General features: G+C 35.6%; 127 protein-coding genes, 4 pseudogenes, 2 riboswitches and 1 other annotated feature (2 of these 134 only partly in view). Of the genes and pseudogenes, 39 read left to right on the forward strand and 92 right to left on the reverse strand.

Annotated features, from left to right (window positions below; genetic code table 11):
* On the forward strand, positions 1 to 351 hold the 3' portion of the coding sequence (locus NLJ82_RS15460; protein WP_000323206.1) for a DUF4279 domain-containing protein. 60 nt of this gene lie to the left of the window's left edge; only the last 351 of its 411 coding nucleotides appear in the window; its start codon lies beyond the left edge, outside the window; its stop codon occupies positions 349 to 351.
* 101 nt (positions 352 to 452) lie between these two features.
* Here the strand turns inward: NLJ82_RS15460 and NLJ82_RS15465 are convergent, their stop codons facing one another.
* The 4 genes from NLJ82_RS15465 to phaZ all read right to left on the reverse strand — a co-directional run bounded on the left by NLJ82_RS15465 (position 453) and on the right by phaZ (position 3,137).
* Positions 453 to 653: an NETI motif-containing protein gene (locus NLJ82_RS15465; RefSeq protein WP_000166303.1), complete on the reverse strand. Its 201-nt coding sequence runs from the start codon at positions 651 to 653 to the stop codon at positions 453 to 455.
* Positions 637 to 1,833 carry an MFS transporter gene (locus tag NLJ82_RS15470; RefSeq protein WP_000027644.1) on the reverse strand — a complete coding sequence of 399 codons (1,197 nt, stop codon included), beginning with the start codon at positions 1,831 to 1,833 and terminating at the stop codon, positions 637 to 639. The genes NLJ82_RS15465 and NLJ82_RS15470 overlap by 17 nt, the downstream gene beginning before the upstream one ends.
* A 113-nt stretch (positions 1,834 to 1,946) precedes the next feature.
* Entirely contained in the window at positions 1,947 to 2,174 is a 228-nt protein-coding gene (locus NLJ82_RS15475; protein ID WP_000546480.1) for a hypothetical protein, read from the reverse strand.
* A 60-nt stretch (positions 2,175 to 2,234) separates the two neighbouring features.
* Positions 2,235 to 3,137, reverse strand: coding sequence for an intracellular short-chain-length polyhydroxyalkanoate depolymerase (gene phaZ / locus NLJ82_RS15480; protein WP_000594873.1), 903 nt, complete (start codon positions 3,135 to 3,137; stop codon positions 2,235 to 2,237).
* 189 nt (positions 3,138 to 3,326) lie between these two features.
* Here phaZ and NLJ82_RS15485 point away from each other — a divergent pair, with 189 nt between their 5' ends.
* From NLJ82_RS15485 to NLJ82_RS15495, 3 genes are all read left to right on the forward strand, one after another.
* Complete coding sequence (locus tag NLJ82_RS15485; RefSeq protein WP_000343680.1) at positions 3,327 to 3,743, forward strand: MarR family winged helix-turn-helix transcriptional regulator; 417 nt, start codon at positions 3,327 to 3,329, stop codon at positions 3,741 to 3,743.
* Positions 3,744 to 3,758: 15 nt separating this feature from the next.
* Positions 3,759 to 4,958 (forward strand): MFS transporter, encoded by a 1,200-nt coding sequence (locus tag NLJ82_RS15490; protein ID WP_001190341.1) that lies wholly within the window; start codon positions 3,759 to 3,761, stop codon positions 4,956 to 4,958.
* 100 nt (positions 4,959 to 5,058) lie between these two features.
* Entirely contained in the window at positions 5,059 to 6,318 is a 1,260-nt protein-coding gene (locus NLJ82_RS15495) for a serine hydrolase domain-containing protein (protein ID WP_000768703.1), read from the forward strand.
* A gap of 359 nt (positions 6,319 to 6,677) precedes the next feature.
* On the opposite strand, the gene NLJ82_RS15500 is transcribed toward NLJ82_RS15495, so the two are convergent.
* Genes NLJ82_RS15500 through NLJ82_RS15510 form a run of 3 tightly spaced genes read right to left on the reverse strand, consistent with a single transcriptional unit; the run spans position 6,678 to position 8,604 of the window.
* Positions 6,678 to 7,466, reverse strand: coding sequence for an ABC transporter permease subunit (locus NLJ82_RS15500; protein WP_001066460.1), 789 nt, complete (start codon positions 7,464 to 7,466; stop codon positions 6,678 to 6,680).
* Entirely contained in the window at positions 7,463 to 8,368 is a 906-nt protein-coding gene (locus NLJ82_RS15505; RefSeq protein ID WP_000763104.1) for an ABC transporter ATP-binding protein, read from the reverse strand. Before NLJ82_RS15505 ends, NLJ82_RS15500 begins: the two co-directional genes overlap by 4 nt.
* Entirely contained in the window at positions 8,365 to 8,604 is a 240-nt protein-coding gene (locus NLJ82_RS15510) for a PLD nuclease N-terminal domain-containing protein (protein WP_001175970.1), read from the reverse strand. The genes NLJ82_RS15505 and NLJ82_RS15510 overlap by 4 nt, the downstream gene beginning before the upstream one ends.
* A 125-nt stretch (positions 8,605 to 8,729) precedes the next feature.
* On the opposite strand from NLJ82_RS15510, the gene NLJ82_RS15515 reads away from it, so the two are divergent.
* A complete protein-coding gene (locus NLJ82_RS15515; RefSeq protein WP_000066859.1) occupies positions 8,730 to 9,272 on the forward strand; it encodes a transcriptional regulator in 543 nt (180 codons plus the stop codon).
* A 161-nt stretch (positions 9,273 to 9,433) separates the two neighbouring features.
* On the opposite strand, the gene NLJ82_RS15520 is transcribed toward NLJ82_RS15515, so the two are convergent.
* The 4 genes from NLJ82_RS15520 to alo all read right to left on the reverse strand — a co-directional run bounded on the left by NLJ82_RS15520 (position 9,434) and on the right by alo (position 12,654).
* Complete coding sequence (locus tag NLJ82_RS15520; RefSeq protein WP_001080910.1) at positions 9,434 to 9,853, reverse strand: YvaD family protein; 420 nt, start codon at positions 9,851 to 9,853, stop codon at positions 9,434 to 9,436.
* Positions 9,850 to 10,212, reverse strand: coding sequence for a DMT family transporter (locus tag NLJ82_RS15525; protein ID WP_001198605.1), 363 nt, complete (start codon positions 10,210 to 10,212; stop codon positions 9,850 to 9,852). The genes NLJ82_RS15520 and NLJ82_RS15525 overlap by 4 nt, the downstream gene beginning before the upstream one ends.
* 14 nt (positions 10,213 to 10,226) lie before the next feature.
* On the reverse strand, positions 10,227 to 10,784 hold the full coding sequence (locus NLJ82_RS15530) for a TetR/AcrR family transcriptional regulator (protein ID WP_000813654.1): 558 nt from the start codon (positions 10,782 to 10,784) through the stop codon (positions 10,227 to 10,229).
* 331 nt (positions 10,785 to 11,115) lie between these two features.
* A complete protein-coding gene (gene alo, locus NLJ82_RS15535) occupies positions 11,116 to 12,654 on the reverse strand; it encodes an anthrolysin O/cereolysin O family cholesterol-dependent cytolysin Alo (RefSeq protein WP_012644488.1) in 1,539 nt (512 codons plus the stop codon).
* Positions 12,655 to 13,062: 408 nt separating this feature from the next.
* Between alo and NLJ82_RS15540 the strand changes: the two genes are divergently transcribed.
* Entirely contained in the window at positions 13,063 to 14,409 is a 1,347-nt protein-coding gene (locus NLJ82_RS15540) for a short-chain fatty acid transporter (RefSeq protein ID WP_000490020.1), read from the forward strand.
* Positions 14,410 to 14,449: 40 nt separating this feature from the next.
* On the opposite strand, the gene NLJ82_RS15545 is transcribed toward NLJ82_RS15540, so the two are convergent.
* The 4 genes from NLJ82_RS15545 to NLJ82_RS15560 all read right to left on the reverse strand — a co-directional run bounded on the left by NLJ82_RS15545 (position 14,450) and on the right by NLJ82_RS15560 (position 16,289).
* On the reverse strand, positions 14,450 to 14,803 hold the full coding sequence (locus tag NLJ82_RS15545) for a hypothetical protein (protein WP_001004515.1): 354 nt from the start codon (positions 14,801 to 14,803) through the stop codon (positions 14,450 to 14,452).
* Positions 14,800 to 15,375, reverse strand: coding sequence for an NAD(P)H-dependent oxidoreductase (locus NLJ82_RS15550; protein ID WP_001101673.1), 576 nt, complete (start codon positions 15,373 to 15,375; stop codon positions 14,800 to 14,802). Before NLJ82_RS15550 ends, NLJ82_RS15545 begins: the two co-directional genes overlap by 4 nt.
* A gap of 23 nt (positions 15,376 to 15,398) precedes the next feature.
* A complete protein-coding gene (locus NLJ82_RS15555) occupies positions 15,399 to 15,779 on the reverse strand; it encodes an SWIM zinc finger family protein (protein WP_000271509.1) in 381 nt (126 codons plus the stop codon).
* A 252-nt stretch (positions 15,780 to 16,031) separates the two neighbouring features.
* Entirely contained in the window at positions 16,032 to 16,289 is a 258-nt protein-coding gene (locus tag NLJ82_RS15560; RefSeq protein ID WP_000171478.1) for a hypothetical protein, read from the reverse strand.
* A 100-nt stretch (positions 16,290 to 16,389) separates the two neighbouring features.
* Positions 16,390 to 16,488, reverse strand: a riboswitch (SAM riboswitch).
* A 122-nt stretch (positions 16,489 to 16,610) separates the two neighbouring features.
* On the opposite strand from NLJ82_RS15560, the gene NLJ82_RS15565 reads away from it, so the two are divergent.
* A complete protein-coding gene (locus NLJ82_RS15565; RefSeq protein WP_000545001.1) occupies positions 16,611 to 16,802 on the forward strand; it encodes a hypothetical protein in 192 nt (63 codons plus the stop codon).
* Between the two features lie 32 nt (positions 16,803 to 16,834).
* On the opposite strand, the gene NLJ82_RS15570 is transcribed toward NLJ82_RS15565, so the two are convergent.
* From NLJ82_RS15570 to rraA, 7 genes are all read right to left on the reverse strand, one after another.
* Positions 16,835 to 17,557 carry a YwiC-like family protein gene (locus NLJ82_RS15570; RefSeq protein ID WP_000779990.1) on the reverse strand — a complete coding sequence of 241 codons (723 nt, stop codon included), beginning with the start codon at positions 17,555 to 17,557 and terminating at the stop codon, positions 16,835 to 16,837.
* A gap of 183 nt (positions 17,558 to 17,740) precedes the next feature.
* A complete protein-coding gene (locus NLJ82_RS15575; protein ID WP_002170204.1) occupies positions 17,741 to 18,442 on the reverse strand; it encodes an ECF transporter S component in 702 nt (233 codons plus the stop codon).
* Positions 18,415 to 20,076 carry an ABC transporter ATP-binding protein gene (locus NLJ82_RS15580; protein WP_041185183.1) on the reverse strand — a complete coding sequence of 554 codons (1,662 nt, stop codon included), beginning with the start codon at positions 20,074 to 20,076 and terminating at the stop codon, positions 18,415 to 18,417. The genes NLJ82_RS15575 and NLJ82_RS15580 overlap by 28 nt, the downstream gene beginning before the upstream one ends.
* Complete coding sequence (locus tag NLJ82_RS15585) at positions 20,049 to 20,927, reverse strand: energy-coupling factor transporter transmembrane component T (protein ID WP_012644489.1); 879 nt, start codon at positions 20,925 to 20,927, stop codon at positions 20,049 to 20,051. The genes NLJ82_RS15580 and NLJ82_RS15585 overlap by 28 nt, the downstream gene beginning before the upstream one ends.
* A 22-nt stretch (positions 20,928 to 20,949) precedes the next feature.
* On the reverse strand, positions 20,950 to 21,801 hold the full coding sequence (locus tag NLJ82_RS15590; protein ID WP_000041429.1) for a DUF4430 domain-containing protein: 852 nt from the start codon (positions 21,799 to 21,801) through the stop codon (positions 20,950 to 20,952).
* Positions 21,802 to 21,858: 57 nt separating this feature from the next.
* Complete coding sequence (locus NLJ82_RS15595) at positions 21,859 to 23,655, reverse strand: DUF4430 domain-containing protein (RefSeq protein ID WP_001241077.1); 1,797 nt, start codon at positions 23,653 to 23,655, stop codon at positions 21,859 to 21,861.
* Between the two features lie 338 nt (positions 23,656 to 23,993).
* Positions 23,994 to 24,473, reverse strand: coding sequence for a ribonuclease E activity regulator RraA (gene rraA, locus NLJ82_RS15600; protein WP_000266066.1), 480 nt, complete (start codon positions 24,471 to 24,473; stop codon positions 23,994 to 23,996).
* Positions 24,474 to 24,673: 200 nt separating this feature from the next.
* Here rraA and NLJ82_RS15605 point away from each other — a divergent pair, with 200 nt between their 5' ends.
* A complete protein-coding gene (locus NLJ82_RS15605) occupies positions 24,674 to 26,104 on the forward strand; it encodes a YfcC family protein (RefSeq protein ID WP_001176946.1) in 1,431 nt (476 codons plus the stop codon).
* Positions 26,105 to 26,204: 100 nt separating this feature from the next.
* Here NLJ82_RS15605 and NLJ82_RS15610 read toward each other — a convergent pair whose 3' ends face one another.
* The 3 genes and pseudogenes from NLJ82_RS15610 to NLJ82_RS28920 form a co-directional block, all read right to left on the reverse strand.
* Positions 26,205 to 26,663: a DUF2262 domain-containing protein gene (locus NLJ82_RS15610; RefSeq protein ID WP_000520314.1), complete on the reverse strand. Its 459-nt coding sequence runs from the start codon at positions 26,661 to 26,663 to the stop codon at positions 26,205 to 26,207.
* Between the two features lie 267 nt (positions 26,664 to 26,930).
* On the reverse strand, positions 26,931 to 27,305 hold the full coding sequence (locus tag NLJ82_RS15615) for a hypothetical protein (RefSeq protein ID WP_012644490.1): 375 nt from the start codon (positions 27,303 to 27,305) through the stop codon (positions 26,931 to 26,933).
* A 128-nt stretch (positions 27,306 to 27,433) separates the two neighbouring features.
* Positions 27,434 to 27,536: pseudogene (locus NLJ82_RS28920) on the reverse strand (TetR/AcrR family transcriptional regulator); the annotation flags it as partial.
* 227 nt (positions 27,537 to 27,763) lie between these two features.
* Here NLJ82_RS28920 and NLJ82_RS15625 point away from each other — a divergent pair.
* The 3 genes from NLJ82_RS15625 to NLJ82_RS15635 all read left to right on the forward strand — a co-directional run bounded on the left by NLJ82_RS15625 (position 27,764) and on the right by NLJ82_RS15635 (position 29,400).
* Positions 27,764 to 27,907 (forward strand): hypothetical protein, encoded by a 144-nt coding sequence (locus NLJ82_RS15625; protein WP_000808928.1) that lies wholly within the window; start codon positions 27,764 to 27,766, stop codon positions 27,905 to 27,907.
* Between the two features lie 64 nt (positions 27,908 to 27,971).
* The gene (locus NLJ82_RS15630) at positions 27,972 to 28,730 is read left to right on the forward strand and encodes a MerR family transcriptional regulator (protein ID WP_000581360.1); all 759 of its coding nucleotides are present in this window, start codon (positions 27,972 to 27,974) and stop codon (positions 28,728 to 28,730) included.
* Between the two features lie 13 nt (positions 28,731 to 28,743).
* On the forward strand, positions 28,744 to 29,400 hold the full coding sequence (locus NLJ82_RS15635; RefSeq protein ID WP_000536413.1) for a GAP family protein: 657 nt from the start codon (positions 28,744 to 28,746) through the stop codon (positions 29,398 to 29,400).
* A gap of 86 nt (positions 29,401 to 29,486) precedes the next feature.
* Here NLJ82_RS15635 and NLJ82_RS15640 read toward each other — a convergent pair whose 3' ends face one another.
* From NLJ82_RS15640 to ybaK, 6 genes are all read right to left on the reverse strand, one after another.
* Positions 29,487 to 30,503, reverse strand: coding sequence for an alpha/beta hydrolase family protein (locus tag NLJ82_RS15640; RefSeq protein ID WP_000141805.1), 1,017 nt, complete (start codon positions 30,501 to 30,503; stop codon positions 29,487 to 29,489).
* A gap of 12 nt (positions 30,504 to 30,515) precedes the next feature.
* Positions 30,516 to 31,640, reverse strand: a complete 1,125-nt coding sequence (locus NLJ82_RS15645) for a helix-turn-helix domain-containing protein (RefSeq protein ID WP_000659037.1) — start codon at positions 31,638 to 31,640, stop codon at positions 30,516 to 30,518.
* 358 nt (positions 31,641 to 31,998) lie between these two features.
* Entirely contained in the window at positions 31,999 to 32,445 is a 447-nt protein-coding gene (locus NLJ82_RS15650) for an NUDIX hydrolase (RefSeq protein ID WP_001092198.1), read from the reverse strand.
* Between the two features lie 188 nt (positions 32,446 to 32,633).
* The gene (locus tag NLJ82_RS15655; protein WP_012644491.1) at positions 32,634 to 32,996 is read right to left on the reverse strand and encodes a hypothetical protein; all 363 of its coding nucleotides are present in this window, start codon (positions 32,994 to 32,996) and stop codon (positions 32,634 to 32,636) included.
* A gap of 67 nt (positions 32,997 to 33,063) precedes the next feature.
* On the reverse strand, positions 33,064 to 33,267 hold the full coding sequence (locus NLJ82_RS15660) for a hypothetical protein (protein ID WP_000660735.1): 204 nt from the start codon (positions 33,265 to 33,267) through the stop codon (positions 33,064 to 33,066).
* 596 nt (positions 33,268 to 33,863) lie between these two features.
* Entirely contained in the window at positions 33,864 to 34,340 is a 477-nt protein-coding gene (gene ybaK, locus NLJ82_RS15665; RefSeq protein WP_000710877.1) for a Cys-tRNA(Pro) deacylase, read from the reverse strand.
* A 337-nt stretch (positions 34,341 to 34,677) separates the two neighbouring features.
* Between ybaK and NLJ82_RS15670 the strand changes: the two genes are divergently transcribed.
* The gene (locus tag NLJ82_RS15670) at positions 34,678 to 35,991 is read left to right on the forward strand and encodes a histidine--tRNA ligase (RefSeq protein WP_012644492.1); all 1,314 of its coding nucleotides are present in this window, start codon (positions 34,678 to 34,680) and stop codon (positions 35,989 to 35,991) included.
* 75 nt (positions 35,992 to 36,066) lie between these two features.
* Here NLJ82_RS15670 and NLJ82_RS15675 read toward each other — a convergent pair whose 3' ends face one another.
* Positions 36,067 to 36,546 (reverse strand): YozF family protein, encoded by a 480-nt coding sequence (locus NLJ82_RS15675; RefSeq protein ID WP_001174509.1) that lies wholly within the window; start codon positions 36,544 to 36,546, stop codon positions 36,067 to 36,069.
* 347 nt (positions 36,547 to 36,893) lie between these two features.
* Here NLJ82_RS15675 and NLJ82_RS15680 point away from each other — a divergent pair, with 347 nt between their 5' ends.
* Together NLJ82_RS15680 and NLJ82_RS15685 are read left to right on the forward strand one after the other, a co-directional pair.
* Entirely contained in the window at positions 36,894 to 37,205 is a 312-nt protein-coding gene (locus NLJ82_RS15680) for a hypothetical protein (RefSeq protein ID WP_000860710.1), read from the forward strand.
* A gap of 255 nt (positions 37,206 to 37,460) precedes the next feature.
* Positions 37,461 to 38,060 carry a hypothetical protein gene (locus NLJ82_RS15685; protein ID WP_000914519.1) on the forward strand — a complete coding sequence of 200 codons (600 nt, stop codon included), beginning with the start codon at positions 37,461 to 37,463 and terminating at the stop codon, positions 38,058 to 38,060.
* A gap of 49 nt (positions 38,061 to 38,109) precedes the next feature.
* Here NLJ82_RS15685 and NLJ82_RS15690 read toward each other — a convergent pair whose 3' ends face one another.
* Positions 38,110 to 38,499, reverse strand: coding sequence for a winged helix-turn-helix transcriptional regulator (locus tag NLJ82_RS15690; protein ID WP_000340663.1), 390 nt, complete (start codon positions 38,497 to 38,499; stop codon positions 38,110 to 38,112).
* A gap of 128 nt (positions 38,500 to 38,627) precedes the next feature.
* Between NLJ82_RS15690 and NLJ82_RS15695 the strand changes: the two genes are divergently transcribed.
* Positions 38,628 to 39,311 carry an NAD(P)H-dependent oxidoreductase gene (locus NLJ82_RS15695; RefSeq protein ID WP_000185746.1) on the forward strand — a complete coding sequence of 228 codons (684 nt, stop codon included), beginning with the start codon at positions 38,628 to 38,630 and terminating at the stop codon, positions 39,309 to 39,311.
* Positions 39,312 to 39,458: 147 nt separating this feature from the next.
* Complete coding sequence (locus tag NLJ82_RS15700) at positions 39,459 to 39,740, forward strand: DUF1292 domain-containing protein (protein ID WP_001997837.1); 282 nt, start codon at positions 39,459 to 39,461, stop codon at positions 39,738 to 39,740.
* Positions 39,741 to 39,794: 54 nt separating this feature from the next.
* Here the strand turns inward: NLJ82_RS15700 and NLJ82_RS15705 are convergent, their stop codons facing one another.
* The 6 genes from NLJ82_RS15705 to NLJ82_RS15730 form a co-directional block, all read right to left on the reverse strand.
* A complete protein-coding gene (locus NLJ82_RS15705) occupies positions 39,795 to 40,865 on the reverse strand; it encodes a pyruvate kinase (RefSeq protein WP_079994022.1) in 1,071 nt (356 codons plus the stop codon).
* Between the two features lie 81 nt (positions 40,866 to 40,946).
* Positions 40,947 to 41,657 (reverse strand): hypothetical protein, encoded by a 711-nt coding sequence (locus NLJ82_RS15710; protein ID WP_000782558.1) that lies wholly within the window; start codon positions 41,655 to 41,657, stop codon positions 40,947 to 40,949.
* Positions 41,658 to 41,994: 337 nt separating this feature from the next.
* Entirely contained in the window at positions 41,995 to 42,753 is a 759-nt protein-coding gene (locus NLJ82_RS15715; protein ID WP_000716986.1) for an SDR family oxidoreductase, read from the reverse strand.
* A gap of 56 nt (positions 42,754 to 42,809) precedes the next feature.
* Positions 42,810 to 44,468, reverse strand: a complete 1,659-nt coding sequence (locus NLJ82_RS15720; RefSeq protein WP_000036892.1) for a putative ABC transporter permease subunit — start codon at positions 44,466 to 44,468, stop codon at positions 42,810 to 42,812.
* Positions 44,461 to 45,186, reverse strand: a complete 726-nt coding sequence (locus tag NLJ82_RS15725; RefSeq protein ID WP_000570055.1) for an ABC transporter ATP-binding protein — start codon at positions 45,184 to 45,186, stop codon at positions 44,461 to 44,463. Before NLJ82_RS15725 ends, NLJ82_RS15720 begins: the two co-directional genes overlap by 8 nt.
* A gap of 86 nt (positions 45,187 to 45,272) precedes the next feature.
* Complete coding sequence (locus NLJ82_RS15730) at positions 45,273 to 45,467, reverse strand: hypothetical protein (protein WP_000935861.1); 195 nt, start codon at positions 45,465 to 45,467, stop codon at positions 45,273 to 45,275.
* 179 nt (positions 45,468 to 45,646) lie between these two features.
* Between NLJ82_RS15730 and NLJ82_RS15735 the strand changes: the two genes are divergently transcribed.
* Complete coding sequence (locus tag NLJ82_RS15735) at positions 45,647 to 46,006, forward strand: DUF3796 domain-containing protein (protein ID WP_000859221.1); 360 nt, start codon at positions 45,647 to 45,649, stop codon at positions 46,004 to 46,006.
* On the forward strand, positions 45,994 to 46,197 hold the full coding sequence (locus NLJ82_RS15740) for a helix-turn-helix transcriptional regulator (RefSeq protein ID WP_000896305.1): 204 nt from the start codon (positions 45,994 to 45,996) through the stop codon (positions 46,195 to 46,197). Before NLJ82_RS15735 ends, NLJ82_RS15740 begins: the two co-directional genes overlap by 13 nt.
* A gap of 54 nt (positions 46,198 to 46,251) precedes the next feature.
* Here the strand turns inward: NLJ82_RS15740 and NLJ82_RS15745 are convergent, their stop codons facing one another.
* From NLJ82_RS15745 to NLJ82_RS15760, 4 genes are all read right to left on the reverse strand, one after another.
* Positions 46,252 to 47,214, reverse strand: a complete 963-nt coding sequence (locus NLJ82_RS15745) for a tubby C-terminal domain-like protein (RefSeq protein ID WP_000955093.1) — start codon at positions 47,212 to 47,214, stop codon at positions 46,252 to 46,254.
* A 172-nt stretch (positions 47,215 to 47,386) separates the two neighbouring features.
* Positions 47,387 to 48,097, reverse strand: a complete 711-nt coding sequence (locus tag NLJ82_RS15750; protein WP_000875903.1) for a YjjG family noncanonical pyrimidine nucleotidase — start codon at positions 48,095 to 48,097, stop codon at positions 47,387 to 47,389.
* Between the two features lie 86 nt (positions 48,098 to 48,183).
* On the reverse strand, positions 48,184 to 49,206 hold the full coding sequence (locus NLJ82_RS15755) for a tyrosine-protein phosphatase (protein WP_000531487.1): 1,023 nt from the start codon (positions 49,204 to 49,206) through the stop codon (positions 48,184 to 48,186).
* Positions 49,207 to 49,385: 179 nt separating this feature from the next.
* Positions 49,386 to 50,108, reverse strand: coding sequence for a GNAT family N-acetyltransferase (locus NLJ82_RS15760; RefSeq protein ID WP_000207375.1), 723 nt, complete (start codon positions 50,106 to 50,108; stop codon positions 49,386 to 49,388).
* 123 nt (positions 50,109 to 50,231) lie between these two features.
* Between NLJ82_RS15760 and NLJ82_RS15765 the strand changes: the two genes are divergently transcribed.
* Together NLJ82_RS15765 and NLJ82_RS15770 are read left to right on the forward strand one after the other, a co-directional pair.
* The gene (locus NLJ82_RS15765; protein WP_000355457.1) at positions 50,232 to 51,071 is read left to right on the forward strand and encodes a DUF2785 domain-containing protein; all 840 of its coding nucleotides are present in this window, start codon (positions 50,232 to 50,234) and stop codon (positions 51,069 to 51,071) included.
* Positions 51,072 to 51,088: 17 nt separating this feature from the next.
* Complete coding sequence (locus tag NLJ82_RS15770; protein ID WP_000540485.1) at positions 51,089 to 51,538, forward strand: NUDIX hydrolase; 450 nt, start codon at positions 51,089 to 51,091, stop codon at positions 51,536 to 51,538.
* Between the two features lie 59 nt (positions 51,539 to 51,597).
* Here NLJ82_RS15770 and NLJ82_RS15775 read toward each other — a convergent pair whose 3' ends face one another.
* From NLJ82_RS15775 to NLJ82_RS15790, 4 genes are all read right to left on the reverse strand, one after another.
* On the reverse strand, positions 51,598 to 51,978 hold the full coding sequence (locus NLJ82_RS15775; protein ID WP_000687552.1) for a VOC family protein: 381 nt from the start codon (positions 51,976 to 51,978) through the stop codon (positions 51,598 to 51,600).
* A 61-nt stretch (positions 51,979 to 52,039) separates the two neighbouring features.
* Positions 52,040 to 53,068 carry an ROK family transcriptional regulator gene (locus NLJ82_RS15780; RefSeq protein ID WP_000003024.1) on the reverse strand — a complete coding sequence of 343 codons (1,029 nt, stop codon included), beginning with the start codon at positions 53,066 to 53,068 and terminating at the stop codon, positions 52,040 to 52,042.
* Positions 53,069 to 53,404: 336 nt separating this feature from the next.
* Positions 53,405 to 53,968 (reverse strand): maltose acetyltransferase domain-containing protein, encoded by a 564-nt coding sequence (locus NLJ82_RS15785; protein ID WP_000845609.1) that lies wholly within the window; start codon positions 53,966 to 53,968, stop codon positions 53,405 to 53,407.
* A 210-nt stretch (positions 53,969 to 54,178) separates the two neighbouring features.
* A complete protein-coding gene (locus tag NLJ82_RS15790; protein ID WP_140418910.1) occupies positions 54,179 to 55,216 on the reverse strand; it encodes a tryptophan--tRNA ligase in 1,038 nt (345 codons plus the stop codon).
* Positions 55,217 to 55,221: 5 nt separating this feature from the next.
* Positions 55,222 to 55,427, reverse strand: a binding site (T-box leader).
* Positions 55,428 to 55,579: 152 nt separating this feature from the next.
* Between NLJ82_RS15790 and NLJ82_RS15795 the strand changes: the two are divergent.
* Positions 55,580 to 55,897 (forward strand): annotated as a pseudogene (locus NLJ82_RS15795) (1-deoxy-D-xylulose-5-phosphate reductoisomerase); the annotation flags it as partial.
* A 29-nt stretch (positions 55,898 to 55,926) separates the two neighbouring features.
* Here NLJ82_RS15795 and NLJ82_RS15800 read toward each other — a convergent pair.
* Both NLJ82_RS15800 and NLJ82_RS15805 read right to left on the reverse strand, forming a co-directional pair.
* The gene (locus tag NLJ82_RS15800) at positions 55,927 to 57,048 is read right to left on the reverse strand and encodes an AI-2E family transporter (protein ID WP_000416969.1); all 1,122 of its coding nucleotides are present in this window, start codon (positions 57,046 to 57,048) and stop codon (positions 55,927 to 55,929) included.
* Between the two features lie 63 nt (positions 57,049 to 57,111).
* The gene (locus NLJ82_RS15805) at positions 57,112 to 57,360 is read right to left on the reverse strand and encodes a GlsB/YeaQ/YmgE family stress response membrane protein (RefSeq protein WP_000539715.1); all 249 of its coding nucleotides are present in this window, start codon (positions 57,358 to 57,360) and stop codon (positions 57,112 to 57,114) included.
* Positions 57,361 to 57,497: 137 nt separating this feature from the next.
* Here NLJ82_RS15805 and NLJ82_RS15810 point away from each other — a divergent pair, with 137 nt between their 5' ends.
* Positions 57,498 to 57,959: a GNAT family N-acetyltransferase gene (locus tag NLJ82_RS15810; protein ID WP_000615109.1), complete on the forward strand. Its 462-nt coding sequence runs from the start codon at positions 57,498 to 57,500 to the stop codon at positions 57,957 to 57,959.
* A gap of 38 nt (positions 57,960 to 57,997) precedes the next feature.
* Positions 57,998 to 58,140, forward strand: a riboswitch (cyclic di-AMP (ydaO/yuaA leader).
* Positions 58,141 to 58,238: 98 nt separating this feature from the next.
* Positions 58,239 to 58,382 carry a hypothetical protein gene (locus NLJ82_RS15815; protein WP_000945243.1) on the forward strand — a complete coding sequence of 48 codons (144 nt, stop codon included), beginning with the start codon at positions 58,239 to 58,241 and terminating at the stop codon, positions 58,380 to 58,382.
* 71 nt (positions 58,383 to 58,453) lie between these two features.
* On the opposite strand, the gene NLJ82_RS15820 is transcribed toward NLJ82_RS15815, so the two are convergent.
* From NLJ82_RS15820 to NLJ82_RS15835, 4 genes are all read right to left on the reverse strand, one after another.
* Positions 58,454 to 60,967, reverse strand: a complete 2,514-nt coding sequence (locus NLJ82_RS15820) for a BC_3345 family exosporium-associated protein (protein WP_012644496.1) — start codon at positions 60,965 to 60,967, stop codon at positions 58,454 to 58,456.
* Positions 60,968 to 60,989: 22 nt separating this feature from the next.
* Positions 60,990 to 63,497 carry a collagen-like protein gene (locus tag NLJ82_RS15825; protein ID WP_001215800.1) on the reverse strand — a complete coding sequence of 836 codons (2,508 nt, stop codon included), beginning with the start codon at positions 63,495 to 63,497 and terminating at the stop codon, positions 60,990 to 60,992.
* Positions 63,498 to 63,645: 148 nt separating this feature from the next.
* Positions 63,646 to 64,401, reverse strand: a complete 756-nt coding sequence (locus NLJ82_RS15830; protein WP_000679181.1) for a class I SAM-dependent methyltransferase — start codon at positions 64,399 to 64,401, stop codon at positions 63,646 to 63,648.
* Positions 64,402 to 64,441: 40 nt separating this feature from the next.
* The gene (locus NLJ82_RS15835; protein ID WP_001072954.1) at positions 64,442 to 64,984 is read right to left on the reverse strand and encodes a CGNR zinc finger domain-containing protein; all 543 of its coding nucleotides are present in this window, start codon (positions 64,982 to 64,984) and stop codon (positions 64,442 to 64,444) included.
* 112 nt (positions 64,985 to 65,096) lie between these two features.
* Here NLJ82_RS15835 and NLJ82_RS15840 point away from each other — a divergent pair, with 112 nt between their 5' ends.
* The 3 genes from NLJ82_RS15840 (at position 65,097) to NLJ82_RS15850 (ending at position 67,143) form a co-directional block, all read left to right on the forward strand.
* The gene (locus NLJ82_RS15840) at positions 65,097 to 66,296 is read left to right on the forward strand and encodes an MDR family MFS transporter (protein ID WP_000834852.1); all 1,200 of its coding nucleotides are present in this window, start codon (positions 65,097 to 65,099) and stop codon (positions 66,294 to 66,296) included.
* Between the two features lie 153 nt (positions 66,297 to 66,449).
* Positions 66,450 to 66,827, forward strand: a complete 378-nt coding sequence (locus NLJ82_RS15845) for a hypothetical protein (RefSeq protein ID WP_000823784.1) — start codon at positions 66,450 to 66,452, stop codon at positions 66,825 to 66,827.
* Between the two features lie 76 nt (positions 66,828 to 66,903).
* Positions 66,904 to 67,143 carry a DUF3923 family protein gene (locus NLJ82_RS15850; RefSeq protein ID WP_000747691.1) on the forward strand — a complete coding sequence of 80 codons (240 nt, stop codon included), beginning with the start codon at positions 66,904 to 66,906 and terminating at the stop codon, positions 67,141 to 67,143.
* A 97-nt stretch (positions 67,144 to 67,240) separates the two neighbouring features.
* On the opposite strand, the gene NLJ82_RS15855 is transcribed toward NLJ82_RS15850, so the two are convergent.
* The 4 genes from NLJ82_RS15855 to NLJ82_RS15870 all read right to left on the reverse strand — a co-directional run bounded on the left by NLJ82_RS15855 (position 67,241) and on the right by NLJ82_RS15870 (position 70,309).
* Positions 67,241 to 67,789, reverse strand: a complete 549-nt coding sequence (locus NLJ82_RS15855) for a DUF2179 domain-containing protein (protein WP_000938434.1) — start codon at positions 67,787 to 67,789, stop codon at positions 67,241 to 67,243.
* Positions 67,790 to 67,987: 198 nt separating this feature from the next.
* A complete protein-coding gene (locus NLJ82_RS15860) occupies positions 67,988 to 68,401 on the reverse strand; it encodes an ATP synthase subunit I (protein ID WP_000616837.1) in 414 nt (137 codons plus the stop codon).
* Positions 68,402 to 68,453: 52 nt separating this feature from the next.
* On the reverse strand, positions 68,454 to 69,782 hold the full coding sequence (locus tag NLJ82_RS15865; protein WP_000402267.1) for a hemolysin family protein: 1,329 nt from the start codon (positions 69,780 to 69,782) through the stop codon (positions 68,454 to 68,456).
* A 119-nt stretch (positions 69,783 to 69,901) separates the two neighbouring features.
* On the reverse strand, positions 69,902 to 70,309 hold the full coding sequence (locus NLJ82_RS15870; RefSeq protein WP_000285640.1) for a MerR family transcriptional regulator: 408 nt from the start codon (positions 70,307 to 70,309) through the stop codon (positions 69,902 to 69,904).
* Between the two features lie 277 nt (positions 70,310 to 70,586).
* On the opposite strand from NLJ82_RS15870, the gene NLJ82_RS15875 reads away from it, so the two are divergent.
* The 5 genes from NLJ82_RS15875 to NLJ82_RS15895 all read left to right on the forward strand — a co-directional run bounded on the left by NLJ82_RS15875 (position 70,587) and on the right by NLJ82_RS15895 (position 75,476).
* The gene (locus tag NLJ82_RS15875) at positions 70,587 to 71,381 is read left to right on the forward strand and encodes a glycosyltransferase family 2 protein (protein ID WP_002028078.1); all 795 of its coding nucleotides are present in this window, start codon (positions 70,587 to 70,589) and stop codon (positions 71,379 to 71,381) included.
* A 114-nt stretch (positions 71,382 to 71,495) separates the two neighbouring features.
* Complete coding sequence (gene rfbF / locus NLJ82_RS15880) at positions 71,496 to 72,263, forward strand: glucose-1-phosphate cytidylyltransferase (protein WP_000648798.1); 768 nt, start codon at positions 71,496 to 71,498, stop codon at positions 72,261 to 72,263.
* 1 nt (position 72,264) lies between these two features.
* Positions 72,265 to 73,320 carry a CDP-glucose 4,6-dehydratase gene (gene rfbG, locus NLJ82_RS15885; RefSeq protein WP_000168678.1) on the forward strand — a complete coding sequence of 352 codons (1,056 nt, stop codon included), beginning with the start codon at positions 72,265 to 72,267 and terminating at the stop codon, positions 73,318 to 73,320.
* Between the two features lie 12 nt (positions 73,321 to 73,332).
* On the forward strand, positions 73,333 to 74,556 hold the full coding sequence (locus tag NLJ82_RS15890; protein ID WP_000435749.1) for a class I SAM-dependent methyltransferase: 1,224 nt from the start codon (positions 73,333 to 73,335) through the stop codon (positions 74,554 to 74,556).
* A complete protein-coding gene (locus NLJ82_RS15895; protein WP_000723102.1) occupies positions 74,553 to 75,476 on the forward strand; it encodes an NAD-dependent epimerase/dehydratase family protein in 924 nt (307 codons plus the stop codon). The genes NLJ82_RS15890 and NLJ82_RS15895 overlap by 4 nt, the downstream gene beginning before the upstream one ends.
* Here the strand turns inward: NLJ82_RS15895 and NLJ82_RS15900 are convergent.
* Both NLJ82_RS15900 and NLJ82_RS15905 read right to left on the reverse strand, forming a co-directional pair.
* Positions 75,445 to 76,242 (reverse strand): glycosyltransferase family 2 protein, encoded by a 798-nt coding sequence (locus NLJ82_RS15900; protein WP_000797328.1) that lies wholly within the window; start codon positions 76,240 to 76,242, stop codon positions 75,445 to 75,447. The genes NLJ82_RS15895 and NLJ82_RS15900 overlap by 32 nt on opposite strands.
* A 63-nt stretch (positions 76,243 to 76,305) precedes the next feature.
* Entirely contained in the window at positions 76,306 to 76,656 is a 351-nt protein-coding gene (locus tag NLJ82_RS15905; RefSeq protein WP_000875285.1) for an SH3 domain-containing protein, read from the reverse strand.
* Positions 76,657 to 76,858: 202 nt separating this feature from the next.
* Between NLJ82_RS15905 and NLJ82_RS15910 the strand changes: the two genes are divergently transcribed.
* Both NLJ82_RS15910 and NLJ82_RS15915 read left to right on the forward strand, forming a co-directional pair.
* Positions 76,859 to 77,743 carry a DMT family transporter gene (locus NLJ82_RS15910; RefSeq protein ID WP_001250045.1) on the forward strand — a complete coding sequence of 295 codons (885 nt, stop codon included), beginning with the start codon at positions 76,859 to 76,861 and terminating at the stop codon, positions 77,741 to 77,743.
* A gap of 159 nt (positions 77,744 to 77,902) precedes the next feature.
* The gene (locus tag NLJ82_RS15915) at positions 77,903 to 78,919 is read left to right on the forward strand and encodes a Gfo/Idh/MocA family protein (protein ID WP_001263665.1); all 1,017 of its coding nucleotides are present in this window, start codon (positions 77,903 to 77,905) and stop codon (positions 78,917 to 78,919) included.
* Positions 78,920 to 79,044: 125 nt separating this feature from the next.
* Here the strand turns inward: NLJ82_RS15915 and NLJ82_RS15920 are convergent, their stop codons facing one another.
* Together NLJ82_RS15920 and NLJ82_RS15925 are read right to left on the reverse strand one after the other, a co-directional pair.
* Complete coding sequence (locus tag NLJ82_RS15920; RefSeq protein ID WP_000350932.1) at positions 79,045 to 79,584, reverse strand: hypothetical protein; 540 nt, start codon at positions 79,582 to 79,584, stop codon at positions 79,045 to 79,047.
* Positions 79,585 to 79,603: 19 nt separating this feature from the next.
* Positions 79,604 to 80,425 carry a pentapeptide repeat-containing protein gene (locus tag NLJ82_RS15925; RefSeq protein ID WP_000181421.1) on the reverse strand — a complete coding sequence of 274 codons (822 nt, stop codon included), beginning with the start codon at positions 80,423 to 80,425 and terminating at the stop codon, positions 79,604 to 79,606.
* A 195-nt stretch (positions 80,426 to 80,620) separates the two neighbouring features.
* Between NLJ82_RS15925 and NLJ82_RS15930 the strand changes: the two genes are divergently transcribed.
* On the forward strand, positions 80,621 to 80,797 hold the full coding sequence (locus NLJ82_RS15930) for a DUF1272 domain-containing protein (protein ID WP_001207874.1): 177 nt from the start codon (positions 80,621 to 80,623) through the stop codon (positions 80,795 to 80,797).
* A gap of 182 nt (positions 80,798 to 80,979) precedes the next feature.
* Here the strand turns inward: NLJ82_RS15930 and NLJ82_RS15935 are convergent, their stop codons facing one another.
* The 11 genes and pseudogenes from NLJ82_RS15935 to NLJ82_RS15985 all read right to left on the reverse strand — a co-directional run bounded on the left by NLJ82_RS15935 (position 80,980) and on the right by NLJ82_RS15985 (position 92,631).
* Positions 80,980 to 82,041, reverse strand: a complete 1,062-nt coding sequence (locus tag NLJ82_RS15935; RefSeq protein ID WP_431831806.1) for a lactonase family protein — start codon at positions 82,039 to 82,041, stop codon at positions 80,980 to 80,982.
* Between the two features lie 126 nt (positions 82,042 to 82,167).
* A complete protein-coding gene (gntK, locus tag NLJ82_RS15940) occupies positions 82,168 to 83,709 on the reverse strand; it encodes a gluconokinase (protein WP_000254934.1) in 1,542 nt (513 codons plus the stop codon).
* 55 nt (positions 83,710 to 83,764) lie between these two features.
* Positions 83,765 to 85,090, reverse strand: coding sequence for a gluconate permease GntP (gntP, locus tag NLJ82_RS15945; RefSeq protein ID WP_001057633.1), 1,326 nt, complete (start codon positions 85,088 to 85,090; stop codon positions 83,765 to 83,767).
* Positions 85,091 to 85,486: 396 nt separating this feature from the next.
* Entirely contained in the window at positions 85,487 to 86,155 is a 669-nt protein-coding gene (fsa, locus tag NLJ82_RS15950) for a fructose-6-phosphate aldolase (protein ID WP_000667676.1), read from the reverse strand.
* Positions 86,156 to 86,206: 51 nt separating this feature from the next.
* On the reverse strand, positions 86,207 to 87,100 hold the full coding sequence (gnd, locus tag NLJ82_RS15955; protein WP_001195910.1) for a phosphogluconate dehydrogenase (NAD(+)-dependent, decarboxylating): 894 nt from the start codon (positions 87,098 to 87,100) through the stop codon (positions 86,207 to 86,209).
* 112 nt (positions 87,101 to 87,212) lie between these two features.
* Positions 87,213 to 89,207, reverse strand: a complete 1,995-nt coding sequence (gene tkt / locus NLJ82_RS15960; protein WP_000193037.1) for a transketolase — start codon at positions 89,205 to 89,207, stop codon at positions 87,213 to 87,215.
* Between the two features lie 39 nt (positions 89,208 to 89,246).
* Entirely contained in the window at positions 89,247 to 90,731 is a 1,485-nt protein-coding gene (gene zwf, locus NLJ82_RS15965) for a glucose-6-phosphate dehydrogenase (protein WP_000445343.1), read from the reverse strand.
* A gap of 350 nt (positions 90,732 to 91,081) precedes the next feature.
* Positions 91,082 to 91,234: pseudogene (locus NLJ82_RS15970) on the reverse strand (glucose-6-phosphate dehydrogenase); the annotation flags it as partial.
* Positions 91,222 to 91,350: pseudogene (locus tag NLJ82_RS15975) on the reverse strand (alcohol dehydrogenase catalytic domain-containing protein); the annotation flags it as partial. The pseudogenes NLJ82_RS15975 and NLJ82_RS15970, both read right to left, overlap by 13 nt.
* A 13-nt stretch (positions 91,351 to 91,363) precedes the next feature.
* A complete protein-coding gene (locus NLJ82_RS15980; protein ID WP_000410330.1) occupies positions 91,364 to 92,317 on the reverse strand; it encodes an LLM class oxidoreductase in 954 nt (317 codons plus the stop codon).
* Positions 92,318 to 92,451: 134 nt separating this feature from the next.
* Positions 92,452 to 92,631 (reverse strand): hypothetical protein, encoded by a 180-nt coding sequence (locus NLJ82_RS15985; protein WP_000534221.1) that lies wholly within the window; start codon positions 92,629 to 92,631, stop codon positions 92,452 to 92,454.
* Between the two features lie 105 nt (positions 92,632 to 92,736).
* On the opposite strand from NLJ82_RS15985, the gene NLJ82_RS15990 reads away from it, so the two are divergent.
* On the forward strand, positions 92,737 to 93,732 hold the full coding sequence (locus NLJ82_RS15990; protein ID WP_000647262.1) for a zinc-dependent alcohol dehydrogenase family protein: 996 nt from the start codon (positions 92,737 to 92,739) through the stop codon (positions 93,730 to 93,732).
* A 250-nt stretch (positions 93,733 to 93,982) separates the two neighbouring features.
* On the opposite strand, the gene NLJ82_RS15995 is transcribed toward NLJ82_RS15990, so the two are convergent.
* From NLJ82_RS15995 to NLJ82_RS16025, 7 genes are all read right to left on the reverse strand, one after another.
* Positions 93,983 to 94,777, reverse strand: coding sequence for an SDR family NAD(P)-dependent oxidoreductase (locus tag NLJ82_RS15995; protein WP_000551093.1), 795 nt, complete (start codon positions 94,775 to 94,777; stop codon positions 93,983 to 93,985).
* Positions 94,778 to 95,336: 559 nt separating this feature from the next.
* Positions 95,337 to 95,936 carry a nitroreductase family protein gene (locus tag NLJ82_RS16000; RefSeq protein WP_000158947.1) on the reverse strand — a complete coding sequence of 200 codons (600 nt, stop codon included), beginning with the start codon at positions 95,934 to 95,936 and terminating at the stop codon, positions 95,337 to 95,339.
* A gap of 387 nt (positions 95,937 to 96,323) precedes the next feature.
* Positions 96,324 to 97,397 (reverse strand): WD40/YVTN/BNR-like repeat-containing protein, encoded by a 1,074-nt coding sequence (locus tag NLJ82_RS16005; RefSeq protein WP_000410429.1) that lies wholly within the window; start codon positions 97,395 to 97,397, stop codon positions 96,324 to 96,326.
* A 426-nt stretch (positions 97,398 to 97,823) separates the two neighbouring features.
* A complete protein-coding gene (gene pgoN / locus NLJ82_RS16010; RefSeq protein ID WP_000793581.1) occupies positions 97,824 to 98,663 on the reverse strand; it encodes a glyoxal/methylglyoxal reductase in 840 nt (279 codons plus the stop codon).
* Positions 98,664 to 98,679: 16 nt separating this feature from the next.
* Positions 98,680 to 99,894 (reverse strand): MFS transporter, encoded by a 1,215-nt coding sequence (locus NLJ82_RS16015; RefSeq protein ID WP_001089889.1) that lies wholly within the window; start codon positions 99,892 to 99,894, stop codon positions 98,680 to 98,682.
* A gap of 582 nt (positions 99,895 to 100,476) precedes the next feature.
* Positions 100,477 to 100,950, reverse strand: a complete 474-nt coding sequence (locus tag NLJ82_RS16020) for a tautomerase family protein (RefSeq protein ID WP_001128299.1) — start codon at positions 100,948 to 100,950, stop codon at positions 100,477 to 100,479.
* Between the two features lie 46 nt (positions 100,951 to 100,996).
* Positions 100,997 to 101,512 carry a heme-degrading domain-containing protein gene (locus NLJ82_RS16025; RefSeq protein ID WP_139304413.1) on the reverse strand — a complete coding sequence of 172 codons (516 nt, stop codon included), beginning with the start codon at positions 101,510 to 101,512 and terminating at the stop codon, positions 100,997 to 100,999.
* A gap of 515 nt (positions 101,513 to 102,027) precedes the next feature.
* Here NLJ82_RS16025 and NLJ82_RS16030 point away from each other — a divergent pair.
* Positions 102,028 to 102,510 carry a VOC family protein gene (locus tag NLJ82_RS16030; RefSeq protein ID WP_001291682.1) on the forward strand — a complete coding sequence of 161 codons (483 nt, stop codon included), beginning with the start codon at positions 102,028 to 102,030 and terminating at the stop codon, positions 102,508 to 102,510.
* Between the two features lie 156 nt (positions 102,511 to 102,666).
* On the opposite strand, the gene NLJ82_RS16035 is transcribed toward NLJ82_RS16030, so the two are convergent.
* The 6 genes from NLJ82_RS16035 to spxA form a co-directional block, all read right to left on the reverse strand.
* Positions 102,667 to 103,986 (reverse strand): aromatic amino acid transport family protein, encoded by a 1,320-nt coding sequence (locus tag NLJ82_RS16035; protein WP_001014170.1) that lies wholly within the window; start codon positions 103,984 to 103,986, stop codon positions 102,667 to 102,669.
* Between the two features lie 1,150 nt (positions 103,987 to 105,136).
* Entirely contained in the window at positions 105,137 to 105,472 is a 336-nt protein-coding gene (locus NLJ82_RS16040) for an IDEAL domain-containing protein (RefSeq protein WP_000987473.1), read from the reverse strand.
* Between the two features lie 127 nt (positions 105,473 to 105,599).
* Complete coding sequence (gene saiR, locus NLJ82_RS16045) at positions 105,600 to 106,013, reverse strand: Rrf2-family transcriptional regulator SaiR (protein WP_000093217.1); 414 nt, start codon at positions 106,011 to 106,013, stop codon at positions 105,600 to 105,602.
* A gap of 163 nt (positions 106,014 to 106,176) precedes the next feature.
* Positions 106,177 to 106,311, reverse strand: coding sequence for a BA3454 family stress response protein (locus tag NLJ82_RS16050; RefSeq protein ID WP_000573531.1), 135 nt, complete (start codon positions 106,309 to 106,311; stop codon positions 106,177 to 106,179).
* Between the two features lie 109 nt (positions 106,312 to 106,420).
* Positions 106,421 to 106,555, reverse strand: coding sequence for a BA3454 family stress response protein (locus NLJ82_RS16055; RefSeq protein ID WP_000573519.1), 135 nt, complete (start codon positions 106,553 to 106,555; stop codon positions 106,421 to 106,423).
* A gap of 47 nt (positions 106,556 to 106,602) precedes the next feature.
* The gene (gene spxA / locus NLJ82_RS16060; RefSeq protein ID WP_000261184.1) at positions 106,603 to 106,998 is read right to left on the reverse strand and encodes a transcriptional regulator SpxA; all 396 of its coding nucleotides are present in this window, start codon (positions 106,996 to 106,998) and stop codon (positions 106,603 to 106,605) included.
* Between the two features lie 601 nt (positions 106,999 to 107,599).
* Between spxA and NLJ82_RS16065 the strand changes: the two genes are divergently transcribed.
* Entirely contained in the window at positions 107,600 to 107,944 is a 345-nt protein-coding gene (locus tag NLJ82_RS16065; protein ID WP_000860835.1) for a winged helix-turn-helix transcriptional regulator, read from the forward strand.
* A gap of 64 nt (positions 107,945 to 108,008) precedes the next feature.
* On the opposite strand, the gene NLJ82_RS16070 is transcribed toward NLJ82_RS16065, so the two are convergent.
* From NLJ82_RS16070 to NLJ82_RS16090, 5 genes are all read right to left on the reverse strand, one after another.
* Positions 108,009 to 108,746 carry a GntR family transcriptional regulator gene (locus NLJ82_RS16070; RefSeq protein WP_000146304.1) on the reverse strand — a complete coding sequence of 246 codons (738 nt, stop codon included), beginning with the start codon at positions 108,744 to 108,746 and terminating at the stop codon, positions 108,009 to 108,011.
* Between the two features lie 32 nt (positions 108,747 to 108,778).
* Positions 108,779 to 109,840, reverse strand: a complete 1,062-nt coding sequence (locus NLJ82_RS16075) for an oxidoreductase (RefSeq protein ID WP_000176611.1) — start codon at positions 109,838 to 109,840, stop codon at positions 108,779 to 108,781.
* A 217-nt stretch (positions 109,841 to 110,057) separates the two neighbouring features.
* Positions 110,058 to 111,230, reverse strand: a complete 1,173-nt coding sequence (locus tag NLJ82_RS16080) for a cyclopropane-fatty-acyl-phospholipid synthase (RefSeq protein WP_000229050.1) — start codon at positions 111,228 to 111,230, stop codon at positions 110,058 to 110,060.
* A gap of 320 nt (positions 111,231 to 111,550) precedes the next feature.
* Positions 111,551 to 111,877 (reverse strand): winged helix-turn-helix transcriptional regulator, encoded by a 327-nt coding sequence (locus NLJ82_RS16085; protein WP_000816332.1) that lies wholly within the window; start codon positions 111,875 to 111,877, stop codon positions 111,551 to 111,553.
* 190 nt (positions 111,878 to 112,067) lie between these two features.
* Entirely contained in the window at positions 112,068 to 112,409 is a 342-nt protein-coding gene (locus tag NLJ82_RS16090; protein WP_000860838.1) for a winged helix-turn-helix transcriptional regulator, read from the reverse strand.
* 412 nt (positions 112,410 to 112,821) lie between these two features.
* Between NLJ82_RS16090 and NLJ82_RS16095 the strand changes: the two genes are divergently transcribed.
* Positions 112,822 to 113,832, forward strand: coding sequence for an aldo/keto reductase (locus tag NLJ82_RS16095; RefSeq protein WP_000040519.1), 1,011 nt, complete (start codon positions 112,822 to 112,824; stop codon positions 113,830 to 113,832).
* A 78-nt stretch (positions 113,833 to 113,910) separates the two neighbouring features.
* The gene (locus NLJ82_RS16100; protein ID WP_000951517.1) at positions 113,911 to 114,327 is read left to right on the forward strand and encodes an SRPBCC family protein; all 417 of its coding nucleotides are present in this window, start codon (positions 113,911 to 113,913) and stop codon (positions 114,325 to 114,327) included.
* A gap of 44 nt (positions 114,328 to 114,371) precedes the next feature.
* Here NLJ82_RS16100 and NLJ82_RS16105 read toward each other — a convergent pair whose 3' ends face one another.
* Positions 114,372 to 114,938, reverse strand: coding sequence for an SGNH/GDSL hydrolase family protein (locus NLJ82_RS16105; protein WP_000855195.1), 567 nt, complete (start codon positions 114,936 to 114,938; stop codon positions 114,372 to 114,374).
* Between the two features lie 16 nt (positions 114,939 to 114,954).
* On the reverse strand, positions 114,955 to 115,343 hold the 3' end of the coding sequence (locus tag NLJ82_RS16110; protein ID WP_001997879.1) for an MBL fold metallo-hydrolase. The gene runs 439 nt beyond the window's last position; the window shows 389 of its 828 coding nt (coding positions 440-828); its start codon lies beyond the right edge, outside the window; its stop codon occupies positions 114,955 to 114,957.

Below are 115,343 nucleotides of genomic sequence, written 5' to 3' on the forward strand. Positions count from 1 at the left end.
AGTATCGAGCCTACAAGAACTTATAAAAAAGGTGATGTTGTTGCAAGACGTGATAATCCGAATCTTGTATCCACCAAAACCCTATATAGAAAAGAAACTAATTGGACTTTAAGCACTGGCTATCAAGAATCATACGATATAAATAATCAGTTGTATGTTATTCTAAAATCACTTGAAGAGAAAACAGAACCATTAAAACAGCTTAAGAAAAAATATGATTTAGAATTTCTATTTATGGTAGTCATTCAAATTGAGAATAACGAATCACCCGCAATGTATTTACAAAAAAACATTATTGATTTTGCTAGTTCCATTCAAGCAGAAATTCATTTTGATCTAAATATTTATTAAAAACAAAAACGCTATTGATATTGGAATCAATAGCGTTTTTTTATGTGACTCTATTTTTTATCTTGCTTGTACCCAAAAGCAAATTCTTTTTATATAGCGTATTACTTCAATTTCCCTTCAAAAACAATCTTCCTACCGCACGGTTCTACTACTGTTTTGCCGTCTTTCTTCACCTCATGAAAGATTGGCTCTTCCATGCGGCGAGACGGTGCATAGCCTTCTTGTTCCATACGTGCTAAGCAGTCTGTAATTGTTTCGTTTTCGAGTACTTCAAATTTCTTTTTATTAGGTTGTTTTGTCATGCCCTAACCTACTTTCTATTTTTCTTGATGCGAATTGATTCTTCATGTAGATCATATATAACATTGCGAGAATTCCTATTATAATCATAACCGCAATAAAAAAGCTTGTATACTGTATTTTTTCTATAAATACGCCTCCTAATACAGGTCCCAGTATACTTCCTAAACTAAAGGCAATTCCAGATAATATATTACCTGCTGGCAATAAGTGTCTCGGTAATAAATCTGTCATAAATCCAAGTCCTAACGAGAAGCACGATCCAATGACCATACCCGCTAACAACATGCAGGCAAAGACGATCCAGTAATATTGATCAAATACGGCTGCAAGCAAGAAAATGCCCGTACTTATGCAGAACGTCCACGTTAAAATACGATCCCTTCCGTATTTGTCACTTAATATACCGAGCGGAATTTGTGTAATAATGCCCCCAACTGCAAATGCTGGTAATAAGAAGGATACTTCTGAAACGGACCATCCTTTTCGAAGCGCGTATACTGGTAAGTTACTGTTTAACATTGCTTCCAGTACACCATATGCAAGTGGTCCCAGCAGTGCAATCCATCCTAATCCAACAACTTGTTTATAACGTGAAAATGATGATTCACTCTTCACTTCTCTTTCATCTTGCGCCGGGAATGCATTTTTTGTTGGTAATAATAACAGCCAACCTATTAGACAAAGTATAGTAGATATAATAAATGGCGTTGCAAGACCGTACTGAACTGTGCTTGCTAAATACGGACCGACGGCAAAACCAATTCCGAAGAATACACCGTATATCGATACTTGTCTACCTATTTTACTCGGATCCGATGTTGTCGTAATCCATGTTTGTGTTCCGACATGTAGCATATGATCTCCCACTCCAACTAGAAATCTAAGGATAAACCATACCCAAAACGAAAATGTTTGTGTAAAAAAGAATAATGAAATAATAACGAGAAACCCACCAATCACGATAATTGGCTTCATTCCAAACCTTTGCATCGGTTTTTCAAGAAACGGCGAAATAACTAATATCCCAATGTACAATGCCGTCGCATGAATACCATTAATACTTGAACTAACCCCTTCTTGTTCAAAAATCATTGCAATGGCAGGTAAGAGCATACCTTGTGACAAACCCGAAATTGCTACAATCCCAACCATAATCCAAAAAGTAAAACGTATCGACATCCCTTTCCCTCTCCTTCTCACGCTTTCCACTTTTCATTATAAACTGTTTCTACAAATGCGTGTACGAATATTCGCAATAAAAAAGAAGCTAAAAGAATGAATCTTTTAGCTTCTTATCCTTCCCAAACTTGTGCTTTCACATTGTTATGGAATTGCTTGAAATACGGATGTTTATAAAAAGCAGTTTCATACAAATAATGATGCGAATGAACAATTGGTGGCTGTTGTATTTGTAACGGAACTACAACTGGTGAAACTTGCATATACAGCGGAGCTATCATCATTTTTGTATACACATGATGATTATATGGAGAATGCGCAATGAAGAACGGATGGTGCATGGATAATCTCTCCTTTTACTTACAATGTTATAGTATATGCAATACCTTTCATTTCGGGGATTATTTCTGTTCTAACCAATCCTCTACATGCTTTATAAATACATCTAAACAATCAATAAACGGCGAATGACCGCAATCTTCTAATACCTTCAACTCTGCATTTGGCAAATGTTTTGCTAACTCCTCACCGACTACTTGCGGTACGACATAATCTCTGTCACCTTGTATGACGAGTGTCGGCGCTTTAATATGATGAATTTGCTTACTTCCCTCTACAACCCCATTATGTTCATCTGAAATATTAAATGTAATGAGCGCATAATTCACATCTACGAAATTACGTTGCGTTAACATATCATCTAAATACTTTTCATAACGATCCGGTTCAGGTTGATTATGTGTATATATTAATAGATTCCATACTGTACGGTAATATAGTTTGTTCATATTTTTTATCGCGTCTAGCACTGGAGCGATTTGTACTGGATCTTGCGCAATTTCTTCTTTCGTCTTTACTAAACTTGATACAATCGGCTGCCCATTCGTATCTTTTTTAAAGATTGGGTATCCTTTCATTCCTACTGATTCTACTAAAATTAACTTTTCTACAAAAGTTGGGTGATTCGCTGTAAATTGCATTGCAACACCACCGCCCATTGACCAGCCCATTAATGAAAATTTCTTTAGTTTTAACCCGTCGATAAATAATTTTACATCTTCTGCAAAGTCTTGTATTGAATCTATCGCTTTATTATACGTTGATTGACCAAATCCTCTTAAATCGAGAGCGTAAATATGGTATTGATCTTGCAGCTTTTCAATAACTAAATCAAAGTGTTGTGACGATGTCATGTTCCCGTGAATAAGTACAAGAATATCTGTATTTCGCCTTCCAACTTCCTGATATGCAATCGTTTCTCCGTTCGATAGTGAAACAAACTCCATTGTTGCAGGCTTAATCATCACAAGTTCCCCCATTCTATTTAATAGAAAGAAAATTCTTTACTTACTTAAAGAATAGCACATAGAATATACGTTCGCAACATAAAACCTATAAGAATTTTTTACATAAATCAACATGTCTATTACTAGACAATTAAAATAAAAAAGTATATAGTTAGCTAGGTAACTAATTTGAAAGGATCAAAATACATGGACGAAAAACAACATTTTTTTCACATCGTCAGCCAGACTTCTCGCAAGTTTACGAAGAAATTTAATGAACGCGTATCTCCAACTGGGTTATTTAGTGCGCAGTGGGCTGTTATTTTCCGTATCAATCAAACTGGTTCTTGTACGCAAACAGAATTATGTCAGTATTTAAACGTTGAATCACCAACGATGACCCGTACGTTAACACGTATGGAAACGATGGGCTGGATTATTCGTACAGAAGGAAAAGATCGCCGTGAGAAGCTCATTTCGTTATCAGAAACAGCGATAAAAATGATTCCGGTATGGCAAGAAGAAGTGGATACTTTCGAAGAAAAGACACTAGAAGGTATTAACGAAGATGATTTACATCAAGCATTTCAAGTGTTACAACAAATTATTAAAAACTTAGATTAACTTGGAGGGATGACCATGCAAAGTGAGAAACTTTGGACGAAGGATTTCCTCGGAACTTGTTTTAGTAGTCTATTTCTCTTCTTAACATTTTATATGCTTATGACTACTTTACCCGTCTATGTAATAGACGGCCTAAAAGGAAAACCTGAGGAAATTGGTTTAGTTGCAACTGTTTTTCTTATTTCATCTGTTTTATGTAGACCATTTACAGGAAAATGGCTTGATGAATTAGGGAGAAAGAAAATTTTATTTATTTCACTTTCACTATTTTTAGCTGCTACCGTTATGTATTTCGGTGCACAAAGTTTATTTTTATTACTTGCCCTTCGCTTCTTACATGGTATTGGGTTCGGTATGGCAACAACTGCAACTGGTACGATTGTCACAGATGTTGCGCCAGCTCATAGAAGAGGCGAAGCACTTGCCTATTTCGGCGTATTTATGAGTCTGCCAATGGTAATTGGTCCTTTTTTAGGTTTAACAATTATTTCTCATTTTTCATTCACTGTACTATTTATCGTTTGTTCCGTATTTTCATTGCTTGCATTTTTATTAGGACTACTTGTAAATATTCCGCATGAAGTACCAGTGAGCAAACAAAAACGAGAAAAAATGAAATGGAAAGACTTACTTGAACCTGCTTCTATTCCAATCGCTCTGACAGGATTTGTTTTAGCCTTTTCTTATAGTGGTATTTTATCCTTTATTCCTATTTATGCGAAAGAGCTCGGTTTAGGAGAAGTTGCTAGTTACTTCTTTATTTTATACGCACTCGTTGTTGTCATTTCTCGTCCATTTACAGGAAAGATTTTTGATCGCTTCGGTGAAAATGTACTTGTTTACCCAGCTATCATTATTTTCACAATTGGTATGTTCATTTTAAGCCAAGCTCAAACTCCGTTTTGGTTCCTTGGCGCAGGTATGTTAATCGGTTTAGGTTACGGAACATTAATTCCAAGCTTCCAAACGATTGCGATTTCTGCCGCTGCAAACCATCGACGTGGTTCTGCGACAGCTACGTACTTCTCATTCTTTGATAGTGGGCTCGGTTTTGGTTCTTTCATTTTAGGTATCGTCGCAGCGAAATCAAGTTACCATAATATGTATTTCATCGCAGCTATTATCGTTGCGTTCACTTTACTTTTATACTATGGATTACACGGACGAAAACAAAAATTCAAGAAACAGCGTACAGACGGACAAATATCCGCTTAACGTAAATAAGGAAAGTAAACTTATCCGTTTACTTTCCTTATTTTGTATTTCTTTCAATTGAAGCGTATACTTATAATAGAAATAAAAAGGAGGGACCCCTATGAAACTAAAAAAATCTCCCCTACTCTTACTCATAATCACATTCATATTTGTAATTACAGGGCTCGGTTTTACATACTTCAAACACAATAAAACAATCCCATCGAAAAATAACGTGACGAAAAAAAATTGGCTAGATGACCCGTACTTACGTTGGTCGTATACACATATGAAAGAATTCACTTTAATTAACGAGGTAAATCATAACCCAGATCAAGTTTCCCATTTCTCTACCGCTTTGCAAAACTTAGACGATTTTGCTGTAGAGCGTAGATTTGGAAATACAACTCCTCTAAAAAAACTTTTAGACGATAACAAAACGGATGCTTTTGTCGTTGTACATAATGGACAACTTGTATATGAACGATATTTCAATGGATATAAAGAAAGCGAACCGCATGGTATGGCGTCATTAGCAAAGGTATTTACCGGAGCAATAATACAATCTCTCGCTGAAGAAAACCGTATTGACTTAGAAAAAAAAGCTGACACATATATAAAAGAATTAAAAAATACACCGTTTGGTAAAGCCTCGCTTCAGCAATTATTGGATATGCAAGTTTCTGTAGAATATCCTACTCACGGATATGAACATCCAGCGTTAGAAAATCAAGATGCACAACTATACTTGGCAAGCAATATTTTACCTCGAGGTAAAAATTACGATGGTCCCATGAAAATTTATGATATGTTACGAGAAGCAGAAGAAACTGCACCGCCTGGTTCCGATTTTTCTTACGATAATGGATCAGCAGAAACACTTGCTTGGATTATTCGAACGATTACTGGTAAATCATTAGCTGAAAACGTTAGTGAGCTCATTTGGTCTCAAATTGGTATGGAAGAAAACGCGTATTACGTTACAGATGAAACAAGAGTTGAACAAGCAAGCGCTGGTTTAAATGCAACTGCTAGAGATATGGCGAGATTCGGACAATTATTATTAAATAACGGGGAATATAACGGAAAACAAATTCTCCCTTCTTCTATTACTGAAGAAATAAAAAATGTTCAAGAAGGTGAACTTGCAGTTGGCCCTGGCGCTTCCATTTCTTATCATAATCAATGGTGGATTCCGCACAATGAACAAGGTGCTTTCGAAGTGTTAGGTAGTTACGGACAAACACTTTACATCGATCCGAAAGCGAATATGGTAATTGTCCACTTCTCTTCTAACGCTACGCCAAGTAATGAAATCCATTCCGTTTACTCCAATATGTATATTGATATTGCACATCATTTAGAGAAGCTTCCACAGTAGTGGAAGCAGGAGTTTAAACCTTACATGTATGACTATTTGATTGAACACACGATCTGTTGTGTTGAAACATCAATATATCTAAAAAAAGGAGCTCTCTTCATAAAGAGAGCTCCTTTTTTTATTTCTTCTTCTTTTCTGTCGGTTGACTTTGTTTAGCGAAATTAGATGAATCATCGAAATTTGGTTGCTTTTTACCAGCATTATTACTTCTACCTTTTCCCATATGTAATGCACCTCCCCTCCTCCTTACTATTCCCAATAAAAAAATCCTCTTGCATCCAGAATTTTTTTATTGTCCCTTATTCATATGGCACTACTGTTCTCGTAGTACTTCCAACACCCCATTACCCTCATCACGTTTATTCATAATGAAACTTTTTATTAGCAATCCAATAATACGTTACGAAGAGTGTCAATAAGATCCAAACTATAGTTAGTACTCCTGTAATTATTGCGTTTGAATGTACGCCCCCCGTAACTAACGTTTCCATTGCATACTTACTCATACTTGCTGGATTAAGCAAATCCATTATTGGATTCAAACCGACGATTACTCTACAGGCTAAAAGGAAAACAATTGAAATTAATGCAATCATACCTTGACTGTGAAAAATAGTACTTATCATTGTTGTGAAAGATACGATAAAAAGAGTCCAAATTAGATACAATAGTAATCCAGTAATTAGGTGCGCAAATGGAACGGCAGTAAAAAGAAAATTTACATATAGATAAGAAGTAACGTATCCAATTGTTACACTACAAGCTACCATTAAATAGTTGGCCACTATTTTCCCACCTACATATGAAGTAACAGTAACGGGTCTTGTTAAAATAAAAGCCAACATACCATTGGCTTTATCTGTTTGAATAGTACCCATCATAGATATCACTAGAATCATAAGTCCGAGCTGATCAAACTGGGATCCCAAAGTACTTGCTAATACTTCGCCTCCTTTTTGTGTTGCCATATTTGGATCAATGATAATTCCCTGCCCTCCACCTAATGCTTCTAGAATTGATGGTAAATAATGAGTTACTATCGGTTGTGTCGCGCCTAAAAATATAAAAACAATTGGTAGCCAAATGATCTTAAAATCACGTAACATTTGAACATATTCTTTTTTTATCAATACCATTGTGTTATTCATTTTTGCACCACCAATTTCAAAAAAATTTCTTCTAAAGTATCGTTGCTCATTTCAAATTTAACGATGTTCACTTTATGTTCGAATGCATTTTGCAGTAACATATTTTTATTTATTTCAATACTTTCAACCTTTACTTTGATTTTAAGCCCAACCACTTCTACGTCCTTCACATACGGTAATTTTTTTACAACTTCAATCCACTTTTGATCTTTAGTTGTTATTTCAATAATCAATTTATTTTTACTATTACGGTGTAAAAGTTCGGTAATCGTTGTGTCTTCTATTTTTGTTCCATCTTTTATAATGACAAATCGTTCACAGATTTCTTCTGCATCGCTTAAGATGTGGGTTGATAATAAAATGGTTGTATCTTTTTTTATTTCTTCAATCAGATTCAATACTTCTCGCCGGCCGATTGGATCTAATGCGGATACCGGTTCATCCATGACAATAAGCGAAGGTTTATGCAATAATGCTTGTGCAATACCAAGTCGTTGTTTCATTCCACCAGAAAATGTACTAACCTTTTCGTTTTCTTCCCCCTTTAGTCCAACTTTCTCTAAAATTTCTGGAATTGACTTTGACAATTCTACTTTATTCAATCCCGAAAGTTGGCCCATAAACATAAGCGTTTCTCTCGCTGTCATCCAATGAAAAAAATTAGGATATTGAGGTAAATAACCAATTTCACTTTTCATTTTTGATATTTTTATCCCATTCAATAAAACTTCACCAGCAGTTGGATTAGTAATATCCGAAATTACTTTTATTAATGTAGATTTTCCTGCTCCGTTTGGTCCAATTAATCCGACGCATTCCCCCGCTTGCAGTTCCATCGAGAAATTATTGACAGCAATTTTTCCTTTAAATGATTTTGTTACATTTTTAATCTCTAATTTCATAATTTCCCACTGTCCTTTCTCCCTATAACAAAGTACAAGATAGGTCCCAATATATTAACGAAAAGAATAATGAACGTCCATACAAGTACATTTTTTCTTGTTTTTCTATTTCGGTATAAATCAATGAATGCAATAAAAACTAAAAGTGCCCCCACTGCAATAACTGGCAATATAATAGGTAGAAAAGTCATAATATCAATGTCTTTAAGATCATTCAATCCATAATGTAGTTGCATTATTGTCATTCCTCCCTAAATTCATTCTCATTATTGATAATGATAAATCATAAACGAATGAATTGCAAACATTATTCTCATTATTTATAATGAGAATAAAAATATATGATAAATAAGGTGAGCGAATGAGTAATAAAGTTGAAATTTTAATGCATCCAGTAAGAATGAAAATTTGCCAAGTGTTAATGAGAAATAAGGAAAATGGGCTAACACCGTTAGAAATGGTAAAAATCATTAAAAATGTACCACAAGCTACACTATATAGACAGCTACAAACTATGGTTGATTCTGGTATCGTCCATGTAATTAAAGAAAAAAAGGTAAAATCTGTTTCTGAAAAATATTACGCAATCAATGAAGAAGATGCAAAAATTGAAGGAAGTGAATGGAAAGGCTTATCTGATGATGAAAAATTAAACTACATTTCCTATTATCAGTTATCACTTATGACACAATATCAAAGTTACCTTAAGAAATTAGAGGAACAAAACAGTCAAGAAGATACTGCTACTTTTTCTGTAGTGGAATTAAAGCTAGATGAAGAACGCTTTGGAAAATTTCAAAGCGAACTTAACGAATTAATGATTAAATACTACAATAGCCAAAATAAAGATGAAATAGAGGCTCCGGTTCGGACCATCGCTATTACAATTATTCCAGAAACGTGAACTCACTCAACATACATAATACAAGCCGATGATTCCTTACCGTAGGAATCATCGGCTATCTTCATTTTGACTTTTGCTGTATAGCTGGCGAAAAAAACGGATCTAGAAACTGAAATGTTTTAAAATCTAGAATTCGAATGTGCTTAAAGTTGCTATCTATATTACATGAATTCTTTTCTCGTGTTAATCTCATACGATCCACACTCTCTCCAAAAACTTTTAAAAAAGAAGCATGGGTAAACTAACAAATATAAATTAGGGATCCACCAAGACATATCAAAATCTAAACGAATTGTCCAAAATGCTAGAGCTTGTAACCCTGAGCAAAAAGTTAAAATTAATGATAGAAATGCAAAGTGGCTCCAAGTATGTTTTTGTTTAGAATGCAAATACAAACTTAAAAATCCCGTTAACGAGATTAACAAATCTAGAGGCAGGAAAGACCAATTCCATGCTACTAAAATAGGATCTTCATAATCTTTAAACAAATATTCTTGCGGAATCATATGAAAAATTGTTATGAGCCAATATACAACAAACCCAACATCAGTAATAAGGAAAAAATACTTTAATCGATTCAATGTATACGTTCCTCCACCATTTCTTTTTTCTTCGCTTCATGTGCCGTACTATTAAAATTTAATATTACGACTCCAATTAAAATAAAAAGAATTGCTAGTATCTTAATTATATTGATACTTTCTCCAAAATAAATAAAACCAATTGTTGTAATCGTTACAATTCCCATACCTGACCACACCGCATATGCAACGGACATCTCCATCCCTTTTAATGCAAATGACAGAAATGCAAAACTTACTACATAAAATACAAAAATAAGAATGCTTGGTACAAGTTTCGTTAATCCATCAGATAGTTTCATCGCAGTTGTACCTGCTACCTCAAATAAAATTGCTAAACATAAATAAATCCACTGCACTACTCTCCCACCTTCTATTTCGAATTAGAAATGCCATATAGTAACATGTCCATAATCGATTCAAGCATACTTCCCAATGTATAATCACTCTTTTCAATAAACATAGGATCATATATGCGATTCAGTGCCCCTAAATAGACTTCAATAAAAAACGGAATTTGAATTTTTCTTATGCTACCTTCTCTCATTCCCTCTTCTATTAAGCCAATTACAGTAGACCAGCCTTCACGTAAAAACTCATCTAATTTTAACCATTGGTAATAATGATGTTTTTTTAGTTCTACTAATAAACGTGCATCCATGAATGTAAATTGTTGTGGAATGCAAATTAAGATGAGTCTTATTTTTTCAACTATTTGTAACGTATCATCTTCAGCGATATTTTTTTCTTTTTCTTGAATACTTTCTATTACATTACGAATAACTTCATCTACTATTTCATCTTTTGAAGAAAAGTGCTCATAGATTGTCCTCTTACTGACAGCTAATTGTTTTGCTAAATCACTAATTGTAAATGTAAACCCCTTCGTTTGAATTTGATGAATTGTTTCTGTTACTATTCTTTGCTTCATAATCCGCCCCCTAAACCTTTGGTACCAATTTAGTTTTTTTGGTACCATTTTATTTTACAATATTTAACACAATGTATACAACTAACATTTCAAATTTTCTAACTTTTATCTCAAAACAGATAAACATGAGAGCAATGAGGAACATTCCTGCATATTCAACAATCAAGTGAATGTATAGAACCACACTGATGCATGAAGCCTTAAAAAAGTTACATGCAGCTCTATAAGGATATGTTAGTATATGTTCTTTTTTAGCTTGATGGCGAGAAACCCCGATCTACCTTTCACCTAAGTAAAAAAGCGCCCTATAAACAGGGCGCTTTGCTCCAACCTAATGACTAATATTAGCCGTTGGGTATAATGTTGTTCCTCCAATTGAAACCTTTATTTCATTTGTTAATGGAACATTTTGTTCATTAATAATTGTTCTCCACCATTCCCATGCAAGACCTGTACATTCTCTTGCTACGATTTTTATATTTTTTGAATTTGGTGGAAGAGGGATTACTGTAGAATAATGAGCTGTTTTGTCTTTGCCACTACCTTCCCATGTTTTATGTGTTAGTATTTCTTTCCCATTTTGATCAAATGTGAATCCATCCCAAGATACATCAAATTGAGCAACATAAGCACCGTAATGATCAAGTGTCATTTTAGCACTTGAATATTCTGTAGTTGTCGTCTCGATATAATCTGTATTGTTATGAACAGCAGCAGTTGCATTATCTTTTAAGAACGTGCTTGTATATGAAATTGGATATGCTGGATTTTTAAAACTTAATTCAGCATTATCTTTAATGATATTTCGGATTTCATTGAAATCTTTTGTAACAACCTTGTTATGCTCTTTCGCATCTCCACCTAATACGACAGCAGTAAAGGTACTTTCTTCAAAAATATCTTTGTACTGCCCACTCGTTTCAACGCTGTTATTCTTAAGTAAAGCTTTAAAAGCAGCTTGTACATCTTTACTCTTAGATGTTGTTTCTAATTTTACATAAACCGTTCTACCATAAGCTACATTTGAAACCATAACAGGTGGAGCCGAATTGCTTACTCCTTTACGAGTTAACTCACCAAAAGTAACACTATTATCAAAGAGATCAGATGGATTGTTAGGTAGTTCAGCACTTACAGTATAAAATATTTGTTTATATGCGGCCACCATCACTTTCTTTTCTCCATTTGCAACTGCATTAAAGTCAATATTTAGACTGTTATCAAGATATTTAGCATTAACATTAAGAGCACTTGCGATTTGTGCTTTACTATACACCATAGATTCTGTATACTGCATTCTTGCAGGTAACGTATGTGTTGCGGAATACTTTTCATTCCAAGTAGATACTAAATCATCTACTGCTCCAGCCACATTACCATATGTCGGATTTTGGACAGTGATTGTATTTTCTTTTCTCATACCAGGTAAGTCTATACTAATATTCAAAGGCTTTCTCTTAGCCACTAATAAACTCGGTTGATTGTCTGCAAAAGCTTTATTGGCAAGTTGTACAGCTCCTGGATACGTACGATTCGCTACAGAATCAATAATCGAAATATCGACTGGTGACGTTGTAAGTGATTTTTTCTCACGTTCCACTACTACAAATTTACCATTTGAATTGATACTTTCTTTCGGAACAAAACTCTCTACTTTATCACCATTTACAGCTAAAACCTCTTGATTATTATATGTAAGATTCCCTATACCAGTATCAATGCTACTAGCATTTTTAGTTATATCATTTGCATGACCGGCTTGTGTTTCTGCGAAAGAAATAGATGAATAATTAAGAGTGCATAGACTAACTAATACACATGTAAGGAACTTTCTTCCCTTAAAATTTTTCATAATATTCAGAAAAATCACCCCGTTCTTTTTTTAGTAAGATATAATAATGATGGATATATGATAGCTAACGAATAAACTTACATAAACGCTTTTAAAAGTTCTTGAACTAAAGGAATTACTCCACCTAAAAATTTTAAAACTGCCATTGCGATTTCCATATTCCTTCCTCCTCTTTGCTGTATTAAGATGTGTTGTATATTTATGCTTTCATTATAATAAGCTTTTACATTTGCATCAATTCATTTTTATATGCAATATTTCATATTAGGGAAAAAGCAACTTTTTCTGTCAGGGTGATGATGCTACCACTCTTCTTGAACATATTTCAATCCTTTTAAAAATATCAGAATTTTCTATTTTTAAGAGGTTATGAACGAAACAACCTCGAATAATTGTAATACATATACATAAGGAGGTTGATCTATTTTGTTTCGCTCTTTTACTAATGGTTGCGTCGCCTTAGTGCAACGCTTCTTGCCAGAACCGTTTATTTTATCATGTTTATTAACTGTTTTCGTTATCTTCTTTGGTATGTTTGCAACGCATCAAACACCTGTGGAAATGATTAATCACTGGGGTAATGGCATTTGGGGACTTCTCGCCTTTTCTATGCAAATGGCACTTGTACTCGTGACAGGATCTGCTTTAGCAAACGCTCCTCTTATTAAAAAAGGATTAACAAAAGCTGCCAGACTACCGAAAACGAATGGACAAGGTATTATTGCCATTTCAATCGTAAGTTTACTAGGGGCGTACATAAACTGGGGCTTTGGTATTGTTGTATCTGTTTTATATGCAAAGGAAGTAGCAAGGCAGCTTGAAGGATTAGATTATAGGCTAGCCATTGCCTCTTCTTACTCTGGATTTCTCATTTGGCATGCGGGGCTTTCTGCTTCTATCCCTCTTACGTTAGCAACAGGCGGAGAAACGTTAATGAAAACGACAGCTGGAAGTATTAAAGAAGCGATTCCAATCACTGAAACGTTATTCTCACCATACGCTCTCGTTCCAGTTATTATCTTTCTTATTACGATGCCTCTCATTAATAAGGCGATGCATCCAGATGAAAAGCATACGATTACAGTGGATCCTAGCGTGTTTCATGAAGAAGCTGCGGCTCAAGAAGTAGGTAATAATACGTTCGCTGAGAAAATGGAAAATAGTATCATCATTACACTTTGCGTTGGATTGTTAGGTCTCATTTATATTTTCAATTACTTTTATACGAAAGGCTTTAACCTTACACTTGATATCGTTATTTTCATGCTATTAATTGCTGGACTTATTTTCCACCGTACTCCGATTCAATATATTCGTGCTTTTTCAGACTCTACGAAAAGTGCTTCTGGTATTTTACTTCAGTTTCCGTTTTATGCAGGAATTATGGGGATGATGATTGGAGCAAATAGTGAAGGACTTTCACTTGGAGGAGCTATTTCAAATTTCTTTATTAGCATTTCAAACGAAACGACTTTCCCGCTCTTTACTTTTTTAAGTGCTGGCATCGTTAATATTTTCGTTCCATCTGGAGGCGGTCAATGGGCTGTGCAAGCCCCCATTATGATTCCAGCTGGCGCTGAACTTGGTGTACCTGCTGCAAAAACAGCGATGGCCATTGCTTGGGGAGATGCTTGGACGAATTTAATTCAACCATTCTGGGCATTACCGGCATTAGCGATAGCAGGTTTAGGTGCTCGTGATATTATGGGATTTTGCGTTGTGAACTTACTATATGCAGGATTTATCATTAGTCTATGTTTCTTATTTATTTAAACGAAAAGCTAGTTTTATACTAGCTTTTTTACATAATAAATCATTTATTTCCCACGCAATTTATTATGGTCTTCCACTCTATCTCCGTAAGATGTAATGCCTCAAATGCAAAAAAATCTTCACATACTTTTTCAATCAGATGTGGATTTTCCCTCAAGAAGTTCCACTGTAAAGCTTTAGGAAGAAAATATGTATCATATTCTTTACTTCCCCTTACTACTTCATCAACTTCTCTTTCACAAATTCCTCTTATTAAGTAATCATTTCTTAACTCTATTTGAATTTGCCCAAATATTTCACTACATTTTTTCAATTGAAGCAAACATGTAATATACGTTCGAAAAAGTTCGTTATCATACCCACAACAGTTTATAATACGTTCCATTTCATTCATAATGTACGAGCCTTTTCTTCTATTTGTAATAACCACTTTTCCCGCTTCTCTCGTTTACTCGTTTTCACAGATTGAAAAACTGACCGTTTTATATCGCGAATGCCGCAAAAACGTAAGACACCTCTCTTCATTATAATCCAATCTGCTGATCGATATAATAGTGCGACGTACCATAACGGTGAATCTAGCGTATTAATCACCCACGCCTTCTTCCCTTTCAATAACCCTTTCGGCAGAGCACCTTCATATTTATAAGCAAATCCGGCAACGAAAATACGATCAATAAATCCTTTTAAAATAGCTGGCATCCCCCACCACCATATCGGATAGATGAATAGAAACATATCCGCTTCTTCTACTAATGTTCTGTACCGAGCTGTTTCTTCTTCATTTACTAAGTCACGTCTTTTCTTCTCTTCATTAAATACAAGGACTGGATCAAATTGCTCCTTATATAAATCAAGTACGGTAACTGAATGATTTGTTTCCTGTAGTCCTTTTTGCACATGATTTAAAATTGCCGCGTTAAAACTTGAAGGACTAGGATGAGCGTATACAATAAGTACATTCACTACAAAACAACTCCCTTTATAAGTTAAAGTTTCCCCTTCTTTAACATCTTCTCCACAATTTGCACGTTTTTTGAACTTTGTAACAACCGGTTTAATACTGTAAGTAACTCTTCTTTTTCTAAACCTTGCAATTTCGATTTAACCGTACTCTCACCAGCACTTTGAATATCAGCCGCCATATGTTTGCAAAGATTCTCATACGGACACTCGCAGCTACTTTTTGCAAAATCTTCAAGATCAATAATCACTTCATAGTCCCCTACATTTCCAGTAACGAAAGCAAATATTTTCTTGTCTTGTATTTCAACATCTTCTACATGTCCTTCTTCATAATATTCATACCCTTTATCCATAATGTACTTAGGAATCCATTTCGTTATATCATGTAACAAATAAGCGTACATAACAATCCCTCTTCCTTTAATTCCCTTTTGACTTCTAGAGCCACTGCATGTTATTCTAATAACTGTCAAATAGCAAGTCTATATGACAAAACGACTGACACCTATTCGGCGAAGGTGTCTCTTTTCATTTGCAGCCGATATGAAGTGCCTCTTTCAGGCATATTCAATCTTTGACACTACACACTCAACACCATTCCCTGTATCAGGCTGCTTAAGCAGTCTTTTACTCTACATACTTCAAAAAAAGAGAGCTTAGCTCCCTTTTCTCGCTTTATAAAATACCCCTTTTTCAGTATAGAGATATTCATCAGCTAATGTAATTTTCCCATCCAGTTTCAGTTCATCTAATAGTCTTGATAAATAAAATTGATGTAACATCTTTTTCGTGAATTTTCCTTCATGATGCGAAACGATATGTTCTTGAATATCTAACAATGATATCGGCTTATCTTGCTCTATCATATATTCATAAACTGTACTACGCAGTTTTACGTATTTTTCGAGTGTCACAGTAACGCGCAACCCCTTTCTTCTTAATATAAATTTTCGTAATCGGTTTTTTTGCAATAAAAAAACCTCTCCGATAAGAAGAAGTTACGTATATATCTTCGTCTTATCTCCCAGAACAAATTTGTTCTGCTGGAATTAGCACCTGCATCGCGGTTGCTGGGTTTCATCGGGCCAGTCCCTCCACCTCTCTGGATAAGAAAATATTCACTTAATTCTTACTATACGTAATTTCATTTCAATTGTCAAACAAATATAACAAATTATATTTTCTTCTTTACTGTTCATACTATACATATATGAATATGCAAGGAGGATTATGAAATGCACGAAAATGCCCGCGGATATGTACAAGATTCTTTTCAATCATTACAAGAAGCAAAACAATGTTTAGAAGCAGCATTACAGACTGTTGAAAAAGATTTTAATCGCGCTCGTATTGAACAATCTCTTTATGCAATCGAACAAGCTATTCAACGCTGCGACTACACCGTTCACATTTTAGAACAAGATTGAAAAAACTTCCCATCATAAGGTGGGAAGGTTTTTCAAATGGCATACTTCATAATTATTGCCGTTATGATTAAAAAATATACAGAATTCACAATTTCTAAAATCCCTACTTTTATAATAGAAATTTTTTTGCCATACAATATAATGGCTCGAATGACACTTGGTATAAAAATAAGAGAACACAACGGATTAATAGCAAATACGATGACCGTTAACATGATATGATAACCCCAAGATATATAACGATACTTCGGATTATTTTTCTCACGTATCATCGTTTTCACATAAAACGTACTTCCTAAAAAATATAAAAATGAAATAAGCGCAATAAATAATGCAGTTTTATCTATCAGTTTCATTGAAAAATAATAACTAACTAAACCACCTATACAGAAAACAATAATTGCACTAACGTCATTTAATAATGCTCTTTCATTTTTTTGACGAGCGTAATACATATTTACTATAAAGAATGGAATCATGACTATTACGAATAAAAGAATGCGCCATTCATATAATAGAGAAATCATCCCAAATACGAACGCAATCAAAAAATATACAATTGCTGCATGTAAATACTCTTTTTTTCTTTTTTGTTTTATGTACATAAGGAATGGATACGTAGCTAAATAGATAAAGAACCAAGCTATAAACAATGGAATATGATACATAGTAGGTTTTCCAAGTATGACACTTAATAGAAATGGTATAACAAGCATCGCCCATGCACCATGTTGCTTCGGAATAACTAACTTCATTAACTATACACCTCCCTTTTGAAAATAGTTCTCACCTACTATTATACAAATAATTTTATATAGTAACGGATATATATTGGACTATTTTTTGACAATAAAAAATGCTCCTTACAATATGTAAGAAGCATGAAAGAGGCAAACGAATATGTAAGTCGCGACCCTACCTTATATGAGTATGCTTTTCTATACCATGTTATGCTTATCCAATATGCCATATTTCTTTTTAAATCTTGTAAGAATCGTAATCCAAGACGTACTAAATAATAGTAAGAAAACAACATTCGAAATTGCATGGCTCAAATCGAAATAAAAACTTGCGATATAATACGAAATGACTGTTTCCCACGTTGCCTCTCGTATAAAACCGAGAAGCCCCCAAAAATTCATGATCCAGCCAAATAAAAATCCAACAAACAATCCGTATAGTAGTCTTCCCCATAGCTTTTTCATTAAAAACGTATTACGTAATAATCCAGCTATAAAACCAATCATACCCCATGAAAACATTTGCCACGGCGTCCACGGACCTTGCCCTAAAAAGATATTAGACACAATCGCCGCTGTTGCCCCGATCATAAATCCAGTTTCACTTCCGAACACGATTGCAGAAACGATAATAACAAAAGAAGTCGGTTGTACACTCGGTAAAATAGAAAATGGTACGCGGCTAACTGCTGCAATTGCTGCTAACACAGCGACGAGAACAATTTCACGTGAAACAAACGCCTTTCTTTCAAAGCGGATATAGAAAGGTAACATAATAACGACTAATAAAAACAAACTACTTAACATGTAATACCCATCCATGATAAGTGTAGTAAAGAGTAATGTGCCTATTATTACTGCAAAAATACATATTATGAATGCAACATATCGTTTGGACACGCTTCGTACACATCCTCCCACGTTAATGCATATGGCAATTCTTTTCGAATGAATCGGTTAATAGAGGTTGTATAAAAGAAGTTACCACTAAAAAATTCTTTCGGTGCATCATTCATAATGACTGCTCCGTCGAATAACATCATGCATTGATCAACGTATTTCGCTGCAAACTCAATATCATGCGTTGCCATTACAATTGTTGTCCCTTCTTTTTGCAGTTTCCTAAATAACTCTCCTACTCTTTCTTTCTTCCATGGATCGAGTCCCTTCGTCGGTTCATCCAGTAATAATAAAGTCGGCTTTGATAATAACGTCGTACATAACGCGAGTAGTTGTTGCTCACCCCCGCTACAATCATGTGGATGGCGTTCTTTAAGTGCATATAGCCAAAACTTTTTAAGCTGATGTTCTGCTATTTCTTTTCCTTGTTCTCCATATAATTCACGCGCTCGTTCATACACTTCGTCCCACACTGTATCAAATGTAAAATGATAATACGGATGCTGTGATACATACCCAATACTTTTAAATCGTTCTTTCGAATCAATTTTATGTATCACTTTCCCATTCCACTTTACTTTCCCTCTTCTCGATTTTTGTAACCCTGCTAAAATCGTTAACAGTGTAGACTTCCCTGTACCATTCTTTCCAACGAGAGCTACCCATTTTCCTTTTTCAATCGATACTGTTAAATCTCGTAAAATGAGCGGACTATTTTTTTCATATTGGAACGAAATATGCTCGGCACTTAAAATGACTTCTTGCTTTTCACTTTGTGCTATTGGCTCACTTACATATGACATCGCTGAAAAATTATTCATTTTCATTTGCGCTTCTCGCACTGTAAACGGAATATCTTTCGTATTCCACTCTAAAAACAATCTTGGAATTTGCGGAATAAATGGCCGGAACTTTTCTACTTCCCACATATTTGCTACAACCGTTTTCGGACTACCGTCATACACGATTTGGCCGTTACTCATACAAATAACGCGCGTTGCAAGTGGTATTACTTCATCTAAACGATGTTCACTTAAAACGATCGTAATTCCAAGTTCTTCATTAATACGCTTTAACAATCCTAAAAACTCTTTTGCGGCAATTGGATCTAACTGCGCTGTCGGTTCATCTAATAATAACAATTTCGGTTGCATTACTAATACGGCAGCTAAATTAACAAGTTGCTTCTGTCCGCCAGATAACGTATGAACAGATTGATGCAATAAATCTTGAAATCCTAAGAAACTAATGAGCTCTGCTATTCTTTTTTGAATAATATGTGATGGTAATCCAATATTTTCTAAAGAAAACGCTAATTCTTGAATTACTGTATCCATTACGAGTTGATTTTCTGGATTTTGAAATACCATACCAATTTCTTGAGCAGATAACAAATCCGGTACATTTTCTAATAAAGTACCATCATAATATGTATCCCCAGTACGCTTACCGATTGGAAGTAATTCCTTTTTAAAATGTTTTAATAAAGTCGTCTTTCCAGATCCTGATCCTCCAGCAAGTGCAATAAACTCTCCTTTTTGAACAGAAAGAGAAATATGCTGTAACGCTTCTTCGTTTTCATCAGCATATACAAATGATAAATTGTTTATTTCTGTATGCGCCACCATATCCATTCCCTTCCTTCCATTATGATTGGTAAACTAATAAACATCGTAAATACAACAAACATCATCCCATCGTATTGCTGAAATAAAATAGATTCGACTTTCGGATAAATGATTAACTTTCCCCCGCCATACGTACTACATATAATAGCAGCTATAAATAGAATACTTAAATAACTGAGCGTGTACCAATCGCGTCTTTCCATTGTATAGCGAATATATGTCGTGCGCTTCGTTACACCAAATCCACGAGCTTGCATAGAATCTGCTGTTTGCAGTGCATCTTCTAATGAACAAATTAATAATACTTGCAATAGTTGCATACCATTTTTCACACGTTCCACAATGGAACCTGCATCTACCTGTACACCTTTCGTCTTTTGGACGAGTGTTATTTTCTGTAATCTTCTCATAAACAAAGGAACAAATCTCACTGTAATCATCGTTAACAATGCTACTTTCGGTGAAATTCTAGAAAATAAATATAAAAATTTATGGCTTGTAATAATATCATTATACGAAGCAAACGTAAACATAATCGCCACTAGTAATAACCCCATTACTACTCCAAACATAATTGCCTCAAGTTTAATACGACTATCACCTAACCAAAATAATGTCGTTCGGCCTCTATGCGTGAATAACGAATTGAATAAAATGACCATAAAAAAGAAAATAATTGTGCTCGGTAACATTTTTCTTATCTTTTCGCTATTCCCTTGCATTATATTTAACATAACGATTAATAGTATCGCTCCAATTAAAAAAAGAGGATGAAGACACATCATACATAGTATCATCACCCCGATATAATAGGAAAAATTCACAAAAGGATGTAAAGAAGAAAAACTTATTTTCATAGTCCTTTACCAAATGCCTTTCTTATTTTAATACATACACCCACTCGATTGTATCTCCTGGTTTAACTGTTACTACACCTGCACTATGATTTGGAAATGCCCCGTTCACACGATATTTCCATCCACTAGTAGCAGTAACATCTTTTTCATATAAATCATTAATACCTTTTACGTAAACATCGCCTTTAGATCCACTTGCATCCACATCTAAACCTGTACGCTGCAATACTTTATAAACTGTATCGCCTTCTTGTACATCCATTTTTCTCGCACCCAATAAGTAGCCTTTATCACCTTTTACTGAGATCGTGACTTGTTTTGCTTGTGGTTTTGGTGGTGGTGGAACTGGGTTTGGTTTTTGTTGTTCAGAATTTGGAACGGGCGGAGTCGGTATCGTTTTCTCCTCTTTATTCGGATCAACTTTTTGCTCCTGTTTCGGTGTTTCTTTCGGCTGATTTACAACCTTCGCTTCTTCTTTTACTTCTGGTGCTTTCGGTTGTTGCTCTTGTTGTTTCTCTTGTTGTTTCTCTTCTTGTGCTTTTTGTTGTTCTGGTTGCTTAGTAGCGACAGGCTGTTCCTGCTTTTTTTCTTCTTTCTGTACTTCCGGTTGTGCTTGTGGCTTTTCTTCTTTCGGCTTCTCTTCTACTTTTTGCTCTTGCTTTTCTTTCTGTTCGTCTTGCTTATTTTGCTCTTGTTCAGCTTGTTTTTCCTCCGGTTTTTCTTCCGGCTTCGCTTCATCTTTTTTCTCTTCTTGTTTTGCTACTTCTTCTTGCTTCGGTTCTACTTTCTTCTCAGGCTTTACCGCTGCCTCTTCACATCCGGCAAGTAGCCCAAGTGAAAGCAGTAAAGAAATAAACCATTTCATCTTACTCATGTTGCCTCTCACCTTTCATATTAAAAATTAGGAGCAAATGATTGCTCCTAATTTTTGTTAAGCTGCTTTACGTCTCCATAATACATATGCAGAAGCAATACATAATACACCCATACCTACTTCTGTCGCTGCACTATGAGAAGATGCTCCTGTTTTTGGTAATGTGCTACCGTTTCCGGATTTTTTATTTTTAACCGGTTCGTTATCCACAACAACTTTTAAAGTGTCACCTTTTGTTTCTTGTTGCACTTGTTTTTGTTCTTCTGGTTGTTCAGTAACTTCTTTTTCCACCACAACATTTTCTGAATCTACATTTGGTTTTGGATTAATTTCAGTAACAGATTCAGTTGACCAGTCATAAATCGATTTTCCAAGATCTTTAAACTGAAGTAAAGCTAATAATGCTTGCTCTGTTGCCATTCCGCTACCGTTTTGATCGCCTGGTAACCATTTAAATTCACCATTTGGAAGTTGATATGACAATAGATTTTGCATCGCCTTATGTAGACGGTTTTGATCTACATCTTTCACAAGTGATAATCCAATAATTGCTTGCGCAACACTATTAGAATTTTCTTGTCCATCAGCAGAAAAACCGCCATTTTCTAGTTGTTCATTATATAAGTATGCGACAGCCTTTTGCACTGCTGATTTCACATCTGCTCGGTCTTGATAAGGAGCTAATGCTGATAAAACCATACCTGTTACATCAACGCTACTCGCACTGTCTTTACTGCTTGCACTATCATAAGTCCAGCCGCCATCTGTATGTTGCGCGTTTAAAAGTGCATCTACTAAAGCAACTCGATTCCATTTTGAATCTACTGGAATTTCATATTTTTTCGTATCAAATGCAAGTAAAGCAAATGTATAACCTGTAACAGAATTCACTTTATCTGATTCGTACAATTTTTGAACTAAATTATGTTCGCCTACCATTTTTGGGTCTGCATTCATTGCATTCATCATAATAATTGTTCTAGCTAAATCTGTCGCTGAAAAACGATTAACGCGCTTTTCTACCTTTTCAGTTACAGCCTTAACATAATTTAATTTCGCCTCGATTGGTATATCCTTTCCAGAACGAGAAAGACCTAGCGCTACCCAATCACTTTCAATTCCATCTTGTAACATCTTTTCAGACGTCTTAGCGATCGCGTCATTTACTTGCGCTGCTGGAACTTGAATGTTCTCTTGCTTTGGTTTTTCTTGTTTTAGATCATCCGTCTTCGGTTCTTCTGGCTTTTCTTGTTTTGGATCATCCGTTTTTGGTTCTTCTGGCTTTTCTTGTTTTGAATCATCCGTCTTTGGTTCTTCTGGTTTCTCTTGCTTTGGATCATCCGTCTTTGGTTCTTCTGGTTTTTCTTGTTTTGGATCATCTGTTTTTGGTTCTTCTACCGTTTTACACGTACCAAATTTATCTAATGTTTGTTGTAATGTTTCTTGACTCATCTTGCTCCAGTCTGAAACAAAGCGGAAAACAACAACATCTCCAGATTTTAATTTATAACTATCCGCTCCAACTTCTGCAGATTTATCATTTACATCATACAACCAGCCACTTGTAGCCCCGGCCATTAGCCCATCAATGCCTTTTACATACGTTCCAAACGACATCGTTTCAGCTTCTACTTTGTCCCCCATGACTTTTTGTAGCAAGCTTAAAGCTGTTTCCCCATCTTTAATTTGCTCTTCTTTCGGACATAACATAATGCCCTTTTGTGATTCACCAATAATTGCAAGTTTTGCTGTATTTCCTTCAGCAAACGTAATATGTACTGTATTCGCAAAAGAAACAAATACAAGTGTAACTGCCATTAACGACGTAAGCAGCCATTTTTTTAACATTGCCATCCCAAAATTTCCTCCCTTACTACTATTCACACAAAAAAAGGCCCTTCAAGGGCGTGCAATTGACACTCTTTTTTTGTAAGTGTCGAACAAACTGTGCAACACCTCCTACCCGCATCATTCGCGGCTATATTTGTATAGGAAAAATAATTTTGTTCATGAACGTATCATTGTGATAACATTCACTTTTCTAGGCACAACTTACTTCCATTTAAGTTATCGTAAAACGATAAACCTATACATTCTGTTAATTTTAAATTTCTGTATTATTTTACTATTGACATAGAATTTTGTCCATGCTTTATCGGATTTATTTTCTAAGAATAGTAACTTACTAACCTTTAACGATGCAAACTCTTTTCACTAATAATGACGCCATCTTCATCCACATACACATATTCATTCGGCTTCCATTCAACTTGCCCAAATTGCAATGAAATATTTCGTTCTCCTTTCCCTTCTTTTACACTTCTATTCGGCATTGTCCCTAACGCTAAAATACCTATATTTATATTCTTTAGTTCACTAGAATCACGAACGTATCCATATACAATAATTCCTGCTAGCTTTCTTTCCTCCGCAATAGCTGCCAAATTATCACCGAGTAACGCACAATTCGTAGACGCTCCCCCATCAACAACTAATACCGTTCCTTCTGGTAATGTTTGCAACCCTTCCTTCACTAGTACATTATCATCCTTCACTTTTACCGTTGCAATTTTCCCGTAGAATTGTTCTTTCTTCCCAAAAGACCGAAAAGATTGGCGACATATTTGTAATTCATTTTCAAACTCATCACATAGATCCGTAGTTTTCCACATCTTTTTCCCTCTTTTCCTTTTACTTTCTATTTAACATATTCTTGGATTATTTTCGTTTCCCTGTCTATTGTTGCGATAATTTATATATGCAGAAAAAGGACACAAAAACTATTGCCTTAAGAAGCCACCTTTATTATAATCTATTTCACGGATAAATTTCAGAATATTAAAAAATAACCAAGTGAAAAAGGAGGGATTTTATGCAACTACAAACTGAAGTAAAAAAACAACCTAGTAAACGAAAGTTTAAAATGCCTGATGCGTATGTACTACTATTTTTTATTGCTTTACTATGTGCAATAGCTACTTATTTCGTTCCTGCTGGAGAATTTAAAAGAGTTACAAACGGGACTGTTACAACGACAATACCAGGAAGTTATCATTCTGTTCCACAATCGCCAGTAGGGTTTGTTTCTTTTTTTACCGCTATTGAAAAAGGAATGACACTTGCTGCTCCGATCATCTTCTTAATTTTATTTACGGGTGGTGCTATTGCTATTCTTGAAAAAACAGGTGCTCTTGACGGTTTAATCTATCATGTTATTAACAAATTTCGTAATCAGCAATTCCTTTTCATATGTATTGTCGCCGCACTCTTTTCCATTCTCGGAACGACTGGCATTATCGTTAACTCAGTTATCGGCTTTATCCCTATCGGCATCATCGTTGCCCGCACATTAAAATGGGACGCTATCGTCGGCGTAGCCATTATTTATTTAGGTACTTATGCTGGTTTTAATGCTACTATATTATCTCCTTCACCTTTAGGCATTTCACAAAAAATCGCGGAACTTCCAATGTTTTCAGGAATTGGTTTACGCACAGCAATTTATATCTCTTTTTTACTTGCTACCATTCTATATATTAATTGGTACGTAAAACGCTTAAAAAATTCGAATAAAGGAAGCATACTCGGAGATAACTGGTTTCCAAGTAATGCTCTTTCAAGTGAAAAAGAAGCGCAGAAAACAGAAGTTCCTTGGACAATACGTCATAAATTAATTTTACTCGTTTCAGCTTTATCATTAATTGCATTTTTAATCGGCGCTTTTCGTCTACATTGGACAGACGCAGAAATGACTGCTACTTTTATTTTCATCGCAATTACAGCTGGAATAATAGGTGGTATGAAAGCAAACGATATCGCTTCTACTTTTCTAGCAGGCTGCCAAAATCTCATATACGGTGCTTTGATCGTCGGAATGGCTCGTTGTATTTCAGTCATTTTAGAACAAGGAAAATTACTTGATACAATTGTTAACCAACTCGCACAGTCTCTCGAAGGACAAAGCCCGGTATTTGGCGTAATCGGTATGTATGTAAGTAGTGCCGCATTACATTTCCTTATTTCATCCGGTACAGGTGAATCTGTTATTTTTATTCCGATATTAGCTCCGTTAGCTGATTTCATGCACATTACACGCCAAGTTACAGTACAAGCTGTTATGCTCGGCGAAGGTGTAGTGAACTGCCTCAATCCAACTTCCGGTGTTTTAATGGGCGTTCTCGCAGCGAGCGGTATTTCTTATGGAAAATGGATTCGATTCATGGCTCCTCTTGCATTCATTTGGTTTATCATCGGACTTATTTTTCTTATTGTTGGCGTGAATATTGAGTGGGGACCGTATTAAAACTATGAAACTTTCTCCCTATTATTTCACCGTTATCTTATAATAATGAAAAAAAGGATTGATTATAGTAATCAATCCTTTTTAATTCCATCTCTCAAAGCTAAATCTCTGCAGCTAATAAATTGTACTCATTGTCAAAAGAAGCATGGATTCTATGGCCACCAAATACATCTCCATCATTGTATTCGCAATATATATCATTTTCTCTCATTACAATGTCCATAAGAGTAATAGATTGCTCAAATGTTTCTTTCGTCATATCATATTCTCCTGCATCTACAGCATTCCAATCTAAGTGTTCATCATTCTCATCATATTCAGGCCAAAAATCATTTTTATACTCTATTAATTCTTCCGCTATAGCAAGCTTAGCTTTTTTATCAAATTCCTCTAAACATACATAAAGCTTTTCTGCTCTTTTCAGCATTTCATGTACTTGTACATGCTCATTTCTAACATCCAATTCCCAATGTACTTTTCCTTCGTTTTGTTTATATGTATGTAAAGTTTCATTAAAGATAAACATTCCAATCAATTCACTATTTATTGATTTTCCCATGATTTCATTTCCTTTCTATCCCTGAAAAAGAAACTTTAATTAGTTTGATAGACATGGGACTGAACTCCTAATGCTTTATTTTTATGCTGACTTTTTTCATGAAATAAAACTCAGTTATCAGTCTAAACCATTTTTTAGATTTAACAATAACATGTGTGCATTTGTAAAATTCCAATTAAGTTTGTTAAAAATGAAAAATCCTGAAGTTAGTCTTTTATTAAATTTTATTTCAACCCAACAGCATTTTTATCCTTCAAATAGTCTCTTTCATTCTAATTTCTGCATTTCTTTCAGCCGTTCTATATCCTTTTCTGAAGCCTTTTCTATTTTATACAATTCATAGCTACCCTTTATCTCATTTATCACTACAAATTCGATTTCATTCCGAACATAGCTTTTCGTTTTTCCTTTTTTATAACCAATAACATTATCTAATATAGTTTCCCCACTATCTTTTTTATATAAATTATAGCTAACAGGTGGACGACCAATTACATACTTATTATCAGAAAATCCGACTATATCATCCCTTCCTAATCCTGTCGAAGCACTCCAGACAAACATAATCTGAAATATAGAATAAACAACAATACCGCATAAGAAAAAAAATAGGATTGATTTAAAAAATAACTTTACAGGCATGCTTCTCAAAAGACATTCCCTCCCATTTCACCTCAGGATAGCAAGAACAATACGTGAATTTTGTATGCTAAGGCACCAAAGTTTTTATAATGTTCCACAGCTAGTTTAAATAGTGCATCCTTACCTCAAAAACTATCGTAGAGAGTAGCTCGGCTTATGACCTTTCTCCCAAAATAAATACATAGCTTTATTTAAAGCTTGCTCTTTATTAAAACTAATCTTTCTACCTATTAACCACACCCCCGTATTATATATTTTAGTATAAATATTTTGGAACGATAAGCCCGCAAAATATTTTGAAATTAAATCTTCCGTTAGAGGGCGCTTTAAAGGTTTATATAAATGTATTAATAATAATCAAAAACACTTGAAGTTGACGTTGGGTCATTTTATATACTGTTAAGTAGCTACTATTTAGCAATTTCATAAAAGAAATTAGAAAAATAGGAGGTTTTCATATGAAACAGGGCGATATTATTATTTATGGATGTGTCATTATAGGTGCAGGTATCGGACTGCCACTGGATCATGCATTTCCTGGTGCACTAATTGGGTTAGGAGCCGGCTACTTACTTAAAAATCTTCTTAGTAAAGAAGAATAGATGCGAAATAAGAAAATAATCGTTAACGATAAAATCTTAACGTACAGAAAGGTAGGTTTATCGGTTGATACACATTAATAAAGTGGGAGAACTGACAGGCGTTACAGTAAGGACACTGCGTTATTACGATAAAATTGGATTATTAAAACCAGCATCCAAAACAGAGGGTGGCCATCGTTTATATACAAATGAAGAAATAAAAAAACTTCAGCAAGTTCAATTTTTAAAAAAGGTTGGATTTCCGTTACAAGAGATTAAACATATGCTCGACTTCAATGAGTGGGATTGGTCGGATAGTTTAAAGAGCCAATTATCTTATGTAATAAATGAGCAGAAAAATTTAAAAAAAATAGAATTATCCTTACGAGAAATGATAAATGGAATTGCGTTAGAGGGAGAAGAAAGCTGGATCGCGATTCAAAAAATCATGCAATTATCCAGCAAAGATAAAGATATACAACAGTATTATCGCAAATCTGTATTTAAAGAAAAAGAAATAAAACTATTGGAAAAGGTTCCTAAAATGGCAAGTGACTGTTCTGATTCACTCGAATGGATTGCTCTCATCGGCCAGTTAAAGCGTTATATGAAGGATGGCCCAAAAGCAACGAAAGTTCAAAATATCATAAGACGAATGGAGGAAAAACGCTTAGAAGAATTTGAAGGTGAGGATGAATTTCTAAATAAGCTTTGGGAGATAAGGATGACTCCCGAACAATCAGAGAAACTTAGTTTATATCCAATCGATCAAGATGTGCTTCAGTTTATGAACGAGGCATATGCCATTTTTATGACTAAAAAAAATAATCCTGATCCGGAATAAGGGGGAAAGCACAATGGGTACAGAGCAACTTCTCCTAATAGGCGGATTAGCTATATTAGACACGCTAAGCCCTACTACAATAGGAGTAACAATATATCTACTTTTAACAGATAAAGAGCGTCTCACGAAACGTTTATTCGTTTATTTATTGACGGTAGCAGGATTTTATTTTGCTGTTGGCGTTTCACTCATGTTAGGATTAGATTTTTTGTTTAAGTTTATTTCTAGCTTATTTCAAAACCGAATCGTAAGCTGGTCGTTCTTCATTATTGGTGTCATATTATTCATTGCAAGCTTCTATATTCCACCAAAGAAAAATTCAGAGATCCCCTCACCAAAATCAAAAAGCATTTTTTCAATGATCGCGCTAGGATTCACTACTACATTAATTGAAGTGGGTACTGCATTTCCTTATTTTGCAGCAATTGGCATACTTACTACTTCTAATCTATCCTTGATACAATGGTCTTCTATTTTAGCGGGATACAACTTGATCATGGTACTGCCCTCTCTCCTGCTGTTTCTCTTCTATCTCCTATTTGGTCGGTGGATGCAAAAACCTCTCGAGAGGCTTCGAATGAAAATTGCTAATAGTACAGGATCAGCCCTATCATGGATTATGTGTATAGTTGGCTTTCTCCTAATATTAAATAGCCTGGATTATTTATAGGGTATTTATAGAACCTACACTCAGGGGAATATGTTTGAAACTACAGAAGTACTTACACCTACCATTCCCCCACACCAGTTTGTCTTTTACAGGCAGTTACTCTCCCTTCCATCTTCCTCATATTCACCTAATTTTGATGTAAGAGTCCTACTACCGGGGATAAAATATGATTCCAGCCAATTTATAATTATTTCTTCCAGCTCTGGATGAAGTGGCTTTCTTGCCCCTTCTTCATAATTCTTTTTAAAATCTAATGCTTTAAACTTACCTTCAAAAACTTTCAAACTATGATCCATATTTTTTATTACATATACTTCAGAATCACCTTTCACATAATCACTGATCCGCTTAGCTCTTTCAGGGTCAGCCTGAATATCTTTATCACCAGCGATAGCTAGCACTGGACATGTTACTTGTTGTAAGTCTTTATAAATGTCATGCTGAAAATGCTCTCTAAACCATTTTGCATTCATCGGTTTAAAACCAACTTTAATCGTATCTTTTTCTGTATTCATCATTTTCTCTTTTATTTTTTCCATCTGCTTTTCTCCACGTTTCTCCACATTGAGAAGGCGCATTAGTTTTCCCTTTATTCCTTTTTGTTCTTTTAATTCTTTATAAGCAATCTCTCTTTGTCTTTTCGTAGCTTCTTCTAACGATTCCGCAGCTCCTGTAAGAAGGATGAGTCCATTAACTGGTGTTCTTGCATTTACTACAGTTGCTAACATACAGCCTTCACTATGACCAGCTAAAATGATATTTTCCGGATTAACAAATGGTTGTTCTTTTAAATACGTAATCGTAGACTCTATATCACTAACTAAATCCCACATTCCAGTCTTCAGAAATTCTCCGTCACTCTTTCCTACTCCGCGCTTATCAAAGCGGAGCGTCACTACCCCAAGTCTCGCCATTACATGCGCTAAATCTTTATATATGTTCGCCTCAAGCTTTAGCGGTACGATTGTTCCATCACGGTCAATTTCTCCAGATCCCGCGATAATGACAACAGCCGCATACTTCCCGTCAGCTTTCGGTTTAGTGAGTGTACCTTGCAAAGTAAACTCACTATTGATCGCTACTTCATATTCATCAAAAGTCATCATTTTGTCCCCCTATTCTTTTATATCCAATTTAAATTTCAAACTCGTTATTATATTTTTATACTCTCTTACATCTTTCATTGGAGCAAAAACTGGATTCTCTGCAATACTTTGTAACATACTTCGCTTTATAATCTCTTCATTTCTAACTGTTTTAGCGCCGAGCGGAAACTCTGCAAACCATTCATCAATCGCATCAAAATAGGAATCCCCATGTAAATGTAGACTATTTACTGTAAAGCTCGCCGCACAAACTGCTACATATTTCCGTAACATTTCTAATGCTCTTTCAAAATTGCCTTGCATACAATATACTTGCGCAGCAGCATAGTATACTTTTAAAGTCATATTAGGATGTAATGTTTCTATTTCATATATGTCTATTAACATAAAAGCTCTATTCAAAATCACCTCTACTTTTTCAACGCTTGAGGCATTTACTACTACATAATTCGGTATTGTCGCAACGAGTTGTATTAAATGTTGGTACATACTAATTTGCATTATTTCATTCGCCTTTTCAGCATTTCCAAGCATTTGATATGCTTGGGCAATTAAATCCTCTTCTGGAACGTTAGGACGTATCGTTCCGCCAAGCAATTGCAATACTTCATTCGGTTTATTGAGTATAAGATAGCAAGTCGCTTGAAACGATACCGCCTCTTTCACAAGAGAAACATCGTCACTTTCTTCCTGAACCCTGCTAAAGAGATTCATTGCTTCTTCTAAAATTTCAATTCTTCTATCCGTGTCCTCTGTTAACATATGGTGATTAATAAAAAGTAGTCCCATTTGAAGTAATAACGGAAAACAAGAATAATATTTTTTGATTATTTCTCTGCACTCCATCATTACTTCATCAAACGGTTCTTCACTAAAAGCTTCCGCTAGTCTATGGTATAAATCTTTAATATCTTCCTGTTCCATTTGCGGTTTATAACTGATTAGTTCATCTATACTTATATTAAAGTACGATGCTAACAGTGGTAAAAATGTAATATCCGGATAACTCTGCCCCGTCTCCCATTTGGAAACAGACGCCTTCGTAATACCGATATACGCCGCTAACTCTTCCTGCGTAATTCCCTTTTCTTTTCTCTTATCCGCAATTACTTTATGAATGTTTATCTCCTTCACATCATCACCTCATACTTTTATTATATGCTTTTATTTCACACAAAATATGGATTTGAAGTCAACTTTCGTTAACAAAATCAACTGTTAGGAAACATCTCTCTAAAATGAAAGGCAGGAACATATTTGATATGCTCCTGCCTTTTTATTGTGGGGTACTGATACATGGCCATCTAGCTAAGAGTTTGAAGTGCTGCAAAATTAAACATTTCATCTCACCATAGTTTTCTATGGGAATCCATTGAACAGCTTATTTACATAACTTTCGAAGTCGGAAGTACAAATTATCTTTTTTGATAGATACAAGAAATTAAGAACTGATCCTTATTCAAGAAAAGCACCCGTTAATTCAATAACCATCTCACATAATTTTTTTCAATACCTTTACCATAAATGGTGTCTTTAATGTCTCTTTTATTAGTGAATTTTTGTGTTTCATAAAATTATTGATCTGTTTTTTTCTATTTGGAACCATTAAAAAAGGTAATCTACTAGGATTAAACCATCCAATTTTTGCAGTTTCAGGTCCATTATTTATTGGTTCTCCTCCTAGTAATTTTCCTGAAAATATATGTTGCATATCATTGTATTCAGGCTGGTGATATTCTCCTATTTTACGTTCAATAGCAATTATATAGCCCGTTTCTTCTTCAGTTTCTCTTATAGCGCATTTATCTAACTGTTCGTTCTCTTCTAATCTTCCCCCAGGCAAATCCCAGATAGGATAATCATTTCGTTTAACTAGCAATATTTTGCCTTCATTATTATCAACAATAGTAAAGCACCCTGTGGTTTTTATAGTATTCATTATAAATATAATCTCCTTAACTTACTCAATTGCTAACAAACTTGTATTTCTCTATGTCTAATAAATTTTCCTTTTTGCTGAATTAAACTGGCCCTTTAATGGAACAACATAAGATGAATATTCTATACATGCTCGGTTAACATAACGTCTCATTAGCGGAAGTAATATATAGATAGGTGCAACAATAATTAAAAATCTTTTATATGTTTTCTAATATCTGCGGCTATTTTGGTAGGATCATCAATCTCAAAAAAGATATATTTATATTTTTCATGACCTTCTAATTCAATCATTACGAGAGGGACTCTATTTTCATAAGAGAGAAAGTACCATTCGTCAGCATATTTAAAACTTCCTTCAAAAATATTGAGAGAAGAAATTGATGTTCCAGGCATACGAAGCATCCATTGTGGAGCATCAAAATAGTCAACATAGACACTCTTGATCGTGTTATAAGGCATTTTTAATTTTAGTTTAAATGCAAGTAATCCTGTTACCCCATTTAGCTTTAGAATCACACCTTCATTATCAAACAGTATTTCTTTCCCCATAATTCCCCTACCTCCTCCTATAAAATAAAACGCCATAGCAATCCCCCATTATTTAAGAGAAGGTTTACTATTCTTTATATTTTTCTGGATCATTAATAAAGAAACGAACTTCTCCACATTTGGAACAAACATATGGAATTACCTTACTATACGTTGCATTTACAACAGCATGTTGGGATGGTTTATTCAAAATACCAACACTGCCTCCCACAGATTTCAGAAGGGATTTTGTCAATGATATTCCGCATTGATTACAAGTCTTTTCTTTCATATAGTTTCTCCTTCATATCTAATCATTTTCCTTATTGTACCATTTGAGGTAACTGATTTGTTCATATTTTTAGATGTATATTCTATACATATCAGGTTAACATAACGTCCTATTATCAGTAGCATGAAAAAAGGAGAACCCTGCTCTCACAAGGGAACCTTCTTTTTTAGTTCTATGAATCTATACATATTCTATACATTCCTATTCTGGTATCGTTTTATGGTTCTTGTTTGTTACTCGATTAGCCAAAAAACTGTATAAAATCTTGCATACTCTTATGCGTGGGGTTTTTCAAAAATACTAGCATTACCAATATATGCTTTCTTATGGGTATTTCTTGAAAACTCATTAAAACACTCTCCAGTCCTTTTGCTATCTTTAAGGGTAACTCTTGTTTATTTAAATTCCTTGTAACGAGGCATTGTCCTCCCCCCAAAGCCAAACAAATGATTCATATTACAGTCTGTTTCAAACTGAATATTCAATATTTAATCATTTTAATATAGACATATAAATAAAAAGGATAATCAGCCCCATAATGGACTAATTATCCTATAAATGTTTATCTAAACTAGAACTTCTTTCCCTATGTATATTTATTTCGTTACCTCACCAAACTGCGCTCTCGTCACTTTCACCAAGTCATCCACTTTCAGCTCAATTTGTATACCTATTTTTCCGCCGCTTACTATCATCGTTTCAAGTAATTGGGCACTCGCATCAATACATGTAGAAAATAACTTCTTCATTCCGACTGGTGAACAGCCGCCGCGAATATATCCTGAAACTTTCGTAATATCTTTAACAGGAATCATTTCAATTTTCTTTTCACTTACTGCTTTTGCGGCAGCTTTTAAATTTAGTTCCTCATCTACCGGGATGATAAACACATGATAATTTTTACTATTCCCTTGAGCGATTAACGTTTTATATACTTCTCTCACTTCTCGTCCAATTTTCTCGGCTACTGATACGCCATCAATTTTCCCATCGTCTGGATTATATGACATCATCGAATATTCAATTTTCTCTTTATCTAATATTCGCATCGCATTTGTTTTATCTTTTTTCATAGTGATCTCCTTAAACGGTTATTTCATATTATTAAGTTTTATTATACACCCTTTTCCATTTCTCCTACATAACTTCACGTATATTTCAAAACTAAAAATATTGATAATTCAAAAATCATCTGATATAATTTGGAAAAACTTATTGTTAAGGAGAGATTTGTAATGCAAAATTTTAATATTTCTTTCCAACTTCATCATCATACGTAACGCCGTGTATCCGAAGAAAAATTTTTCTTCGTGGGTACAGGGCTTTTCCTGTTGACCCACGAAGCGTTTATAAAGCTATGTGGGTATTTTTATACCTGCATAGCTTTTTTTAATTTAAAAAGGAGTGATTATGGTGGAAATGAGAAATGTAAAAGGAACGAAAGACTATTTACCAGAGGAACAAGTACTACGAAATAAAATTAAAAGAGCGTGCGAAGACACGTTTGAACGATACGGATGTAAACCGTTAGAAACGCCGACATTAAATATGTATGAACTTATGTCTTACAAGTACGGCGGTGGTGATGAAATATTAAAAGAAATATATACACTTCAGGATCAAGGAAAACGCGCACTTGCCTTACGTTACGATTTGACAATTCCATTCGCAAAAGTTGTGGCAATGAATCCAAACATACGCCTTCCTTTTAAACGGTATGAAATTGGGAAAGTATTTCGAGATGGCCCTATTAAACAAGGGAGATTTCGTGAGTTTATACAATGTGACGTTGATATTGTCGGTGTTGAATCTGTCATGGCAGAAGCGGAACTTATGAGCATGGCGTTTGAACTGTTCCGAACGTTAAACTTAGAAGTAACGATCCAATATAATAACCGCAAATTGTTAAATGGTATTCTTCAGGCCATTAACATCCCTACTGAATTAACAAGTGACGTCATTTTATCATTAGACAAAATCGAAAAGATTGGGATTGATGGCGTACAAAAAGATGTATTAGAGCGCGGAATTTCTGAAGAAATGGCTGATACGATATGTAATACCGTATTATCTTGTCTACAGCTTTCAATTGCTGACTTTAAAGAAGCTTTCAATAATCCACTCGTTGCCGATGGAGTAAACGAATTACAACAATTACAGCAATATTTAATCGCACTTGGAATAAATGAAAATGCTATATTTAATCCGTTTTTAGCGCGAGGACTCACAATGTATACAGGTACCGTATATGAAATCTTTTTAAAAGATGGATCAATTACATCTAGCATCGGTAGCGGTGGTCGTTACGATAATATTATTGGAGCATTCCGTGGTGATGATATGAACTATCCAACAGTCGGTATTTCATTCGGTTTAGACGTTATTTATACAGCACTATCACAGAAAGAAACAGTATCATCTACAGCGGATGTATTTATCATCCCGCTCGGAACAGAATTACAATGCTTACAAATCGCCCAGCAATTACGTTCTACCACTTCCTTAAAAATCGAACTTGAACTAGCGGGACGCAAATTAAAACGCGCCCTTAATTATGCAAATAAAGAGAATATCCCTTATGTGCTTATTATTGGGGAAGAAGAACTTAGTACAGAAACTGTTGTGCTGCGGAATATGAAGGAAGGTAGTGAAGTGAAGGTTCCGCTTTCTTCTTTGAAAGACAATACACTAAATAAGTACTTTACTACGCCTACTACGTTATGACTGTGAAGTATTCTCAAAATGTAAATGATAGAATAAAAAACTCCATTAACAAATAATGGAGTTTTTACGCACAATTTAATTTTGTTTAAATGTAAATGTTTGTTTATATTTTCTCGCCGCTTCACAATCTTTTTGTCCATTTTCTAATGTTCTCGAAGGCCTCTCTTGCCAAGTTATAATAACTTCAAGTTCATTAGACTGAACGGATATAGGAAAATTCGCATGATTAAAAGCAACTTCTTTACTTAACACATGATCTTTTTTAGAAGTGAAAAGTTCATACTTCGTTTGAGAATGTGGTTCATTTCGAAATACTTCAACCGTTACATGATAAGCGTCCTTCCCAATATCTTGAACCTCGAAACCATACGTATCAAAAACATCCTTTTTAGATGTAACTAAACCAGTTTTTTTATCAGGTTGCTTAATTTCTATTTTCCATCGATCTGATGTTTGAGAAACCGGCAACTGCTTTGGAGAAAAAGCATGAACAGTGAAAGAACTTCCAATTACAAAACAAAATATACAAAAGAAAGAAAAAAGTACTTTTTGCATTAGTATAACCTCCATTGTTTTAAGTTTTGAATTACTGTTCCCTAAAAACAATGGATATATTATCCCTTAAACGAAAAGCGTCTTCATACATTTATAGAATCTCGTATACAAGTTTTTAAATAACTGAGATTAACTCAATAATCTAGTCAAATATTTATTACTTACTGTTTGATCGATGTGGATAACGTCCATTCCCCCTTATTGAGGTGGTTTTTCTATTTTATAGATACCCAACAATTAGTTTACATAAAATTATTATAATCTATTAAAAGCTACAAATAAACAATATCCAGTTACCTATTATTTTTGGTAATATATAGATATGAATTATTTTAGGAGGATTCACTTTGAAAACCTACATCCAAGCACTAAAGTGGACTACAGGGATCTATCATCTTTTATTACTTCCTTGTTATTATTTATTTCTAAGTCACGTTAACCTATATGGGATACCTTTACTTTTATTGATTGTGTTACATATCACTACTATTTTATTAGCTAAAAAAGTAGACATGAATACGTACCCTCATTATATTGGCATTATCGTTACTCTAGTTGCCTTCTTTCCTTATATAGTAATCGTTCTACATATTATAGCAGCCATTTTCCTTTTATTAGATGCGGCTTCTATGAATGCAAAAGAAGTGTATGATTCATAACAGGATAAAATGAAACTTTAATCAGTAGAGTTTTGAAGTCAGTTAGCAAATTGCAAAATTTACATAATAACGTTATTGCTAACACCCAAAAAGGATTTACTTTTTAAGTAAATCCTTTTTCAAATTACCCTCCTTACCCCAGACCAATAAAAGAATATTATGTTTAATTTTTATGAATTTCTAAATATTTATAAAATATTCAAATTAACATACATTTTAGTTATATAAAAAACTAAGTGTAAAGGAGATGAATTCATGCTAAAAAAAATGATAGTAGGTGCAGTGGTAGCCATTTCATCATTAACTGTAGGGTTAGGATCAGTATCAGCTAGTACCGAAAAGGGTTATTCGATTACCTCTTTTGAATATGTAACTGTAGATGAAAAGACTGTAGATTCGTTTAACAAATTGGATGCTCCATCAAAGGAAGACATAAAAATAACTTTAGTTCTACCGAAACAAAATCAAAATGGAAACTGGTTATCTTATGGATTTTCGACCAAAGAAAGTTTAGAGTCTTTTATTAAAAAAGATAAACAAAGGTTGAATCATACAATCACTCCTCTTGGTGTCGGAGGAAGCGGACCTAATAATACAGATTTCTATGAACATGCAAATAAAGGTGGCGAGTATTTTTCTCTTAGTAGCGGTTTTAAAAATTTGCCTCTTAGTTGGCAAAATAGAATTTCTTCTGTAAGTACAGCATCCCCTACTGCTAGCTATTCAACAACGCTATGGGAACATACTTCAACTGAAGGATATGGAAAAGGTGTTGTTTTTAAACACGCTGATTGGTATGGCAAAACTGTAAACTTGCATGACTTCGCAATTTCAGCAGTTGATGTTAAAAAGTAAAAACATGAAAATAAAAGGTGTCTTCACATATGGAAAACACCTTTTATTTCTACAACTCTTTCCTATTATTTTTCGTATTCCTACTCTCCAAAACTTTCTCCATATTATGAGTCGCCCACTCCATCATTAATAGAATCATTGGACGAAGCGATTCACCAAGCTCCGTTAACGAATATTCTACTTTTGGAGGTACTTCACGGTACACTTCACGATGTATGATACCATCTGCTTCAAGTTCTCTCAGCTGTAATGTTAACATTCTTTGTGTGATATTAGGTTTTAATCTTTTTAATTCATTAAACCTCTTCGTCCCATCTAATAGATGATACAAAATTACCCCTTTCCATTTCCCTCCAATGACCTCAACCATCGCTTCCACTGGACAAGAATATTTATTTAAAAACGGGTAATTTACATTATTTTCGTTTGAACAATCCATAATAAATCCCTTCCCTTAACATTAGTATCTTTTTTGATACTATACCACATAAATGTGCGTACTTGTTTCTATGTTACTTTAAAAATATAATTTGGTTACAAAATAAATTAATGAAAAGAGGAACTTTTATGACAAATACAAATCAAACTACAAAAGAAAAAATTATGGATGCTTTTCATTTCAGACATGCATGTAAAGCGTTCGATCCTATGCACAAAATTTCAGAAGAAGATTTTAAATTCATTTTAGAAACAGGCAGATTATCCCCTTCTTCTTTCGGATATGAACCTTGGAAATTTGTTATCGTACAAAATAAAGAATTAAGAGAAAAACTACAACCATATTCATGGGGCGCTGGTGGGCAACTTGCAACAGCTAGCCACTTTGTCATTGTTCTTTCAAGAAATATTAAAGATATGCATTATGATGCAGATTATATTAAACATATGATGAATGATATTATTGAATTACCTGAAGACGTGCAAAAAATTAGATATGAATTCTTCAAAAAGTTCCAGGAAACAGATTTTAACTTATTACAATCTGATCGTGCTGTATTTGATTGGGCATCTAAGCAAACTTATATTGCTTTAGGTAATATGATGACGAGCGCAGCTCAAATTGGCATTGATTCTTGTCCCATAGAAGGATTTGATAAAGAGAAAGTAGATTCTTTACTTCGTCAAGAAGGCATTATTAAAGAAGATAATTTTGAAGTATCTGTAATGGTTGCCTTTGGTTACCGTAAAGAAGAGCCAAAACGTGATAAAACAAGACAGACTATGGATGCAATTGTTGAATGGGTTGAATAAGATAACATGCGCTCCTTATAGCTGCATACCCATACAAAAGAAGTAGAATTTGATTTTTCCTATGTATGAAATTCATTTTTCATGGAAAACTATATTAGTATGTATGCAGTTTAAACGCTCTATTTATTAGAGTTGGACAGGAGGAGAATGAATATGTCTGATATTGAAGTTGGCGAAGTGTTTACGCTTAGTGATGAGAATAACGAAGAGCAAGAAGTAGAAGTACTTGGAGCGATGGATGTCGAAGGTGCAGAATATATTGCAGTTGCCTTTGTTGAAGATATCCAAACAGAAACCGAGGAAGACATTGATATTTTCTTTTTAAAAGTAGAAGAAGATAGTGAATTCTCATATATTGAGAATGACGAGGAATTTGAAAAAGTATCTGCTGCGTTTGAAAAGATTTTGGATGAGCAAGAGCAAGAGTAGAATGAATGAATGAAAAACACGAGGACGGATACATATCCGTCCTCTTTTTATTCATCACCCATCCAAAGACTTATGCAGCAATTCCAGTACATCTTTCATCGCAAAAGGACCGTCTTTTTTCACATGCTCAGCAAATTCAGAAACGAGACGTAGTGTACTCACACTTTCAACCGGATGCTCTCCTGAAGCACTTTCAGCAGAAAGCATAACGGCATTCGTCCCGTCCAGTACAGCTTGGAACACATCCGTTACCTCTGCCCTTGTTGGAATAGAATGATCTACCATAGATTGAAGCATTTGTGTCGCTGTAATAACATATGTATTCGTTCGATTGCATTCCTGAATCATCATTTTTTGCAAGAGCGGAATAAATTGAAACGGTAACTCAACTCCTAAATCTCCCCTTGCAATCATGATTCCATCTGCTTCTTTACATATATCTTGAAAATTCTCGATCGCTTCCATCGTTTCTATTTTTGCAATTAAATTAGGTGACGTTTCTTTATACTGTTGTATAAAATCTCGTATTTCTTTTATATGGCTAGGTTTTCTTACGAAAGAACATGCGATAAAATCAACACCTTCTTCTAAAAGAAACTGAATATCTTTTTTATCTTTCTCTGTAATAGCTGGTAAACGAACGATTGCGCCTGGTAAGTTCACCCCTTTATGAGAGGAGATATTACCACCTGTTTTCACCTTCGTTTCTATTTTATCCGTACTTACTTTCTCAACGATTAACTCAACTTCACCATCATTCATTAAAATTCTACTTCCGACTTTCACATCATTCGCGATCCCTTCATAATCAACACTTGCTTCCGTACTACTCCCTGTAACTGGTTGCGTATGCAAAATAAAAGAATCTCCCGCCTGAAGTGTAATTTGTTCTCCTTTCATTTCACCTAACCTTATTTTAGGACCTTGTACATCGCCTAAAATTTTAATAGAATCATCTAATGATTTCACTAAACGAATGATATCTTTATGACTTTCATGCGTCCCATGTGATAAATTTAGCCGAACAATTTTCATACCATTGCTTATTAACTGCGCTAACGTTTCTTTATTATTACTTGCTGGACCAATTGTACAAATTCGATCGATTGTCACTTTTATCACCATCCTTTTTCATTATGATTCCCATAAACCTTCATTACACTCTCAACGTAAAAAAAGCCTACTCACACAAGTAGGCTTTTGAAACTACGAAAGTTTCGTCAATAACTGATTTAAATCTTTTTTCGTTTTCGTCGTTAATGACTTCATTTTAGTAATATCTATCTTTTCTTTCTCCGCTCCTACAATTAATGGATACATACTTTGTCCGATTGTTTTATATTCAGCTGGGTGTGATGTTTCTAACTCTTTCTCAATTACATCCCACTTTGCATTAATTTGTTTTCCAAGTTTATTTACTGTTTCTAATTTCGGATTAGCAGCTAATTGCTTATCTAAGCTATCAACTAATGCAGCAACTTCTTTCACACTCGTTTTCACAGCTACACTTTTCTTAGGATCTTTCGTTGTTTTTCCGTCTGAGTTTGTACTTGTACTTTGATCTGTTGTTTTCCCACTAGTCGTTTGATCATTCGTCTTTCCTGTCGTCTCTTTTTCTTTTGTTTTTACATTCTCGTTTTGAGTTGACGTTTTACCGTTACTTTCTGTTCCTGATGATTCTTTCGTGTTTTTTGCATCTTTATCTGTTTTTTCGTTGGAAGAAGTATTTGTTTCTTTGTCAGTATCTTTCGTTGTTTTTGACGTTTCATCTGTACTTGTCGTTTTTACTTCTCCTTCATTTTGCGCAGTTACTTGCTCTTTCTTTTCTGTTTCTTTATCTGCTGACGGACTACAAGCTGCCATAGTAAGCATTGTACCAATTGTTATCGATGCGATAGCGACCTTTTTCATTTTCATATAAATCCCCCTATGTTTACGTTTTTATCCTCCCCTTTACGATTCGATTTCCCCTTAAAAAATCCCTTTTCATACGAATTACCATCTTTCCGACAGTAATCTTCATAATAATACGTACAAAAACTGATAAATCAATTTGAATATTCGAGTTTCTTCTACTTCATTTTTCTTCTCTGTAGTAAAAGAAAAAGAGTATATTGTCATATGAAGCATTACGATCTTCATATGACGATATACTCTTCTATCAAATTTTTATCTTTCTTGACATTTTATTTATACAAAAAAATAAAATTTTCTTTCGTTTTTTTGTTTCTCAACAATTGTTAACATAATATATTTATGAGTAACCACCATTCGAATGAATAACTTGCCCAGTAATCCATTTCGCTTCTTCACTTACTAAAAAAGATATTAAGCGCGCAGCATCCACCGGCTCTCCTACTTTACCTTGCGGGAACTTCCATACTAAATGATGCTTCAGCTCCTCTGTAATCCATCCTGTATTCGTCGGTCCTGGATCAACAGCATTTACTGTAATCCCCTTCTCCATCGCAACTGGTGCTACTGATTTTGTAAATGCTTCAATTGCTCCTTTCGTTGCTGCGTATGCTAATTCATCAGGCATCGGCCCTAGTGACTGCCCTGAAGTAAGGTTAATAATACTTCCACTCGCCTTGCTTGCATACTGTTTTATAAATAATGAACTTAATAACATAGTAGCCCGAACATTAACCGTATAATGTTTATCTAACTGTTCTACATTTAATTCCTCAATTCTCGTATGAGTAGCATACGCTGCATTATTAATTAAAATAGATGGATCACCTAACCGTTCTGATACCATATAAAACAAACGATTGGGCGAATACGACTGCGATAAGTTGATTTCTGCCATTTCACATCGAACACCGTAACTTTCAATCTCCTCTTTCAACAAAAAGGGCTCTTTGTCATGCATTCCCCACGGCATCGCTTTATCATACTGAGACCAGTACGTGAAAAAAATGTCTATTCCTTTTTGAGCAAGCACCTTGCATACAACTGCACCAATTCCATTCAGACGAGTGGCCCCTGTTACAATTGCTATTTTCTTCACCTTTTCTCCTCCACCTATGGATAAATCCTCTGCACGAATACAGAGGATCTATCTTTTTATTCAATATTTGACAATATACGTTCTGCACCTAATTTTAAAATTTTAATAAAGATATAATTTACAATCGTAAACATTACAAATAAAACGATAAACATAACCCACAGTCCCACTTGAAGGAAGAAGTATAATAGACTTACTCCCGCTACAATAACTAAAGCTATTAAAATATTAGCTAAAAAATTCCACAAAGTTGTATAGCGGCTCTTAAATAATTTCTGCTCTGTATCCCAATGTATATCTGCAGTTTGTGCATCCCAGCGTGTACCAATTAAATTAATTAACAGTAAGCCGTTCGCACTTAGTAAAAACCACAGTAACATGAAAACAGGAGAAATTCCCGCTACAACTGCCATCGTAATACCGAACACTGCTAAAATAATTACATTAATTAACCAAGCCGTGATTGCTTTTGCAAAAAAGATATCCGAAGCTTTTACAGGTAAATATCGATTCACAAACCAAGAGCTTCCATCACGTGAGAATGAAGTTGTTGCGATGACATTACTTCCCATTAAGAATAGAGAGGCACAAAGGCCAACGCCAATTGCAAGCCCTGCTGATTTTGGATTATTAATATAACTCGTAACCCATTTTAAATTTCCATCTTGTACAAATAAAACGAAGAACAACATAATCGGCATAACGAAAGTTTGTACGATACAATTTAAGAAAAATTGTGGTGTACGGAATAACGTTTTAAATTCTTTTTTCACATACGCTTTCAAATGTGAACTTTGTACCGTTGATTTTTGTAAACCTTCTGCTGAAATGACTTCTTTTTTTGCTGTACTCGTTGAAAGTCCAATAACCCCTTTTAAATATGTACGCTCTGCAATGTAATAAAACAACATAAAAAATACAAATGAAATAAGTGCAAAGATTATTACGTATAAAGGCCCCTTCCAATTTGCATTTTCTACTAATGCTACTGCTCCAAAATATGTAGTTGGAAAATAGTTTGTCATTTGTACTAAAAGAGAAGACTGGTTGTTTGCAAGGTAATCCGCAATTGCATCTTCAGAAAACGAACTTTTATTTTTCCACTGCAAAAATACGTTAATTCCTACAATAAATAGTATACTTACGATTCCGATAAATATATTTCCTCGGTCTTTATTTTTCCCTATATTTGTATACCTCATAATAACTGTCATCAGTAACGAAGCTAGTACTAACGGCACAATTGGGAAGAGTAAGTAAATGAAAATCATATATATGTAATATGTAATAAATGCGCCACTTTTTAAACCGTACGTAATAAAGATCGGTAATAAAATAAATGAACTCATTACGTATTGTGTAATTAATACCGTTAAAAATTTGGCTGAAATAATTTGCGCTGGTTTTAATGGTAATGGTAATAACATTTCAATGTCATTGCTGTAGTAAAATACAGTTAAAATGTTCGTAATACTCATTAAAAATACCCATATACTCGCAATCGCAAGTCCCATTGCGATAATCATTCCTGGATCTTGCCCTAAATGTATCATTCCCTCATACATTGCATGCGTAATAGAACCAAACAGTAAAAAGCCGACAAATAAAATAGCTGCAAATGAAAATACATACGCCCATCGCTTCTTCTTATCTGTTATAAAATCTGCATAATTTAATTTCAATAATACTTTCGTTAACGTCCAAATTTTACTCATTGCCCGTCATCTCCAAGAACATTTTTTCAAGTGATTCGTTGGATTTAAAATGATCTCTCATTTCATCTAAATTCCCTTTAAACTGCAAATTCCCCTTATTAATAATCGCGACGCGGTCACATAATTTTTCTGCCACTTCTAATACGTGTGTAGAGAAGAATACAATCTTTCCTTTATCCGCATGTTCTCTCATCATTTCTTTTAAAATATATGCAGATTTCGGATCAAGCCCCGTTAACGGTTCATCTAAAATCCATACATCTGGCTCATGCACGAGCACACCAATAATAACAATCTTTTGTCTCATACCGTGCGAGTAACTTTGAATTTGATCTGATAAAGCATTATAAAGATCAAATTTCTTCGCTAAGGACTCAATTCGTTCTTGGCGTACTTCTTTCGGCACTTCATACATATCTGCCATAAAGTTTAAATATTCAATTCCCTTTAATCGTAAAAACATATCTGGACTATCTGGGACATAACCAAACGTCTTTTTCGCTTCCATCGGATTTTTCATAATATCTATACCGTTAATCGTAATCGTCCCTTTGTCCACCCCATGGATACCAGTAATCATCTTAATTGTCGTTGATTTACCGGCACCATTTGGCCCTAAAAATCCAAAGATTTCTCCGCTAGGCACAGATAAACTTAAATCTTTTACTGCATAGGTAGAACCATTATAACTTTTTGACACATTCATAATTTCAATCATTCCATCCAATCCTTTCCTTAATTACCAAATAACTATATCAACATTATAGCATACTTATATTTTTATATTTTTGTATTTTTCAGTTTTTAACCTTTAAAATAAATATACAGACCTAACCCAACGATTAAAACGACAGCTAGTATAATATAAATCATCGTAAGCCTTCTAATATTCCCCTTTGTCGCTTTACTATAATTTGCATCACCCTTTCGCCCAATTAACACCGTCGCGACTACAGTAATCACTACAAGTAATACAACGATCATGATCCAATTTAGCATACCTTCCTCCCCCTCCTTACAACCATTTTACAATATTATCCTCTTTATTTCGCAGCATATTTCCTCTTTTTACTATTATTATGAAGCAAACTAAAAAACTATTATTACCATTCCTATCCATATGTGATATATTTATAACATAATGTTAATTATTTCTAAAATGATTAGGAGGCCCTATCATGAAAACAACTTGGATAAAATATTTAGGATTTCTCGGTTTCTTCGGTTTTCTTGGCTTTTTTTATGAAAAAGGATTGTTTACTATGTTTTGTTTCTTCTCCTTTTTCACCTCATATAGAACGGTTCAACACGATGAACTGTTTGAACAAATCGTTAATAAATCGTGCCGCAATGCCTTTATCGTTACGTTACTAACTACCGCTATCATTATGTTCATTGAAATGTTATTTCCAAACCCGGTGCTACAAGAAATTGATATCGCTCTTATTTTCGGCACACTTATTCTTACGTTCGGATTCTCTATGTTCTTTTACGATAAACCAGTTGATGAAATGGAAGATGCACCATGGCGTTCGTAACGAAAATAAAAGAATACCGCGCCAAATTGAACATGACACAAGAAGATTTAGCAAAGAGTGTTGGTGTACGTCGTGAAACAATTAGCCACCTTGAAAAAGGAAAATACAACCCTTCCTTGCAGCTTGCTCACGATATTGCGAGGGCACTTCATAGTACGATTGATGAAGTTTTTATTTTTGAGGATAAATAAAAATACCGGCATTCTTTTCACAAAGAATACCGGTATTTTTCATTTATACAACGATCACCCATACAAAACCGCATGAAATACGCCCAACAGTAAATATTGGTCTTCTATATAATCTTCATCGTATACATTCATCTCGATGTGATACATATCTTCCTCAAGACGAATATTCCAATCTGCAATTACATAGCCTTTTCGTAATAACTTTCCCATCCCAAAAGTAGTTTTATGAACAACAAATTCTTCTCTCTTATATGTAAAGGTAAATAAGAAATTTGCATCCAATAACTTTCCGTCACATACAAGTATTTCATGCTCTGCATCATGATTATCTTTATATGTTACTAAAATCTTTCTTTGGCGCTGCCTACTTACATCCTTTGCAATGACGCGAATATTGTCCTTGCTATCCTTTATTTCATAAATGATATTACTACCGACTTTCGGAATGAAATCTAGCACTCTCATCAACGTATTTTTATAATAGCCTCGTACTGTGCCTACTCTGTCACTTCCATTGTAAACCTCAATAGGCACCGTATCCGCTTTACTATCACACAGTCGTTTGTAAGAAAGCTGCATCACCCGCTCTCCTCTTAAGTACTGATCAAACGTCACAGGATATTCTAACGCGCGCAGTTCTTTATTTAACTCATATAAATAACGCTGAACACTCTCCACTAATGCTGTAGTAGAAATACATTCCTGAACCTCAAATTGTTGCCAACTGGAAGAAACTCTCCATTGATTGTCCTCTTCATAGAAGAAACTAAGAATTGTCTCATCACGGTCAGGCGTTTCATAATTCATATGTACATTCTGCCCGTGCTGCACTTGCTCCATCCACTGCCCTAAATAAATGCCAAGCTCTGCGACCTTCATGCATGACTTTTGAAAAAGCACGCTGTCACTCACGCGAATCGTTACATCCCCTTCGATAAAGCCTTTTGAATAAGCATCATACCGCGGCTCATCTTTCTGTGGGATATTCTTGTCTAACTCAAATAAAAACGTTAACATCTTTCACTCACCTCTAGTTATTACACCGATCGTACCTATAAAATGAACGCAACTCAAATTATATCGACGATTTTGCCAATATATCTACCGTAACTTAAAATATATCAACGATTTTTTCGATATATCGACGATTCGACAAAGAATATCGACTTATCAACAAATATCGACACGATTAAAATGAAACTACCTTTTCTTCCGCCACTTCTACAAATTCTAAAATTTGCAGCAGACTCTTCACTTCATAAGTCGGCTTAACACTTGCCTTATTCTCTTTCAAACTCGGATTATACCAACACGTATCAATGCCGTAATCTTCTCCGCCTTTCATATCAGAAGTGAGCGAATCTCCAACCATTAGTACACTTGATTTATCCGTAATCCCAAACTTTTCAAATGCATAATCAAAAATCTCACGTGCTGGTTTTTGATGACCAACCTCTTCTGAAATAATAATATGATCAAAGAAATTACATAAAGGCGAATTTCCGATTCTAGATTGTTGCACCTTCGTATATCCATTCGTAATGATGCCTAGCTTGCAATCTTGTAGATTCTCACATAATTGCACTGCACCTTCTATAAGATGTACTTCTTTCCCTAAGTTTTCAAGATATACATCACTAAATTGCTGCGCATCTACTTCTATATTATGAAGTGCAAATAATTGTCTAAATCGATCTACCGCTAATTCACTTAACGTAATCATTTTATTTTCTAAATCTCTCCATAACCCATTACTAATCTCTTTATAACTTGCAAGATAATCAGTATACCCTGTAGGCATACCAAACTGTATAAACGCATTATGTAATGCGTGTCTTTCCGTTTCAGGGAAATCTAATAATGTATCGTCTACGTCGAATAATATAACTTTGTATTTCATGATGTTCTCCTCAATTCCTATATTCTCATAGCCTAATTATAACAACAATAAGAAAAGGAGGCTAATCCAATCAGCCTCCCTCCTCTTTATTTATCTTCTAACAATAAAACTTTCATTTGTTCTAATGACTCTTTCGTAAAGCCAAGTGCTTTTTCAGCATACGCTTCAACTGAACCATATTGCTTTTTCACTTCATCAATCGCAGCTTGTAAATACTCAGCACGTGCTTCGAACATCGCACCTAATATCGCTCTACTCTCATCGTTTTGTAGTTTTGCACCTAAAAAGGCCATCATTTTCTCGTTTAACTTTTCACGGAAACCGTTACTTAGTAAATAATCTTCCATTACTGTTTTCTCTGGTACACCTAGTAAAAGTAATAATAATGCTGATCCAAATCCAGTACGGTCTTTCCCAGCTGTACAATGGTTTACTAACGGTAAGTTTTCCGGGTTTTGCGCTAAGTTTAAGAAGCTTACGAACGCCTCGTTACCACTTACGAAATCTTGATTCATTTTCACAAGGTATTCGCCTGGTTTGCCTAACATAGAAAGGTCACCAACTTGGAAAAACTCATTTATGTTCAAGTCTTTTGCTAAGTCTTGCATAACTGGTAAACACACTTGACGAGCTCCTGTAATCTCAGGGTTTGGTTTATGCTTCACTTCAAAGTCTGTACGGTAATCGCAAATTAACTTTAAACCAGACTTTTGTAAATACGCAATATCCCACTCTGTTAGTCCTGCTAATTCTTCAGAGCGGTATAATTTACCCCATTTTACTTTACGGCCTTCTGTCGTTTCATATCCTCCCATATCACGGAAGTTAAACGCGCCTTGTAATGGCAGTCTACGCTCAGCTACTGTCACTGCTTGTCCATTACTACCTACTAGTCTAAAATATGGACGCTCATTTTCGCTCGGGTTTTCAATTGTATATGATGATTCTCCATTTACCGTTGCAAGTAATTCTCCATTTTCTTCAATATGATCTGGCGAAGTACTCCAGTAAATGCGAACTTCCTCTATATTATTTTCCCACTTTATTTGTAACGTATTATCTTCATTTCTTTTTACAGTTGCTTGTAACCAATGTCTTTGCTGCCCCATTCTTTCACCAACGCTTTCTCTTATAATCGAACCTTACCCTATTGTATTATACAAATATCTACTTTGTCGTTCTCATTTTTCTTTTTATCTTACAAACAGGCAAAAAGTTCTTTTACTTGTTCAAAATTTGTACATGGATTTCCTCGAAATGAGTTCAAGAGAGTACATCATTCATCATCCTAAAACTTCCTCACATACCGCTCAGTAGAACTAAGCAGCTGACATCCGTTCTTTTCAAAAATATCCTTCATCCACTCATTTTGCACATTTGTCTCACCGATATAATAAGATGCTCCTATTTCTTTTAATACAAACATTGCTCCTGTAAAGAATGCTGCTTCGTATCCTTTATTTCGCATATTTGGAGCGACTGCGAAATACATAAGTTTTCCTTCTTCTAACGTCCCCTTTTCAATATGTGGGATTACAATTCCGATCGGCTCTTCATTAATACTCGCAGTTAAACAATGTTCTTTCCATTGCTCTCCAATTTCCTGTAGCATCATATTTACAAATTGATCATAAGTGACTTGTTCTTCTGTCATCTCGTTCCAAAGTGAATAAAAAGCATTTTCACCAACTTCTTCAATCAACTTAAAATCAATTTCACTTTCTACATCTTCTACTTTATATAGATCCTTAAACACAATGATGTTTTCAGTAACATATTCAAACGAATACGTTTCAAAACATTTTTTATACATATTATAATTGGGGCTTTTCGAAGAAATCTCAAAATGTAAGTTTTCTATTCCCTCTTCTTCAGCCTCAGCAACGCAATATTGCATCATTTCCTTTAATTGTTCTTCTGTAAAAATCTCTGCATTATTTTCTTTTATCATGATAGAAGAAGCATTTCTTCTTATTTTAAAATGTTTTTCTAACTGTTCTATGGTCGTCATATTCTTCCCTCATCTATGTCATACTTGAATTTCTACTTGTTCTCCTTGCATGAGCAGGATTGTCCTTGAATATATAGAATACTAGAAAACATCGCATCTTTAAAGTGCGGAGGAGGTTCTCCATTGGATATTACAGCGCTGCAACAACAGTTAGAGCTTATACAACAAAATGACTATACGCAACTGCGACATATAGATATAAATGAATTAACGCTCCATATGCTTCAGTATATCGGAACGACTGATAGTTACGTTCGTTACCAGCTTATATATAAATGTTTTGTACATTTTATTCATCATGAATTTCTTATGGATGATCAGCTGAAATTGCTTTTACATACTTGTTTAAGTGATGAGTATTTATATTGTGACATTTACACTCCGCATACAGATGGAGTTTTCACCCGTTCATACACTGTTTCGTTAATTGCGTTAATACTCCAATTCGCTAACTCGCACTACTTTTTTACTGAGGAGGATATCGAAGAAATAAAAAACAAACTCATTACATATACAAACTTAGAAACAGATTTTCGAGGCTATATTGAAAATAAAGGATGGGCTCATTGTCTTGCTCACGTATCTGATGCCTTTACGGAAATTGTTCATAATACGTATACAACTTTTGAATGGTACGAGGAGTTAATTCATTGCTTATTAAATAAAATCTTTATTCCATCTGACCTTTTTCATAATAACGAAGATGAACGAATTGTTACGCCATTACTAGCGATGTTGTATCATGACTTTCCGCAAGACGAGTTAATTTCTATTATTCATAAAAAAATAAAAAGGCTTCCTCAAATTAGAAAACGCCTTTCGTTAAATGAGTATTGTATTTTATGTGCCAACATTAAAACCTTTTTACGCACTTTATTTTTCAGAACGAAAGATGATCATAACTTAGCCTTTACAGCACGGAAAACAGAAAGAATGTTAAAAGAACTTCCTAATTATTACTAGATATAAGGAGAACAACTATGGGTTATATTGAAGATATGAGAAATTTAGTAGGAAATCAGCCACTGATTTTAATAGGATCACACGCCATTATAGTAAATGAAAAAGGTGAAGTATTGCTGCAGCTCCGCACCGACTTTAACCGCTGGGGTATTATTGGCGGCGCCTTGGAATATAACGAAACGTTAGAAGACGCTTTAAAGCGAGAAGTATATGAAGAAACTGGACTTATTATTAAAAATCCAGAACTATTCCGTACATACTCAGGACCAGATTTCTTTCAAATCTATCCAAATGGCGATCAAGTACACGGTGTACTCGTTGTTTATATTTGCCGAGAATTTCACGGTGAGCTTGTATGTGATCAAACAGAATCAAAAGAATTACGTTTCTTTCCGCTTGATGAATTACCTAGTACTCTTCATCCAGTTATTGAGGGGATTCTTCGCCATTTTCATCACTCCAATTAAAGATAAAAATAAAACAGCCTCATCTCCCGTCATGATAATGCGAAATGAGGTTGTTCATGTTAGATCGTTATCTCAATCTGATTTCCTTCAGGATCACTTACTACACTTTCGTAGTAACCATCCCCTGTAGTTCGTGGGCCGTTTAACACAGCGTATCCTGCTTCTCTTAATGTATTCGTTAATTCGTTCACTTTTTCTTTACTACCTACAGAAAAAGCAATATGCGCATATCCTATTGTTTCTGTTTGTAATGCATCCTCTATCCCTACCCGCTTCATAAGTTCTAGACGCGCACCACCTTCAAAAGTTATGAAATAAGATTCAAACTGCTTTTTCGGATTGTGATATAAGCTATTTTCTTCACCATTAAAGTACTTTTTATAAAAATCACGCATTCCTTCTAAATCATTCACCCAAATTGCTACATGTTCAATTTTCATAATTGGCACCTTTTCTTTTATGTTATTCAACTGAAAATTGGATGCTTCATTGCCAGCACATTTAATTTTCTTTATTCGTTCTCGTAATCATAAGATCAAGTCCTAGACTTTTTAATCCATATAAATAATCTTCTTTCCAATTGCTCACTGTTATTTTCGGAATATGTTCTGCCGGAATGTACTGCGGACAACTTTTTACAATTTGCTCTATTACAAATTGATTCACTTCATCATCACAGAAGATAAAGGCATGCGGGTTAATAATAGCTATACATGTAGCGATTAAACGAGTAATAGCATCTATATTATATTCCTCTGGATTATTCGAATCTTCACTTCTCAAAGCTTGCAAGAAATTTTTTTTATTATACTGCGGGACGAAAGATATCTCTCCTGAGAAAAATGTGCTTCCGCGTACGACATCTCCATTTACCATAATACCTGCACCTGGACCATTTTGACCGGAATACAAATATACAAGAGAGGAATTATCATAGTTTCCAGTGTTTTTATAATAACCAAGAACAGCAGCATTCATATCGTTTTCTATTACTACTGGTATAGAAAACTGTTCCTCCAAATGACTTTTCAAATTAAAATTTTGGAACTTTTCATATCCAGGAATATAAAAAATACGACCATTATCAACCGAACCAGGCACACCAATTGATATAGAGCTTATTTTCGGAAATGTAGCGATAAGACCTTCAATATGTTTAGATAATACATTTACGCCCGTATCAATTAACATACTTGAAGTACTCCCCTGTTCTTTTACTTCCCCTAAACAGTTAAAAATTGTATAGTTTGTTTCATTTTTTTCTAAAAATATCGCTAAACCTAACATATATTCTGGATTATATTCATATCGTTTCGCTCTTCTTCCACCACTTGAATCATCTAAACCAGCTAAAGTGACTTCACCGTCTTGTTTCATTTTTTCTATAAATTTACTTATCGTCGGAAAACTAATTTCTAATGTATTACTAAGCTCAACTTTCGTTGCACTACCTCGCTCTAAAAGAACTTTACGAATGCCGCGAAGGATTGTCTCTTTAATCGATTTTTGAGTAACAAATTGTTCACTCAAATCGCTCACCACCTTAATCAACATACTTATTAAACCTTTTTAATAAGTTGCGTTGACAATATATCATACATCATTTTCTAAAGCAATAAAGAAGATATATTTCTACTCGCAGTATTCCGAATGCTTCCCCTAGTATACTTAAAAATTGTGTATAACCGATGAGAGAAACTTACAGCAAACGAGAAAACCAGCAAAACAAATAAGAAAAAGAGCGTTTCAAGAAGTAAGTAATGTCTTCGTACGATTTTCCGCACTATTGTTCTTTATATGAAACATCTTTCACATTTTCTATACGATACAACATCTGTTTATTCATGCACTCATAAAAAACGATTTCTATAAGTCTATCGTTTTAATAACTTTAGCTGGGTTACCACCAACTACTACATTATTGGGTACATCTTTTGTCACAACTGCCCCTGAAGCAATTACAGCGTTATCTCCAATTGAAATACCAGGGTTAATAATAGCTCCCCCGCCTACCCAAACATTGTTACCAATCTTTACAGGCTTTCCATATTCTTTACCAGAATTCCGCTCTACCGGGTGTAAAGGATGAGTAGCAGTATAAATGTGAACACCAGGTGCAAACATACAATTATCCCCAATTCGCACTTCACAAACGTCTAAAATCACACAATTGAAATTGGAGAAAAAATTCTTTCCAATATGGATATTGTAACCATAATCACAACGAAAAGTAGGTTTAATATGTGATGCCCCGTCAGCTGAAGAACCTAAAAGCTGATTTAATAATGTAAAACGCCTCTCATCTCCTGTCTCCATTGCCTCGTTATAAAGACGTGTTAAACGTTTTGCCTCCACCCTATCAGCTACTAATTCTTCGTCATCCGCAATATACATTTCTCCCGCTAACATCTTTTCTTTTTCTGTTTTCATACAATCATCTCCTTTGTAATCAAATGAACCCTACTTATTAAACATCTTTATTAAGTGACTTTCATTATACTTATTAAACATGTTTAATAAGTAACCCTATAGTAGCATACTTTTTAATATATGCAACTAATAAGTTTCAAAAGAATATGCGAACTCCTTGCTTTACTCATCGATATGACGAATAAGTTATAGAGAAAAAAGAGGAAACGCTCAGCGCCCCCTCTCAAATCCAATCCGTTTTTTAATTTCCGCTAAATTTACCTTCGCAATAGCCCGTGCCTTCTCAGCACCTTTTTCTAATGCTTCATATAATAAATTTGGCTCATTCATATACATCGCATATTTCTCACGAGGCCCAGCCAATTCACGGTCTACAACGCGAAACAACTCTTTTTTCACATCGCCCCATCCAATGCCAGTTTCATATTTTTCACGCATCGACTGCATTTCATCCTCTGTCGCAAATTCTTTATAAATTGTATATAACGTTTCTAGTTCTTTCGGTTCATTTGGAAGTGAAGAATCCGTTTTGATTTTAAATATTAATTTCCTTAGTTTTTCTTGCTCCGCAAATAACGGAATCACATTCCCGTAACTTTTACTCATCTTTCTTCCATCAAGCCCTGGTAATATTGCTCCTTCTTCTTGTATGACATACTCCGGAAGCGTAAATGTCATGCCGAATGTATGATTAAAATACGTCGCGATATCACGCGCAATTTCAATATGCTGAATTTGGTCTTTTCCGACTGGCACATGCGTAGCCTGGAATAGTAATATGTCAGCTGCCATTAAGATTGGATACGTATATAATCCCATATTCACTCCTGCATCGACCTCTAAACCCGCTTCTTTATTTTGCTCCACCTTCGCTTTATACGCATGAGCACGGTTCATAAGCCCTTTCGGAGTTAGGCAAGCTAATATCCAAGCTAATTCTAGAATCTCCGGCACTTCTGTTTGCCTGTAAAAAATAACATCTTCTCCAAGTCCAAGTGATAACCAAGTAGCTGCTACCTCTTTCGTATAACTACTGAACTTCTCCGGATCATGCACAGCATTTAACGCATGATAATCAGCTATAAAGTACAATGCTTTTCCTTCATTCTTCTTTGACATTTGCAACGCAGGTTTTATAGCGCCAATATAATTTCCTAAATGCGGATAACCTGTCGGCTTAATCCCAGTTAACATTATTTTCTCACTCATCCTAACTCCTCCTTTCTCAAAATAAAAAGAGCCCCTCATCCTTAAAAAAGGACGAGAGACTCCCGCGGTACCACCTTAATTAGCTATTGTTAGCTCACTTCAACTTCTTAACGTGAAGCAACCGTCTTTACCTACTCATTTCAGTTAGAAGCTCCAGAGCCCATTCCATATTTATCCCTTACTGATTTCCACCACATATCAGCTCTCTGAAAAGTTTCGAATATGTACTCTTCTCTTTCATCGCTTTTCGTTATTTTTTACAGTTTATCACATTTCACTTCTAAACAAACCAAAATTTTCTATTTTATTTAGCAGGAATTTCCACTTCAATTGTCTAATATTATATAGGTTTGCAGAAATACTCGAAACAACTTTGGAGGTTTTTTCATGGTAAAATATATATCCATTGAAAAATTAAATTTATTAGAAATCGGTAGTTTGCATTTTGAAAAACCAGATTTAGAGAAGTTTCCTTGTCTACAATACGCATATGAATGTGGCAAAATTGGTGGTACTACTCCTGCTGTATTAAACGCAGCAAATGAAATTGCGAATGCACTATTCTTAAAAAATGAAATTGCCTTTTTCGATATTGAAAAAACAATTTACAAAACAGTTGAAGCCCATCATAACGTAAAAAATCCTTCACTAGATGCTATATTAGAAGCGGATCAATGGGCACGCCAATATGCACATCAATTGTTAATAAAAAAGAGCTAAAACAGATAATACTGTTTTAGCTTTTTTTCCTACGTATTCAACTTAACAAATCGATAACCATGCGTTACTAACACCTTTAATATCGCATACCCTGGAATTGCTAAAATAATCCCCATAATTCCAAATAAATTTCCGGCAGTTAAAATAATAAAAATGATAGTAATCGGGTGAATATCTAGCTTTTTCCCCATGACTTGCGGAGAAATAAATTTACCTTCTGCTAATTGTACAACCATCATTACAATAATTACCTTTAAAACCATCCCCGGCGAATCAATAAACGCAATAATTAACGCTGGTGTAATTGCGATAATTGGTCCTACGTACGGAACGATATTTACAATCATCGCTAAAATAGCGAGTAGTACTGCATATTTAATACCGATAATAAGGTAACCAATTAATAGCATAATACCGATAAATAAGCTAACGATAATTTGTCCTCTAATATACGAGCTAATCGCATAATGCATATCGTCTAGTATTCTCATCGCTGCTGGTCGTCTTTGTTCTGAAATAAACTTTAAAAAGTGATTTGGTAATTGCTCACCATCTTTTAAAAGATAGAACAATATAAACGGAACCATTACAAACGTTAAAACGACCTCTGTAATAGTACTTAAAAATCCAGTTACATTTCCTGTTACTGATGATAAAGATTTCGTAAAATCAACTGTATAGTCTTTTACCATACTCGCTACATCAATATTTAAATTCTCCTGAATTTTTCCTAGTAAATTACTTTCCCCAAATCTACGTGCTGCTCGTTCAATTTCATGACCGAAATACGGTAAGTTATCTATTAATGCATCAATTTGATCTTTAATAATTGGAATAACCGTTAAAACTAAAAACACAAATAATCCAATTACTATTAAGTATATCGAGGCTATTGATACGATTCTTGAAACACCTTTCTTTTCTAAAAGCGAAACGAATGGATGCAAAATGTAAAATAGTACGCCCGCTAATAATACTGGGAAGAAAATTGTTTTTAAAAAGACGATAAACGGTGTAAAAACAAATGATATTTTTGTTAGTAATAAAATATTAATGAACAATAGTGCAAACCCAAGTAACACTGCTAAATAATTGTGTTCTCTAAAAAATTTTTTCAACTTATCTCGTTTTCTTAAACTTACTTTCTCCAATAAAACCACCTCTTCGAATGATGAAAAGCCCTTATATAGGGCTTTTTATCATAATATAACTCTTTATTTCCTTGCAGCTTTCACTACAAATGATACAATAAGAACGAGAACAATTGATCCTAATAAAGCTGGTACAATATGAATACCACCTAGTGATGGACCCCAATCTCCAAATAATTTACCGCCTAACCAAGCTCCTAATAAACCAGCAATTATTTTTCCAAACATGCCAGCAGGAAAGTCTTTACCTGTAATAGAACCTGCAATTGCACCTATAATAGCACCAACTATTAATGTGATAATCCACCCCATCTTTAGTCCTCCATTTCTATTATAGTGTAATTCAATTTAGCTACTAACTTATTGTGTAACTATGTAATTATTATATCCAAAAAAGAAAAATCTTGTCAAATCTATGAAAATACAGCCAACAAGGAGGTTTCTATTCTATGATTCAAAAATTAATAACAACTTCTCACAAAACTGCAACTTCTATTTTAAGCATTCAAATACCCGCTTATGAAATTGAGGCGAAATATATAAATAGTACAGCTATCCCTCGACTTTATGATACTGTAGCCGATATTCAATCTTGTGATGAAATTTTTTACGGCTATTTTTTTGAAGATACACTTGCTGGTTTTATTTCTTTTAAAATAGATGAAGAAGAAGTGGATATTCATCGTTTAGTAGTATCCCCTGATCATTTTCATAAAGGGATTGCAACAAAACTACTACTTTATGTATTTGACATGTTCTCCCCTTCCAAAACATATATTGTACAAACAGGGAAAGAAAATACACCTGCTTTGTCTTTATATAAAAAACATGGCTTTATTGAAGTAAAGGAGATCATATTACCCGATGGAGTGGTTTTAACTTCGCTTGAAAAATCAGAAAACAACAAATAGTTTGACTCATTAATTTATTTATGTTATCTTTTACTTTATAAAACCTTTTGCTGAGTCCAAAATTTGGAGCGGGGGAACCATTTTTGTAGCTTTGCTACTTGGGGCGAATCTTATTTAAGTAGGGAAACTCTCACTTCCCGAGTCCGACAGCTAACCTCGTAAGCGTAATGGGAGAGGAAGGTGCTTTTTGCCTATGTTACACATTTTGCCTCCTTAATAATAAATATGGGATCGATACCAAATAAGTCACCTATATTTATAGAAAAGGAGAAATGTACTATGTTACGTTTATCTGATCACGCAATCAAAATGATGGAGCAAAGACTTCGAATAGAAAAACAACGCACATATCAAGCAAATAAAGTTGTAGATAACTTACATCACAAATACTTCTTTCAACATATTTTTCAGCCGAAAAGATAAAGAAATAGTTCATTTAACATCAAAAACACAAGGTGTGTCTAAAAAGACATTCCTTGTGTTTTTTATTTTTCTTATAAAATTCTCACTACATTTAAACTTGCTGTAATTGCACCTGCTATGGTCGTTACATGCCCTACCCCTAACGGACCATTTTGTAATATTAATGTTGAATTGGCACTCGTTACATTCACAAGAAGCGTATTTGAAATGGCTGGTTCAATTACTACAGTTGATGTCGTTACGTTTTGTATAAAACTCCCTGCTACTTGTGTTCCGTTTAATAGTAATCTCACAGACACCGTTTCATTCCCACCAGTTGCATCCCCTTGAAAATAATAACTTACTAAATATATTCCTGGCGTGGATACAGTAACCGTTGTAGGGCTAGTTAAAGATACTCCTGTTCCATACACTGTAGATCCACTATTAATTGAAATATTGGCATTTGCGGCAATTGCACTCGTTGAGGTAGAAAAGAAATAGCCTCCACCTGTTGATATAGCAGATGATCCTGTTGCTCCAGTTAAGCCGGTTGGACCCGTTGCCCCGGTTGGGCCTGTTACTCCCGTTCTCCCTGTTGCTCCGGTGATTCCTTGTATCCCTTGGATTCCTGTCGGTCCTGTTGCTCCTATCACTCCAGTCGCTCCGGTTGCTCCGGTTGCTCCTGTCACACCCTGTGGACCTTGGATTCCTTGTGGACCGGTTGGCCCCGTCGCTCCCGTCGGGCCGGTTGCACCAGTTGGACCTGTTATCCCTTGTGGTCCTTGGATTCCTTGTGGACCTTGTGAGCCCGTTGCTCCTGTCTCTCCAGTTGCCCCCGTCTGCCCAGTTACTCCTTGTGGTCCTTGAATTCCTTGTGGACCTTGAGGACCCGTTACCCCTGTTGGACCTGTTGCTCCAGCCTGCCCCGTCGGTCCCGTCGAACCGGTTATCCCTTGAATTCCTTGCGGTCCAGTTGGGCCGGTTGGACCAATAGGCCCTTGGATTCCTTGGATTCCTTGAATGCCCTGTGGACCAGTTGGGCCTTGTGGACCTTGTATGCCTTGAATTCCTTGTAGTCCTGTTGCCCCTGTTGGACCAGTTGGACCCTCTGGACCTTGCACTCCTTGGATTCCAGTCGAACCAGTTGGACCTATATTTCCTTGAGGTCCCTGTATGCCTTGAATTCCTTGTGGACCGGTTGGGCCTGTTATGCCGCTCAGCCCTTGTACTCCTTGGATTCCTTGGGGTCCAGTTGGTCCCTGTATGCCTTGAATCCCTTGTAACCCCTGTAAACCAGTTGGACCCGTTGCTCCCCTTACGCCTTGCTCACCTTGTATGCCTTGAATTCCTTGTGGGCCTGCCTGCCCGATTGGCCCCTGTGCCCCTTGCACACCTTGCGGGCCGGTTGGGCCGGTTACTCCAACCGGTCCCTGTATCCCTTGTAAACCTTGTAGACCGGTTGGACCTGTTACTCCCATTACACCTTGAGGTCCTTGAATACCTTGATCACCCGTTGGACCAGTTGCCCCCATTGGTCCCTGCACTCCTTGCAACCCAGTTAAACCTGTTGCTCCAGTTGGTCCCTGTACTCCTTGCACTCCTTGAATTCCAGTCGCTCCCGTTGCTCCGGTCGCCCCGGTTGCACCAGTTGCTCCCGTCGGACCGGTTGGACCTCCTGGTGATCCTGCTGGGCCTGTTGGACCGGTCGGACCTCCTGGCGGGCCGGTTGGGCCGGTTGCCCCCGTTGGACCTGTTGCAGATCCTGTTGGACCTGTTACTCCTGTTGGACCAGTCGAGCCTGTTGGACCTGGATCCCCTTGCAAACCTGTTGGGCCAATTGGACCTATTACACCTTGCACTCCTTGAATTCCTTGAGATCCTGTTGGACCAGTTAGCCCCATCTCACCTTGTGGACCTTGTAAACCTTGGACGCCAGTTGCCCCTGTTGGTCCCATTGGCCCTTGTTCTCCTTGAATTCCTTGAGATCCTGTTGGACCAGTCGGGCCAATCGGTCCCTGAATACCTTGTATACCTGTTACACCTTGTAAACCACTATTCCCTAAATCCCCTTGAACACCTTGTATACCCGTATTTCCTGTTGGACCGGTTGGACCGATTTCTCCCTGCACTCCTTGTATACCTTGTATTCCTGTTGGGCCTGTTGGACCGATTTCTCCTTGCACTCCTTGTACGCCCTGTATTCCTGTTGGACCGGTTGGACCGATTGGGCCAGGAATTCCTTGTATTCCTTGAATACCTGTTGGACCCGTTGGACCTCTTTCTCCTTGTATTCCTTGAACACCTTGTATTCCCTGTGGGCCTCGTTCTCCCATAGGTCCTTGATTACCTTGAGAACCTTGTGGTCCAGTTAAACCAGTTGGGCCAGTTGGACCATTTTCTCCCTGCACCCCTTGCACTCCTTGTATTCCTGTCGGACCCGTTGGACCAATTGGCCCTTGTACGCCTTGTATTCCTTGTGGTCCTGTTGGTCCACCTAAAGAACCTGTCGGACCCGTTGGACCTGTTGGTCCCGTAATACCTGACGCCGGAAAAGGAATAGGTGCTTGAAACTTACTACACTTATCTTGATCCTTCACAAGCATCTCCCCCGTTATAACTAACGTATCAAACTATTTTTAATACATTTAAACTAGCTGTTATCACACCAGATAATGTCGTTACATGGTCGATAGCTAATGGACCATTTTGTAAAGACAAAGTTGCATTTGAAGCAGTAACTTCAATAACCATCGTATTCGAAACTGCTGGTTCTAATATAAAAGTACCTCCTGTAACATAAAAAATAAAACTCCCTGCGACTTGTGTTCCATTTAAAGTAAGCCTCACTGAAATCGTTTCATTTCCAGCAGTTGGATCGCCTTGAAAATAATAGCTTACTAAATAGATTCCCGGCGTACTTAACGTTACAGTTGTTGCATTTGTTAAACTGACACCAGAACCAAAAACTGTAGATCCGGAATTAATTGGTATTAACGCATTCGCTGCAATTGTACTCGTTGAAGTAGAAAAGAAATAACCGCCCCCGCTTGGTAAGCCAGTCGCTCCAGTCGCTCCCGCTATTCCCAAGAAACCTATTGAACCTGCACTACCAGTGGCTCCGGTAGGTCCCACAGCTCCAATAGGTCCTTGACTCCCTTGCGCTCCGGCCGGTCCTACACTACCGCTAACCCCTGTCGTTCCCCTTGCTCCAGTTGGTCCTTGTGGGCCTTGTATACCTTGAGAACCTTGTATCCCGGTTACTCCCGTTGCTCCAGTTGGTCCGGTCATTCCTGTACTTCCTTGTATCCCCATAATCCCTTGAACGCCTTGTATTCCTTGTGCTCCTGTCGCCCCTACTTCTCCTGTCGCTCCTGTTTCTCCAGTTACGCCCGTAGCCCCAATATTTCCTTGTGCACCTTGAGGACCTTGATTACCTTGCGCACCTTGCACTCCTTGAGGACCTGTTATCCCGTTTTCTCCTAGATTCCCTTGGGGACCTCTAATTCCTTGCGCACCTGTCGGACCTGTTATTCCTTGTATACCTTGCATACCTTGAGAGCCTTGCGCTCCTGTTGGGCCTACTATACCTTGTATTCCTTGAGGTCCTTGGGAACCAATAGCTCCAGTCGGCCCTATTATTCCTTGCACCCCTTGAGGACCTTGTGCACCTTGCGGACCTGTCAATCCCGTTATCCCTTGTATCCCTTGAACTCCTTGGATTCCTTGTACTCCAGCTGCCCCTGTTTCTCCTCGGATTCCTTGTGCACCTTGTATGCCTTGTGCTCCAGCTGGCCCGGTTGCGCCTTGTATGCCTTGTGCACCTTGAGCTCCTGCAGCTCCTGCCACTCCTGTTGGACCTTGTATACCTTGTAACCCTTGCATTCCTTGTGCTCCTGTTGGACCTGTTACTCCTTGTATACCTTGCACTCCTTTAGGACCTTCTGCACCCGTTGGACCGATTTCTCCCTGCGGACCTTGTATTCCTTGTGGACCTTCTACACCAGTTGCCCCTGTTATTCCTTGGTTACCTTGAGAACCTTGTGCACCTTGTACTCCAACTGCTCCAACTACACCTTGAGCTCCTTGTGCGCCTCTTACACCTTGAGGACCAGTTGGACCAGTTATTCCTTGTAACCCTTGTGATCCTATCGCACCAGTTCCCCCTGTTATCCCCCGTGCACCAGTTTCGCCCGTTGGACCTGTTGGCCCCCCAGGTGGACCGGGTGGACCAGATGGACCAGTCACTCCACTAGATGGACCAATGGGACCTGTTGCTCCTGTCGGTCCCCCAGGAGGACCTTCTACACCTTGTGTACCAGTTGAACCGGTTGCTCCAGTTATCCCTCGTACTCCTTTTGCTCCTTGAAAACCTGTAGATCCACTTACTCCTTGTATTCCCTGAACACCTTGTGGACCTTGAGGGCCTGTTACACCGGTTATCCCCTTTATTCCACTTATACCTTGAGGGCCTTGCGGACCAGTAGAACCGGTTGGGCCTACTACACCTTGTATCCCTTGATCACCTTGGTGTCCTTGCTCTCCAGTAATTCCTTGTATTCCTTGTGGACCTTCTTCTCCTTGTATACCTGTAGTTCCCTCCTCCCCTTGTATTCCTTGTGCTCCTTGAGAACCTTGGGGACCTGTTACACCTGTAATACCAGCTTCACCTATCACACCTTGCATTCCTTGTGCTCCCGTTTGTCCTCGCTCACCTATCTCTCCTTGTATTCCTTGTGGACCTTGTATACCTTGACTACCAGTAGGGCCTGTAATTCCTTGTATTCCTTCTGGGCCTTGTACTCCAATATCACCAATTAGACCTTGGTTTCCGATTAATCCTTGAGCACCTTGGAGACCAGTTGGGCCGGTTATACCTTGCTCTCCTGTATCACCAATAGCTCCTTGTATTCCTTGTGCTCCTGTTGTCCCTCGGGGACCTTGTATTCCCCTGATACCTTGAGGACCTTGAGGTCCAGTTGCTCCCGTCGGGCCAGTCACCCCTGTAGGACCAACAGGACCTTCATGCCCTCCAGTTGGACCAATCGGGCCACTATTACCAGTTGGGCCAGTTGCTCCTATAAGTGGAAGAGGCAGTGCCACTCCAAATTTTTTGCACTTTCTATGATGACGCACAACAATCCCCCTTCCCCCCAAAAAATTACACCTTTTATATGAAATGCATTTTTATAAGAAAAGTACACCTTTGACCTCATTTTTTTAAAAATAAAGAAGCCTATTATTTCATTTACTTGAAATGATAGGCTTCTTTTTATAAAACACATTACTTTCTCGCTTTCACAATAAAAGTAGTTGGCACCATTCTAGCTTTATGTAAAGAATAATATTTCGTAGACGGCTCAGCTAGTTCTTCATCAAACGAGCTCGATGGTTCAGGCTCTTCTATTCTCTCAATTGTAAATCCGGCTCTATGTAACTCATTTATGTACGTACTTATTTTTCTCTTATATAATGTCGCTTGTACATCTTCCCCTTTAAATGTTTCAAACGTAATAGGAGTTTCTTCATGATAAGACGAGCTGAAAGCAATCTCCTCTGTTCCATACATTAAGTTTGAATATACGGGATGCTCCCAGCTAAAAACAAAGCTTCCTCCTGGCTTTACATACGAATAAATCAATTCCAACGTTTTTCTTAAATCTAAAGTCCAACCTAATGCATAAATGGAATATACAATATCAAAATACCCTTTCGGAATATCCACTTCCTCTTCCATTGCTCCACATATTAACTTTGGATTCCACGACTGTAACGTTTTATATGCCGTTTCAATTTGTGTGCTCGAAAGATCAAGTCCCCACAATTCTTCTGCACCACGTTCCGCCATATATTGCAACGAATGCCCACTTCCACATCCAATATCAAGAACCTTTTTATCTTTAATTGAATCGAACAAATGAATCTCATCTTCAGACGCTGTATACGGACCATATTTCGGTAAACAATCCACTTGAAAGAAATAAGGTGCAACTGTATCCCAACACTTTTTATTTAATGCTAACATTTGTGTACCTTTCATATGCTACATTCCCCCATCCATTTTCTTCCCCTAATTTAAATTACACATTATAACCCGATCTTCCTTTTCTTTTTGCTCGATAATTTTTCACTTTCGCAATCGTACCGCACGCTCTCCCTCCTTCTTCTCCAGCGTACATACCGCACCATCTTTTACTTCCATTTCGTGAATTGTCATAGAATACCCAGCGGCAATCTGGACATGCTTTTAACCTCCCCCATAAATTTTCTTGAACTGCTATTAAAACAATGCTTAATACTTTTGTATATACAGTTTCTTCGTGTATTGGTTCATACGTAATACCTTTCATATCTTCCATTACATGTACATGAAATGGATATTTCTCTAACCACTTTTGCAATGATCCTTCACCTTCAATTGCCGCCCGAATATCTTCTCGAAAACTTTTTAATTCCTCTATCGTATGAAATGGAAGCTCTTCATCAAAATATTCTTTCATAAAGAGCTTTATATCTTCTTTTGTTTGCAGCAAATCAATTGCTTCTCTCGTATCGTTTGGTATTCTCCATGTATTTAAAAATCCCCGAATATATTCTAGTTTATTTGGTGCGTTTTGATTCAATTCGATCCACCTTCTTCTTAAAATTTACTTTTTTCTGACTTTATGTATAATTATAATATAAAATAGTTAACCACTAAAAAAATTTACTGGTTACAATATTAGGAGGAGTTCTATGAAAAGTTTCTCAACACCGATACGTTTCATGCTTATTTCTTCATTTTTTATGTCTTTTGGTTATTTTGCAGTATACGCATTTTTAGCTATTTATCTATTAACCTTTCTCCATTTTTCAGCTTTTCAAGTAGGAACAGTGTTGACGGTTATGATAATTACATCACGAGTTATCCCTTTATTCTCAGGATTAATTGCTGACAAAATAGGCTATATCATTATGATGGTAGCCGGTTTATTTTTGAGAGGAATCGGATTTATCGCTTTAGGAATATGCTCTGATTTCTATACAATTTCTATTTCTTCTGCACTTATTGGCTTCGGAACAGCATTTTACGAACCTGCCGCTCGCGCTATATTTGGCTCACAGCCAGCTCATTTGAGAAAAAATTTATTTACACATTTAAACCTTAGCTTTAATTGCGGTGCAATAATCGGACCAATTGCAGGAGGGTTCTTACTCTTACTCGATCCAATCTATGCTTTCTCTCTAACAGGATTTCTTATGCTGTTATTTGCTTTTATCTTTTACTTACTTAAAAATCACTTCCAAGTCACTACTGAAAACACGTCTATTACATTAGGAATACAGGCCATCTTACAAAACAAGTCTTTCCTTCTGTTTTCCTTTATCATGATTTTCTTCTATATTATGTTTACTCAGCTTACTGTCGCACTTCCACTTCATATGAAAAACATTAGTAATAGCAATCAACTTGCTACACTCGTTATTACGATAAATGCAATAACAGGCGTCATATTTATGGTATTATTCCGAAAATTATTCCACAAATACAACACACTTTCGATTATTAAATACGGTGTTTTATTAATGAGTATTTCCTTTTTACTCATTCCTTTATTTCAACACCCATATTGGCTCTTTATTTGTGTAATTTTATTTACAATCGGTGAAACACTCGTATTACCTAACGCTGATATCGCTATTGCAAATTACAGTAATGAATCATATACGGCCACTTTCTTTGGATTTTATCAACTATCACTCGCATTTGGTTTTATCATCGGTAATTATACCGGTACATCTTTTACATCCAACTTAAGCGGAGTGTATACACCATGGCTTATTTTTGGTGGAATAGGACTTATTGGTTTTATTTCATTACATATTTTAAATACGAAAAAGGATTTCCTAAAGAAGATATATGCCTACTGTAAAAATACTAATTTACAGCAATAAGTAAACTTTCAATCTCCCTTAAATTGGATATACAGCCTGCGTCATTTTACATATTATGGTACAATCAAAAAGAATGCTCACTAAACGTTTACATAAAACACTAGCAATCTAACAATGCCAAAATCAGAAATCACATAGAATCGGGGGAATGTTATGAAAAGGAAATTACTTGTTCTTCTATTCACCGGAATCATACTATCAGGATGTTCAACTATAGCAGAAAATTCTTTAGAAACCGGAAGCGGCAGTATGGAATTATTAACACCAACGATTACAACAAAAGATAATGAGTTAGAAATTAAGACCGAGGGCATTGATGAAAATAAAGTAACTTTTATTTATGTTGCTAATAAAAAAGTGTTAGAACAAAAGCTAAAGAATGGTGAATCCTACAAACTTAACATTAAAGATATCGAACACGCTCATCGGACAGACTACAAACCAAAAGTTCAACTTTTGCAAACGAAAGATAATAATGATGATGGAGAAATAGTCACCTTCAAACAAGTTAGATATACAGTTAAAAACTAATTTTAAAGTTGTTTCATTATAAATGTAATGAACGAAAATATACTTTTAACAGTAGATACATGTAAGGGGGGCTAACATGAAAAAACGATGGATTTCTTGGTGGATTGGTAACCTATTTTGGATTATCGTTTTTGGAATATGGGCAGCTATTATTTGGCTACGAGATGTGGATGGTGCTGGTGTTATTCAAACACCTGAAATTAAATCCATATCACTTATCGTTATATTAATCGCGTTTATCATACCTGTATTTTTTCAAGTTATATGGCTAATCATTAATTTGAGGATGAGTAAAAAAAACAATTATACGATTTAGTTTTTCAATTAACAATAAAAAAGAGAGGAATCTATTTCAATGTAGATTCCTCTCTTTTACATATGGGAACTTTTAAAACGGCACTACTCCCTTTTCTTTACGATGCATGATGATCTTTCTTTTTCATTAACGCTCTCTTCTTCATCGCCTTCGTTAAATATCCGCCTTTAAATGAACGAATTTCATAAGAAGACATAAACGCTTTCGGTGCAATTTCATTAATGATTTCTAATAGTTCTTTTTCTCTAGAACGTTTTGCAACGATATCTAAGCGATAACGTATCGAATTAATACCTTCACCTTCAAATACTGTAACGCCAAATCCAGAGTGACGTAACTCATCTACTAATTCATTACAACGGTCTAGTAAACTAACTTGATACGTAATATAACCAATTGCTAATTTATTCTCTATATAACCGCCTAATAACAGTCCCGCACTAAAGCCAATGACATAGGCAACGATGTTCATCCAATTTGATAAATCTTGAAACACAATACCTAAACTGACAATGTAAATAGCTCCTTCTAACAATCCAACAGCAGCAGCGGATCTTGTTTGATTCTTTACAAGCAAAATCGTACGGATTGTTAAAATGGGAACGTAAATAATTTGAAGCACAAAAATAAGTAGCGCTTGTAACATTGGTATCCACCTCTTTCAAAAAGTCTTTTGTCATGATAACATACATAACCTTTAGAAATCGATGGGTTTTTAAATTTTTTTTTATTATTTTTCATACTATTGAAAAACGCAAAAAAGAAGCGTATTATATTTGTCGTTAATTTGGTTACTTGTATCATATCAATAAAATAAAAAGGAACCCCAATTAGGTCCCTCTCATCATAGCTCAATGTTTTTCGAAGCATGTTCCCTTTTCTTCTCTTCTTCTTTCACTACCTGCATATTTGCATAAGCTAAATTCGCAATCATTAAAAAGTGACCACCTAAAATGCCTGTACCAAATGCCCACATTTCCATTTCATGCTCAATTTCATACATGATAATAGCTCCTAAAATGGCCGCTGCAAATCGGTTTAGAACTCCTAATCCCGGAGCCTTTTCCTTCATTACAATACTTTTCCCAAGTTTCTCCACTCTGCGAGCTAATAACCAAAGGCAATATGCACTTACAGCTAATCCGATCCCAAACCCTGTTACTTGTTTTCCAAACGGAGTAATCGTCCACATAAGTAGTAAACCACTAAAGATCACATACAATTGTAATCGATATACACGTAAGGCTACTTGAATCAAAATATCCGCTCCTAATTTCTCATTTTTTATACTTTAGAAGAAAAGCAGCAACTTACACAGTTGCTGCTTTTTCTTCTTCTTGTTCCTCTTCCATCTTACGAATTTCAACACGTTTAATTTGGTAAGCGTCTTTTTCTAACACTTTAAATTCATAGCCTTCCGCCTCAACGTGTTGTCCTTCTTCGATTTCATGATTTTGCATCATAATCCATCCACCGATTGTATCCACATCATCTTCTTCAATGTGTAATCCAAATAAATCTTTCACTTCTGAGATAAGCACTTTTCCATCAACAATGATATGTTGCTCGTTCACATGTTGAATTGGTGGTGCTTCATCTTCATCATATTCATCACGAATTTCACCGACGATTTCCTCCAAGATGTCCTCAAGCGTTACAATTCCAGCTGTTCCTCCGTACTCATCATATAAAACAGCCATCGGAATTCGCTTCTTCTGCATTTGAAGTAATAAATCGTGAATTGGAGTCGTTTCCATCACTTCAATAATCGGACGCATATACGAGCGAATGGATGATAAATCTTTTTGATCCTCGGTCATATATCGAATAAAGAAATCTTTTACGTTGACCATACCGATAATATCATCTTTATCTTCTCCAAAAATCGGATAACGTGTGTATCGCTCATTTTGGATTACTTTCATGTGTTCTTCTACTGAATCTTCCAGGTAGAAACCAACGATTTCTGTTCGCGGTACCATAATCTCTTTTGCAATACGATTATCAAATTCAAAAATGTTATTTACATACTTGTATTCAGCTTGATTAATCTCGCCACTTTCATAGCTATCTGAAAGGATAAGGCGTAATTCTTCTTCAGTATGAGCTACTTCATGTTCTGAAGCTGGTTTTAAACCGAATAATCCAGTTACAACACGAGCTGAACCGTTCAATACCCAAATAAATGGATACATTACTTTATAGAACATCATTAATGGACCTGCCAATAATAACGTTACCTTTTCAGCCTTTTGAATTGCCATCGTTTTCGGAGCTAATTCTCCTACTACAACGTGTAAATACGTCATAATCATAAAAGCAAGACCAAATGTTAATACTGATGAAATAGAAGGGTTTAAGTTCCATTTCTCAAATAACGGGTGTAATAACTTTTCAATTGTCGGTTCACCTAACCAACCTAATCCCATAGCTGTAACTGTAATACCTAATTGACAAGCAGATAAATATTCATCTAAATTTGTTGTTACCTTTTTCGCTGCTAAAGCACCGCGTTTTCCTTCTGCAACAAGCTGATCAATACGACTTGAACGTACTTTTACAATCGCAAACTCAGCTGCTACGAAAAATCCAGTAAATGCGATTAAAATCGCAACCATGACTAAATTAAATATTTCCAATGAATCCCCTTAGTTAAAAAACTAAGGTGTCCACCTCCTGTATACTATAATGTTTTCTTATTTCTTTCTTAGAAAACATAGCCCGATACAAAAATTAAAGAGGTCGGATTTCACTTGTTCTATAATAATAGAGCAAGTGTCTGTATTAAAGCTGTCGTTTGACCAGATAAAGATTTCGATATTTTTTCACGTTGTGAATCAGTCAATCCATCTAAAAGCGGCTTTAATTCCGTTAGCTCTACTTCTAATCGATGAATATGGTCTGTCACTTCATTCACTTGTTTCGAAACGTGTTCATTGATACCGAGCAGCTTCTTCTTCTCCTCGATTTTCTCTTTAATCTCACAAAGCGGCATATGCATTTCTTTGCACTTCTCAATAAATTGTAATGTCTCAAATGCTGTTTCGTCGTAATAGCGATAATTAGATTGAGATCGCTCCGCTTTTAAGATACCTAGATTCGTATAATAATCAATCGTTCGTTTCGACACGTGAGCCATGAGAGCCAACTGTCCGATTCGATACACCTTCCCAACGATCTTCCCCCCCTTGTTTATATTACTAACATCATACAATACATAAACTGTACAGTCAAACGTGACGGTTTATTATTCATAATTTATACACAATTCCACTTACCATTTTATCATTTTGTAAATTAACAATACATTACTTAATTCTTATAATCGAATTATTTTTCCCATACTACATTACTATGAAAATATCATCATAGAATCGCATATTCCTTTCAACCTTTTTTAATACAAAACATATGATAATAATATTTAATTAAAATTATTATTCATGCTATTGGAGGAGATTAAAATTACTAAAACTATTATCTCTCACTTTTATAACGAGGAGTATTTATTACCATGGTGGCTTATGCATCATACAAAAATATTTGATCACGGTATATTAATTAATAGAGGTTCTACAGATCGTTCCGTTGAAATTTGTAAATTATTTGCTCCCCACTGGGAAGTACGAGATTCAAGATTCCTTGAATTCGATCCCACTAATACTGATATTGAGGTAATGGAAATTGAAAGAGAAGTTTCAGGTTGGAAGATGGTATTAAATACTACAGAATTTCTTTGCTGTAACAATGTAGAAGAATTTTTCTCATCACTTCATACGTTAGGCCAAAATATGTATGCAATTAGAATGATTGTCATGATTGATAAGCATGATTACAATTATTCAAAACTAAGATATTCCATTCCTTTAGTAGAACAACGATATCACGGGCTCTTTCCTTATAACCCAGCAATCGGCTGTGCCTGGAGATTTATACACAACCATCTTGATGGTGCATATTTACCAGGCAGACATTTTACTCGGCACCAACCTATCGTTTATAACTTCCCTTCATTCATTTTTAAATTTTATTTTAGCCCTTGGAACGAACATACAAAGGCAAGAAAATTACAAATTACACCCACCCTCTCAAAAAAGGGCGTTCGATTAGGACTTCAAAAACAATATGGGCGGTCTTCTGAAGAACTCGAAGCTCGATTTTTAACATTAACTAATGCAACACAGGATCTACGCAATCACCCTGAATATCAACAATTATTCCCTAAATTTAAACCTTAATATTTCTCACACCATCATTTTCCACACATTTTTACGCACTTAGTCAAAAACAAAACCATTTGCATACAATATGAATACTGTATATATTATAAATTTTTATTTTAGGAGGAAAAAATGAAAGCTGTTATTCTTGCTGGTGGATACGGGACAAGGATTGGGGAAGAAACACATTTAAAACCGAAACCTATGATTGAAATTGGAACAAAACCTATTCTATGGCACATTATGAGTTTGTATAGCCATTACGGCATTACAGAGTTTATTATTTGCTTAGGGTATAAAGGATATGCAATTAAAGAGTTCTTTCTAAATTACAACTTACACATGTCAGATTTCACGATACATTTAAGCGATAATACAATTACTAGCCATTCTCAACGTGTAGAACCGTGGAAAGTTACACTAATCGATACTGGTGTAAATACCGAAACGGGAGGACGAGTGAAAAGAATTCAAAATTTTGTTGGAGACGAACCTTTCTGCCTCACTTATGGTGATGGATTAAGTAACGTAAATATAAAAGAACTTATTGCATTTCATAAAAAACATGGAAAAATGGCAACTGTTACCGCCGTACAACCTCCTGGTAGATTCGGTTCTCTCATATTAGATAAACAGTCTGTAACATCTTTTCAAGAGAAGCCACTCGGGGATGGCGGATGGGTTAACGGTGGATTTTTCGTTTTAAACCCTGAAGTTTTCAATTACATTAGTGGAGATAAGTCTGTTTTTGAAACAGACACTTTAGTTCAGTTAGTAAACAAAAACGAACTATCAGCATATCAACATACTGGTTTTTGGCATCCGATGGATACATTGCGCGATAAAAATAAATTAGTCGAGCTATGGGAAAGTAATAACGCTCCGTGGAAGGTTTGGTAATATGGCTTCTTCATCTTTTTGGAATAAGAAAAAAGTATTTATCACGGGACATACTGGATTTAAAGGCTCTTGGCTCACCCTTTTCTTAACTTCTTTAGGTGCAGAAGTAGTTGGCTTTTCTTCTCATCCCCCATCGATTCCTAATCTTTTTGAACAATGTAACGTAGCAAAAGAGTGCATAACAATTAAAGGCGACATTACAGATTACGATTCTTTATTACACGCCCTAAAACATCATAACCCTGACATACTATTTCATTTAGCTGCCCAGCCAATCGTCACCACTTCATACAAAGATCCTATCGAAACATTTAAAACGAATGTTTTAGGCACTGTTCACGTATTGGAAGTTGCAAAACATACAGAAAGTATACGTGGCATCATTAATGTTACAAGTGATAAATGTTATGAAAATGACGGGATCGGTAACCGGGCATTCGTGGAAATTGACCGGCTAGGAGGTTTCGACCCTTATAGTGCTAGTAAAGCTTGCGCTGAAATAGTGGCAACATCCTATCAAAAATCATTCTTCCACACTAATACTCAGAAACTCGCCTCAGTAAGAGCAGGTAACGTCATCGGTGGTGGGGATTGGGCAGAAGACCGATTATTCCCAGATGTCATTCGTGCATATTTACAAGATAGTACATTAACGATTAGAAACAAAAAGGCTATTCGCCCGTGGCAACACGTATTAGATCCTTTACACGGCTATATCCTTTTAGCTGAAAAACTTTGGACAGACGCTGCATATGCAGAAGCATGGAATTTCGGCCCGTTGAACGAACCTAACAGAACCGTTCATGATGTCATTCAATCTGTAATAAAATTATGGAATAAACAACTAACAATCACTTCCCCCTCTACAAACACTCCTTATGAATCGCCTGTTTTAACACTCGATAGTACAAAAGCAGTAACTAAACTCGGCTGGACTCCTAAGTTATCAACAGATAAGGCTATCACTTGGACTGTTGATTGGTACAAAAAATATGCATCTGGTGAAAATATCGAATCTTTCACGCGACAACAAATCGATGCATTCAAAAATTTATAAGGGGGCTATAAAATGGAACAGAAAAAATGCCGTTTTTGCCACTCATTACTCAGCAACACTTTTTTAGATTTAGGTGTTTCTCCTCTCGCTAACTCATTTGTTTCTCCAGAAAACTCATATAAAATGGAACCATTTTATCCATTGCACACATTTGTTTGTCACTCTTGTTTACTCGTACAATTAGATGAATTTGAATCTCCGCACAATATTTTTCATGACTATTTATACTTTAGCTCTTACTCATCAAGCTGGCTACTGCATGCTAAACAATATGTAGAAATGGCGATTAAGCGCTTCCACTTAAAGAAACATTCAAAGGTGGTTGAAATCGCGAGTAACGATGGGTACTTATTACAATACTTTCAAAAAGAACATATCGAAACGTTAGGAATTGAACCAGCAAAAAATGTAGCAGAAATCGCTATCCAAAAAGGAATTCCTACTGAAGTGAATTTTTTCAGCAACGACTTAGCAAAAAAATTACCGCAAGCAGATTTAATCATTGCTAATAACGTATTAGCACACGTTCCGAACTTACATGATTTTGTGGCAGGTTTAAAAACGTTATTAAAACAAGACGGAACAATAACAATTGAATTCCCGCACTTATTAAATCTCATATCCTTTAAACAGTTTGATACGATATACCATGAGCACTTCTCCTATTTCTCACTTATAAGCCTGCAAAAAGTTTTATCTCACCATTATTTACAAATTGTCGATGTAGAAGAACTTGCAACGCACGGTGGTTCCTTACGTATTTTTGTAAAACATCATAGTGACGAATCAACTATCCATTCTAGTGTTACAAAATTAATCCAAAAAGAAGTGGATCACGGGCTAAATACATTAGACTGTTATCTCCTTTTTTCTAAACGCATCGAACAATTGAAAATAAATATTTTACAGTTTTTTATCGAAGCGAAAGCTTTAAACAAACAAATTATCGGTTACGGTGCGCCAGCTAAAGGAAACACCCTTTTAAATTATTGCGGGATAGGAAAAGAATTTCTAGCTTATACAGTAGATAAAAACCCTCATAAACAAAATCTCCTTCTACCAGGAACCCGCATTCCAATAAAATCTCCAGAAGAAATAAAACGTACAAAACCTGATTACATTCTTATACTTCCTTGGAATTTAAAAGACGAGATTATGAAAGAATGCTCTTTCATTCGTGAGTGGGGCGGCAAATTTTTAGTAACAATACCAGAAGTTGAGGTAATTGAGCCATGAAAAAAATCCTTGTAACAGGCGGTAGCGGATGGATTGGTAAATATGTTGTACATTCTCTTATTCAAAAGGGCTATGAAGTGCACGCCACTTACAATACAAATAAGCCTTCCCATCTTTCTTGCCATTGGCATAAAGTCAACTTACTTTGCGATGAAGAAGTAAAAAAACTCATTTACGACATGAAGCCTAGTCATCTCATTCATTTAGCTTGGGAAGCAGTGCCTCCAGCATGCTACGTATCCATTAATAATTACTATTGGCTTACATCCAGTATCTCATTGATCCAACACTTCACAACATGCGGCGGAAAGCGAGTCGTCGTTGCCGGTACTGGCGCAGAGTATGAATGGTTTAACGGTGTATTGTTTGAAGATTCACCGCTTCTTTCTTATAAAATCCCGTATTCATTATGTAAAAATGCACTACACTCCTGGCTCCAAACGTACGCCAAGCAAACCGGTCTCAGCATGTGTTGGGGCCGCATTTTTCATATGTATGGCCCTCACGAACAAGGGAATCGACTCGTTTCTAACATCATCACTTCTTTATTAAAAAATGAGGAAGCACTATGTACACATGGAAAACAATCAAGAGATTTCCTCCATGTGAGCGACGTCGCTGATGCTCTCATAACAGTATTAGAACATGACGTTACAGACACAATCAATATCGCTTCTGGTCAATCTGTACAAATTAAAGAGTTAGCTTCTATCATCGCTAAAAAGATAGGAAAAGAACATCTAATTAAACTAGGTGCAATACCTTTCTCTAAAGATGAACCTTTATTTGTCGGCGTTAATGTAGAACGTTTAAAAACTGAAGTAAACTGGAAACCGACATACGATCTAAATACAGGAATCGAAGAAACAATTTCATGGTGGGAATCATTTATACAAAAACATAACGGTACGCATCACTAAAACGTAAATCCTTCGTTCCTCTCGCTAATTCCTTATACCATTCTTCTAATCTTTCCGGCGTAATAATATGATGCGTCCCCATTCCCCCATGCTTACTAGCTTCAGAAAGAGTCGGACCAATTTGTAACTTTCTCTTTCTCATCGCATCGTTCCACGGACTAAATCCAAACCATAATATACAAGCAAGAGGCGGATAAATCATAGATTCATGCGCGGATAAATGTCTTCCAACTGTATAACTTCCGTGTTCATGATTATGAATAAATCTACCTCTTCTCCACAACGGCCAATCTTCTGGTAAATAACCATGAAATCGCTGTTTCATTAAAGGGAGTCCAAAGTTAAGGTCCGGATAACTGTAGTTAGGATCATCAACCATAATAAGCCCTTCTAGCCAATACATCCTCCCTCCCAATTCATTTAGTGATTTCCAAAACTGATTTTTATCTTGCACACAAAGAAACTCAGTCGTATTTAAAATCATTTTCCATCCTTGTATTTCTTGTTCTACCCTCATCACTTCATGATCCGTCGCATATGCATCAAACTCTGGATTTACAGAATCTCGCACTTCCCAATGCGGTGCGAATTTCTTACAAATCTCCACCGAACGATCTGTTGAGCCTTTATTAATTAAAATACCATGATCAAACAGTTTCGTATGATGAGCAAGCCACCACGGTAATAAATACTCTTCATTATAAAAATGAGAAATAACGGTTGTAGTTATAATAATCTCCTCTTTCTCTATTAATCTATTTTTCATCCTACAACCAATATACTCATAAACTAAAAATATGTTTCCTATATTAATAACCAAATCGTATTACTAATATTTTTGTAAGTTTTCCTTTGGTACCCAGCCATCCTCACCACCTGTTTTTTCACACCAAATCCATCCATTTAATTCTTCTAATGCAATCACTCTTTCTCCAATACTCACATTTAATTCTTTCGCAGTATATTGTTTTATAATAATTCCTGTTCCATTCATATCTTTTCTTATAATTTGCTCCGGAACCCATCCTTTCCGGTCATATTTCTCTTCGTGACAAAACATCCAGTTTTCCCAATTTTCAGGACCAGCGTAACTCTCTATCATTTTCACTACATCCCCCTCTTCTAAACGAATTGGATTAGGATAATTGCTAACATGTGATTTTATCACGATATATTTCATAACAGCCTCCAATAATCAGAAAATTAAGTTATAATATCATTATAACTTAAGAAGGGGGAATACACATGTACTACAACACTTCATTCGAAAACGATCAACCAGTAGGCCGTCTATAAACTAAGACGGGCATTCATATAGCACGTGCACTATGCCTCGTCTTAGGGAACTCATCATACCCTAAAAATAGACGGAGGTACTTTACATGAGACAAACAATTTTAGGAGCTATATGTTTATCGCTAGCAGCTAGTATATGGGGCGGTATGTATGTTGTTAGCAAATATGTACTCGACTTTATCCCACCACTAACACTCGTTTGGCTACGCTTTATCATTGCTTTTGTTGTTTTGTATATGATTTTAAAAATTACTGAGAAAAAACAAAAGAAAACAGTAACCATTCGTAAAAAAGATTGGCTATTATTCGCTTGGATTGGATTTATCGGATATTTCATTTCGATCACTTGTCAATTTATCGGAACAAAATTATCCGACGCTCATACAGGATCTTTAGTAACATCAGCTACACCTGCATTTATCGTTATATTTGCAGCAATCATTTTAAAAGAAAAACTAACCGCTCGTAGATTACTATCTACCATCATAGCGACAATCGGTGTCATTATCGTAATCGGATGGGATATTGAAATTGGCTCCTATTTTATCGGTACAATCATATTAGTCGGGGCAGCTATTACGTGGGCTTTACTATCTATTTATGTAAAAATTGCTTCAGCTCGATTTTCATCTTTAGTGATTACAACGTACGCTATATTCTTTTCACTCTTTTTTATTACACCTTTTATGGTATGGGAATTTCAATCAAACCCAATTGAACATATGACCCTATATGTAATATTAGGCGTACTTTATTTAGGAATCGTCTCAACGGCAGGTGCCTTTTTCCTTTGGAATAAAGGATTAGAATTAATAGATGCAAGCATCGGCTCGTTATTTTTCTTCTGCCAACCTATTATTGGGTCATTGCTTGGTTGGCTCTTATTAAATGAGACATTAAATAGTAACTTTTTTATTGGTGGTATTCTTATTATATGTAGTGTTTTTATTACTACTTTTGAAAAGAAATGAAAAATAGGCAGAGATTAATTTATAGAGATAATAATGTCATAAAAAAACGCTAATCATGTTCTGGAATAACGAAGGCAATAGAAAAACACGCATTAATTTTTTACAATATTGCAGAAAACAGAGGAGTTATGGAATCAGTAATTATAGGGAGGCTAAGCGATGAGAGTAGGAATCATAGGAGGTGGCTTTGGTTTAGCAGTTCAAGCACCTATAATAAATACTCATCCTAAGATGAATGTTTCTGCTATTAGCACAATGATACGTCATCAAGTGCCAAAAAATTTATCAACTGCAGACGATTCTCCAGTTCATTATACAGACTGGACCAAAATGTTAGATTTAGAAGAGTTGGACCTTGTATTTGTTAGTTCTCTTCCGATTTATCATTTTGAAATGGTTAAATACGCATTAAGCAGAGATATAAATGTAGTGTGTGAGAAACCTTTTACAATGAATAGTGGGGAATCAGAAGAGTTGCTCATGTTATCTAAGGATACTAACGCAAAGGTATTTATTGATTTTGAATGGCGATATCATCCTGCTCGCCAAAAGGTCAAAGAACTTATAAGCGAAGTTGGTGACATCCTTCATTTTGAATATCATATTTCTGCCTCTCAATACCAAAAACTTCAAACTAACAAAAGAGGGTGGATGGGAGAAAAGCAGAAGTTTGGTGGAATGTTAGGCGCTCTAGGAACACATATGATCGATTGTCTTAGATGGCTTATTCAGTACGAAATTATAACTATCAATGGTTTCATACACACCCACGTCCCAGAAGGTCCAGGAGAACTTAGAGACTCTGATGATGCCTTTTTTATTCATGGTAAAATAGAAGGAAATTGTACCTTTTCAATTCAACTTATCTCAGGAATTCATCACGGATTTGGTTCAAACTTAAAAGTATTTGGAAGTCTTGGAACCATTAACTTAATTGATGATAAAACACTGTTTTTTGGCAAAGCAAGTGAAAGCCTAGAAGAAATAAAAATTGAAACATATACCCAAACCATCCCACCTTTATCGCCAGAGGCAAAAGCTTATTATCCAGCATTTTATCCTTTTTTAGATAAAGTTTACGAGAATATTATTTTTAATAAATCAGACAAGGATTTACCAACCATTGTAGATGGGCATGAAAATCAAATAATTATAGATAACGTACTGTCAAATTAAATTTATTATTCAATAAAATGAAAGTATCTTAGATCACAATTCAATAACTTTATTTTACCCCCGTTCTAAATATAGGACGGGGTATTCTTGTTTTAGGGTTTAAAATTTCCGGAGTCTTTTTACCATTAAGTATCTTTGCCAATTCGTATAATTGGGTCCTGATCGTGAAAACCAATACAAATCGGTATATTTCTTTGCACTTCACTATAAGCACTCATAAAACTACATACCGTTCTAGCAATTAAATACAAATTTATACCAATTGCTTTTTCATTTATATCAAAGCCATTCTTAGCATACACATCTGCTAATTCTATAGACTTCGGTCCTTCAACCTCATATGTCCATTCAGAAGCCCAATCATCATCCTCTTCTTCCAGCGAAAAATACTCTTCACAAATATAAAACTGACTATCCCATTCATTATCAAGATCATATTCAAAATAAATTGCTTTTGCCTCTTCACTAGTAGCAATTTGTATAACTTCATACAATGTTAGTCGAATACTTTCCTCATATGCTCCTAAATGAATTGCTTTAATTCTCTCTGCATAACCCTTAGACGCCAACATGCAACAAATATCATAATACTTCGCTTCTATTTGCTCTACTGCTAACGAAAAGACATCCTCTTGCATCTCTTCTAAATACTGAAATATGTCCACACTAAATACTCCTCACTCTTTACGCACTCCAATGCGATGGACGAGACAATAATTTCGGTAATTTCGTATGTTTGTCCCCTCTTGCCGCATTAACTTGAACTTGCGTCAGAAAAATACTATTTGTAAAATCAGCCCCACGAATATCTGCATCTCGTAAATCTGCTCCAATGAGATCCGCCCCTCGTAAGTTTGCACCATTTAAGTTTGCCGCAATTAAATATGCTCCTCTTAAATTCGCCCCTTGTAAATTTTTCTTTTTCAGGTTTGCTCCCATAAGATCTGCGCCGCGGTGTATGATTCGTTTCTTACGCGCAGTATTCATTTCTTTCCATACTAGTTCGCTCGTTTCTAAAAGAAGAATGTTCACCTCTGCCCTATGCATTGGAACATTTATTTTCATTAACTCATCTGGATTTAAATTCGAAAGTCGCTCTGTCTCCTCAATTGCGGTCTTCAACTCTTTATGAATTGGCTGTGTTGCCTTTAAAAGAATCGCCTCATTCAAATACCAAAGCATTTCATGGAGCTGATGCATAACTGGAAAAGCATCATACATTTTTCTCGCATGCTTAGCATCTTTCCGCCAATCAATCCCGTTAAATGTAACTTGAGAAATCTTCTGTCCAGCGCCGAAACACTCAAATACTGTACAACCTTTATAACCTTTTTCACGAAGATTTTTATGTATGCTGCATTTAAAATCTGATTGTAAATTGGAACATGGTTTACCACCATCTTTATTCACTGCAAAATCTACTGACGCTGCGAACGGTAACGCCACACAACATAAACCGAAGCATTTTTCACAGTTTGCTTTTAAATGATCGTTATGATTAGTCAAAATGTATACCCCCTGTTGTCTTTTGACTATTTCATAATATTCTAACTGCATGAAATAATCAATTTAAAAATAAACGAGCGTCTTTCATTTCAAATCATAACTTTATCATTCTATTTCCTTTCAATTGAAAAGGACTAACTCTGCCTATTGAATTATAATTAAATTATAAATATTCAAACTAAAAGGAGAGTTACTATGGCACTACAAATGAAAACAAACTGTCAAATTTGCGATCAATCGCTGGAGCAAGATTCTGAAGCATACATTTGCGTATATGAATGTACATTTTGTGCACCATGTACAGAAGAAAGACATAACGTTTGCCCAAACTGCGGCGGCGAGTTAGTACGTAGACCGAAAAAGAAACAGTAAAAAGCAAAGCGATATCGCTTTGCTTTTTTTAGGCATATGAAATTATATCAACGATTTTTCAAATATATCGAACACAAATTCAATTATATCAACGATTTTTTCAATATATCGACGTTTCGACAAAGGATATCGACTTACCGACAAATAACGACACCTCTGCATGCATTCAGCTTCAACACAACTTAAACATTTAAAAACTTAACACAAACAGGCTCCGGCACAACAACGTCAGATTGTAAAAGAGTTAGCTCACCTGTAGATTCATTTCTTGAAAATAGCACAAGATTATGCGACTTTTCATTTGAAGCAATAAGGAACTTTTCAGTAGGATCTAATACAAAGTCTCTTGGCCAATTTCCTTCTGTAGATGTGTGTTCCACAAATGTAAGCTCACCTGAGTTTTGATCCACACTGAAAACAGCGATACTATTATGACCACGATTGCCTGCATATACAAACTGGCCGTCAGAAGAAATATGAATCGCACTTCCTTGATTATTTTCATCAAACGCGGCAGGAATAGTAGAAATATACTGTACTTCTGTAAAAGCTCCTTCTGCCGGATTATATGTTAACACAATAACCTCTGAACTAAGCTCCGTCATCACATACGCATACTTTCCATTCGGATGAAAAGTAATATGTCTCGGACCACTTCCTGTATTTACAGCCAAGCTATTCACTTCTTTTAATACACTATCTTTTATTTCATACGTAATTATTTTATCTATCCCTAAATCAACACCTACCACATATTTTTCATCAGGCGTATATCCTGCGTAATGCGCATGTGGTTTCTCTTGGTTTTCTTTATTCAGACCTGAACCTTTATGCGTTATAATAGAGGTCGCAGGATTTACAGATCCATCTTCTTCATTTACTGCGAAAGACTCAATCGTTCCTTTATGATAATTTGCTGTAACTACCGTGTGAGTCCCACTATCAACACTCACATGACAAGGAGAAGCCCCTTCTACCACTTGTCTATTTTTCTCCTTTAGCTCTCCAGTTTTACTATCAATCGAATGAGCAGCTACACCACCAGATTCTCCTTCCTTAACAACGGAATAGAGATATTCATTCTTTCGGTTAATCGTTACATATGTAGGATTATCCAGCTTGGCCGCAAGTGTTACATTACTAATTTTCTTTGCTTCCGTGTCTAAAATAAACTTATATATTCCTTCACTTTTTTCTTTCGTGTAAGTTCCAACATATCCAATAAACTCTTTATTATCCTTCATTTTCATAACCCTCTCTCCCTATATTCTTCATTCATCTTACTTCCTATAATGTTTTATGTTGAAAGAGTATCCTAAAAAATTAGAGTACCTCTTTATACGTTACCATATTTTCTTGTTAAATAGCTTTTAAACCCACTTTTTTTGGTACGCTGCTATACTTTCATATTCTTCTTCCAATTGACGAGACAGACGAATATAGATTGGTGTTAAATCTTTATACTTTTCTACACTTTCCATGTTTGGTTCATGGTGGAAATTCGCCCCTACCATTTCAGAAACTACATGCAACGTATCTACTTCACCTAAACTATATAAACCGAGGATTGCTGCTCCTAAGCAAGAGCTTTCAAAACTTTCCGGAACATATACGTCTTGATGGAAAATATCTGCCATCATCTGTCTCCAAAGTTCCGATCTTGCAAAACCACCTGTCGCTTGAATTTTTTTCGGTTCACCAATGAGTTCTTTTAAAGCGAGAAGAACGGTGTATAAATTATAAATTACTCCTTCTAAAACAGCACGGATAAGATGTTCTTTCTTATGATGCAATCCAAGTCCAAAGAAAGATCCTCGCGCATTTGCATTCCATAAAGGAGCTCTTTCTCCTGCTAAATACGGGTGAAATAATAAACCGTCGGACCCCGGACTCACTTTTGCTGCTATTTCAGTAAGCACTTCATATGGATCTTTTCCTAAACGCTTCGCAAGCTCAATCTCTGAAGTGCCTAATTGATCACGAGCCCATCTGAAAATCATACCACCGTTATTAACTGGTCCACCAATTACCCAATGTTCTTCAGTTAAGGCGTAACAAAAAATTCTACCTTTTGGATCTGTTACAGGACGATTTGTTACAGCACGTATCGCACCGCTTGTACCAATTGTCACAGCAACAACGCCAGGATCTATTGCATTTACACCTAAATTGGATAGGACTCCATCACTCGCTCCTACTACAAAAGGCGTAGAAACAAGTACATTCATCTCTTTGGCAAGCTCTTCATCTAATCCTGTTAAACTGTGCGTTGTTGGAACGAGTTTAGAAAGCTTGTCATCTGTAATTCCCGCAATATGTAAAGCCTCTTCATCCCATTTTAAAGATTCCAAATTAAACATCCCTGTTGCTGATGCTATAGAATAATCAATTACATACTCCTTATATAACTTATAAAAAACATACTCTTTAATAGAAATAAATTTATAACTTTTTGCGAACAATTCTGCCTGTTCATTCTGTAACCAAACTAATTTCGAAAGTGGTGACATCGGATGAATTGGTGTCCCAGTCCGCAAATAAATTTCATGACCATTCATATCATTCTTTATTTTCTCTGCCCAGCTTGCACTTCTATTATCTGCCCAAGTAATACATCTCGTTAACGGCTTTCCCTTCTCATCTACAGCAATGATACTATGCATTGCCGAACTAAAAGAAACACAAAGAATATCATGCGGCTGTACACTACTTGACTGTACAGTTTCTTTAATCGTATGTATTACTGCACGAAAAATTTCTTCTGGGTCTTGTTCTGCTGTTTCCGGCGTAGGAGAATATAAAGGATATTCAATTCCATGACTTGCAATAACAGATCCATCCGTAGAAAATAGAACTGATTTTGTACTAGTTGTCCCAATGTCTACACCAATCATATATTTTGAACTCACCATTTCTTCCTCCTAACAAAAAATTACTACAGTATCCCACTATAAAAACATCCTTATTTTAAACAAACATATCGAGTAGTAAAACTCCTCCAAAAGCGATAAATGAAAGTAATGTTTCTAATACCGTCCATGTTTTAAATGTTTCTTTCACTGTTAAACCTAGGTATTCTTTTACCATCCAGAACCCAGCATCGTTTACGTGAGAAAACATTAATGCTCCTGCACCCGTTGCAATGACGAGTAATTCTAAATTCACACCTGTCGTATTTTCAACGATTGGCGAAACGATACCCGCTGCTGTTGTTAAGGCGACTGTCGCTGACCCTGTCGCAATTCGAATTAATCCAGCTACCATAAATGCTAATATAATTGGAGATAGTGCTAAATGCTCAGACATTTGAGCAATAGCATTCCCTACACCACTATCGATAAGAATTTGCTTAAATCCCCCGCCGGCACCAATAATCGCAACGATTGAACCGATTGGTAATAAGCTATCTTCTGTTACCTTCTTAATAGCCTTTTTATCGATACCTTGACGAAATCCAAGAAAATAAAACGCTGCAAAACATGCAATCAAAAGCGCAATGATAGGACTACCGATTAATGTGATAATCTTCATCAAAGTAGTAGAAAGTGGAACATAAGGAGCCGATGCAGCTAAAACCATTAACATAACTGGTAACAATATGACTAAAAATGAAACTCCTATTCCTGGTAATTTCGTTGATTTTGTATTTACACGAATCAATTCTGGCTCATTTTCAGGAATTACACGTTTGTGAATCCATTTAGCGAATATAGGACCTGCAATAATCGCTGCAAAAAATGTAATAATGAGTGAATACAATAGTACCTTCCCAAGGTTCGCTTTATAAATACCAATTGCAACGATTGCCCCTGGATGCGGAGGAACTAGGCCATGTACGACAGATAGCCCAGCAATTGCTGGTAACGCTATCAATAAAATATTTTGTTTCGTAGTTTTATGAATTGAAATTACTAACGGCAACAATATTAAAATACCTACTTCAAAAAACACCGGAATTCCAATAATAAAACCTGCAATTAACATAGCCCACGGTAAGTTTTTTATCCCAAAGGATTTAATAAAGAACTCTGCCACTTGCATTCCAGCACCTGACTCTGCCATCATTTTCCCTAAAATTGTACCTAAAACTAAAATACCTACTAAATGCCCGAGAACACTCCCAACTCCCGTTTCATAAGCACTCACTATTTTATCCATTGGCATTCCAGACATAATTGCTAAAAACAAACTTGCAACCGTTAAACTAATAAACGCATGCCATCTCCACCACGAAACCCCTAAAATAACAATTACAATTGATAATAATGTAATCATTAAAAGGTACATATTCATACTTAATCCCCCTTTATGTAAACCCTTTCAAAAATGCTATATAATGAAAAGAACCTATATAGTTCTTACTTGAGTAAAAGATAGCTTTACATATTGATATGCACTTAAAAGCATCCTCACATCATAATGATTTATACAAAAAGAATCTCCCTTATCAGAGATATACTTTAACTCATCTCTCTGATAAGGGGATTTCTCTTTCATAATTATAATGTCATTGTGATAAACGCTTCGCGTAAGCAAATTTTCCTTTTTTAAAAGTGAATGACGCTTTCTTCTCTTGCTGTTTTCACATAGTAAGACTACAAACTCGGGATCCAGTTTAAACGATGAAGTTACTTAGGATTTGTCCTCTCATGAAAAGCAATTTTCAGCAAGCCCCTTCACTTTTATACATTATAATTTAGGAGCTTTCGCCCAATCCGCAGCAAACTTCTCAATACCTTGATCTGTTAATGGGTGCATAGCAAGTTGTTCAATTACTTTATAAGGGATTGTTGCAATGTGAGCACCTGCCATCGCTACACGAGTTACATGATCTGGATGTCTAACAGAAGCCGCAATAATTTGTGTATCTAATTGGTGAACATCGAATAATTCAGCAATTTTAGCAACTAATAATACGCCATCTTCAGAAATATCATCTAAACGTCCTAAAAATGGAGAAACATACGTTGCACCTGCTCGAGCAGCTAAAAGTGCTTGGTTCACAGTGAAAATAAGTGTAACGTTCGTTTTCACACCTTTTTCAGTAAGATAGCGACAAGCTTCTAATCCTGCTAACGTCATTGGAAGTTTTATTGTAACTTTCTCATCGCCGCCATTAATCTTAATCAACTCTTCTGCTTGAGCAATCATTTCTTCAGCCGTCACAGCATCTGGCGTTACTTCTGCCGAAACAGATTCAACTTTAGGAACTGCCTGACAAATTTCTGCGATACGGTCTTCAAATTTAATCCCCTCTTTTGCTACTAAAGAAGGATTCGTTGTAACACCAGCTAAAACTCCAAGTTTATATGCTTTTTTTATGTCCTCAAGATTTGCAGTATCAATAAAAAATTTCATGATTCATTCCCTCCATTTTTTAAACGTTAATGAGTTAAATTTTTAAGATGTTTATTTCTTTTCTACTGCATGTCCGCCAAATTCATTGCGCAGAGCTGCTACTACTTTTCCTGTAAATGTATCATTGTCTAATGAGCGGTAGCGCATTAATAACGACATTGCGATAACAGGAGTTGCTGTTTGAAGGTCTAATGCTGTTTCTACTGTCCATTTTCCTTCACCAGAAGAATGCATAACACCCTTAATTTCATCCAGTTTTGCATCTTTAGAAAATGCATTTTCAGTTAATTCCATTAACCATGAACGGATTACTGAACCGTTGTTCCATACTCTTGATACTTTTTCATAATCGTAGTCAAATTCACTTTTCTCTAGAATCTCAAATCCTTCACCAATAGCAGCCATCATACCGTATTCAATTCCGTTGTGAACCATTTTTAAGAAGTGACCACTACCAGCTTTTCCAGCATATAAGAATCCATTTTCTACAGCAGTATCTCGGAAGATAGGTTCAACGATATCCCAAGCTTCTTGATCTCCTCCGATCATGTAACAAGCACCATTACGAGCGCCTTCCATTCCGCCAGAAGTTCCTGCATCCATAAAGTGAATACCATCTTTCTTTAATTGCTCATATCGGCGGATAGACTCTTTATAATGTGAATTACCTGCTTCAATTAAAATATCTCCTTTTGATAAAAGGGGTGTAATCTCATCAATAACAGAATCAACAACAGCGTGTGGTACCATAACCCAAAGAATTCTTGGTGATTGTAATGACTGAACAAGTTCACTTAAACTAGATGTACCTGTAGCCCCGTACTCTTTCATTTCTTCCACTGCACTTGCATTTAAATCAAATGCTGCTACTTCATGTTTATGATCCATTAAATTTTTCCCTAAATTTAATCCCATTTTACCTAACCCAATTAATCCTACTTGCATAATATAATTCCTCCTCAAATTATCTTTTATTAAAAATTCATATCACTACAATCTGGAATACCTTTCAGCACTGAAATGTTAGTATGTACAGAAAGGTATTCACAGTCATAGCTTAAGAATTCAACACATTTTTTGTAATTTGAACAACATTTTCTGTCGTAAATCCAAATAGATTCATGACTTCAGCTCCAGTGCCTGAAGCTCCAAATGTTTCAATTGATAGTACTTTTCCTTCTTGTCCTACATAACGCTCCCACCCGAGAGATACACCCATCTCAAGAGATACTCGTTTCGTTACAGAAGACGGAAGAACGGATTCTTTATATTCGTTCGATTGACGATCGAATAACTCCCAGCTTGGCATTGCAACGATACGAACAGAAACTTGATCTTCTTCTAATTTCGCTTTCGCACTAGCAGCTAAAGAAACTTCAGAACCTGTCGCAATTAAAATCACATCTGGATTTTCATTCGTTTGTGTTAATACGTAAGCTCCTTTAGAAAGATTCTCTATGTTCGCTTTCGTTTCATTAAATACCGGTAAATTTTGACGGCTCAGTACTAAAACGACCGGACCTTCCGTTTGCTGTAAAGCATATGCCCACGCACTTGCTGTTTCATTTGCATCTGACGGACGGATAACTGTTAAACCAGGAATTGCCCGAAGAGCTGCTAAATGTTCAATAGGTTCATGCGTTGGACCATCTTCTCCTACAGCAATCGAATCATGTGTAAATACGTACGTAACAGGTAACTTTTGCAATGCAGCCAGTCGAATAGATGGACGAAGATAGTCATTAAATACAAAGAATGTACTCACGAACGGTTTTACTCCTCCATGAAGAGCCAGTCCATTCGCTGCCGCGCCCATTGCATGTTCACGTACACCGAAGTATATATTTCGGCCAGCATACGATTCTACTGCATACACTGCTTCACCTTTTATATCTGTCATCGTAGAATGAGAAAGATCCGCACTTCCACCGAAAATAGAAGGAATCGATTTCACATAATGATTAATAGCTCCCCCACTTGCAACACGAGTTGAAATCGTTTTTTCAGTATCGAAGGATAAAATGTCTTTCGCTTCGATTAAAACTTCACCTGTAATCGCTTTTTCTAATTCATCTGCTAGTGCAGGGTTTGACTCTCTGTATAAGTTGAACTGCTCATTCCAGCCATTTTCTTTTTCAATACCTTTTTGTTTCAGTTCATTAAAATGAGCTGTTACTTCTTCAGGTACAAAGAAGTCTTCTTCATAATGCCAACCATACACTTGTTTTGTCGCTGTCGCTTCTTCTACTCCAAGCGGATTACCATGTGCTTTGTTCGTTCCAGCAACTTTTGGACTTCCGTAACCTATAATGGTTCTAATTTCTATAAGAGTAGGTTGGTCCGTATTATCTTTCGCTAATTGAATCGCTTTTGTAATCGCATCAACATCGTTTCCATCTTCAACTCTTACATATTGCCAATGTGCAGATTCTACTCTTTTCTGCATATCTTCAGAGAAAGCAATGTTTAATTCACCATCAAGTGAAATTTCATTTGAATCATACAGCACAATTAACTTGCCAAGTTTCATATGTCCTGCCATTGACATCGCTTCATAAGCGACACCTTCCATTAAATCACCGTCTCCAACTAAAGCGTACGTATTGTGATCAATAATAGAGTGACCACCCTTATTGAACTTCGCCGCTAAATGCGCTTCTGCCATTGCCATTCCGACAGCATTGGCAATCCCTTGTCCTAACGGTCCTGTCGTCGCTTCAACTCCAGAAGTGTGACCAAACTCAGGATGACCTGGTGTTTTACTATTTAACTTTCTGAAGTTTTTCAAGTCATCAATTGAAACGTCATATCCAGCTAAATGAAGTAGGCTATATAATAAGCTAGATCCATGTCCCGCCGATAAAACGAAGCGATCACGGTTAAACCATTTTGGATGATTAGGATTATGATTTAAATGATTCGCCCATAATGCATAAGCCATTGGCGCTGCTCCCATCGGAAGACCTGGATGACCTGAATTTGCCGCATTAATAGCATCAATTGATAACGTACGAATTGTATTCACTGCTAATTGATTTATGTTTTGTGTCATAGTAATCGTCCCCCTACATGCTTTCATGAAAGAAAGTACTTATTTTTTCGTTTCTTGATCTAACCACCATTTAAATCCACTTTCTTGCAATAATTCATTAGATGCCTCTGGACCATATGAACCAGACTCATATTCATGAAGTGGTAATAAGTTTTCCTCGAATGCTTCAAGAATTGGTTGTACCCATTCCCATGACAATTCAACTTCTCTCCAATGTGCAAAGAATGTAGCGTCTCCACTCACAGCATCGTGAATGAGTCTTTCATACGCTTCAGGTACTCCCACATCCGCTTGCTCACAAGTAAAGTTAATACGGATCGGTTCAATTTCTCCATTTTTCAATGGATTTTTACTATTTAACTGTAATGAAACGTTCTCACCTGGGCTAATTTCAATTATTAACAAGTTAGGTGCTGCATTTGGATTACTATCTTGATATTGCTGTTTTAACGTATTTTTAAATTCGATTACAATACGAGTAGACTTTTCTTTCATTCGTTTGCCTGTTCGTATATAAAAGGGAACGCCAGTCCAAAATGGATTATCGATCCACAAGCGAGCAGCGACAAATGTGTCTATATTAGAAGAAGGATTTACTCCTGGCTCCTCTTTATATGCTACAACTTGCCCGCCATTTATCTCACCTGCACCATATTGTCCGCGAATGATATGGTTTTGAACGTCTTCTTTTTTCACTTTACGAAGCGCCTCCATTACCTTTCGCTTTTCCTCTCGAATTTCACATGCATTAACCTTTTCCGGCAAATTCATAGCAGTCATCATTAATATTTGTAACATATGATTTTGAACCATATCTCGAATGGCTCCTGCCTGATCATAATATCCTGCCCTTTCTTCAACCCCAACTGTTTCACTCGCTGTGATTTGTACATTCGCTATATGTTCTTTATTCCAAATCGATTGTAAAACAGGATTTGCAAACTCTAGTGCTTCAAGGTTTTGAATCATCGGCTTACCTAAATAATGATCAATACGGTATATCTCGTCTTCTTCAAACGTGCGACTAAGCTTATCATTCAGCTCACGAGCAGATGTAAGGTCGTGTCCGAACGGTTTCTCAATCATTAGGCGTTTCCATCCATCCGTTTTATCAAGTCCGCTTTCCTTAATATTTAAAGCGATTGTCTCAAAAAATTCAGGAGCAACGGAAAGATAGAACATTCTATTCCCTTTTATATGTAGTTCTTCTTCCCTTTCACGAACGACTTGTAATAATCTCTCATAGTCTTCCGGCTTACTCACATCTAATGGACAATAGCGAAAATTATCTAAAAAACCTTCGAGTTCTGGAGTACCTTCTTCTCTATGACGAGAAAACGTCTCTATTGATTCTTTTATTCTTTTTTGAAAATCTACATGAGATACTTCACGTCTCCCAAGCCCGATAACGGATATTTGCTTTGGAAGCTTTTGATCTCTATATAAGTTATATAGTGCGGGGTAAATTTTGCGTTTCGCTAGGTCCCCTGTCGCTCCAAATAAAACAAAGGTCATTGATTCCAATTTCAGTCCCCCTCTTGTTGTATAATTCTGGTCAATATATTAAAAATGAATTGTACAGAAGCTCATGTTTTTATAAAAAACAAAGAGTTATCAAATTCCAATTCTTTTTATACCTTTCGCTTTCTAATTGTCCCCAATATTAATAGTGGCAATTCAAAGCGTTTCTACCACGACTTACTTATTTATAACACTTTACAAAAAAATATATATTAAATTACTTTTAGTAATTAAATAATCTTATGTCTAGTATATTAACCACATAAATTATTATCGTCAATAAAAATGTCTTACATTACATACTATTTATTTCGTAATACTTTTCTAAGTTTATCCTTAGTTACCACTCATTTTCAAAGATAATGATCGATATAAAAAATATCAGTTTCATCAAAATCTTCAATTAATTTTTCGTTAAACTCGTGAGCAGACGTTACATGATGACCAAAAGGCTTCTCTATAATAAGACGGTTCAATCCTTTTGTAGCCCACAATCCACGGGATTTACACCAGCTGCATATACTTCAATCAGTACATCGTTGTCTCCCAATAGCGGTGTCTGCATTTCAATCTCTTGTAGTACGCTTTTATCTCCATATTGCATAAGTCCTATCGCTTTCATTCTTTTCACTCCTTTACAATGCTGGGAAATGAGGTAGTACTTCTTCTCCTAGCTCATCCAATACTTCGTCAGCTGGACGTTGACCATCAAATAGAGCAAGGAATAAATGATTTACACCAATACTTTTATATATATCAAGTAATTCAATTAGTGCCTTACGCCCTGTACGGTAACCTAAACGTATCGGTGTAGGACGTTCATTTGGATCTTCAGATAAGTCTAAATGCATCGGTTGGATAAATGGTTTAAATACATCTGGATAATAATCCTCTACTAGTTCTCTCCATTGTCCAATTGCTGCTGCCTGATGCACTGGACTACGTGGGTAGTACATCCATCCATCACCATGTTCAGCGAACCAATCCATATTTTGCTGACTAAAACCTGTAATAAAGGTTGGAACACGTTTAGACGGTTTTGGAACTAAATTTGCTCCATGCACTTCTCCTAGTGTCGACTGGATAGACGGGAAGTTTTTATACAAAATCTCTTCCAAGTAAGCAAACGCTTCTCTAAACTTTTCACCTCGCGTTTCATGACTAACACCTAACGCCTTGAAATCGGCACGTCTGTCACCGGATGAAACGCCAAGCATAATTCTTTCTGGAAATAGTTGATCTAATGTAGCAATTTCTTTTGCTACACGCAATGGATGACGAAGTGACAATACGGTTGCCGACGTTCCAAATGCGATTTTCTCTGTTTTACTTGCTAAATACGTTAAATAAATCATCATATCGTAAATTTGACCTGTTGCAGGATCACCAAAGTCAGGGTCTTGCAGTAAAACATCGCGAAGCCATACACCTGTAAAACCATATTGTTCTGCTTTTTGTACTAACTCTACTTGTTTTTCCATCGTTGGAGCATGGAACTGATAATTTTCAATCGGAATGTGAACTCCTAATGTAAGCTGATCTTTCGCAAACATACGATTATATCCAAAATGATTCGCAAACTTTTCCATGTGTTTCACTCACTTTCCTTTATTCATATAAATCTATACTTTTCATATTTCTTCTCAAAATTCATAAGCAATACTGCAACACCACATTGTTGCCGATTGTCATCGTTATAACTTTCTTTGTGCTACGAGTGTTATTATAAATCGGCCATAACATGAATAACAGTACGTACTTTAAAGTGATGTAGGCACTTAAAAGTACCTATACTAAGTAAGTAGTAATAAACATAATGAATAAATCGTGCTGCAAAAATAACATCTATCCTTTCTTCAAAAAACTTTACAGTTGCTTTTGCAAGTACGTTACATGATCCCATGTACTTTCCTCTTCTTTATATAAAATGCTCACTAACCAAATTCAAAATATTATACTTATTTTTCGTACTTTGCTATGCTATAACCATAAACAGGAGGTATAAACTATGAAAGCACAAATTATCCATTCTTTTGGGGATTCATCTGTATTTCAATTAGAAGAAGTTTCAAAACCAAAACTTTTATCAGGTCATGTTCTAATCGATGTAAAAGCAACAAGTGTAAATCCAATCGATACGAAAATGCGTAGTGGTGCCGTTTCAGCAGTCGCTCCTGAGTTTCCAGCTATATTACATGGCGATGTAGCTGGTATTGTTATTGAAGTAGGAGAAGGTGTTTCGAAATTCAAAGCTGGCGATGAAGTATACGGATGTGCCGGAGGTTTTAAAGAAACTGGTGGTGCACTTGCAGAGTTTATGCTTGCTGATACGCGATTAATTGCTCACAAACCTAACAATATAACAATGGAAGAAGCAGCTGCTCTACCATTAGTGGCAATTACAGCTTGGGAATCTTTATTTGATCGTGCAAATATTAAACCTGGTCAAAATGTTCTCATTCATGGAGCTACTGGTGGCGTAGGACACATAGCCATTCAACTAGCTAAATGGGCTGGTGCTAAAGTTTTTACAACCGCTTCTCAGCAAAGCAAAATAGAAATAGCCCATCGTCTCGGAGCTGACGTAGCTATTAACTATAAAGAAGAATCTGTTCAAGAATATGTGCAAAAACATACGAATGGCAACGGATTTGAAGTTATATTTGATACAGTAGGTGGCAAAAATCTCGATAACTCTTTCGAAGCTGCTGCAGTCAATGGAACTGTCGTAACAATTGCAACTCGTTCAACCCATGACCTCTCTCCTTTACACGCAAAAGGACTTTCTCTGCACGTTACTTTTATGGCGTTAAAAATATTACATACAGATAAACGTGACGCTTGTGGGGAAATTTTAAATAAACTAACGCAAATAGTAGAAGAAGGAAAACTTCGCCCATTGCTAGATTCGAAAACTTTTACGTTTGATGAAATTGCACAAGCACATGAATATTTGGAATCAAATAAAGCAATTGGGAAAATAGTGTTGAAAAACGTTTGGTAACTTTCACTAAATAATACAAATAACAGCGGGATTGCTTCGTCTTATCTTTTTCTTAAGAAATGCCACAACGCTAAAAGCTTTCCATCCTTTACAACAAGTAAAAAAGAACAGCCGAATTTTTCTTATAGTAGAAAATCCGGCTGTTTTCTTATCACAATTTGCTTTTTGTATATTTCTATTAATGAGTAAAATACAACTTATTTGTCTTACCATCTTATCTTCAACAGTATACTATGTTGTTTTTAATTTATTAAAATACACTACGTACTAATCCCCCGTCTATTCGCAACGCGGAACCATTAATCGCTGAAGATAGTGGGCTGCTTAAGAAAGTGACAAGATTGGCAATTTCTTCTGGTCGAATAAGTCTTTGAATAATAGAGGTTGGTCGATTTTCTTTCATAAATCGCTTCTCAGCTTCTTCTATTGTCAATTGCTCATTAGGATAAAGACTATTTAACATAGTCTCCACTCCTTCCGTTAAAGTCGAACCAGGCATGATAGTATTAACAGTCACATTCGTTCCTGTCGTCAGCTCAGCTAAACTACGAGAAAGTGAGAGTTGCATCGTTTTAGTCGCACTATAATGAGCCATTTCTTGAGATGGCATAATAGCTGCTTCGCTAGCAATAAAGATAACTCTTCCTTCTTTTCTTTCAATCATTTTTTTCAAGTACGAGCGAGTAAGTCGAACACCACTCATAATATTGACTTCAAACAATTTAAACCAATCTTCATCACGGATATCAAAATATTCTACAGGTTCAAAAATTCCTAAGTTGTTAATAAGAATGTCTACTTCAGGGTACTTTTCAATCACATTTTGGCACCCTTGTTCTGTTCCTAAATCAGCTACTACAGGTTGAAGAATGGCATCAGGATACTGCGCTCGAATTTCGTTTATCGTTTGATTAACATTTTCTTCACGGCGTCCATTAATAAGTACAGTAGCTCCTTCCGCTACTAATGAAGTGGCAATTGCTTTTCCAATGCCTGCCGTAGATCCAGTAACCAGTGCTGTTTTCCCTTTTAATTGCATATGCATATAGATCCCTCCAAATTCATGTGCTACATGATTGACTTACGTTGGAATAAATAATTACGTTTATATTGTGGTTCATTTCTCTTATCTTTAACAGAAAATAAGCTGATCCACCCTTTTTTCAAAAGAGTATAAACGAAAATTATGTAGCTATTGCACTCTGTACGGAATTAAAAAATCACATCAACAGCAGAGTAAAGCTAAAACCAACTAATAAATACCATTATGATATATATTAACGATAAAGAAAATTACGCACTTTAAAGTTCCATAGGAACAAAAAAGTGCCCTATAAACTATAATTTCTAACTCTTTATATTTGCTAAAGTAGTATCTTTTTTATCATAGAAAAGGTTGTAAAATCACACATTCTTACATACAGTTATAGGATTATTTTTATCCTAATTAACTAAAAACCATCATACTCCTTTATCACTTTCAAACATGAACAAAAAAACACGAAGACTTTAAAGTCTTCGTGTTTTTTAATATACATATTGCTACATTTGTGATGGAATTCATAACTAGGATCTTTTTACTCATTCCTTATGAATAACGTTTATTACTTATGAAATTTCACACGCTCTTCAAGCGGTTGGAATTCTTTTTCTCCTGGTGCAGCTGTTGGATTACCAAATGGCATTTGTGCAATTAGTTTCCAATTAGAAGGAACATTCCATTCTTGTTTTACCTCATCGTCGATTAATGGATTATAATGTTGTAAAGATGCCCCTAACCCCTCTGCTTCTAAACCTGTCCACACGACTAATTGGTGCATACCTGATGCTTGGTGTGACCAAATTGGGAAGTTTTCAGCATATGCAGCAAATTTTTCTTGAAGCGATTTAACAATAGCTTCATCTTCAAAGAATAGTACTGTTCCATAACCAGCTTTAAAAGAGTCCATTTTTTGTTGCGTTCCTGAAAAATCTCCATCTCCAACTACTTTTCTTAATGTTTCAGTTGTAATATCCCATAATTTATTATGAGCTTCACCAAATAATACAACTAATCGCGCAGTTTGAGAATTGAAAGCGGATGGAGTATATTTCACAGCAAACTCCACGATTTCTTTAATTTTTTCATCTGATACTTGTACCTCTTTATTAATCCCATAGTAAGTACGTCTTTCTTTCAATGCAGTATAGAAATCTTTTGTCATAATTCAATTCCTCCTAAGTTTTAATATTCTTCAAAATGTTACATTGCGAAGATAATATGAGTTGAAATGAGTTCATTTTTGAACCATTGAACTCCATAACACCAATTGCCAGTCATTCTGAATCTAAACCACTGCTTATTGCTTCAGTTTACCTAAAAAAATTCTTATAGCATCATTGATACAATCTAGTGATCATTCGGTATTATTTTACCCATTCTCTATTCATGTATCCTGCTTGTTTCATATTTACACAAATATGAAAATAACCTTAAATTGATAGTCAAAAAGCCAGGTAACACGAATAACGCATTACCTAGCTTTTTACATTTTCAAATTCAATTCAAATAACCATACTTAATGAATAGTTGTAAAAATTATACTCATTACTTATTTAATAATTAACATCTCATAAGGGTGTTGTTCCATAAATCTGTTCTCCCATGGAATATCTAATGACGTCCAATTTGAACCCCCATCTACCGACTTATAAACCCCTTTATTACTAAATAAATAGAACGTTCCATCACTTGTTGCCTTTAATACTGGTATGATTGTGCCCTTAGGAGTTGGTAAACCTGCATTCATTTCTGTCCAAGGCTGATCTTTTTCTTTCTTATAAATATATGATTCACAATTTCCATTATTGTAATCGTGTGCTACGTGTGGATTTGAAGATGTCGCAATAATAATATTTTCCGGATCATTTGGATTAACTGCCATTTGATATGCGTAATGATGCTTTAGCCCACTACACATATAGTTCCACGTCTTACCTCCATCATTACTCTCCGCATACTCTTGACCTGGTTCTTTCAAGAATGAATCACCTAACACCCCGTATAAACGATTTGGAGCATTGCGATGTGATGTAAGAATGTGAATATCTTGAGGGTAGTTCCCCTCTTTTTCCTCAGTCCACGTCTTACCTCCATCTACACTTTTAATTAATCCCCCAACCTCAATCGTTGTATATATAGTTTCTGGATTATTAGCATCAATTTCAATATGTTTTACGTGGTGCGTATATGTTCTTTGAGGAAAGAACCATGATGAATACGATGGCATTTGTCGATAATCCGTTAGCAATTCAAAACTGTCTCCTCCATTTTTGGATACAAACATGGCGCTCGGTTCAGTTCCTACATATACGATCCCGTTACCGTCATCACCCTTCGCTGGAGATACAGAAACTGCTGTAATGGCTCTCATATGAATAGCATTAGCTGGGAACACTTCACCGAAGGAAGGTAAAGTTCCAATCGCTTCCCATGAACTTCCTCCATCTTTACTTCTCCATAATCCTCTATCAAAAGTACCACAATACATTCTTTCTGAATCGTATGGATCTAAAGCTAACGCAACTGGATTCGCACCTACAAACTGTGATTGGACACTCCATGTTGAGTCTTTTTTTTCTGCAATTACAAGCTCTCTATCAAACGCTAATATAAATTTTTCCATAAGTAAAATCTCCTCGTTTCATAATATATCTACTGTATTATTTAAATTTTCGCCATTACAATTTAAGAGGCGAATTTTATATGCTATAGCATATAAAAGATAAAATTTATAATCAATATGTGATTAAAAACTTACATTATATATTTTGTTAATTTCACATCAGTGCGATGAACAAGATACCCTGTTCACTCATATAAGTCCATATGCCACCTCCAAATAACTTGCAATATACATGCTATAGCATACATATTATAGAATGCATGATTACATGTCAAACTTTAATACTATCTTAGAGTAAGTTCTCTACATAGCCAAAAGCAATTTAACAGCCATAATATAAACGCTAATCAAATAAACAGAAACATTTTATTGAATAGAAAATAAAAAAGAGTGCAACTTTGCACTCTTTTTACTCATTCTTTAATCTTAGAAATCAAAGTTATCAGGGTCTGGACCCACGCGGTGATTTTGGTTTAACGCATCGATTTTTTCCATATCTTCTTTCGTTAATTCAAAGTTAAATACATCAGCGTTTGCAATAATGCGGTGTTCTTTCGTTGATTTTGGAATTGTAATTACTCCATTTTGAAGATCCCAACGTAAAATCACTTGTGCTGTTGTTTTACCGTATTTCTCAGCAATTGCCTGTAATGTTTCATTATCTAATAATTGACCTTGCATTAGTGGTGACCATGCTTCCATTTGAATACCTTGTTCTTTACAGAAAGCTTGTAATTCTTTTTGTGTTAAACGAGGATGGTATTCTACTTGGTTGATCATTGGCTTAATTTCTGCATCTTTTATTACATCTTGCAAATGATGAATTTGGAAGTTACTTACGCCAATTGCACGTACACGCTTTTCTTTATAAAGCGTTTCTAACGCTCTCCACGTATCTTTATATTTCCCTTCTACAGGCCAGTGAACAAGATATAAATCTAAATAATCTAGTTTTAATTTTTTTAAACTCTCTTCATATGCAGCGATTGTTTCTTCGTATCCTTGATCTGCGTTCCATACTTTTGAAGTGATAAATAATTCTTCTCTTGAAATTCCAGTCGCTTCAATACCAGCGCGAATTCCTTCACCTACAGCTGCTTCATTTCCATAAATCGCAGCTGTATCGATGCTACGGTATCCTGCCTTAATTGCTGATTTAATTGCTTCTACAAGCTCTGGTCCTTCTTCTACTTTAAATACACCTAAACCAAACCAAGGCATTTCTACACCGTTATGCAATGTTGTTGTACTTTGTAAGTTTTTCATTATATTTTCTCTCCTTTTATTTTACTTGATCTCGTTTTTCTAATGACATGCTCCATGCTGTTAAAATAACAGCACCTACTACCATAATGCCGCCTACCCAAGCAGTATGAATTAACCCTAACGAATTCGTTACAATACCACCTAAATAAGCACCAAGAGCAATCCCGGCGTTAAACGCCGCAATATTAATTGCCGATGCAACATCGACAGCACTCGGTACAAATCGTTCAGCTAACATTACGACATATACTTGTAACCCTGGAACATTCATAAATGCGAATAGTCCCATAAAAATAATTGTGATTAACCCCGCTACCTTAAATGGTGCTGTAAATGTTAAAACAAATAATATAATCGCTTGAATAAAGAACATGTAAAATAGCGCTCGAATCGGATTATGATTCGATAATTTCCCGCCAATCACATTCCCTATTGCAATGGCGATTCCATACACTAATAAAATGATAGTAACCGTATTAGCTTTAAATCCTGTTACTTCTTGTAATAACGGAGATAAATACGTAAATGTTACGAATGTTCCCCCATATCCTAATGCAGTAATGATGAAAACTAGTAACAGTCTTCCGTTTGTAATTAATTTAAACTGATCGCGGAATGATACAGACGCACCTTTTTTCATATTAGATGGAATGAGAATACTATTTGCGATTAAGGCAATAATTCCAATTACTACAATTGCTAAAAATGATGTTCTCCAGCCAAATTGTTGACCAATAAATGTTCCAATTGGTGCTCCTGTAATAGTTGCAACTGTTACACCAGTAAACATAATGGCAATGGCGCTAGCACGTTTATTTTCTGGTACAAGTGCCGCAGCAATCGTTGAACCAATTGACATAAACACACCATGCGAAAGTGCAGAAACAATTCGCGCAATAAGTAATACAGTGAAACTTGTTGCGACAGCTGCAATTCCATTACCAATAATGAAAATAATCATAATCCACATTAATAACGTTTTTCGTGACATATTAGCTGTTAACGACGTTAATACCGGAGCACCAAATGCTACGCCTAACGCATATAAAGAAACTGTTAAACCAGCTGTTGTCACCGACACATGTAAATCTTCCGAAATAGATGGTAATAAACCGACACTAACAAATTCAGTTGTCCCAATCCCGAACGCACTAATTGCTAGCGCTAATAACGCAAATATACTTCTCCGACTTGTCTTAACTTCTGAAGACGATGCTGTATATGAATTCAATTGAGTTTCCCCTCTTCCCTATAATTCCTATCATAATAGTGCGATAAAAAGGCCCTTTTATCTTTCAAAACATATATTTAATCTCTACAAACGCTATTATGAATGGTTTCATTCTTTTTTTAAAGAACGCACTTTAAAGTACTATAGGTACTTTTTAGTACCATAAAGCTTCTCTCTCTCTTACATGTACTATTATGAAATATATTTAACATATTAAATAGTACGTACTTTAAAGTGCTGTAGGTACTAAAAAGTAACATAGTTAGTTACTAGTACCGTAAAGCTTGTTTCTCTCTTACATGTGCTATTATGCATGATATTGATCCTAATAAAAAGTACGTACTTTAAAGTACTATAGGTACTAAAAAGTAACATTTATATAACCTAGCTTATTTTGCTCAAAAATTGAAATCTACATTCCATGAAGAAGGCTTTCAAATGAAGAAATACACTTTTCTCGTAGAGGCAACTTTAGAGGACATTGCTTAAACATGTAAAGAATCATGTTCATTACTGCAGACAAATAATAAAAAGGCAAAAACGAACAGAAATATGTTCATTTTTGCCTTTTTTATTTAACAATTAAAATGTACGACTTTTGGAAAGGAAATCTGCATTAGCTCCCGTTACACCACTTTGTCCCCAGTTTCCTGGAATCATTTCGCGAATAAGAATTAGCACTTTATCCAAAGGTGCATGCGTATACTTAGATGTTACTTGTGTAAGTTCGTTTACCCACTTATCCTTTGTATCTTGATCAAATGTATTCCATATATCGATCTTGATAATAGCCATTCCATCAACGTTACCAGACGGTGTATCGTAAGACTCTTTTGTCTCCCAATTGGACACCCTACTTTTCTCAGCAAAGGTAGCATCACTTGCTACAGCCCCAGCTTTCCCCCAATTTTCTTTCTCAAGTTCCGTTATCAACACTTGAATTTTGTCAGGGACAATTTTTAATCGTTTTATTGTAAGTTCCGTTACATTATAAATGAATTCCTTCTTTTCTTCTGTTGACATGGTTGGCCAAGTATTTAGTTCAATTAATGGCATAGTATTGCCCCCTAAAGTTAATTAATTATTTATTCACTAGCTACAACTATTGGTTTAAATGATTTTTAACTGCCCTTACTACCAATTCATGATCTTCTTCTGGTGGTAATCCTGATACTGTTATCATTCCAATAACCCCTACGTTTTTTATTCTAATAGGAAAACATCCACCAAATGCAGCATATTCCGAAGTATCTAAAAGATATTTTTCATTATATGAGATTCCAGTTATTTCACTTTGTATCTGCATATAATACGAGCTACGATCATGCAGGGAAACGACTCGCTTTTTACGCTCAATCCATTTCGTATTTTCCGCATTTGTCCCTGTCATCTTGAAATGAAATAATTGCACACCGTTTTTCGTTATATCAACAGCAATCAATTTTCCTTCTCGCTTTGCTGTTTCAACGATAAATAAACCTATTTGCAAGGCATCTTCATTTGTAAAAGAGGAAAATTGAAGCGTTTCCTCCTCTTTTAAAATTTGTTTACTTATTTCATTCAAATTTGAAGAACTCATATCTTTAACCTCCATAATTGTTTTATGCCACTGCGGCATTTTTTGAAATTATTAGGCCACATAGTACATACAACCTTTCAATCAATCTGATTCTAAATAAAATGCTGTAACATCGGTGGTAACTAGTACCATAAAGCTTGTTTTCTTCTTACTGGTGCTATTATGAATGATATTCAAAGTTATAAAAAGTACGCACTTTAAAGTGCTATAGGTACTTTAAAGTACTATTTTACTTATCCCTATCTTACAGAGACTATTATGAAATATATTTAACATCTTAAAAATGTATGTACTAAAGAATAATATTTTTCATATCAAAATTTTTTGCTCAATGGCTGTAATGCAAGCCCATCAAATTTTTGTATAAAAACAAACGAAAAATAAAAGAACCTAGCCGATACTAGATTCTTTCCTTATCTACAAAATACTCTTATATTTCTTTTGAGTTGTTAAAAACGAATTAGAATAGAACTTCAACTAAAGGCCCATTTTAATTACAGTAAAAGATTGGTGAAACGATACATTACACCACCTAAAAATAGGAGGTAACAAAAATGAGTGAAAAAACAGCAGGCTTTTCACAAGTAAATCACGTCGGAATTACAGTAAGCAATTTAGAAAAATCTATCGTTTTTTATGAAGCATTAACAGGTAAGAAAGTATCAAACATTGATGAAATTGGCGGAACAAGAATGGCGCAAACACAAGGACTTGAAGATACTCGTATTAAATATGCCAATCTACACTTAGACAATTTGAACATCGACATTCTAGAATACGTTGTCCCTAAATCAGATAAAGCATCTTACTCAAATGATCAAATTAGTGCGATGCATCTTTGTTTTGAAGTAGAAGATATTGATGCCGCTGTAGAACGTCTAAAAGCAATTGGGGTAGAACCAGATGGAGAGCCAATTATCTTCCAAGAAGAAGACGGCTTGAAATCTGGATTTGGTACAGGCGTTGCCTACTTCCGTGATCCAGATGGTACTAATTTAGAGCTCATTGCTCCAAAAGGTCCATTTAGACGTGAATAATTAAAACAAATTAATACCGAAACAGCCACCTTATCTGAAAAGTGGCTGTTTGTTGATAGATTAAATAAAAAGGACAAACTCTACAACGTGAGAAGTTTGTCCCAAAATAGATATTTCATATTCCACTACTTTGACACTAAAATCAAAAATCGTGAATTAGAATAATGACTTAATACTTGCTAAAACAGTAAGTACACCTACAATAATAACAAATACGTTACTCATTTTCCCTTTGTACTTAGCTAATACCGGTACTTTTTGAATCGCATACATCGGTAATAGACATAAGATAGCAGCAACTAATGGACCGCTTAGAGAATCAATAAGTCCAAGAATACTTGGATTTGTATAAGCAACAAACCAGCATGATAATACAACAAAAGTAAGGATTATTGTCTTAATTGTTTTTTCTTCAATATCTTTTCCACGTGATTTACCAAACTTAATAATCATGTCACGCATTACTTCAAATGCTCCGATATAATGGCCAAGGAATGACTTTGTAATAGCCACAAAAGCAATAATTGGAGCTGCAATCGTGATTACAGGCGAATTAAGCTCATTCGCAAGATATGAAAGAATTGATAAGTTTTGTTCTTTTGCCATTTTTATATCCTCTGGAGTCAAGCTCAATGCGCTACTCCAAACGAAGAACATAACAACAGCGAATGTCATGATATAACAAACCTTTTGTATTTGCGCACATTTCGCATCAGTGGCTTCGATTCCATACGTAGCTCTCTGTTTCACAACAAATGATGAAATCATAGGTGAATGATTAAATGAGAATACGATGATTGGTAGAATCATCAATATCGTCCCAAAATAGCCTGTTCCTGTTGAAGCAGTTGAAACAGCTGAAAAACTAAGCATTGACGTATTCCACTGTGGAATTAAAGATATTGCGATAAACAGTAGAGAAACTATGAAAGGATACACTAACATACTCATTACCTTTACAGTAATATCTTGACCAAAATTTAGTATAGCGATAAGACCAAGAACTAATACAAGTGATAAAATTGCCCTTGGAGGTTCTGGCATGTGCAATTGATGCACGATAAAACTACTTGCAGTGTTTGTAAGCGCAACCGAATACATTAGTACGATTGTATAAATTGAACCGAAATATACGATGTTAAAAATGATACTCGCTTTATTTCCGAAATACTCTCTAATTGTACCTGTGATCCCCTCATCAGCAGAATTAGAAGCGTATATCATTTTAGCAAGTGCCCTATGTGAGTAGTACATAACTGGATATGCAAGCAATGTAATTAGTAGTAAAGATAATAAACCACCTGAACCTGCATTAATCGGTAAAAAGAGCACCCCTGCTCCAATTGCAGTTCCAAATAGACTGAGTGCCCATGTAGTATCCTGCTTATGCCACTTTTTCGGATCTGCATATTGCTCATTTTTTAGTGCGGTATTTTCAGCTTGAACTTCTATTTTCTTTGCAGTATTCCCGTTCATATAATAGCTCCCCCTTGTATCTATTCCTGCCTCTCTCTTAATAGCTACCGAATATTTTCCTTTTTGGGAAAATGAATTCCTTACAAGTTGCCCCACATTGTATGTCCTTCATCATAATGAAACCAAATTGAAACATTCGCTAGTTAGCGTCCTAATATAATTGTTAGCGTTCACAAAAAAGTTTACTCGTAATATACGCTCTTTATATAGAGACCCCTTAAAAGAACAATATGGAATAGACTTCATAAATACGTTGCAACATTTCTAATAACAGTGTATTACTTTAATGGTTTCTCTTTTTTACTTTTAACAGTAATTTTAGCTAAACCAGCCTCTCTTCATTTGCGAGGCATTTCTTTCTCAATTCTATACATTACTTTCATAACTTCGGTAGCACTGATGATATTGCTTACACAAGCCACTGAAGTACTTTACATACATTTCGCCTCTAATCACACACCTTTCTTACTAATAATCGCATTTTTTATATTTTCTCCAGAGATAATAAAATTTCTCTCGACGCCCTCATTATAACGTGTATATTTATAAAATTAATATTTTTATATTTTCAGAAATATTAACCGGATATAATTTTACATGGATAACATTTTACAGTTCGCATGCAACCCTTGTTCCTATCGCTTAAAACTGAATGAATTAGCATAAAACACAGTCATATATTATTTATCCAATTTACTCATTATAAAGATACTTATATTCTCCTTTGTCAAAAAAATTCATTTTAATTTAAAAAGATATTCTAATAAATAATTAATGTGGTTAAAAAGAAATATCTTTTTGAATATACCAACCAATTTTCAGGATATATATTATCGACATTGCATTCATATACATTTTTAGGAAGCTACCTTTTACTTGATGGCAATAAGAGGACCGCTAACATTTTACAAAAACCTACGCTAAACGCAAAAATACAATAAGCTGCCCATATCGGGCAGCTTATTTACATAACAATTGTTATCAGAGGTGTGCAAACAACTCAATGCAATGTCATCTTAATTCGAGTTTTTTCAACTCTTCTTCAGGAATATTGCTATATTTGTAATGAATCGTTTTTATATCATTTCCTTAGAGATGATATTATTGCTTATTGCACGTTTCAACCTATTAAAAGCCAATCATTTAATCTTTAAAACCCCTCGTTAACTAGCTCTTTTATCGAGTTTAATTTTGAAGAAAGCTCGATAAACCATTCTTCGTCTCCTGTTAATAATGCAAGGTCTATCAGGTAAAGGATTTGCTCCTTATTGATTACCTTTGATTCAGGAAGTTTGTTAACATGTTTACTAAAGAGTAAAATCGCTTCGTTTTTTGTGTACTTGTCGTCGCGTTTCACAATACTAACTGTAACTACATCTTCCACTTCATCAAGCGATACAACGTAACCAACTATAAATTCGCCCTCATTTGATATTCCACGAACCCAATCTCCTACTTTTAAAACTTGATTATTATTTGACATCATACTTTTTCACCTTCTTATAAATATTTTTTGTGGTGATAAAAAAGAAATAAAAACGAAATTAAACTGTAATATTTTCCATTACATTTAAATAGTAAGAACTTACGTCTCTATATAACAAGTGAGCCGCTTAACGTTCTTGATTGATAAGATCAACAACTTCTTTCATTGTGTAATTCTTTAAGTATTCACCTAGATGTTCTTCCGCACCTAAGAAAATAGTGAACAGCACTTTTCGCATGTTTGAACCTACAATACACTGATCATTTGATTCTGGGCACTTAGGCTGCAATGCACCTTCAGAGGTTATTTGATAAATATGCCAAAGATTAACTTCATCTAAATCTCGGGCGAAAATAAAACCGCCACCAGTCCCCTCTTTCGATTGTATAAACTTATGTTTTTTTAACAAACTTAGCACTTTGCGAATGCGTACTGGGTGAACCCCCGCACTTTCTGAAATAGCATTACTTGTTGACATCCTGTCTGGTTGTAAAGCTAAATAAGTTAAACTGTGTATGGCCAAAGTAAAGTCGCTGCTCATTGTTTTCCTCCTACGATCAAAAATATTATTTCTCCTATATTAACATACTGTAGCCATAAATATTACAGATAGGTTAGTCAAACGTTAAAATATATAAGAACCACTCTTAGCATAAAGAAATACATTCCATAACTTCATTTAGCTTTTTAAGTTAAACATACATTTAAAGACTCCATTGTTTCTTCACTTGTTCTTCTGCCAATTGTTTAATTTTTGTCCATATCGTATCTTTGCTTACAATAACATTTGTTTGATAATTTCTATCATTATAATTGACTGTAACACATACTTCTATCATTTCCTGCTTCCTCCTTTCAAACAAATTTCTTATCTATATTTAAGTCCTGAAAAGTCTTGGATTTAGTTATAATCTCTAACTTATAACTTCATTTTTTTGATAATCATATTTAAAAATCCCACTGTTTTTTGACTTGTTCTTCTGCCAATTGTTTAATTTTTGTCCACACCGTATCTTTACTTACAATAACATTTGTTTGATAGTTTCTATCTTTATAATTCACTGTAACGCATACTTCTATCACCTTCAGTTTCCTCCTTTCAAAAAATTTCTCTCTCATACTATTACTTATTAATTAGCCAACTTTTGCAGTTCAATATTTAAAAATGTTCGAACGCTACGTGGTAAAAATTTACGAATTTCTTCGTCATTAAAACCAATCTGTAATCTTTTCTCGTCCAGCATAATTGGGCGACGCAACATTAGCGGATGCTCAATTATTAATTGATAAAATTCATTTAGCGAAAGCTCTTCTATATTTATATTTAAGTCTTGAAAAGTTTTAGATCTTGTTGAAATAATTTCAGTAGCACCCTCTTCTGTTAAACGAAGAATGGACTTAAGTTCATCCACTGTCATAGAATTGGATACGATATTTTTTTCAGTATAATCAATTTGATTCTCTTCCAGCCATGCTTTCGCTTTTCGGCATGAACCACAGCTTGCTGTTGTATATAAAACCACCATATTTCACTCACTCCTTTAATGTTCTTTATAAAATGTACACTTTAAATATCGTTTGTTGAAATGTATTAAAAAAAATTACAGTTTAGAATCAAATTCACGTAATGTTAGTTATTCGGCAATGTTTCGTTTATTTTTTACTACTCAGTTCTTTGCATGCTTCTTTTATAAAATAGTTGAAACTACATTTTACATATGATGACAACTCACTTCTTAAATCTATACTGTAATTTTAAACCTTACAGTTCTATTAATCAAATGTTAAGTCTTGGATTAATTAATCATTTTTTGTGAATGTCCCCATAGTGTTATGCCGACCCATTCCAAATGCACTTCAAAGTACATTTTATTCATTTCTTACTTACATGTGTTAGTATGAACGATATTCCGCATAATAAAAAGTACGTACTTTAAAGTGTTATAGGTACTAAAAAGTAACATATAAACTTTCTAGTGCAGTTCTACATCGGTTATTATGAACGATATTTCGCACAATAAATAGTGCGCACTTTAAAGTGTTATAGGCACTAAAAAGAAATAATTTTATTATTAAAGCGTATGTAAGTCCAAAACTGTAATCTACATTCATCAAAGGAGTTTTTTTATGAAGACATACAATATTCCTGTAGAAGCGACTTTAGAAGTTATTGGCGGAAAGTGGAAGGTTGTTATTCTTTGCCATTTAAAAAAAGGAACAAAAAGAACGAGTGAATTAAAACGTTTAATGCCTGGTATTACACAAAAAATGTTAACACAACAATTACGGGAACTAGAAGAAGATGGTGTAATCCAAAGGAAGGTATATGACCAAGTGCCACCGAAAGTAGAGTATTCTTTAACGGATTACGGTTCGTCTTTAGGAGCCATACTTGATTCCCTCTGCACTTGGGGAGAAGTTCATCTTGAAAAAACCGGGAACACATCCATGCTGATTACAGCAGATGAATAATAGCTGTTCCTACTATATTGAAAACAGAAAATAGGTTGAGGCAATACGTGCCCCAACCTATTTTTTATACCTCTTTATAACTTTTTGCAGTAATAACTGTTTCGAATTCAAAGGTTTCCGGCAAATGATCGGCGTAAGAGTATTCAAAAGTGCGTCCATCCGTTAAGTAGGCCACCTGTTCCACTCTCATTAGGAAATCTTGATTTGTTAAGTTCATAAACTGCTTTTCTTTATCATCCGGGCGAATTCCTTTAACCCTAACAACGGATGTTCCCACTTGAAGACCTAGTTTATTTTGAATGTGGGAGTAGATTGATTCCTCTAAAACAGAAACATCAACACCTGGAATGACCGAAATCGGCATCCATGTATGCTCCATAATCGTTGGAATACTGTGAATGATGCGGAGGCGGATGATTTTATATACAAAATCCCCTACTGAAATACCCAATTTTTCAGCAATGACTTCATCGGCACCGACAATCGTAAACTCAATAATTTTACTTTCTACCTCACTGCCATAAACAGCTTTCGTACCTGTTAAAGTTTGAATCATTCGCGCCTTTTCTTGCTGACGCCAATCTTGAACGACCGTTCCACTTCCGCGCCGGCGAATGATGTAGCCGTCTCTAACTAACAGATCCAGCGCCTTTTTTATAGTAAGGACAGAAACATCAAATTCTTCAGCAAGGACGGGGCTACTTGGAATTTTTTCGTTAATCTTATATTCGCCGTCTAAAATTTGCTGTTTCATTTTTTGATAAATGCCGAGGTATTTTACTTGTGTGGATCCGCTTGCCATTTCCATACCTCCTTTATGCTGTATTCCCTCTTCTATTCATTTAAGTTTAAAGCCTCAAGTTTGTAAACGGAAGGTGATGGCGCAGCAAATCCGTTTTCTAAGATTTCAATATTCGTTACCGCTTCTTCGTCTTTCACAAGCTTTGGTGCACCATTTACAATTGTTTCATACGCTGCATCATAAAAACGACCGTAATCACCAAGTGGCGTTTTAATTTGTTTTTCAATCCAATCACCGTTTGCGTTGCGATATTTCGCAATTCCATAGTACATCGGTGAATCTTCACCAAATCCTGCACTCTCAGGCATAATACCCGCTTTCAAATCATTTTCCTGCTGATCTTCACCATATTTAATAAACGATCCATTTGTTCCATGAACGATAAAGCGCGGATAATCTTTCGCTACAACATGGTTCGTTTTCAGTTTAATTTTCAACTTATTTCCGTAATGTAGACCAACATCGAAATAATTATCAACCGCACCTTCCACTTCATTATTACGAATATCGTATGTCACCGTATCTGGACGGCCAAACAGTGAAATCATACGGTCCATCGTATGAATACCTAAACTGTAAAATGAACCTTCTTCTTTCGGACCTTCGTGAGTGATTGAACCAGGACGGAAATAATCAATATGTGATTCAACCTCAACAATATCACCAAGGAATCCTTGTTCCACAACTTGCTTCACTGCTAAGAAATCACCATCAAAACGGCGGTTTTGATAAGGCATAACTACTACACCTTTTTCTCGTCCTAAAGCTAATAATTCTTTCGCATGTTCCACTGTATCGCAAAATGGTTTTTCCACAATAACTGATTTTCCAGCAAGTATAACTTTTTTCGCTAATTCGTAATGCGTATGTGCTGGCGTACAGATTGTCACTACTTGGATTTCTTTATCATTCAACAATTCGTTCAAATTAGTAGTGAAACTAACACCTTTTTCCTTATATGGAGCCGCTAATTCTTCATTAATTTGGCGAGCAAAAATCGTTTTTACTTTTATATTTTTACGTATATTCACATACGGTAAGTGATAGCGGTTAGCTGATTTTCCAAATCCAATAAAGCCCATTGTTAATGTCATATTCTTCAACTTCCTTGCTCATAAATTTTTGATTCTATATTTATTATATATTTTTATCATTAAAAGTATATAGTTTTGTTTTTAAAATTATATATAAAAAAGTCGAGATGGAAATCATTTTCTGATTCCAATCTCGACTTTAAGTTATAGACTTATGTCCTACCATCATTTTATTTACACTCGATGAGTAGTTACAGAGCTGCTTCATTACATGCTCTTATTCATACATATAAGAACGTGTCATCGGAATTGTATCGTTAATACCTTTTGTAAATACAAATTGATGTAAATCAATATTACCTGTAAAGAACGAAGCTGCACATGCATTTAAATATAAGCGCCACATACGAATGAATCGCTCATCTTTCGTTTTGCGAACTTCCTCCAGTACGTTTTCAAAATTTCGAGCCCAATGCTGTAATGTTTTCCCATAATGTCTACGTAAGCTTTCCACATCAACAATGTAAAATTGTTCGTTTGTCATGTTCGTGATTAATTCGTTAACAGCAGGAACATATCCGCCAGGGAATATATATTTTTCAATCCAACCATTCGTAGCACCACCATTGGCCGGAGAAGTAATACAATGAAGTAGCGAAATCCCACCATCATTTAGTAGTGCATTCACTGTCTCAAAGTATTGTGTAATGTTGTCTTTTCCTACATGTTCAATCATACCTACACTAACAATTTTATCAAATTTACGATTCTTAATATCACGGTAATCAAGTAAAGATACTTCAACTAAATCCGTAAGTCCCTCTTGTTTAATTCGTTCGGAAGTCTTAGCATATTGTTCCTCACTTAACGTTACTCCCATCGCTTTCACACCGTACTGCTTAGCGGCAGCTGTAATGAGCTCACCCCACCCGCAACCAATATCTAATAGCGTATCACCTTTTTGAAGGTTCAACTTTTTCAAAATATGATTCACTTTATTATGCTGAGCTGTCGTTAAAGAATCTTGCTCATTTTGGAAATACGCACAAGAATATGTCATTGTTTCATCAAGCCATAATTTATAGAAATCGTTCCCAATATCATAATGATAAGCAATATCATCTTTATTTTTTTGTTTTGAGAAATTCCATTTACTTTTGAAATATTGCAACTGACTATCACCTAAAAAGCTATCCTGCCTTTTATAAATAGATTGAATTGCTTTTTCAAGATTCCCTTCTATTTCAAGATCCCCATTCATATATGCTTCACCGAATGCAATAGAAGGATCCTTAGCAATCTCTTTTTTTGAAAGCGGCTTATGGAATGTTACATGAAATTGAGGTTCCCCTTCTCCATATTGTATTGTTTCTCCATTCCAAAGTGTAATTTGAACTGGATCTGAAAAAAGATTTTTAAGTATTTTTTTATAAAAAAGTTCTTCAACCATATAAACATCTCCTACTAAAGAAATTGAACAAAAAACTATACTAGTTAATAAGTCTTTTTGAACATAGCTTAAAACCGTTATGACTTCTTGCTACGAGTGTCATTATAAAACGGTTATATTATGAAGCATAGTACGTACTTTAAAGTGATGAAGGCACTTTTAAGTACCTATGAAAACTTTAATCCATTATTCATCACGGCTAAAACAACTGCTATTCTGGTATAGATCCCTACTTTTCACCGTAGTAACTTTCTAAAGTTTTATACTGAAAAAACACCACCTCATCAATAGGTGGCGTTTCAATATTACATATATAGATTTCACTTAACTTTACCATTTTTTCTATCTATGCATCGTTCTCCCCATACGGTCAATTGATTTAATACATTTTGCAAAGACCACCCATAATCAGTTAAGGAGTATTCTACTCGGGGTGGAATTTCTTTATAGATTTCACGTGTAATCACACCATCATCTTCGAGCTCACGTAATTGTTGCGTCAACATTCTAACAGAAATTTCAGGAATTAGACGCTGCAACTCGCTCGTTCGCTTCGTTCCTTTCGTTAAGTGACATAAAATGACGACTTTCCACTTTCCCCCGATAATTTCTAAAGTTGCTTCTATCGGTATATTGTATTGTTTCACACGATCTCCCCTCCTTTTTTCTAAATTTCTTCTCTATTGTTACGTAAAAACAAATAATTTTCTATACGGCACATTTTAGTTCCTACAGCACAAAAAAGTACCTATATTACCAAAAAGTAATTATGCCGTTTAAAAATATTCCTATATACAAAAAGAAAAACGAACGTATTCTCGTTCGTTTTTTTCTTGTTTATTCTGCTGTAATGAGCATAGACGTGTTACCATTCTTTTCAAGATGATGTTCTCCCCAGTTACAAAGAGAATCGAGTATAGCATCTAAAGAATGACCGTATTCCGTTAACGAATACTCTACTTTTGGCGGCACTTGGTTATACACTTTTCTCTCGATTACACCATCTTCTTCTAATTCACGTAATTGTTGCGTTAACATCTTTTGTGTAATACCAGACATTAATTGTTTTAATTCGCACGTTCTCTTTTTATCTTTCTTTAAATGACAAAGGATCACTACTTTCCACTTCCCACCGATAACCTGTAAAGTCGCCTCTACAGGAATATTGTATGTTTTCATATAAAAATCTCCTTTAATAATGTGATAAGGCAAGTAAGCTAAAGATTTAAATATTACTTTTAAGTATCTATAGCACCTTAAAGTACGTACTTTTTATCCTATTAAACATGTTTCATAATAGCATACGTAAACAGCAGATGAGTAGTACGGCACTAAAAAGTACCTGTATTACTTTCTAGTATCTATATCACTTTAAAGTACGTACTTTTCATTATGTAAAATACATTTCATAATAGCATTTGTAAGAGTTGAGTGAGTCATGCAGTATTAGAAATTACATTTTTGTCCCGGTACTTTAAAGTGAGTATTTTTATCATACATTTTGTCCGACGATGAAATGACATATTTTCATTTTCACATCCATTCACAATGATGAATTAATTTTTAAATACATTTTAGGAGGATATTAATAATGAGTAAATTACTAAAAGAAAAAATTGGTTTTGGTACAGCACCACTAGGAAATATGTACCGTAATATTCCAGAAGAAGAAGCAATCGCTACAGTGGATGCTGCTTGGGATAATGGCGTTCGTTACTTTGATACAGCTCCACTTTATGGATCTGGTTTAGCAGAAATTCGTCTTGGCGAAGCACTATCAAAAAGAAATCGTGATGATTACTTTTTAAGCACAAAAGTCGGTCGAACGATTTCAGATGAACTAGAAGATCCATCTGCACGTGATTTAGGTGAAAAAGGCGGACTTTTCGAATTTGGCCGCAAAAATAAAATGATCAATGACTATAGTGCAGATGCAACACTTCGTTCTATCGAGCAAAGTTTGAAACGTTTAAAAACAGATCGTCTAGACTTTGTTTTCATTCATGATTTAGCACAAGACTTTTATGGTGATGAGTGGATTTCACAATTTGAAACAGCTCGAACAGGAGCATTCCGTGCACTAACACGTTTACGTGAAGAAGGCGTTATTAAAGGCTGGGGACTTGGAGTAAACAAAGTAGAATCAATTGAACTGATGCTTGATTTAGAAGAAGCGCAGCCAAATATATCCTTACTAGCTGGTCGTTATTCATTACTAGACCACGAGCGTGCATTACAACGAGTAATGCCTGCGGCTGTTAAGCATAATATGGATATTGTTGTTGGTGGCCCATATAGCTCAGGTATTCTTGCTGGAGGTGCTCACTTCGAATATCAAAAAGCATCACCAGAAATCATTGCAAAAGTTGAGAAAATCAAAGCTCTTGCAGATCGTCACGAAATCAGTATCAAAGCTGCTGCATTACAATTTTCACTAGCGAATCCAGCAGTTGCTGCCGTTGTTCCTGGTGCAAGTAAACCGGAACGAATTGTAGAAGACCAAACCGCCTTAAATACAGTAATTCCAGCAGCATTCTGGGAAGAAATGCGCGAACAAAAACTAGTAGCACCTAATGCACCACTACCAATCAACGTAAAATAAATTGAAACCTTAATCAGTGGGGCAATCCCCGCTGATTATTTACCCGCAAATACCGGGATGAAAAGGAGCGTAATGAACATGGCACATACTACTACATCTATGGAAATTTTCGGTTCACCTGAACAAGTATGGCAATTAATCGGAGGTTTCAACTCCCTTCCAGACTGGTTACCTTATATACCTAACAGTAAATTAACGGAAGGCGGTCGTGTACGTCACCTAGCTAATCCAGATGGTGACACGATTATAGAACGATTAGAAGTATTCAATGAGAAAGAACGATACTACACGTATTCAATCATGAATGCACCATTCCCAGTCACTAATTATCTATCTACAATCCAGGTGAAAGAAGGTACTGAAAGTAACACATCGGTAGTAGAGTGGTCTGGTACGTTCACTCCTGTTGAAGTTAGTGATGAAGAGGCAATAAACCTTTTTCATAGTATTTACAGTGATGGACTGAAAGCATTGCAACAAGCATTTCTAGATTGAGCTATTAAAAACAATGAAAAGCAAAGCGATATCGCTTTGCTTTTTTATAAAATCCCTTTTAACTTTTCACCAATTAACTTCGCTACATACTCATAGCCTTCTGGTCCAAAGTGTAGCCCATCTCTTTCATCATTTTCTACAAACCTTTTATAATTCCGTTCTTGAATCATTTCAGCATACAAATTTAGAAAATAGCTTCCTGTTTCTTTCGCCACTTCCTCTACCACGTCTGCATACTGACCGAGTACTTCATTTGTTCTATTATGCTGTCTTTCTTCATCAACTGGGGCAGGACTAATAAGCAGTACTTTACCTGAAGAAATATGGTTCACAATCTTCTCTAAATTTTCTTTGTATGCTTGTAATGACCCTTGCGAAAAAGAGACTGCATCATTTGTACCAAGAAAAACTGTTACGAAATCTGGTTTATGTGATAATACATCTTCTTTAATCCTTTTTAACGCATCAAACGTATTATCACCTGGAACACCTGCATTCACTACGTTCCAATTCGGAAACATCTCTCGCAAACGTGGTGTTAACCTCGGTGTTCCATTGAAAAACATTTCATCAGCTGTAATACTATCCCCAAAGCATACTAACGTTTTCATAAAACTAACTCTCCTTTTACGTATGAAACAACTTTCCTTCTACCGCCTTAATATATCTTTCAGCAGAACGTTCCACTGCCTCAATTGCATTCTCTTTTACTACTCGATGAAAAGCGTTGTATAAACGATTAAACTGTAACGGCTTCACTCGATTCACCATTTCTTCCACTTTTCTCGCTGGTAATGGAATTAAGTTTGGATAGCTGTACATAAAGCTTACCCATCGTTCATCCGCTACAACTTGAATAATATCACCTGTTAACAAAATTCCTTTCCCATCATTACCTTCTTCCCAATGTAAGACAGATCCACCTTTAAAATGACCACCTAAACGATGAATAACCAATCCATCCGCTAATTGTAAAGACTCACCAGACCAATAAATAATACGACTACTCGGGCGCA

The sequence above is a fragment of the Bacillus paranthracis genome, from assembly GCF_024296885.1.
GTDB classification, from domain to species: Bacteria; Bacillota; Bacilli; order Bacillales; family Bacillaceae_G; genus Bacillus_A; species Bacillus_A paranthracis.

Coding starts and splice junctions, on each gene's coding strand:
- NLJ82_RS15465 (WP_000166303.1), bottom strand. CDS start 653: ATGACAAAACAACCTAATAAAAAGAAATTTGAAGTACTCGAAAACGAA.
- NLJ82_RS15470 (WP_000027644.1), bottom strand. CDS start 1,833: ATGTCGATACGTTTTACTTTTTGGATTATGGTTGGGATTGTAGCAATT.
- NLJ82_RS15475 (WP_000546480.1), bottom strand. CDS start 2,174: ATGCACCATCCGTTCTTCATTGCGCATTCTCCATATAATCATCATGTG.
- phaZ (WP_000594873.1), bottom strand. CDS start 3,137: ATGATTAAGCCTGCAACAATGGAGTTTGTTTCACTATCGAACGGAGAA.
- NLJ82_RS15485 (WP_000343680.1), top strand. CDS start 3,327: ATGGACGAAAAACAACATTTTTTTCACATCGTCAGCCAGACTTCTCGC.
- NLJ82_RS15490 (WP_001190341.1), top strand. CDS start 3,759: ATGCAAAGTGAGAAACTTTGGACGAAGGATTTCCTCGGAACTTGTTTT.
- NLJ82_RS15495 (WP_000768703.1), top strand. CDS start 5,059: ATGAAACTAAAAAAATCTCCCCTACTCTTACTCATAATCACATTCATA.
- NLJ82_RS15500 (WP_001066460.1), bottom strand. CDS start 7,466: ATGAATAACACAATGGTATTGATAAAAAAAGAATATGTTCAAATGTTA.
- NLJ82_RS15505 (WP_000763104.1), bottom strand. CDS start 8,368: ATGAAATTAGAGATTAAAAATGTAACAAAATCATTTAAAGGAAAAATT.
- NLJ82_RS15510 (WP_001175970.1), bottom strand. CDS start 8,604: ATGCAACTACATTATGGATTGAATGATCTTAAAGACATTGATATTATG.
- NLJ82_RS15515 (WP_000066859.1), top strand. CDS start 8,730: ATGAGTAATAAAGTTGAAATTTTAATGCATCCAGTAAGAATGAAAATT.
- NLJ82_RS15530 (WP_000813654.1), bottom strand. CDS start 10,784: ATGAAGCAAAGAATAGTAACAGAAACAATTCATCAAATTCAAACGAAG.
- NLJ82_RS15545 (WP_001004515.1), bottom strand. CDS start 14,803: ATGAATGAAATGGAACGTATTATAAACTGTTGTGGGTATGATAACGAA.
- NLJ82_RS15555 (WP_000271509.1), bottom strand. CDS start 15,779: ATGTACGCTTATTTGTTACATGATATAACGAAATGGATTCCTAAGTAC.
- NLJ82_RS15565 (WP_000545001.1), top strand. CDS start 16,611: ATGCACGAAAATGCCCGCGGATATGTACAAGATTCTTTTCAATCATTA.
- NLJ82_RS15570 (WP_000779990.1), bottom strand. CDS start 17,557: ATGAAGTTAGTTATTCCGAAGCAACATGGTGCATGGGCGATGCTTGTT.
- NLJ82_RS15580 (WP_041185183.1), bottom strand. CDS start 20,076: ATGGATATGGTGGCGCATACAGAAATAAACAATTTATCATTTGTATAT.
- NLJ82_RS15585 (WP_012644489.1), bottom strand. CDS start 20,927: ATGAAAATAAGTTTTTCTTCTTTACATCCTTTTGTGAATTTTTCCTAT.
- NLJ82_RS15590 (WP_000041429.1), bottom strand. CDS start 21,801: ATGAGTAAGATGAAATGGTTTATTTCTTTACTGCTTTCACTTGGGCTA.
- NLJ82_RS15595 (WP_001241077.1), bottom strand. CDS start 23,655: ATGGCAATGTTAAAAAAATGGCTGCTTACGTCGTTAATGGCAGTTACA.
- rraA (WP_000266066.1), bottom strand. CDS start 24,473: ATGTGGAAAACTACGGATCTATGTGATGAGTTTGAAAATGAATTACAA.
- NLJ82_RS15605 (WP_001176946.1), top strand. CDS start 24,674: ATGCAACTACAAACTGAAGTAAAAAAACAACCTAGTAAACGAAAGTTT.
- NLJ82_RS15610 (WP_000520314.1), bottom strand. CDS start 26,663: ATGGGAAAATCAATAAATAGTGAATTGATTGGAATGTTTATCTTTAAT.
- NLJ82_RS15615 (WP_012644490.1), bottom strand. CDS start 27,305: ATGCCTGTAAAGTTATTTTTTAAATCAATCCTATTTTTTTTCTTATGC.
- NLJ82_RS15625 (WP_000808928.1), top strand. CDS start 27,764: ATGAAACAGGGCGATATTATTATTTATGGATGTGTCATTATAGGTGCA.
- NLJ82_RS15635 (WP_000536413.1), top strand. CDS start 28,744: ATGGGTACAGAGCAACTTCTCCTAATAGGCGGATTAGCTATATTAGAC.
- NLJ82_RS15640 (WP_000141805.1), bottom strand. CDS start 30,503: ATGACTTTTGATGAATATGAAGTAGCGATCAATAGTGAGTTTACTTTG.
- NLJ82_RS15650 (WP_001092198.1), bottom strand. CDS start 32,445: ATGAATACTATAAAAACCACAGGGTGCTTTACTATTGTTGATAATAAT.
- NLJ82_RS15655 (WP_012644491.1), bottom strand. CDS start 32,996: ATGGGGAAAGAAATACTGTTTGATAATGAAGGTGTGATTCTAAAGCTA.
- NLJ82_RS15660 (WP_000660735.1), bottom strand. CDS start 33,267: ATGAAAGAAAAGACTTGTAATCAATGCGGAATATCATTGACAAAATCC.
- ybaK (WP_000710877.1), bottom strand. CDS start 34,340: ATGAAAAAAGATAAAACAAATGCGATGCGAATATTAGATAAAGAGAAA.
- NLJ82_RS15670 (WP_012644492.1), top strand. CDS start 34,678: ATGGTGGAAATGAGAAATGTAAAAGGAACGAAAGACTATTTACCAGAG.
- NLJ82_RS15675 (WP_001174509.1), bottom strand. CDS start 36,546: ATGCAAAAAGTACTTTTTTCTTTCTTTTGTATATTTTGTTTTGTAATT.
- NLJ82_RS15685 (WP_000914519.1), top strand. CDS start 37,461: ATGCTAAAAAAAATGATAGTAGGTGCAGTGGTAGCCATTTCATCATTA.
- NLJ82_RS15690 (WP_000340663.1), bottom strand. CDS start 38,499: ATGGATTGTTCAAACGAAAATAATGTAAATTACCCGTTTTTAAATAAA.
- NLJ82_RS15695 (WP_000185746.1), top strand. CDS start 38,628: ATGACAAATACAAATCAAACTACAAAAGAAAAAATTATGGATGCTTTT.
- NLJ82_RS15700 (WP_001997837.1), top strand. CDS start 39,459: ATGAATATGTCTGATATTGAAGTTGGCGAAGTGTTTACGCTTAGTGAT.
- NLJ82_RS15705 (WP_079994022.1), bottom strand. CDS start 40,865: ATGGTGATAAAAGTGACAATCGATCGAATTTGTACAATTGGTCCAGCA.
- NLJ82_RS15710 (WP_000782558.1), bottom strand. CDS start 41,657: ATGAAAATGAAAAAGGTCGCTATCGCATCGATAACAATTGGTACAATG.
- NLJ82_RS15720 (WP_000036892.1), bottom strand. CDS start 44,468: ATGAGTAAAATTTGGACGTTAACGAAAGTATTATTGAAATTAAATTAT.
- NLJ82_RS15725 (WP_000570055.1), bottom strand. CDS start 45,186: ATGATTGAAATTATGAATGTGTCAAAAAGTTATAATGGTTCTACCTAT.
- NLJ82_RS15730 (WP_000935861.1), bottom strand. CDS start 45,467: ATGCTAAATTGGATCATGATCGTTGTATTACTTGTAGTGATTACTGTA.
- NLJ82_RS15735 (WP_000859221.1), top strand. CDS start 45,647: ATGAAAACAACTTGGATAAAATATTTAGGATTTCTCGGTTTCTTCGGT.
- NLJ82_RS15740 (WP_000896305.1), top strand. CDS start 45,994: ATGGCGTTCGTAACGAAAATAAAAGAATACCGCGCCAAATTGAACATG.
- NLJ82_RS15745 (WP_000955093.1), bottom strand. CDS start 47,214: ATGTTAACGTTTTTATTTGAGTTAGACAAGAATATCCCACAGAAAGAT.
- NLJ82_RS15750 (WP_000875903.1), bottom strand. CDS start 48,097: ATGAAATACAAAGTTATATTATTCGACGTAGACGATACATTATTAGAT.
- NLJ82_RS15755 (WP_000531487.1), bottom strand. CDS start 49,206: ATGGGGCAGCAAAGACATTGGTTACAAGCAACTGTAAAAAGAAATGAA.
- NLJ82_RS15760 (WP_000207375.1), bottom strand. CDS start 50,108: ATGACGACCATAGAACAGTTAGAAAAACATTTTAAAATAAGAAGAAAT.
- NLJ82_RS15770 (WP_000540485.1), top strand. CDS start 51,089: ATGGGTTATATTGAAGATATGAGAAATTTAGTAGGAAATCAGCCACTG.
- NLJ82_RS15775 (WP_000687552.1), bottom strand. CDS start 51,978: ATGAAAATTGAACATGTAGCAATTTGGGTGAATGATTTAGAAGGAATG.
- NLJ82_RS15785 (WP_000845609.1), bottom strand. CDS start 53,968: ATGAAAACAGAAAAAGAAAAGATGTTAGCGGGAGAAATGTATATTGCG.
- NLJ82_RS15790 (WP_140418910.1), bottom strand. CDS start 55,216: ATGAGGGGCTCTTTTTATTTTGAGAAAGGAGGAGTTAGGATGAGTGAG.
- NLJ82_RS15805 (WP_000539715.1), bottom strand. CDS start 57,360: ATGGGGTGGATTATCACATTAATAGTTGGTGCTATTATAGGTGCAATT.
- NLJ82_RS15810 (WP_000615109.1), top strand. CDS start 57,498: ATGATTCAAAAATTAATAACAACTTCTCACAAAACTGCAACTTCTATT.
- NLJ82_RS15815 (WP_000945243.1), top strand. CDS start 58,239: ATGTTACGTTTATCTGATCACGCAATCAAAATGATGGAGCAAAGACTT.
- NLJ82_RS15820 (WP_012644496.1), bottom strand. CDS start 60,967: ATGCTTGTGAAGGATCAAGATAAGTGTAGTAAGTTTCAAGCACCTATT.
- NLJ82_RS15830 (WP_000679181.1), bottom strand. CDS start 64,401: ATGAAAGGTACACAAATGTTAGCATTAAATAAAAAGTGTTGGGATACA.
- NLJ82_RS15840 (WP_000834852.1), top strand. CDS start 65,097: ATGAAAAGTTTCTCAACACCGATACGTTTCATGCTTATTTCTTCATTT.
- NLJ82_RS15845 (WP_000823784.1), top strand. CDS start 66,450: ATGAAAAGGAAATTACTTGTTCTTCTATTCACCGGAATCATACTATCA.
- NLJ82_RS15850 (WP_000747691.1), top strand. CDS start 66,904: ATGAAAAAACGATGGATTTCTTGGTGGATTGGTAACCTATTTTGGATT.
- NLJ82_RS15855 (WP_000938434.1), bottom strand. CDS start 67,789: ATGTTACAAGCGCTACTTATTTTTGTGCTTCAAATTATTTACGTTCCC.
- NLJ82_RS15875 (WP_002028078.1), top strand. CDS start 70,587: ATGCTATTGGAGGAGATTAAAATTACTAAAACTATTATCTCTCACTTT.
- rfbF (WP_000648798.1), top strand. CDS start 71,496: ATGAAAGCTGTTATTCTTGCTGGTGGATACGGGACAAGGATTGGGGAA.
- rfbG (WP_000168678.1), top strand. CDS start 72,265: ATGGCTTCTTCATCTTTTTGGAATAAGAAAAAAGTATTTATCACGGGA.
- NLJ82_RS15890 (WP_000435749.1), top strand. CDS start 73,333: ATGGAACAGAAAAAATGCCGTTTTTGCCACTCATTACTCAGCAACACT.
- NLJ82_RS15895 (WP_000723102.1), top strand. CDS start 74,553: ATGAAAAAAATCCTTGTAACAGGCGGTAGCGGATGGATTGGTAAATAT.
- NLJ82_RS15900 (WP_000797328.1), bottom strand. CDS start 76,242: ATGAAAAATAGATTAATAGAGAAAGAGGAGATTATTATAACTACAACC.
- NLJ82_RS15905 (WP_000875285.1), bottom strand. CDS start 76,656: ATGAAATATATCGTGATAAAATCACATGTTAGCAATTATCCTAATCCA.
- NLJ82_RS15910 (WP_001250045.1), top strand. CDS start 76,859: ATGAGACAAACAATTTTAGGAGCTATATGTTTATCGCTAGCAGCTAGT.
- NLJ82_RS15915 (WP_001263665.1), top strand. CDS start 77,903: ATGAGAGTAGGAATCATAGGAGGTGGCTTTGGTTTAGCAGTTCAAGCA.
- NLJ82_RS15930 (WP_001207874.1), top strand. CDS start 80,621: ATGGCACTACAAATGAAAACAAACTGTCAAATTTGCGATCAATCGCTG.
- NLJ82_RS15935 (WP_431831806.1), bottom strand. CDS start 82,041: ATGAAGGATAATAAAGAGTTTATTGGATATGTTGGAACTTACACGAAA.
- gntK (WP_000254934.1), bottom strand. CDS start 83,709: ATGGTGAGTTCAAAATATATGATTGGTGTAGACATTGGGACAACTAGT.
- gntP (WP_001057633.1), bottom strand. CDS start 85,090: ATGAATATGTACCTTTTAATGATTACATTATTATCAATTGTAATTGTT.
- fsa (WP_000667676.1), bottom strand. CDS start 86,155: ATGAAATTTTTTATTGATACTGCAAATCTTGAGGACATAAAAAAAGCA.
- gnd (WP_001195910.1), bottom strand. CDS start 87,100: ATGCAAGTAGGATTAATTGGGTTAGGTAAAATGGGATTAAATTTAGGG.
- tkt (WP_000193037.1), bottom strand. CDS start 89,207: ATGACACAAAACATAAATCAATTAGCAGTGAATACAATTCGTACGTTA.
- NLJ82_RS15980 (WP_000410330.1), bottom strand. CDS start 92,317: ATGGAAAAGTTTGCGAATCATTTTGGATATAATCGTATGTTTGCGAAA.
- NLJ82_RS15985 (WP_000534221.1), bottom strand. CDS start 92,631: ATGGGATCATGTAACGTACTTGCAAAAGCAACTGTAAAGTTTTTTGAA.
- NLJ82_RS15990 (WP_000647262.1), top strand. CDS start 92,737: ATGAAAGCACAAATTATCCATTCTTTTGGGGATTCATCTGTATTTCAA.
- NLJ82_RS15995 (WP_000551093.1), bottom strand. CDS start 94,777: ATGCATATGCAATTAAAAGGGAAAACAGCACTGGTTACTGGATCTACG.
- NLJ82_RS16000 (WP_000158947.1), bottom strand. CDS start 95,936: ATGACAAAAGATTTCTATACTGCATTGAAAGAAAGACGTACTTACTAT.
- NLJ82_RS16005 (WP_000410429.1), bottom strand. CDS start 97,397: ATGGAAAAATTTATATTAGCGTTTGATAGAGAGCTTGTAATTGCAGAA.
- pgoN (WP_000793581.1), bottom strand. CDS start 98,663: ATGAAAAACTTACAAAGTACAACAACATTGCATAACGGTGTAGAAATG.
- NLJ82_RS16020 (WP_001128299.1), bottom strand. CDS start 100,950: ATGCCATTAATTGAACTAAATACTTGGCCAACCATGTCAACAGAAGAA.
- NLJ82_RS16025 (WP_139304413.1), bottom strand. CDS start 101,512: ATGCCGCAGTGGCATAAAACAATTATGGAGGTTAAAGATATGAGTTCT.
- NLJ82_RS16030 (WP_001291682.1), top strand. CDS start 102,028: ATGAGTGAAAAAACAGCAGGCTTTTCACAAGTAAATCACGTCGGAATT.
- NLJ82_RS16035 (WP_001014170.1), bottom strand. CDS start 103,986: ATGAACGGGAATACTGCAAAGAAAATAGAAGTTCAAGCTGAAAATACC.
- NLJ82_RS16040 (WP_000987473.1), bottom strand. CDS start 105,472: ATGATGTCAAATAATAATCAAGTTTTAAAAGTAGGAGATTGGGTTCGT.
- saiR (WP_000093217.1), bottom strand. CDS start 106,013: ATGAGCAGCGACTTTACTTTGGCCATACACAGTTTAACTTATTTAGCT.
- NLJ82_RS16050 (WP_000573531.1), bottom strand. CDS start 106,311: ATGATAGAAGTATGTGTTACAGTCAATTATAATGATAGAAATTATCAA.
- spxA (WP_000261184.1), bottom strand. CDS start 106,998: ATGGTGGTTTTATATACAACAGCAAGCTGTGGTTCATGCCGAAAAGCG.
- NLJ82_RS16065 (WP_000860835.1), top strand. CDS start 107,600: ATGAAGACATACAATATTCCTGTAGAAGCGACTTTAGAAGTTATTGGC.
- NLJ82_RS16070 (WP_000146304.1), bottom strand. CDS start 108,746: ATGGCAAGCGGATCCACACAAGTAAAATACCTCGGCATTTATCAAAAA.
- NLJ82_RS16075 (WP_000176611.1), bottom strand. CDS start 109,840: ATGACATTAACAATGGGCTTTATTGGATTTGGAAAATCAGCTAACCGC.
- NLJ82_RS16080 (WP_000229050.1), bottom strand. CDS start 111,230: ATGGTTGAAGAACTTTTTTATAAAAAAATACTTAAAAATCTTTTTTCA.
- NLJ82_RS16090 (WP_000860838.1), bottom strand. CDS start 112,409: ATGAAAACATACAATATTCCTGTAGAGGCGACTTTACAGGTTATCGGT.
- NLJ82_RS16095 (WP_000040519.1), top strand. CDS start 112,822: ATGAGTAAATTACTAAAAGAAAAAATTGGTTTTGGTACAGCACCACTA.
- NLJ82_RS16100 (WP_000951517.1), top strand. CDS start 113,911: ATGGCACATACTACTACATCTATGGAAATTTTCGGTTCACCTGAACAA.
- NLJ82_RS16105 (WP_000855195.1), bottom strand. CDS start 114,938: ATGAAAACGTTAGTATGCTTTGGGGATAGTATTACAGCTGATGAAATG.